The organism is Paenarthrobacter sp. NPDC089322 (assembly GCF_040684895.1).
Lineage (GTDB): Bacteria > Actinomycetota > Actinomycetes > Actinomycetales > Micrococcaceae > Arthrobacter.
The window spans coordinates 250,901-365,039 of record NZ_JBFBGW010000001.1 but is presented as its reverse complement, the minus strand read 5'-3'; the positions used below and the strand labels follow the sequence as shown (position 1 = coordinate 365,039).

General features: G+C 63.6%; 106 protein-coding genes and 1 pseudogene (1 of these 107 only partly in view). 59 read left to right on the top strand and 48 right to left on the bottom strand.

Going from position 1 to position 114,139, the window contains the following annotated elements; genetic code table 11:
- From AB0N65_RS01705 to AB0N65_RS01685, 5 genes are all read right to left on the bottom strand, one after another.
- Nucleotides 1–291: the 5' end (the start) of a hypothetical protein gene (locus AB0N65_RS01705; RefSeq protein ID WP_364156804.1), read on the bottom strand. 636 nt of this gene lie to the left of the window's left edge; the window shows 291 of its 927 coding nt (coding positions 1–291); its start codon is at nt 289–291; its stop codon lies beyond the left edge, outside the window.
- A gap of 33 nt (nt 292–324) precedes the next feature.
- Nucleotides 325–1,131 carry an exodeoxyribonuclease III gene (locus tag AB0N65_RS01700; protein ID WP_364156802.1) on the bottom strand — a complete coding sequence of 269 codons (807 nt, stop codon included), beginning with the start codon at nt 1,129–1,131 and terminating at the stop codon, nt 325–327.
- Between the two features lie 66 nt (nt 1,132–1,197).
- Entirely contained in the window at nt 1,198–1,764 is a 567-nt protein-coding gene (locus AB0N65_RS01695) for a DUF308 domain-containing protein (protein WP_364156800.1), read from the bottom strand.
- 49 nt (nt 1,765–1,813) lie between these two features.
- A complete protein-coding gene (locus AB0N65_RS01690) occupies nt 1,814–2,440 on the bottom strand; it encodes a response regulator transcription factor (protein WP_364156797.1) in 627 nt (208 codons plus the stop codon).
- Entirely contained in the window at nt 2,437–3,696 is a 1,260-nt protein-coding gene (locus tag AB0N65_RS01685) for a sensor histidine kinase (RefSeq protein ID WP_364156794.1), read from the bottom strand. Before AB0N65_RS01685 ends, AB0N65_RS01690 begins: the two co-directional genes overlap by 4 nt.
- Before the next feature lie 206 nt (nt 3,697–3,902).
- On the opposite strand from AB0N65_RS01685, the gene AB0N65_RS01680 reads away from it, so the two are divergent.
- Together AB0N65_RS01680 and AB0N65_RS01675 are read left to right on the top strand one after the other, a co-directional pair.
- Nucleotides 3,903–4,466: a heme-binding protein gene (locus AB0N65_RS01680; RefSeq protein ID WP_364156792.1), complete on the top strand. Its 564-nt coding sequence runs from the start codon at nt 3,903–3,905 to the stop codon at nt 4,464–4,466.
- Nucleotides 4,467–4,475: 9 nt separating this feature from the next.
- Complete coding sequence (locus AB0N65_RS01675; protein WP_364156789.1) at nt 4,476–5,237, top strand: ankyrin repeat domain-containing protein; 762 nt, start codon at nt 4,476–4,478, stop codon at nt 5,235–5,237.
- Between the two features lie 78 nt (nt 5,238–5,315).
- Here AB0N65_RS01675 and AB0N65_RS01670 read toward each other — a convergent pair whose 3' ends face one another.
- The 3 genes from AB0N65_RS01670 to AB0N65_RS01660 are packed head-to-tail and all read right to left on the bottom strand — an operon-like array spanning nt 5,316 to nt 7,992.
- Complete coding sequence (locus AB0N65_RS01670; RefSeq protein ID WP_364156787.1) at nt 5,316–6,545, bottom strand: acetyl-CoA acetyltransferase; 1,230 nt, start codon at nt 6,543–6,545, stop codon at nt 5,316–5,318.
- On the bottom strand, nt 6,542–7,258 hold the full coding sequence (locus tag AB0N65_RS01665) for a CoA transferase subunit B (RefSeq protein ID WP_364156784.1): 717 nt from the start codon (nt 7,256–7,258) through the stop codon (nt 6,542–6,544). The genes AB0N65_RS01670 and AB0N65_RS01665 overlap by 4 nt, the downstream gene beginning before the upstream one ends.
- Before the next feature lie 17 nt (nt 7,259–7,275).
- Nucleotides 7,276–7,992: a CoA transferase subunit A gene (locus AB0N65_RS01660; protein WP_364156782.1), complete on the bottom strand. Its 717-nt coding sequence runs from the start codon at nt 7,990–7,992 to the stop codon at nt 7,276–7,278.
- Nucleotides 7,993–8,159: 167 nt separating this feature from the next.
- On the opposite strand from AB0N65_RS01660, the gene AB0N65_RS01655 reads away from it, so the two are divergent.
- Nucleotides 8,160–8,948 carry an IclR family transcriptional regulator gene (locus tag AB0N65_RS01655; RefSeq protein WP_364156779.1) on the top strand — a complete coding sequence of 263 codons (789 nt, stop codon included), beginning with the start codon at nt 8,160–8,162 and terminating at the stop codon, nt 8,946–8,948.
- 70 nt (nt 8,949–9,018) lie between these two features.
- On the opposite strand, the gene AB0N65_RS01650 is transcribed toward AB0N65_RS01655, so the two are convergent.
- A complete protein-coding gene (locus tag AB0N65_RS01650) occupies nt 9,019–9,591 on the bottom strand; it encodes a GNAT family N-acetyltransferase (protein WP_364156776.1) in 573 nt (190 codons plus the stop codon).
- Between the two features lie 35 nt (nt 9,592–9,626).
- Nucleotides 9,627–11,507: a cytochrome c biogenesis protein CcdA gene (locus tag AB0N65_RS01645; RefSeq protein WP_364156773.1), complete on the bottom strand. Its 1,881-nt coding sequence runs from the start codon at nt 11,505–11,507 to the stop codon at nt 9,627–9,629.
- Between the two features lie 267 nt (nt 11,508–11,774).
- Between AB0N65_RS01645 and AB0N65_RS01640 the strand changes: the two genes are divergently transcribed.
- Entirely contained in the window at nt 11,775–12,449 is a 675-nt protein-coding gene (locus AB0N65_RS01640) for a fasciclin domain-containing protein (protein WP_364156769.1), read from the top strand.
- 90 nt (nt 12,450–12,539) lie between these two features.
- Here AB0N65_RS01640 and AB0N65_RS01635 read toward each other — a convergent pair whose 3' ends face one another.
- From AB0N65_RS01635 to purU, 11 genes are all read right to left on the bottom strand, one after another.
- Nucleotides 12,540–12,722, bottom strand: coding sequence for a hypothetical protein (locus AB0N65_RS01635; protein WP_364156766.1), 183 nt, complete (start codon nt 12,720–12,722; stop codon nt 12,540–12,542).
- A gap of 9 nt (nt 12,723–12,731) precedes the next feature.
- Nucleotides 12,732–14,777: a BCCT family transporter gene (locus AB0N65_RS01630; RefSeq protein WP_364156763.1), complete on the bottom strand. Its 2,046-nt coding sequence runs from the start codon at nt 14,775–14,777 to the stop codon at nt 12,732–12,734.
- Between the two features lie 435 nt (nt 14,778–15,212).
- A complete protein-coding gene (locus AB0N65_RS01625; RefSeq protein ID WP_364156760.1) occupies nt 15,213–16,019 on the bottom strand; it encodes an IclR family transcriptional regulator in 807 nt (268 codons plus the stop codon).
- A 55-nt stretch (nt 16,020–16,074) separates the two neighbouring features.
- A complete protein-coding gene (locus AB0N65_RS01620) occupies nt 16,075–17,370 on the bottom strand; it encodes a molybdopterin molybdotransferase MoeA (protein ID WP_364156757.1) in 1,296 nt (431 codons plus the stop codon).
- Nucleotides 17,371–17,492: 122 nt separating this feature from the next.
- Complete coding sequence (fdhA, locus tag AB0N65_RS01615; protein ID WP_364156754.1) at nt 17,493–18,710, bottom strand: formaldehyde dehydrogenase, glutathione-independent; 1,218 nt, start codon at nt 18,708–18,710, stop codon at nt 17,493–17,495.
- 139 nt (nt 18,711–18,849) lie between these two features.
- Nucleotides 18,850–19,266 carry a heme-binding protein gene (locus tag AB0N65_RS01610; RefSeq protein ID WP_364156751.1) on the bottom strand — a complete coding sequence of 139 codons (417 nt, stop codon included), beginning with the start codon at nt 19,264–19,266 and terminating at the stop codon, nt 18,850–18,852.
- Nucleotides 19,267–19,392: 126 nt separating this feature from the next.
- Nucleotides 19,393–21,714 carry an FdhF/YdeP family oxidoreductase gene (locus AB0N65_RS01605; protein ID WP_364156748.1) on the bottom strand — a complete coding sequence of 774 codons (2,322 nt, stop codon included), beginning with the start codon at nt 21,712–21,714 and terminating at the stop codon, nt 19,393–19,395.
- A 43-nt stretch (nt 21,715–21,757) separates the two neighbouring features.
- Nucleotides 21,758–22,660 (bottom strand): bifunctional 5,10-methylenetetrahydrofolate dehydrogenase/5,10-methenyltetrahydrofolate cyclohydrolase, encoded by a 903-nt coding sequence (locus tag AB0N65_RS01600; protein WP_364156745.1) that lies wholly within the window; start codon nt 22,658–22,660, stop codon nt 21,758–21,760.
- Nucleotides 22,657–23,283: a cyclodeaminase/cyclohydrolase family protein gene (locus AB0N65_RS01595; RefSeq protein ID WP_364156742.1), complete on the bottom strand. Its 627-nt coding sequence runs from the start codon at nt 23,281–23,283 to the stop codon at nt 22,657–22,659. Before AB0N65_RS01595 ends, AB0N65_RS01600 begins: the two co-directional genes overlap by 4 nt.
- 110 nt (nt 23,284–23,393) lie before the next feature.
- Nucleotides 23,394–25,886 carry an FAD-dependent oxidoreductase gene (locus tag AB0N65_RS01590; protein WP_364156740.1) on the bottom strand — a complete coding sequence of 831 codons (2,493 nt, stop codon included), beginning with the start codon at nt 25,884–25,886 and terminating at the stop codon, nt 23,394–23,396.
- 45 nt (nt 25,887–25,931) lie between these two features.
- Nucleotides 25,932–26,849 (bottom strand): formyltetrahydrofolate deformylase, encoded by a 918-nt coding sequence (gene purU / locus AB0N65_RS01585; RefSeq protein ID WP_364156737.1) that lies wholly within the window; start codon nt 26,847–26,849, stop codon nt 25,932–25,934.
- Nucleotides 26,850–26,981: 132 nt separating this feature from the next.
- Between purU and AB0N65_RS01580 the strand changes: the two genes are divergently transcribed.
- Both AB0N65_RS01580 and pdxS read left to right on the top strand, forming a co-directional pair.
- Nucleotides 26,982–27,662 carry a GntR family transcriptional regulator gene (locus AB0N65_RS01580; RefSeq protein ID WP_364156734.1) on the top strand — a complete coding sequence of 227 codons (681 nt, stop codon included), beginning with the start codon at nt 26,982–26,984 and terminating at the stop codon, nt 27,660–27,662.
- Between the two features lie 167 nt (nt 27,663–27,829).
- A complete protein-coding gene (pdxS, locus tag AB0N65_RS01575) occupies nt 27,830–28,744 on the top strand; it encodes a pyridoxal 5'-phosphate synthase lyase subunit PdxS (protein ID WP_364156731.1) in 915 nt (304 codons plus the stop codon).
- Nucleotides 28,745–28,872: 128 nt separating this feature from the next.
- On the opposite strand, the gene AB0N65_RS01570 is transcribed toward pdxS, so the two are convergent.
- The gene (locus tag AB0N65_RS01570; RefSeq protein ID WP_364156728.1) at nt 28,873–29,805 is read right to left on the bottom strand and encodes a LysR family transcriptional regulator; all 933 of its coding nucleotides are present in this window, start codon (nt 29,803–29,805) and stop codon (nt 28,873–28,875) included.
- 167 nt (nt 29,806–29,972) lie between these two features.
- Here AB0N65_RS01570 and AB0N65_RS01565 point away from each other — a divergent pair, with 167 nt between their 5' ends.
- Nucleotides 29,973–31,277: an aromatic ring-hydroxylating dioxygenase subunit alpha gene (locus AB0N65_RS01565; RefSeq protein WP_364156726.1), complete on the top strand. Its 1,305-nt coding sequence runs from the start codon at nt 29,973–29,975 to the stop codon at nt 31,275–31,277.
- Complete coding sequence (locus AB0N65_RS01560) at nt 31,274–32,689, top strand: ferredoxin reductase (RefSeq protein ID WP_364156723.1); 1,416 nt, start codon at nt 31,274–31,276, stop codon at nt 32,687–32,689. Before AB0N65_RS01565 ends, AB0N65_RS01560 begins: the two co-directional genes overlap by 4 nt.
- 43 nt (nt 32,690–32,732) lie before the next feature.
- Here AB0N65_RS01560 and AB0N65_RS01555 read toward each other — a convergent pair whose 3' ends face one another.
- Entirely contained in the window at nt 32,733–34,034 is a 1,302-nt protein-coding gene (locus tag AB0N65_RS01555) for a LuxR C-terminal-related transcriptional regulator (RefSeq protein WP_364156720.1), read from the bottom strand.
- 127 nt (nt 34,035–34,161) lie between these two features.
- Here AB0N65_RS01555 and hxlB point away from each other — a divergent pair, with 127 nt between their 5' ends.
- Both hxlB and hxlA read left to right on the top strand, forming a co-directional pair.
- Nucleotides 34,162–34,758 (top strand): 6-phospho-3-hexuloisomerase, encoded by a 597-nt coding sequence (gene hxlB / locus AB0N65_RS01550; RefSeq protein WP_364156717.1) that lies wholly within the window; start codon nt 34,162–34,164, stop codon nt 34,756–34,758.
- A gap of 133 nt (nt 34,759–34,891) precedes the next feature.
- Nucleotides 34,892–35,515 carry a 3-hexulose-6-phosphate synthase gene (hxlA, locus tag AB0N65_RS01545; RefSeq protein ID WP_364156714.1) on the top strand — a complete coding sequence of 208 codons (624 nt, stop codon included), beginning with the start codon at nt 34,892–34,894 and terminating at the stop codon, nt 35,513–35,515.
- An 88-nt stretch (nt 35,516–35,603) separates the two neighbouring features.
- Here hxlA and AB0N65_RS01540 read toward each other — a convergent pair whose 3' ends face one another.
- Nucleotides 35,604–37,757: a glycogen debranching N-terminal domain-containing protein gene (locus tag AB0N65_RS01540; protein ID WP_364156711.1), complete on the bottom strand. Its 2,154-nt coding sequence runs from the start codon at nt 37,755–37,757 to the stop codon at nt 35,604–35,606.
- Nucleotides 37,758–38,010: 253 nt separating this feature from the next.
- Here AB0N65_RS01540 and AB0N65_RS01535 point away from each other — a divergent pair, with 253 nt between their 5' ends.
- The 8 genes from AB0N65_RS01535 to AB0N65_RS01500 all read left to right on the top strand — a co-directional run bounded on the left by AB0N65_RS01535 (nt 38,011) and on the right by AB0N65_RS01500 (nt 45,249).
- Nucleotides 38,011–38,349, top strand: coding sequence for a hypothetical protein (locus tag AB0N65_RS01535; RefSeq protein WP_364156708.1), 339 nt, complete (start codon nt 38,011–38,013; stop codon nt 38,347–38,349).
- Nucleotides 38,350–38,437: 88 nt separating this feature from the next.
- Nucleotides 38,438–39,835: a deoxyribodipyrimidine photo-lyase gene (locus tag AB0N65_RS01530; RefSeq protein WP_364156705.1), complete on the top strand. Its 1,398-nt coding sequence runs from the start codon at nt 38,438–38,440 to the stop codon at nt 39,833–39,835.
- 181 nt (nt 39,836–40,016) lie between these two features.
- On the top strand, nt 40,017–41,516 hold the full coding sequence (locus tag AB0N65_RS01525) for a CoA-acylating methylmalonate-semialdehyde dehydrogenase (protein ID WP_364156702.1): 1,500 nt from the start codon (nt 40,017–40,019) through the stop codon (nt 41,514–41,516).
- Entirely contained in the window at nt 41,516–42,574 is a 1,059-nt protein-coding gene (locus tag AB0N65_RS01520; RefSeq protein WP_364156699.1) for an enoyl-CoA hydratase/isomerase family protein, read from the top strand. Before AB0N65_RS01525 ends, AB0N65_RS01520 begins: the two co-directional genes overlap by 1 nt.
- Nucleotides 42,575–42,630: 56 nt before the next feature.
- Complete coding sequence (gene mmsB, locus AB0N65_RS01515; protein ID WP_364156696.1) at nt 42,631–43,557, top strand: 3-hydroxyisobutyrate dehydrogenase; 927 nt, start codon at nt 42,631–42,633, stop codon at nt 43,555–43,557.
- A 7-nt stretch (nt 43,558–43,564) separates the two neighbouring features.
- Nucleotides 43,565–44,371, top strand: coding sequence for an enoyl-CoA hydratase (locus AB0N65_RS01510; RefSeq protein WP_364156693.1), 807 nt, complete (start codon nt 43,565–43,567; stop codon nt 44,369–44,371).
- 126 nt (nt 44,372–44,497) lie between these two features.
- Nucleotides 44,498–44,635, top strand: coding sequence for a hypothetical protein (locus AB0N65_RS01505; protein ID WP_364156690.1), 138 nt, complete (start codon nt 44,498–44,500; stop codon nt 44,633–44,635).
- Nucleotides 44,636–44,670: 35 nt separating this feature from the next.
- Nucleotides 44,671–45,249: a dihydrofolate reductase family protein gene (locus tag AB0N65_RS01500; RefSeq protein WP_364156687.1), complete on the top strand. Its 579-nt coding sequence runs from the start codon at nt 44,671–44,673 to the stop codon at nt 45,247–45,249.
- Here AB0N65_RS01500 and AB0N65_RS01495 read toward each other — a convergent pair.
- From AB0N65_RS01495 to AB0N65_RS01485, 3 genes are all read right to left on the bottom strand, one after another.
- On the bottom strand, nt 45,246–45,908 hold the full coding sequence (locus tag AB0N65_RS01495) for a TenA family protein (RefSeq protein ID WP_364156684.1): 663 nt from the start codon (nt 45,906–45,908) through the stop codon (nt 45,246–45,248). The two genes, AB0N65_RS01500 and AB0N65_RS01495, sit on opposite strands and share 4 nt — an antisense overlap.
- A gap of 162 nt (nt 45,909–46,070) precedes the next feature.
- Nucleotides 46,071–46,196 (bottom strand): hypothetical protein, encoded by a 126-nt coding sequence (locus tag AB0N65_RS01490; protein WP_364156681.1) that lies wholly within the window; start codon nt 46,194–46,196, stop codon nt 46,071–46,073.
- 76 nt (nt 46,197–46,272) lie between these two features.
- Entirely contained in the window at nt 46,273–47,007 is a 735-nt protein-coding gene (locus tag AB0N65_RS01485; RefSeq protein ID WP_364156678.1) for a hypothetical protein, read from the bottom strand.
- 517 nt (nt 47,008–47,524) lie between these two features.
- Between AB0N65_RS01485 and AB0N65_RS01480 the strand changes: the two genes are divergently transcribed.
- Nucleotides 47,525–48,199, top strand: coding sequence for a haloacid dehalogenase type II (locus AB0N65_RS01480; protein ID WP_364156675.1), 675 nt, complete (start codon nt 47,525–47,527; stop codon nt 48,197–48,199).
- A gap of 330 nt (nt 48,200–48,529) precedes the next feature.
- On the opposite strand, the gene AB0N65_RS01475 is transcribed toward AB0N65_RS01480, so the two are convergent.
- Nucleotides 48,530–49,216: a haloacid dehalogenase type II gene (locus AB0N65_RS01475; protein ID WP_364156672.1), complete on the bottom strand. Its 687-nt coding sequence runs from the start codon at nt 49,214–49,216 to the stop codon at nt 48,530–48,532.
- A gap of 374 nt (nt 49,217–49,590) precedes the next feature.
- On the opposite strand from AB0N65_RS01475, the gene AB0N65_RS01470 reads away from it, so the two are divergent.
- The 4 genes from AB0N65_RS01470 to AB0N65_RS01455 all read left to right on the top strand — a co-directional run bounded on the left by AB0N65_RS01470 (nt 49,591) and on the right by AB0N65_RS01455 (nt 54,470).
- Nucleotides 49,591–50,730 carry a phosphotransferase gene (locus AB0N65_RS01470; RefSeq protein WP_364156669.1) on the top strand — a complete coding sequence of 380 codons (1,140 nt, stop codon included), beginning with the start codon at nt 49,591–49,593 and terminating at the stop codon, nt 50,728–50,730.
- A gap of 29 nt (nt 50,731–50,759) precedes the next feature.
- A complete protein-coding gene (locus AB0N65_RS01465) occupies nt 50,760–52,115 on the top strand; it encodes an aspartate aminotransferase family protein (protein WP_364156666.1) in 1,356 nt (451 codons plus the stop codon).
- 86 nt (nt 52,116–52,201) lie between these two features.
- Nucleotides 52,202–53,128: an ABC transporter substrate-binding protein gene (locus AB0N65_RS01460; protein ID WP_364156663.1), complete on the top strand. Its 927-nt coding sequence runs from the start codon at nt 52,202–52,204 to the stop codon at nt 53,126–53,128.
- Nucleotides 53,129–53,303: 175 nt separating this feature from the next.
- Nucleotides 53,304–54,470, top strand: coding sequence for a hypothetical protein (locus tag AB0N65_RS01455; protein ID WP_364156660.1), 1,167 nt, complete (start codon nt 53,304–53,306; stop codon nt 54,468–54,470).
- Between the two features lie 98 nt (nt 54,471–54,568).
- On the opposite strand, the gene AB0N65_RS01450 is transcribed toward AB0N65_RS01455, so the two are convergent.
- Both AB0N65_RS01450 and AB0N65_RS01445 read right to left on the bottom strand, forming a co-directional pair.
- Nucleotides 54,569–55,078: a MarR family transcriptional regulator gene (locus tag AB0N65_RS01450; protein ID WP_364156657.1), complete on the bottom strand. Its 510-nt coding sequence runs from the start codon at nt 55,076–55,078 to the stop codon at nt 54,569–54,571.
- A gap of 25 nt (nt 55,079–55,103) precedes the next feature.
- Nucleotides 55,104–56,822, bottom strand: coding sequence for an AMP-binding protein (locus AB0N65_RS01445; RefSeq protein WP_364156654.1), 1,719 nt, complete (start codon nt 56,820–56,822; stop codon nt 55,104–55,106).
- Between the two features lie 133 nt (nt 56,823–56,955).
- Between AB0N65_RS01445 and AB0N65_RS01440 the strand changes: the two genes are divergently transcribed.
- On the top strand, nt 56,956–58,170 hold the full coding sequence (locus tag AB0N65_RS01440) for an acyl-CoA dehydrogenase family protein (RefSeq protein WP_364156651.1): 1,215 nt from the start codon (nt 56,956–56,958) through the stop codon (nt 58,168–58,170).
- Between the two features lie 18 nt (nt 58,171–58,188).
- Here the strand turns inward: AB0N65_RS01440 and AB0N65_RS01435 are convergent, their stop codons facing one another.
- The 9 genes from AB0N65_RS01435 to eat form a co-directional block, all read right to left on the bottom strand.
- Entirely contained in the window at nt 58,189–59,532 is a 1,344-nt protein-coding gene (locus AB0N65_RS01435; RefSeq protein WP_364156649.1) for a DUF1524 domain-containing protein, read from the bottom strand.
- Between the two features lie 178 nt (nt 59,533–59,710).
- On the bottom strand, nt 59,711–60,628 hold the full coding sequence (locus AB0N65_RS01430; RefSeq protein WP_364156647.1) for an isoprenylcysteine carboxylmethyltransferase family protein: 918 nt from the start codon (nt 60,626–60,628) through the stop codon (nt 59,711–59,713).
- 9 nt (nt 60,629–60,637) lie between these two features.
- Nucleotides 60,638–61,396 (bottom strand): MerR family transcriptional regulator, encoded by a 759-nt coding sequence (locus tag AB0N65_RS01425; RefSeq protein WP_364156645.1) that lies wholly within the window; start codon nt 61,394–61,396, stop codon nt 60,638–60,640.
- A 75-nt stretch (nt 61,397–61,471) separates the two neighbouring features.
- Nucleotides 61,472–62,077, bottom strand: coding sequence for a PadR family transcriptional regulator (locus tag AB0N65_RS01420; protein ID WP_364156643.1), 606 nt, complete (start codon nt 62,075–62,077; stop codon nt 61,472–61,474).
- A gap of 290 nt (nt 62,078–62,367) precedes the next feature.
- Entirely contained in the window at nt 62,368–63,150 is a 783-nt protein-coding gene (locus AB0N65_RS01415) for a 3-oxoacyl-ACP reductase (RefSeq protein ID WP_364156640.1), read from the bottom strand.
- Nucleotides 63,151–63,177: 27 nt separating this feature from the next.
- Nucleotides 63,178–64,548: an aldehyde dehydrogenase family protein gene (locus AB0N65_RS01410; RefSeq protein ID WP_364156637.1), complete on the bottom strand. Its 1,371-nt coding sequence runs from the start codon at nt 64,546–64,548 to the stop codon at nt 63,178–63,180.
- Nucleotides 64,545–65,303 carry a gamma-glutamyl-gamma-aminobutyrate hydrolase family protein gene (locus tag AB0N65_RS01405; RefSeq protein WP_364156634.1) on the bottom strand — a complete coding sequence of 253 codons (759 nt, stop codon included), beginning with the start codon at nt 65,301–65,303 and terminating at the stop codon, nt 64,545–64,547. Before AB0N65_RS01405 ends, AB0N65_RS01410 begins: the two co-directional genes overlap by 4 nt.
- Complete coding sequence (locus tag AB0N65_RS01400) at nt 65,284–66,666, bottom strand: glutamine synthetase family protein (RefSeq protein WP_364156631.1); 1,383 nt, start codon at nt 66,664–66,666, stop codon at nt 65,284–65,286. The genes AB0N65_RS01405 and AB0N65_RS01400 overlap by 20 nt, the downstream gene beginning before the upstream one ends.
- Nucleotides 66,667–66,705: 39 nt before the next feature.
- The gene (gene eat, locus AB0N65_RS01395) at nt 66,706–68,136 is read right to left on the bottom strand and encodes an ethanolamine permease (protein WP_364156628.1); all 1,431 of its coding nucleotides are present in this window, start codon (nt 68,134–68,136) and stop codon (nt 66,706–66,708) included.
- A gap of 205 nt (nt 68,137–68,341) precedes the next feature.
- On the opposite strand from eat, the gene AB0N65_RS01390 reads away from it, so the two are divergent.
- Nucleotides 68,342–69,124 carry a GntR family transcriptional regulator gene (locus AB0N65_RS01390; protein WP_364156625.1) on the top strand — a complete coding sequence of 261 codons (783 nt, stop codon included), beginning with the start codon at nt 68,342–68,344 and terminating at the stop codon, nt 69,122–69,124.
- Between the two features lie 72 nt (nt 69,125–69,196).
- On the opposite strand, the gene nadE is transcribed toward AB0N65_RS01390, so the two are convergent.
- Together nadE and AB0N65_RS01380 are read right to left on the bottom strand one after the other, a co-directional pair.
- Nucleotides 69,197–70,018, bottom strand: coding sequence for an ammonia-dependent NAD(+) synthetase (gene nadE / locus AB0N65_RS01385; protein WP_364157008.1), 822 nt, complete (start codon nt 70,016–70,018; stop codon nt 69,197–69,199).
- Nucleotides 70,019–70,098: 80 nt separating this feature from the next.
- Entirely contained in the window at nt 70,099–71,151 is a 1,053-nt protein-coding gene (locus AB0N65_RS01380) for a LacI family DNA-binding transcriptional regulator (protein ID WP_364156622.1), read from the bottom strand.
- Between the two features lie 192 nt (nt 71,152–71,343).
- Here AB0N65_RS01380 and AB0N65_RS01375 point away from each other — a divergent pair, with 192 nt between their 5' ends.
- The 17 genes from AB0N65_RS01375 (at nt 71,344) to AB0N65_RS01295 (ending at nt 90,409) form a co-directional block, all read left to right on the top strand.
- Nucleotides 71,344–72,702, top strand: a complete 1,359-nt coding sequence (locus AB0N65_RS01375; protein WP_364156619.1) for an extracellular solute-binding protein — start codon at nt 71,344–71,346, stop codon at nt 72,700–72,702.
- 12 nt (nt 72,703–72,714) lie between these two features.
- The gene (locus AB0N65_RS01370) at nt 72,715–73,785 is read left to right on the top strand and encodes a sugar ABC transporter permease (RefSeq protein WP_364156616.1); all 1,071 of its coding nucleotides are present in this window, start codon (nt 72,715–72,717) and stop codon (nt 73,783–73,785) included.
- Nucleotides 73,782–74,717: a carbohydrate ABC transporter permease gene (locus AB0N65_RS01365; protein WP_364156613.1), complete on the top strand. Its 936-nt coding sequence runs from the start codon at nt 73,782–73,784 to the stop codon at nt 74,715–74,717. Before AB0N65_RS01370 ends, AB0N65_RS01365 begins: the two co-directional genes overlap by 4 nt.
- 2 nt (nt 74,718–74,719) lie before the next feature.
- The gene (locus tag AB0N65_RS01360; RefSeq protein WP_364156611.1) at nt 74,720–75,568 is read left to right on the top strand and encodes a sugar phosphate isomerase/epimerase family protein; all 849 of its coding nucleotides are present in this window, start codon (nt 74,720–74,722) and stop codon (nt 75,566–75,568) included.
- A complete protein-coding gene (locus AB0N65_RS01355) occupies nt 75,565–76,761 on the top strand; it encodes a Gfo/Idh/MocA family oxidoreductase (RefSeq protein ID WP_364156608.1) in 1,197 nt (398 codons plus the stop codon). The genes AB0N65_RS01360 and AB0N65_RS01355 overlap by 4 nt, the downstream gene beginning before the upstream one ends.
- Complete coding sequence (locus AB0N65_RS01350) at nt 76,758–77,678, top strand: sugar phosphate isomerase/epimerase family protein (RefSeq protein WP_364156605.1); 921 nt, start codon at nt 76,758–76,760, stop codon at nt 77,676–77,678. The genes AB0N65_RS01355 and AB0N65_RS01350 overlap by 4 nt, the downstream gene beginning before the upstream one ends.
- A 3-nt stretch (nt 77,679–77,681) precedes the next feature.
- Complete coding sequence (uxaC, locus tag AB0N65_RS01345; RefSeq protein WP_364156602.1) at nt 77,682–79,073, top strand: glucuronate isomerase; 1,392 nt, start codon at nt 77,682–77,684, stop codon at nt 79,071–79,073.
- Nucleotides 79,070–80,389 carry a mannitol dehydrogenase family protein gene (locus tag AB0N65_RS01340; protein ID WP_364156599.1) on the top strand — a complete coding sequence of 440 codons (1,320 nt, stop codon included), beginning with the start codon at nt 79,070–79,072 and terminating at the stop codon, nt 80,387–80,389. Before uxaC ends, AB0N65_RS01340 begins: the two co-directional genes overlap by 4 nt.
- 23 nt (nt 80,390–80,412) lie before the next feature.
- Nucleotides 80,413–81,642, top strand: coding sequence for a D-mannonate dehydratase ManD (gene manD / locus AB0N65_RS01335; RefSeq protein ID WP_364156596.1), 1,230 nt, complete (start codon nt 80,413–80,415; stop codon nt 81,640–81,642).
- A gap of 346 nt (nt 81,643–81,988) precedes the next feature.
- Nucleotides 81,989–83,113 (top strand): multiple monosaccharide ABC transporter substrate-binding protein, encoded by a 1,125-nt coding sequence (gene chvE / locus AB0N65_RS01330; RefSeq protein ID WP_364156594.1) that lies wholly within the window; start codon nt 81,989–81,991, stop codon nt 83,111–83,113.
- A 110-nt stretch (nt 83,114–83,223) separates the two neighbouring features.
- Entirely contained in the window at nt 83,224–84,753 is a 1,530-nt protein-coding gene (gene mmsA, locus AB0N65_RS01325) for a multiple monosaccharide ABC transporter ATP-binding protein (protein WP_364156591.1), read from the top strand.
- 5 nt (nt 84,754–84,758) lie between these two features.
- Nucleotides 84,759–86,039, top strand: a complete 1,281-nt coding sequence (gene mmsB, locus AB0N65_RS01320; RefSeq protein WP_364156589.1) for a multiple monosaccharide ABC transporter permease — start codon at nt 84,759–84,761, stop codon at nt 86,037–86,039.
- Between the two features lie 66 nt (nt 86,040–86,105).
- Nucleotides 86,106–87,104, top strand: a complete 999-nt coding sequence (locus tag AB0N65_RS01315; RefSeq protein ID WP_364156586.1) for a LacI family DNA-binding transcriptional regulator — start codon at nt 86,106–86,108, stop codon at nt 87,102–87,104.
- Nucleotides 87,105–87,114: 10 nt separating this feature from the next.
- Nucleotides 87,115–87,687, top strand: coding sequence for an orotate phosphoribosyltransferase (pyrE, locus tag AB0N65_RS01310; protein WP_364156584.1), 573 nt, complete (start codon nt 87,115–87,117; stop codon nt 87,685–87,687).
- A gap of 105 nt (nt 87,688–87,792) precedes the next feature.
- Nucleotides 87,793–88,929 carry a thioesterase domain-containing protein gene (locus AB0N65_RS01305; protein WP_364156581.1) on the top strand — a complete coding sequence of 379 codons (1,137 nt, stop codon included), beginning with the start codon at nt 87,793–87,795 and terminating at the stop codon, nt 88,927–88,929.
- Between the two features lie 149 nt (nt 88,930–89,078).
- On the top strand, nt 89,079–90,053 hold the full coding sequence (locus AB0N65_RS01300; protein WP_364156579.1) for an ATP-binding cassette domain-containing protein: 975 nt from the start codon (nt 89,079–89,081) through the stop codon (nt 90,051–90,053).
- Nucleotides 90,050–90,409, top strand: a complete 360-nt coding sequence (locus AB0N65_RS01295; protein WP_364156576.1) for a hypothetical protein — start codon at nt 90,050–90,052, stop codon at nt 90,407–90,409. The genes AB0N65_RS01300 and AB0N65_RS01295 overlap by 4 nt, the downstream gene beginning before the upstream one ends.
- 101 nt (nt 90,410–90,510) lie before the next feature.
- Here the strand turns inward: AB0N65_RS01295 and AB0N65_RS01290 are convergent, their stop codons facing one another.
- Both AB0N65_RS01290 and AB0N65_RS01285 read right to left on the bottom strand, forming a co-directional pair.
- Entirely contained in the window at nt 90,511–91,239 is a 729-nt protein-coding gene (locus AB0N65_RS01290) for a tyrosine-protein phosphatase (protein ID WP_364156573.1), read from the bottom strand.
- A gap of 16 nt (nt 91,240–91,255) precedes the next feature.
- Entirely contained in the window at nt 91,256–92,086 is an 831-nt protein-coding gene (locus AB0N65_RS01285) for an HAD-IIA family hydrolase (RefSeq protein ID WP_364157006.1), read from the bottom strand.
- A gap of 299 nt (nt 92,087–92,385) precedes the next feature.
- Between AB0N65_RS01285 and AB0N65_RS01280 the strand changes: the two genes are divergently transcribed.
- The 5 genes from AB0N65_RS01280 (at nt 92,386) to AB0N65_RS01260 (ending at nt 97,109) form a co-directional block, all read left to right on the top strand.
- Nucleotides 92,386–93,678: a hypothetical protein gene (locus AB0N65_RS01280; protein ID WP_364156570.1), complete on the top strand. Its 1,293-nt coding sequence runs from the start codon at nt 92,386–92,388 to the stop codon at nt 93,676–93,678.
- 67 nt (nt 93,679–93,745) lie between these two features.
- Nucleotides 93,746–94,420, top strand: a complete 675-nt coding sequence (locus AB0N65_RS01275) for a TrmH family RNA methyltransferase (protein WP_364157003.1) — start codon at nt 93,746–93,748, stop codon at nt 94,418–94,420.
- 131 nt (nt 94,421–94,551) lie between these two features.
- Entirely contained in the window at nt 94,552–95,484 is a 933-nt protein-coding gene (locus AB0N65_RS01270) for a hypothetical protein (protein WP_364156568.1), read from the top strand.
- Nucleotides 95,485–95,661: 177 nt separating this feature from the next.
- Nucleotides 95,662–96,681, top strand: a complete 1,020-nt coding sequence (gene fbaA, locus AB0N65_RS01265) for a class II fructose-bisphosphate aldolase (RefSeq protein ID WP_364156566.1) — start codon at nt 95,662–95,664, stop codon at nt 96,679–96,681.
- Nucleotides 96,681–97,109, top strand: a complete 429-nt coding sequence (locus AB0N65_RS01260) for a DUF3151 domain-containing protein (protein WP_364156563.1) — start codon at nt 96,681–96,683, stop codon at nt 97,107–97,109. Before fbaA ends, AB0N65_RS01260 begins: the two co-directional genes overlap by 1 nt.
- Before the next feature lie 125 nt (nt 97,110–97,234).
- Here the strand turns inward: AB0N65_RS01260 and AB0N65_RS01255 are convergent, their stop codons facing one another.
- The 3 genes from AB0N65_RS01255 to AB0N65_RS01245 form a co-directional block, all read right to left on the bottom strand.
- Nucleotides 97,235–98,050, bottom strand: coding sequence for an ABC transporter ATP-binding protein (locus tag AB0N65_RS01255; protein WP_364156560.1), 816 nt, complete (start codon nt 98,048–98,050; stop codon nt 97,235–97,237).
- A complete protein-coding gene (gene fepG, locus AB0N65_RS01250) occupies nt 98,047–99,084 on the bottom strand; it encodes an iron-enterobactin ABC transporter permease (RefSeq protein ID WP_364157001.1) in 1,038 nt (345 codons plus the stop codon). Before fepG ends, AB0N65_RS01255 begins: the two co-directional genes overlap by 4 nt.
- A 77-nt stretch (nt 99,085–99,161) precedes the next feature.
- Nucleotides 99,162–100,256: an iron chelate uptake ABC transporter family permease subunit gene (locus AB0N65_RS01245; RefSeq protein ID WP_364156558.1), complete on the bottom strand. Its 1,095-nt coding sequence runs from the start codon at nt 100,254–100,256 to the stop codon at nt 99,162–99,164.
- A 165-nt stretch (nt 100,257–100,421) separates the two neighbouring features.
- Here AB0N65_RS01245 and AB0N65_RS01240 point away from each other — a divergent pair, with 165 nt between their 5' ends.
- On the top strand, nt 100,422–101,414 hold the full coding sequence (locus AB0N65_RS01240) for an iron-siderophore ABC transporter substrate-binding protein (RefSeq protein ID WP_364156999.1): 993 nt from the start codon (nt 100,422–100,424) through the stop codon (nt 101,412–101,414).
- Between the two features lie 153 nt (nt 101,415–101,567).
- On the opposite strand, the gene AB0N65_RS01235 is transcribed toward AB0N65_RS01240, so the two are convergent.
- Nucleotides 101,568–102,200, bottom strand: coding sequence for a uracil-DNA glycosylase (locus AB0N65_RS01235; RefSeq protein ID WP_364156556.1), 633 nt, complete (start codon nt 102,198–102,200; stop codon nt 101,568–101,570).
- 367 nt (nt 102,201–102,567) lie between these two features.
- On the opposite strand from AB0N65_RS01235, the gene AB0N65_RS01230 reads away from it, so the two are divergent.
- The 11 genes and pseudogenes from AB0N65_RS01230 to AB0N65_RS01180 form a co-directional block, all read left to right on the top strand.
- The gene (locus AB0N65_RS01230; RefSeq protein ID WP_364156553.1) at nt 102,568–103,185 is read left to right on the top strand and encodes a SipW-dependent-type signal peptide-containing protein; all 618 of its coding nucleotides are present in this window, start codon (nt 102,568–102,570) and stop codon (nt 103,183–103,185) included.
- 3 nt (nt 103,186–103,188) lie between these two features.
- Complete coding sequence (locus AB0N65_RS01225; RefSeq protein WP_364156550.1) at nt 103,189–103,848, top strand: SipW-dependent-type signal peptide-containing protein; 660 nt, start codon at nt 103,189–103,191, stop codon at nt 103,846–103,848.
- A 35-nt stretch (nt 103,849–103,883) separates the two neighbouring features.
- Nucleotides 103,884–104,381 carry a signal peptidase I gene (locus AB0N65_RS01220; protein ID WP_364156548.1) on the top strand — a complete coding sequence of 166 codons (498 nt, stop codon included), beginning with the start codon at nt 103,884–103,886 and terminating at the stop codon, nt 104,379–104,381.
- Complete coding sequence (locus AB0N65_RS01215; protein WP_364156545.1) at nt 104,368–105,069, top strand: hypothetical protein; 702 nt, start codon at nt 104,368–104,370, stop codon at nt 105,067–105,069. Before AB0N65_RS01220 ends, AB0N65_RS01215 begins: the two co-directional genes overlap by 14 nt.
- Complete coding sequence (locus tag AB0N65_RS01210; protein ID WP_364156542.1) at nt 105,066–105,581, top strand: hypothetical protein; 516 nt, start codon at nt 105,066–105,068, stop codon at nt 105,579–105,581. The genes AB0N65_RS01215 and AB0N65_RS01210 overlap by 4 nt, the downstream gene beginning before the upstream one ends.
- Before the next feature lie 224 nt (nt 105,582–105,805).
- On the top strand, nt 105,806–107,095 hold the full coding sequence (locus AB0N65_RS01205) for an adenylosuccinate synthase (RefSeq protein WP_364156540.1): 1,290 nt from the start codon (nt 105,806–105,808) through the stop codon (nt 107,093–107,095).
- A 172-nt stretch (nt 107,096–107,267) separates the two neighbouring features.
- Nucleotides 107,268–108,728, top strand: coding sequence for an MFS transporter (locus AB0N65_RS01200; RefSeq protein WP_364156539.1), 1,461 nt, complete (start codon nt 107,268–107,270; stop codon nt 108,726–108,728).
- A gap of 50 nt (nt 108,729–108,778) precedes the next feature.
- The gene (locus tag AB0N65_RS01195; protein WP_364156537.1) at nt 108,779–109,645 is read left to right on the top strand and encodes an SMP-30/gluconolactonase/LRE family protein; all 867 of its coding nucleotides are present in this window, start codon (nt 108,779–108,781) and stop codon (nt 109,643–109,645) included.
- An 81-nt stretch (nt 109,646–109,726) separates the two neighbouring features.
- On the top strand, nt 109,727–110,155 hold the full coding sequence (locus tag AB0N65_RS01190; protein ID WP_364156534.1) for a ChaB family protein: 429 nt from the start codon (nt 109,727–109,729) through the stop codon (nt 110,153–110,155).
- Between the two features lie 198 nt (nt 110,156–110,353).
- Nucleotides 110,354–110,599, top strand: coding sequence for a hypothetical protein (locus AB0N65_RS01185; RefSeq protein WP_364156531.1), 246 nt, complete (start codon nt 110,354–110,356; stop codon nt 110,597–110,599).
- 15 nt (nt 110,600–110,614) lie between these two features.
- Nucleotides 110,615–111,694, top strand: a pseudogene (locus tag AB0N65_RS01180) (MFS transporter); the annotation flags it as partial.
- 212 nt (nt 111,695–111,906) lie between these two features.
- Here AB0N65_RS01180 and tkt read toward each other — a convergent pair.
- A complete protein-coding gene (gene tkt / locus AB0N65_RS01175) occupies nt 111,907–114,039 on the bottom strand; it encodes a transketolase (RefSeq protein ID WP_364156529.1) in 2,133 nt (710 codons plus the stop codon).
- Nucleotides 114,040–114,139 lie beyond the last annotated feature (100 nt).

Sequence of the window (114,139 nt, the reverse complement as noted above, 5' to 3'; positions counted from 1 at the left end):
CTCAGCGCTGCCGGCGGAAGCATCAGGCGCGGCGTGCCGCCCCTGGGGAATGCGCGTCATGCGGACCAGATCGGTCCGGCCTGTAGGGAAGGGGTCACCGCCGGAGCGCGTGATACGGCCCAGCGAAGCCTGCAGCTCCGCATTTTCGACGGCGGCCCGGGAACCGATCTTGCTGCTGTCCGCGACGAGTTGGCGCTGCTGCTCCGGAGGAAACGCCTCGAGGGGCTCGTAGATGCGCAAAGACGAAGAGAACGGCAGGCCTGCCTGGCCCCGATACAGGTTTCCAGTCATGTCCGGCCGTCCCCTTTCGTCAGTCACTGTGTGCTAGTCCGCCAGCTCCACGATTACGGGGGCGTGGTCCGAGGCACCCTTGCCCTTGCGTTCTTCGCGGTCGATGGAAGCGCCGGTCACCCGTGCTGCCAGGGGAGCTGACGCGAGGCAGAAATCGATGCGCATGCCTTCCTTCTTGGGGAAGCGCAACTGCGTGTAGTCCCAGTACGTGTAGACACCGGGGCCAGGGGTGTAGGGGCGGACCACGTCCGTGAAACCGGCGGTTTCGAAGGCGTGGAACGCTGCACGCTCGGGCTCGCTGACGTGGGTGTAGTTGTTGCGGCGGAACAAGTCGATGTCCCAGACGTCGTCATCGAACGGCGCAATGTTCCAGTCGCCCATGAGCGCAATCTGGGCGTTGGGATCGGCCTGGACCCATTCCGCGGCCTGGCCCCGCAGGACCTCCAACCACTTGATCTTGTACGGCATGTGCTCGTCGTCCAGCGAGCGGCCGTTGGGAATGTAGAGGCTCCAAATGCGGATTCCGCCGCACGTGGCTGCGATCGCACGGGCTTCCTGGGCAGGGTCCTTGCCGGCCTTACCGAACGCCGGCTGGTCCACGAACGTGCGCTCGACGTCGTCCAAGCCCACGCGGGAAGCGATTGCCACGCCGTTCCACTGGTTCACGCCGAAGTGCGCTACCTCGTAACCCATGCGCTCGAAGAGCTCCCATGGGAAGTTGTCGTCCTTGCATTTGGTTTCCTGGATGGCCAGGACGTCGCAGTCGCTGCGCTCCAACCAGGCTTCGACGCGGTCTGCACGGGCGCGGAGGGAGTTCACATTCCAGGTAGCTATCTTCACAGCCACTAACTTACCGAACTTGGCGCCGAGCGCATCCCCCGGCTGCGTATTACCGCCGGGTGGATGTCAGTGCGCGTACATGAACCGCGATGAGGCACCCCGGCGGAGTTTGATGCCGCAGACGATCAGCAGCAGTCCCGCCACCACGGAGAATGCTGCCAGCAGGCCCACCATGCCAAGGAACCCGAAGCCCGGGTTGATGAGGACAAAGAGCCCAAAGAGTGCTGTGACGAATCCGGTCAGCAGCCAGACTCCCCAGCCGTTCATGGAGTCCCGCGCTGCTACGGCAAGGATCATTTCGGACAGACCAAGAACCAACGCCCACAGTCCTATGAGGACACCGAGCGCCGCTGCCGTGATTCCCGGCCACGCAAAGGCCACGAGTCCTGCAGCGATGGAAACGAAGCCACCCACCATGGTCCAGCGGGAGTGCCGCGAGGGATCGTAGAAGTAGTGCGCGACGTTGGTGAGGCCGTCCGTGACCGCGAAGACGCCGAACACGAACACCAAACCGAAGACCGTGGCCACGGGCAACGCGGCAACCAGGAGCCCGAACAGCACGGCCAAGGTTCCCCGGACCAGCAGCGCTGTTCCCGAATGCTTGAACATCTTGCGTCCTGAGGCGTCGGACATATGGCCAGCTTAATGGAATGCCGCCCACGGATACAGAGGAAGGAGGGTCCTAACGCATCCCTTCGCGGCGGATGGCGGTGGCAATCGCCGCTGCCCTGGTCTCCACGCCGAGCTTGGCGTAGATGTGGGCCAGATGGGTCTTGACGGTGGCTTCGGAGATGAAGAGCCGCTTGCCGAGGTCGCGGTTGCTCAGGCCCTGGGTCAAGAGGCTCAACAGTTCTGCCTCCCGGGGTGTGAGGATTTCGTCGGGGTTGCGCAGTTGCTGGAACAAGCGGGAGGCCACGGGTGCGCTCATCACGCTCTTGCCTTGCACCGCGCCCCTTACGGCAGCGAAAATCTCTTCCGGCGCAGCGTCCTTGAGCAGGTAACCCATGGCTCCGGCGTCCACGGCCCTGACGATGTCGGCGTCCGAATCGTACGTGGTGAACACGATGACGGCCTGCTTGGGGTTGCGTTGCCGCAGCTGCTTGATGGCCTCAATGCCGTCCATGCCGGATCCCATCGCAAGGTCCATGAGGATCACGGCCGGGCGGTGTTGTTCGGCCGCCTCCAGCGCTTCCTCACCTGAAGCAGCTTCCCCGACGACGGCGATGTCCTCCTGGGTGCCCAGCAGCGCCTTCAGTCCGCTCCGGACCACGGTGTGGTCATCCACGAGGAGCACGGAAATTGCGGTCACGGGCTCTCCTTCCGGGCATCCTCGGATCCTCTGGTTGGCAAGGGCAGTTGCGCTGCAATGATGGTGCCTTCACCCGGCGTGCTCTCCACGGACAATTCTCCGCCCAATTGCTCTACCCGTTGGCGCATTGCCCGCAAACCGTACCCTCCGGCCTCCGACGGCGGAGGTACCGCTCCGGGATCAAAGCCGCGGCCGTCGTCGAACACGTCCAAGGTGACGGCGTCAGGCAGGTACCCGAGCGTCACGCTGGCGTGCTGCGCGTGCGCGTGCAGTTTGATGTTGGCAACGGCGCTTTGCGTGACGCGAAGCAGGGCGTGCCGCACCTCTGCCGGAATCGGGACTGCCTCGCCGGTGACCTGCACTCGAACGGAGTCCACATACTGCCGGGCCGCGTGCTCCAAGGCCTCGGGCAGCGGCCCTGTTTCCAGTCCCGGCGCGGAAAGTTCGTGGACCAGGCTGCGGGTGTCGGCGAGGTTCCTTCGGAGCAGGCCGGTTGCTTTGGAGACGTCATGGTGGGCTTCGGGAGCAGGCCAGGAACGGTGCGCGGCTTCCAGGAGGAGCAGGCTGCTGGCCAGGCCTTGGGTGACTGTGTCATGGATTTCACGTGAGACACGTTCGCGTTCCGCCGCGATCCCTGCCGCCCGCTCACTCGCGGTGAGCTGCTCCTGGGCCTTGGTGACGTCGTCGAACAGTTTGCGCTGCAACGCGGCGTCCCGCTCGATCTTGTCGTAAATCACCGTGAGAAGGCCGCCTGCGGCGAGCGGCCCCAGCAGCATGGCCACGTCCGTCCAGTCGCTCATGCGGAAAAGTCCGACGGCGGTCGCACCCGCCGTCGCGCCGCCCGCCAAATGCGCGGCAACGCCATGGAAGGCTGTGCGGGTGAGGAAGAAAATGGCGAAGGAGCACCACGCGAAACTCGGGGCCGCGATCACCAGGACCGCCCAGGCCGCGATCAAGGCAACCATCCACGGCAACCAGAGCCTGCGCGCGGATGCAGGTTGCGTGCGCGCGGGTGCCGGCTGCCTGCGTGTGGTCAGGACCGCCGTCACCACATAGAGCCCGCATACGGAAGCAGCCAGGGCAATGGTCCAGAGGTTGTCCGCGGGGGAGTGGCGCATGACGTACCGTACGGACGAAGCCACCATCAACACGGCAAAGCCGGCGTGCACTACGGCGTCGATCCTGCCGTCCAGGCGACCGCCCGCCAAGGCATGACTTCCGCTCGGCTGTAAGCGTGGCTGCGTGGTGGTGGTCATCAGTGGTTCCCGTTCGGGTTGAGGGCGCTCTTTCCATGCTAGATCCCGCGCCGCTGCGGGTCTCTCCACCTTTTGGCTGATACGGCCGGCGGAAAGGCTGAGCCGGGAACCTGCACCTGGCCGATGTGCGGGTCCGGCCGCGCGGGAAGCATGGAGGTGTACAGATTTTGCCATTGCTTACCGAGGCTTACCGCAAGGAGAAACACGTGAACAAGTCCAAGAAGATGATTGCCGCTGCCGCTGCCGGGGCATTGTTGCTCACTGGCGGTGTCACAGCTGTGGCCAACGCCGTGGTCCCCGAAGCCGCACCGGCGAACGTCGCCGCAGACGTCCAGCCCGCCCCGGAGAACGTCGTAGCGCAGAACCGCATCACGGTGGCTGCCTCCAGCGCGGCGGTCAATGCTGCGCTCGCAAAATGCCAGGCGGACAAACTGCCGTTCGTGACCGTCGCCTTGGTTGACCGCTTCGGCACCGTCCAGGCGCTTCTCCGGGGCGACAACGCTGCCGAGCACACCATCGAGGCCGCCAAGCAGAAGGCCTACACCGCGGCTGCCTTCGGTGCCCCCACGAGCGAACTGGCCAAGCGCGTCAATGGCAACGGCCCGTCCATCGCCGACCTGCCCGGCACCCTCTTCCTCGCCGGCGGTGTCCCGCTCAAGGTGAACGGCGTCTCTGTGGCGGGCATCGGCGTCGGCGGTGCACCGGACGGCGCCCTCGACGAAGCGTGCGCGACCGCCGGTGCTGATGCCTTGGCCGCCGCAGCGAAGTAGCCTCGAAGCATGAACGTGGGGAAGGTGCGCGGCCCGGGCACGGGGCGGGTGAACAGTGCTGCTGTGCTGATTTCTGCTGCTCTGCTGATCGGGCTCGTGGCCGGCTGCGCGCCCACCTCACCGCCGGACTCAAGCGGTCCATCCAGCTCGACGACGGCGACGTCACCTGCCACCTCGGCAGCCCCGACCGAAGCAGCCCCTACGCAAGGTTCACCGTCGAGCACGGGTCCCGGCCCGGCGTCGTCGGCGTCCTTGCCGCCCAAACTGACACCGGAGGCACAAAGGGAAACCGACCGGCTCCTGATCCTCGCGGCAAAGGCCAACAAACCCGCGCGCGTCCGCGAGTTGATTGCTGCGGGCGGGAACGTGAATGCCAAGGACGACATCCAGGACTCGGCGTTCCTCTATGCGGGCGCGGAAGGATTCAACGAGATCCTCCACTTGACGTTGGCCGCCGGAGCCGATGTCCGAAGCATCAACAGGTATGGCGGCACTGCCCTGATCCCGGCGAGCGAGCACGGGCATACGGAAACTGTCAGGATCCTCATCGCAGCCGGGGTTCCTGTGAACCACGTCAACAACCTCGGCTGGACCGCCATGCAGGAAGCAATCCTCCTCAACAACGGCGGGCCGAACCAGCAGGACGTCGTGCGGCAGTTGCTCGCTGCCGGCGCGGACCCGGACATCCGCGACCCCCAGGGACGAACTGCCCTGCAAAACGCGGAGCGGCTCGGATTCACGGAGATCGCGGCGCTGATCCGGAACCGCTGACCCTGCCCGCCCAACTAGGTCGCAGCAGAGCTCGTTTTGAGCCGTCAAAACGTGCTCTGCTGCGACTTACTTGGGTGGTTAGAGGGCTTCGAGGATGCTCACGTAATTCGCGATGCCCACACCGCCCATGTTCTGGACCGCTCCCCGACGGGCGTTGGGAAGTTGCATGTCGCCCGCCGTGCCGCTCAGTTGCATGGCCGCGATCACGTGCTGCGACACACCGGTGGCTCCGACGGGGTGGCCCTTGGCCTTCAGGCCTCCCGACACGTTGATGGGCAGCCTCCCGTCCTTGTAAACCCAGCCCTCTTTAATGGCTCGGGAGCCCTCGCCGCGCGGGGTGAGGCCCATGGCCTCGTACATGATGAGCTCGGCGATGGTGAAGCAGTCGTGCACCTCGGCGAAGTCCAAGTCGTCCACCCCAACTCCGGCCATGCCCAGCGCCCGATCCCACGAGGCGCGGGTTGCCGCGAATTCGGTGGGATCGCGCTTCTCCGCGGGGAAAAAGTCATTCGCGTGGCCGAATCCGGCCAGGCGCACAGGTGCGGTTGCGCCGCCGGTTGCCTGCATGGAAAGCACGACGGCGGCAGCACCGTCGGAGACCGGCGAACAGTCAGTGCGGCGCAAGGGTTCGGCGACGACCGGATTCTTCTCGGAAATCGTCCGGCAGAACTCCTCGCCGAAGTCCCGGTGCATCTGTGCGTAGGGGTTGTCCATTCCGTTGCGGTGATTCTTGGCTGCGATGGAGCCGAGGACGTCGCTGAGGCCCGCTTCGAAACCGGGGCCGGCGATGCCTGCGCCGGCGCTGCCTGAACCGTAGCGCTTCTCGTAATGCTTGGCCACCTCCGCGAAGAGGCCCGTGAAGCCGGTGGTTGAGGGTTTTCCGGCCATCTCGTACGAGGCACCGAGCAGCGCGGCCCCCACAACGTCGGCTCCGGTGTCGGTCATCTTTTCAGCCCCGATCACCAGGACGTTCCGGGCCGTTCCTGCGAGCACAGCCTTCACACCCTGCTGGAAAGCCGCGGACCCTGAAGCACACGCATTCTCCGTGCGCGTCGCCGGGACGTTGGCCAGGTCCGCGGAGAGCTGCAACGCGAGGGACGAGGTGAAGCCCAGCGGCTGCATTCCCGAGTTGAACTGGCCCAGGTAGATCTCGTCGATGTCCTTGGGATCAAGGCCCGAGTTGCGGATGGCTTCCCCCGCGACCTGCACGATCAGGGATTCCAGGGTCTCGCCCGTGAGCTTACCGAACTTGCTGTGACCCCATCCCGTGAGCAGGATGTCTTTGCCGAACTGGTCCTTGAGGCTCATGCGTTGGCTCCTTCGAGGGTCTCTTCACTAGCGAGGTCCGTCAGCGCGTGGTCCGCCGGCGCCATCGTGAATTCCGCTTCTGTTTTCCCGCGGAGCTCTTCCACCGTGACGCCCGGGGCGAGGCGGGTCAGCTCAAGGCGCGTACCGCCGTCGTGGTTTTCTGCGTCCGGAACAATATCGAAAACAGCCAGGTCGGTGATGATCCGATCCACGCATTTCAGCCCCGTCAGGGGCAGGGTGCATTCAGTAACGATCTTGGCCGACCCGTCCTTGGCGTTGTGCTCGGTGAGGACCACGACGCGCGGGGTACCGGCGACCAGGTCCATGGCGCCGCCCATGCCCTTGACCATCTTGCCCGGAATGGTCCAATTAGCCAGGTCACCGCTGCCGGACACCTGCATTGCACCCAGGATGGCCACCTTGACGTGCCCCCCTCGAATCATGCCGAACGAGGTGGCGGAGTCGAAAATGCTGCCTCCGGGGGTGATAGTGACGGTTTGCTTGCCGGCGTTGATGAGGTCGGCGTCCTCTTCTCCCTCGTACGGGAACGGGCCCATGCCGAGCAGGCCGTTCTCGCTTTGGAGGACAACCCGCACGCCGTCGGGCAGGTTGTTGGCTACCAACGTGGGGATGCCGATGCCGAGGTTGACGTAGTCGCCGTCGTTGAGTTCCTCAGCCGCGATCGCGGCCATTTGGTCTCGTGTCCATGCCATGGTTGTGCTCCTTTTGCTTAAGCCGGGACGGGTTCAGGCCGCTGCCGGACCGTTCTCTGCTCGATGTCCTTGACCCGGTTGCTCGCTTGAACCAGCCGCTGGACATAGACGCCCGGGGTGACGATGTGGTTGGGATCGAGTTCTCCCGGCTGGACGATGACCTCCGCCTCGGCGATGGTCACCTTTCCCGCAGTGGCGACCACGGGGTTGAAGTTCCGCGCCGTGTAGCGGTAGATCAGGTTCCCGTCAGTATCGGCCGTGTGGGCGTGAACCAAAGCGACGTCCGCGGTGATGGCGCGCTCGCGGACGTACGTGACGCCGTCGAACTCCTCCAGAGGCTTGCCTTCCGCCACCAAGGTGCCCACGCCGGTCCGCGTGTAGAAGGCGGGGATGCCGGCGCCGCCGGCGCGGAGGCGTTCGGCGAGTGTGCCCTGGGGCGTGAACTCGACATCCAGTTTGCCTGCCAGGTACTGCTCGGCGAACAGTTTGTTCTCACCCACGTACGACGCGATGACCTTCCGGACCTGCCCGGCCTCGATGAGTACGCCGAGGCCCTTGCCATCCACGCCCATGTTGTTGGACACGATGGTAAGGTCCGTGGCGCCGGACTCGCGGACGGCGTCGATAAGGTCCGCCGGGATGCCGCTCAGGCCAAAACCCCCGACGGCGATCGTCTGGCCGTCTGCCAAAAGGTCCTGTAGCGCTTGGCCCGCGTTCGGGCGGATTTTCGACATTTGTGACTCCTCGCTGAGTGTTCCACTTTGTGGACTCTGTGGTTCCTGTATTGGAGCGTAGATTTTCGGCTGGTGGTGGTCAATGGTGCGCGGCTTCAGCGGCTCACTGTGTGGAATGTAAGCTGATAGTTGTCCATATTGTGGATGGTTTCTCTGTGGAGGGTGTTATGGCGGTGCAAGCAGCGGTTCAGAATCCGGTCCAAGGCGCCCAAGTGGTGGGGCGGGTGGCCCTCCTCCTGCGTTTGGTGGGCCGCAAGCCTGAGGGAACCTCCTTGGCGGGCTTGGTTCGTGAATCCGGTTTGACCAGGCCCACAGTGCATCGGCTGCTGACGTCGTTGGCGGCAGAGGGCTTGTTGGAACACGATTCCGGCACGGGCAAATGGGTGTTGGGGCCTGAGATCTTTCTGCTGGGGTCAGTGGCTGCTGCCCGTTTCCCGATGGAGGACATCGCGCGGCCTTCTTTGCGCAGGCTGGCTGCCGAGACCGGCGAGAGCGCATTCTTCTCGATCCGCCGCGGCAACGAGACTGTCTGTGTTCTGCGTGAGGAAGGCTCGTTTCCCGTCAGATCGTTCGTGTTGCATGAGGGCGTGCGCTTCCCGCTGGGAGTGGCATCTGCCGGAACCGCGATCATGGCGTTCCTGCCTCCGGAGGAACAAGACGCCTTCCTTGTGGATTGGGGGACGCATGCAGGGGACTTTGCCGTGGGCCATCCTGCAGACGTGGTGCGGGAGAATCTGGAACAGACCCGCCTGACTGGATATTCGGTAAACCCGGGGCTGGTCCTGGAAGGCAGTTGGGGCATGGGTGCCGCCGTGTTCGATCATCAGGGACGGCCGGCGTGGGCGTTATCCATCACAGGAATCGAGCCCCGGTTCCGTCCCGAGCGCCAGGAGTTCCTCGGCAAGTTGCTGCTGGAGGAAGCACACCGGATGACGGCGCGTTTGCAGGGCACCTGACCCAACTGGGTCGCATTAGTGCGCGTTTTGAGCCCTGAAAACGCGCACAAATGCGACCCAGTTGGGTGCGTCAGGTGAGATCAAGGCGCATGAGGACCCTCGGGAAACCGTTGAGCACGGACGTTGTCTCCGCGACCTTCTTGAACCCTGCCTTCTCAAAGAGTCGGCGCGTGCCCACATAGGCCATGGTCAGGTCCACTTTGCTGCCCTTGTTGTCCACGGGGTACCCCTCGATGGCAGGGGCGCCGTACTGTCGGGCCATGTCCACGGCACCCTCCAACAAGTGGTGCGAGATCCCCTTTCCCCTGTGTCCCGGCCTGACCCGGATGCACCACACGGACCAGACCTCCGTGTCGTCGACGCGCGGGATCTTCCGGTTCGTTGCGAAACTGGTGTCCGAGCGGGGATGAACGGCCGCCCACCCAACCACCTCGCCGCCGTCGTACGCCAGGACCCCGGGAGGCGGGTCCTCAGCAACCAGCTTCTTGACGAACTCACCGCGCTCCTTCCTTTGGAGCGCAAGGTTTTGCTTGGAAGGGACGCGGTAGCTCAGGCACCAGCACACGTTGGCGTCGGGACTTTTGGGTCCGACCATGGTCTTCACGTCGTCGAACACGGTGGCCGGGCGGACTTCGATTGCCATGCCGCCCATCGTAGACCCGGGCTCCTGGCGCAGGGCTACCCGAACGTAAACGAGTACGCCTGAATGCCTTGCGGGACCCGGACCTCAAGGGATCCCGAACGGATCTCCGGGTCATCCACGATCCTGTACAGCGTAGGCGTTCCCGAAACGGCAACGGGCGTGGTCTTGCCGTCCCGGACCACATCCAGCGATCCCTCACCGCTGACCACGATGTAGACCTGCTTCGCGTGGTAGTTGAGGGCAATCGAGGAACCCGCAGCCGTTGGGGCGATGGACTGTGTTCCAATCTCCCACGCACCCTCCAGGGCAAAACTGTCCCCGGGTTGGCCGGACGGCACGGTGTACACACCCGGCCCGGCCTTGTACGGCTCCGTACCCGCGTAATTGCCCTTCTTGGTGACGCCCAGATAGGTCTCGGGCGTGGTGGCACCTGCCGCGGGACCGTCGTCGGTCGCTTCAATCGGAGCGGGCAACTGAACGGAAGGGTTGGCCTGCTTCAACAATTCCCGGATGAGCTTTTCCGTGGTTTGGTAGCCTCCCTCGCCGAACTTGATGTGCCGGACCGTGCCCTCGGAATCGATGAGGTAGTGCGCCGGCCAGTACCGGTTCCGGTAGTTGGTCCACGTGGAGAGGTTGTTGTCGATGGCCACCGGGTAGGTGATGCCCAGGCCGTCCGCGCCGGAGACCACATTGCGGACTTCTTTCTCGAACGCGTACTCGGGGGAGTGCACGCCGATCACTTCCAAACCGGCACCCTTGTAGGCGCTGTACCAATCCGTCAGGTGGGGAATGGATCGCTGGCAGTTGATGCAGGAGTAGGCCCAGAAATCCACCAGCACCACTTTGCCGTTGAGGTCCTTCAGGTTCACGGGCTGGTTACCGGGGGTGTTGAACCATTCCTGGATGCCTTTCAGGTCCGGTGCCGTGCCGCAGGATTCCAGCTCGGCAGCGCCGTTGCTGCACTTGTCCAGGTCCCTGTTTTGCTCGTTCACGAGGCCGCCAAGGTCCAGCGCTTCCTTGACCGCCTGGTTGTCCTGGACCTGTTCCTGCAGTGTGGAGGTGTAGTCGGGGACCAGTTTCTGGAGCAGCTGCGGCAGGTTGAACACCAAGCCGATGGCCAGGAGGATCATCATGATGCCGCCTGCTGTCCGGATCTTGCGCTGGTTGCGGCGGAAGGCCTTAACCCGTTCGGCCACCCGCCGTCCGGCGAGCGCGAAGACCAGCAACGGCAGCGCGGCGCCCACGGCAAACGTCAGGGTCAGCACGATGGTTTCCGGTCCCACTTGCCCGGTGGCGCCCGCAACGGCGATGGCTGCCAGCACTGGTCCTGCACAGGGAACATAAACGACGCCGAGCGCCAGTCCCAGCACCAGCCCACCGTTCTCCGTGCCCACATGCTTCTGCGGAATCCACGAGAAGGGCTTCTCCAGGATGTGCTGGAAACGATCGAAGATCAGGCCAAGCCCAATCAGCACCAGCACCACCAGGCCAATCCAGCGCAACAAATCCTGCGGAAGGTTCAGCAGCGTCAGAAGAAACGAACCCACCAGCGTGAAGGTACTGAAGCTGATCACCAGGCCAAGGATCACCAGGTAGGGACGCCAACCCGCCTTCCGCTGTTGCCTGGCTTCGGCTTGGCGTTCGACGGCGGCGGCACGGGTTTCGGTCGCGACGGAACCGCGTTTGACGCCGGCACTCCCGGTGCCGCTGCCGGGTGACCCGGCCGCTGTGGTGCCGTCGGCGCGGAGGCCGCTGCCGCCGTCGGGCGCTTTTTGCCCCGCGCTGTTGTTGCCGGTGCGCTGCCGCGCCCCTTGGACGCCGCCCGAAAGAAAGATGACCGGCAGGACCGGCAGGATGCAGGGCGAAATCCCGGTGATCAGTCCGCCCAGCAGGCCAATGAGTGCCAATTGCAGCATTGCGTCTCCCAACGTTGCCGGGCCGCCCGCGAGATGGGGCGGCTCCGGGTTTCTGCAGGAAGTTCGGAGCCGGGCGGCGAAAGGCTTGGTCAGGGGCTAAGGAGGCTGTTACTAAGGGTGCTTCAAAACTTTTTCAATCCGGACCCATCCACCACCGTGCAACCTCCGAATAGCTGGTGAGCACAGCACCTGCCACGCCACGGCAAAGCAGGTATGTGCCATACCAGAGGACCAAACGCCCATGGTTCCACAAACAAGGAGAATGACATGTTGTCCACAAAGCGCCCCGCCCTCGCCTTCGTTGGCCTCACTGCAGCCGCCCTTCTCGGACTCACGGCCTGTGGTGGCTCAAGCAGCTCCAGCACTCCCGCTTCTTCTTCGGCCGCCCCGGAGACGTCGTCAGCGGCACCGTCGCCGTCGCCCTCCATGAGCAGTGCCGCCATGGACCCCGCCCGTGACCTCGTGGGTCCCGGCTGCGCAGGATACGCGGCGCAGGTCCCGGACGGCCCCGGCTCGGTGGTGGGCATGTCCCAGGATCCGGTTGCTGTTGCTGCATCAAACAACCCGCTGCTGAAAACCCTGACCGCCGCTGTCTCGGGCCAGCTCAACCCTAAAGTGGACCTGGTTTCCACGCTGAACGGCAGCGAGTTCACGGTCTTCGCCCCAGTTGACGACGCGTTCGCCAAGATCGACGCCGCCACGATCGAAACACTCAAGACGGACGATGCCCTGCTGACCAAGATCCTCACCTACCATGTGGTTCCCGGCCAGCTGACCCCGGACCAGGTGGTGGGCACCCACAAGACCGTCCAGGGTGGCGAAGTGACTGTCGGTGGCACCAAGGACGCCCTCACGGTTGATGGCGCCAACGTGATCTGCGGCGGTGTCCACACCGCCAATGCCACCGTTTACCTTGTTGATTCGGTGCTGATGCCTAAGTAAGCCCTGGGGCTTCCGGCCATTGAACAGCACTAACAAAAAAGCAGGCGCCGGATCTCCGGCGCCTGCTTTGCTGTGGTGTTGTAGCCAGGACTAGCGGCCCAGGTCGCTGTCCACGTAGGACCCGGCCCGGCTGTGTTCGGAACCGCACGGACAACCACCGTTGAGCTCAACGCGGACGGTCACGGGCTTGGAAGCATCCACGGTGAAAGACACCTGCTCCTTGGACTCGTTGATCACGCGAAGAGTGCTTTCTTCTACTGGGTTTGGGGACATGGCATTACCTTACTGCTGGTCTTTGGGGGAGTTGGGCCGGTTTTCCTGTCCGGGACGGTCTTCAACCGCCGGGATGCTGCCTGTGGGCGTGCCGCCAGGACAGTCCGAGTCCGAGCATTTTTCAGCGCATTCATGCTTGGTCACGAGGTCGAATTGAACCCCGCCGTGCTGTTCGACTCCGGTGCGGATAGCCCGTTCCACCACGGAGTTGGCAAGGCGTCGCCGCAGGGACAAGGGATCGCGTCGCAAGTCCTTGACCAAGGCGAAGCAGAGCAGCAGCATGACCAGGATGAACGGCAGTGCCGCTACGATCGTGACCCTTTGGAGGCCGGACAAGGCTTCTGATGGCTCATCACCGCCGGCCAGCATCATGACGGCCGCCACGGCGCCGGTCAGGCTGCCCCAGAAGATCACCACTCCACGACGGGGATGTTCAGCACCATTGGAGCTGAGCGATCCCATCACGATGGAGGCGGCGTCGGCACCGGTGACGAAGAAGATCGCTACCAGGACCATGGCCAGCACGATGACGGCTGCTGTGAGCCACTCCGGCATGCCAAGGTTCTTGACCAGATCGAAAAGCGCGCCATCGAAGTTGATGGATGGAGCGCCGTCGACCATTGTCACCAGGCCGGGAGTGCCGGCTTTGTCAGCTTCCTGCTGGACGTTGAAGGCGGCGCCGCCGAAGATGCCGAACCAGATGACGCTGACGATGCTTGGTACCAGCAGCACACCGGTGACGAATTGGCGGATGGTGCGGCCGCGGCTGATCCGTGCGATGAACATACCGACGAAGGGCGTCCAGGAAATCCACCAAGCCCAGTAGAAGATGGTCCAGCCGGTCATCCAGCTGCGCAGGGCTTCGTCTCCCACGGCCTCGGTCCGGGAGGACATTTCGGCGAGGTCGCGGGCGTAGTCGCCCACGGCGGAGGGGATCAGGTTGAGGATGAACAGCGTGGGTCCTGCGACAAAAACGATAAGGGCGAGGATGACGGCAAGGACCATGTTGATGTTGGACAGCCACTGGATGCCCCGGCTGATGCCCGATACGGCGGACGCCACGAAGCAGAAGGTCAGGATGGCGACGATCACCACAAGGATGGGCGTGCCGATTTCACCGAACCAGCCATTGGAGGTCATGCCGCTGCCGATCTGGAGGGCGCCCAGGCCCAGGGACGCCGCGGTTCCGAAGAGCGTGGCGAAGATGGCCAGGATGTTGATGAACTTCCCGAGCGGACCTTCCACCATCCGGATGCCGAAAAGCGAGGTGAAGGCTGCGGAAACCAGTTGCTTGCGGCCGAGCCGGTAGGTGCCGTACGCCATCGCAATGCCGACTACTGCGTACATGGCCCAAGGGTGCAGGGTCCAGTGGAAGAGCGAGGTGGCCATGGCGGTCTGGATGGCGTCCGGCGTACGGCCGTCGACCGTGCCCGGCGGAGGCGAAATGTAGTGGTACAGCGGTTCGGCCACGCCGTAGAACATGAGCCCGATGCCCATGCCGGCAGCGAACATCATCGCCACCCAGGAGACGGTGCGGAACTCGGGCTTCTCACCGTCCTTGCCGAGCGGGATGTTGCCGAACTTGCCCAGGGCAAGCCACAACACGAAGATCACGAACAACGAGGCGAGGACCATGAACAGCCAGCCTGTGTACTCCATGACCCAGTTGAGGGCTCCCTTGGAGGTTTCAGAGAGGCTGTCCCTTCCGACGAAACCCCAGACCACGAAGGCGACGGCGATGGCGCCCGTGATTCCGAAGGTGACTTTGTCGAGGGTAAGTTTGCGGTTCCGGCGGGCCGATACGGCCTGCTCGGTCTTGGCCGTGCGCAGTTCTTCCAGGATCTGTTCGTATTCCTCAGCGTCCGGAAGAGCTTCTACCCCTCCTTCCTCAGCGTCGAGGACTGCAGGGTTTGTTTCGTCGGGGGAGACGCTGATGATGTCCTCAGGCGTTTCCCCGCGGGTGCGTTTGTTTGCAGCTGGAGGGGTATCTGCCAGTGCATCGTCGGCAGGTAACTCCTCGGGTGTTAAGGGTTTTGTGTCACTGTTTATAGCCATGAGCGGGTCCTTTGCTCGGCGAGTCATGGGCTTGTGTTTATACATGGCCCTGGGGTGTGGGACCGGGGGGAAGGTTGGGGGCTTCCTCCGATTCGTGAACCATGGTGGGCCGTAATGCCTCCCCGGATGTGAGTTCACGCAGCGGGTAGGCGTTGTGCATGTGGCACCTCATCTGGTTCTTCTGGTGGTTCTGAGTCAGGTTGATTCGGCGCCGGGCCGGGAGCCTGGCATGCGTTCCGCAAGAATCAACAACATTCGCGGTAAGCAACAGAGTGCGCCCCGTCACACTCAAAGTCAAGGCTTTTCGGCTGTTTAACGACAACTTGATATATCAATTGGCTTATAGGGGCATTGTTGCGTATCATGATCATCGTTGCGCAATGACCATTTGCCACGTGGTGCGCACAGGCTTGGTTAGCCGGAGCTCCAGGCGGCTTAGCGGTGCCTGTAGCCCATCTTGGCGCTAATGGTGAGACCGGCCTCGCGAAGCCCTTCAATGAGCCCGGGATGGTCCTCAGGTGCGAACCGGAACGCCGGCCCGGAGATGCTGACTGCGGCAATCACGTTGCCCAGATGGTTGAAGATCGGCACAGCAACGGCAGTAAGGCCGATCTCGAACTCCTCGTGCACCACGGCATAACCGTTCCGTGCGACGTCCAGCAGCTGCTTCTCGAGCTCACCGCGGTTGGTTACCGTGCGGGGCGTCCGGGCAGGCAGCCCCACGGCCTTGAAGACCTGGCTGCGTTCATCGGCTGTCAGGGCCGCCAGCAGGACCTTTCCGCTTGAGGTGGCATGCAAGGGCGTCAGGCTGCCCACCCAGTCGTAGGTGGCGAGTGTGGAGGGCCCCATGGCCTGATCCACATTGACGGCGTAGTTGGAGCGCAACACAGCCAGGTTGACGGTCTCCTTGTACTCGGCCGCGAGTGCTTCCAGGACCTCCCGGGCCTCGTGCACCACGCTTAGCCTGCCCGGAATGGAGGAGGCCAGGCGGAGGATTCCGAAGCCCAGCTGGTACTTGCCCCTTTCGCTGTTCTGCCGCACCAGTTCCCTCGTGACAAGCGAGCCCACCAGCCTGGACACAGTGGACTTGTGCACGCCCATTTCCTCGGCGATTTCACTGACGCCGGCATCGCCCTCGCGGGCCAGGATTTCCAGGATCTGGAGTGCGCGGTCCACTGACTGGACGCCGCCGCCTTGGGCGTCTGCGTCCTTGTCGATGTCCGGGTTGCTGCGTGCTGCCATGATCCTCATCCTAGACGGACACGTACGCAAGGACCCGGGAGCTGGGAGGTTCGCGTCAGCCGGGTGTTGTCCACGGCAGGGCCATGACCGGAACAGCTTCACCCGCTTCGACGCCTTCAGGCGGAACAGCCATGACACCGTCCGCCCAAGCCAGCCCCCGCATCATGCCCGGGCCGGTGTGGGAGGCCGGAACGGCGAGTCCATGGACGAAAGTGCAGGGCACCAGCCGCGTCCTGCCGGGGTCCGGTTCGAAGTCCGCTCCGGAGGTCAGGACGCCGGTCGCAGGTACGGACCGGTTTCCGAGGGCTGCCAGCAGTGGCTCGCCAATCGTTAGGAGGGCGATCATGGCGGCCAGCGGATTTCCCGGGAGCCCGATGACGAAGCGGCCGTCCGGAAGTTCGGCCAGCACTGCGGGGTGTCCCGGCCGCATTGCGATCCCGTCAAGCACCAGGCGCCCGCCCAGGGCGTCCACTGCCCTCCGGAAATGATCCGTTCCGGATTTCCCGGTACCGCCGGTAGTGATGGTGACGTCCGCCCGCCGGTCACTGGGCGGGCCGGGCCGGTCACCGTGCGGGCCCGCCAGGGCGGTGATCCATTCCTGATAGGAGTCCCCGATCCTGCGCTGCCCGCTGGGCACGCCGCCAAGCTGGGAAATGACCGTGGCCAATTGCGGCCCGAAAGTATCGCGGACCTGGCCGGGTGCAGGCTCGCCTGCCGTCACAACCTCGGAGCCGGTAAGAACGACGGCGACCACGGGCTTGCGCTGTACGCTCACCTGGTCATGGCCGGCCACGGCGGCGAGGGCAATGTGCGCGGGGTTCAGGAGGGTGCCTGCGGGGATGAGGACATCGCCCGCGGACGCTTCCTCGCCTGCGGGTCGGATGTGGCGGCCAGGAAGTTCTTCGCCGGCCTTCGCGTCGGGGTTGGGAGCGAGGTACCGGGTGCCTGACGCGTCGGCGGTCACCAGGCCGCTTTCCTTGCGGAGGATGCCCGCAGCACCTTCGGGCACCAGTCCGCCGGTGGCGATGATGCTCGCTTCACCGGGAGCGAGGGCCGTCGCTGCCGCAGAGAGGGCCTTCCCCGGGATGGCCGTCCCTTTAAGGATCCAGGGCGCGCTGCCGTTGAACGCCCAGCCATCCATGGCGGAAGAAGCGTAATGCGGTATGGCCTGGCGCGCGATCACGTCCGAGGTGAGCGCACGTCCTATGCCCTCCGCGAGCGGTACTGACACTGATCCGAGCGGACGGGCGCAGTGGTAGGCCACGTGGCGCGCTTCGGACCACGTGGGTGCGTGATCCTTGCCGCAGGACATGTGAAATGTGGGAACATCGGTGACTTCTTGTGCGAGCATGAATGCCCATTTCCTGATCTGGTTGCGTTTGTTAAATGCGGACGCCGGGGGCGGCACGGCCTTCCCGTTTTTGCCGTGCCGCCCCCGGTATCCGTGATGACGTACTGCACCCTGGTTGGGTATTAGGCCTTCACGTAGCCATTGGGGTTCAGTACGAACTTTGTTGCTGCCCCGGCGTCGAACTCCGCGTAGCCGCGGGGTGCGTCTTCGAGCGGGATGGCCTTGGCGTTCACTGCCTTGGCGATCTGGACCTTGTCATGAAGGATGGCCATCATGAGTTGGCGGTTGTACTTCATGACCGGGCACTGACCCGTGGTGAAGGACAGGGACTTTGCCCAGCCCGTGCCCAGGGACAGCGAGAGGGAGCCGTGCTTGGCTGCCTCGTCGATTCCGCCGGGATCTCCGGTGACGTACAGGCCCGGGATTCCGAGCGCGCCGCCGGCGGCAGTGATGTCCATGAGGGAGTTCAGTACCGTGGCCGGGGCCTCGTGCGAGGCATCCCTGCCGTGTCCGCGGGCCTCAAAGCCCACAGCGTCAATACCGCTGTCCACCTCCGGGACGCCCAGGATTTGCTCGATCTGGTCCTTCGGGTCGCCATTGGACACGTTGACGGTCTCACAGCCGAAGGAGCGGGCCTGCGCCAGGCGGTCCTCGTTCATGTCGCCAACAATGACGACGGCGGCACCGAGCAGTTGGGCGCCGACGGCGGCTGCGATACCCACAGGGCCGGCACCGGCAACGTACACGGTGGAGCCAACGCCGACGCCGGCCGTGACGGCGCCGTGGAAGCCGGTGGGGAAAATGTCGGAGAGCATAGTGAGGTCCAAGATCTTCTCCAGGGCCTGGTCGCGGTCCGGGAAGCGCAGCAGGTTCCAGTCCGCGTAGGGGACCAGAACGTACTCGGCCTGTCCACCGACCCAGCCGCCCATGTCCACGTAGCCGTAGGCGCTGCCGGGACGGTCGGGGTTGACGTTGAGGCAGATGCCGGTCTTCCGTTCCTTGCAGTTCCGGCAGCGGCCACAGGAAATATTGAACGGTACCGAGACGATGTCGCCCACCTTGATGAACTCGACGTCCGGTCCCACCTCGATCACTTCACCAGTGATTTCGTGGCCCAGCACCAGGTTCTGCGGTGCCGTGGTGCGGCCGCGGACCATGTGCTGGTCCGAACCGCAGATGTTGGTGGTCACGGTGCGCAGGATCGCGCCGTGGGGCACCTTCCTGCCGACGTTGGCCGGGTTGACGCCCGGTCCGTCCTTGAGTTCGAACGTCGGGTACTCGGTATCGATGATTTCAACGACGCCGGGTTCCTTGTAGGCGACTGCTCTATTTCCTGACATGGACACTCCTTGGACAGTTGGTGGTGCAGAACTAAGGGGCTGTCCAACTGCCCGAAAGCGATGCTTCGATGAGGAATACCTCCCCAGGTTTCAGGCCACCGAAGCACCGTTCACGGGCAATTGGACAGCCAGGGGCCGCTTAGGCGACGCCTTCGAGTCGGACGGCAGCCCCGGCTGAAGCTACCGTGTGGTCGTTTTCGACCGTGCTGCCGCTGACGCCGATTGCTCCGATCACGGTGCCATCGGTGTCCAGCAGCGGCAGGCCGCCGGGGAAGGTGATGAGCCCGCCGTTGGAGACCTCGATGTTGAACAACGGCCCGCCCGGCTGGGACAGCTCACCGATGGATCCGGTGGGCATATCGAAGTAGCGGGCGGTGCGGGCTTTCTTGATGGAAATGTCGATGCTGCCCAGCCAGGCGTCGTCCATGCGACTGAAGGCCTTCAAGTTTCCGCCGGCGTCCACCACAGCAATGTTCATGGCCGTGCCTGTTTCGCGAGCGGAGCCGAGTGCGGCAGTCAAAACGGCCTCAGCGTGGGCTTGGGTGATATCAGACAATGTTTCTCCTTTGATTCATGTCTTTAACACGGAGCGAAGTACGGGAAGCGCAGTGATATCTTCTGAGCAATGAGGAAGATATATCAGTCACATACTATGACAGTGGTCACAGCATGTACAGCCCTTCTATGCCCTTTCGAGCCTGATGATGACGGACTTTGAGGTTGGCGTGCCGCTGGTGTCGGCCACGGAATCCAAGGGAACCAGGACGTTGGTCTCCGGGTAGTAGGCGGCAGCGCAACCCTTGGGCGTTGAGTAGGCAACGATCCGGAACTTCTCCGCGAGTCGATCGACTCCTTCGAATTCGGATATCAGGTTCACCATGTCCCCGTCGGCGAAGCCGAGTTCCTTGATGTCGGCTTCGTTGATGAGGACCACCCGGCGGCCGCCGTGGATGCCACGGTAGCGGTCGTCCTTGCCGTAGATGGTGGTGTTGTACTGATCGTGCGAGCGGAGGGTCTGCAGGACGAGGCGACCGGCCGGGATCTTGATGTATTCGAGCTCGTTGCCCGTGAAGTGGGCCTTGCCGGAGGCAGTATCGAACTTCCTCGCATCGCGGGGCGGGTGGGGCAGCACGAATCCCCCGGGGTGCTGGATGCGGTCTTCAAAGTTCTCGAAGCCGTCGAAGACCGCCTCGATGTGCTTGCGGATCAGGGAGTAGTCATCCCTCATCGAGAGCCAGGCTGCCCGGGGTGCGCCCGGCGCCGGGTGGCCTTGGCCATCGGTGAACAGGCGGTGCGCAAGGTTGCAAACGATCGCTACCTCGGAGTGGAGGTGCTCGCTTGCGGGCTTCAACCGACCGCGGGAGGCGTGCACAGCACTCATTGAATCTTCCACTGTGACCCGCTGGTCGCCCGAGGCCTGCGTGTCCTTCTCCGTCCTGCCGAGCGTGGGCAGGATCAGTGCGCGGCGCCCGGTGGACAGGTGCGAGTGGTTCAGCTTGGTGGAGATCTGGACGGTCAGCGCCGTGTTGGCCAGCGCGTCCTCGGTTACTTGTGAGTCCGGGGCTGCCCGGACGAAGTTGCCGCCCATCCCCATGAAGAAGCGGACCTTGCCATCACGCATGGCCCGGATGGCAGCAACGGTGTCGTAGCCGTGCGCGCGCGGGGACAGGAATTCGAACTCGTGGTCCAAACGGTCGTGGAACTTCTCCGGCATCTTCTCGAAAATGCCCATGGTCCGGTCGCCCTGGACGTTTGAGTGTCCTCGAACAGGACAAACGCCCGCACCCGGCTTGCCGATGTTCCCCTGGAGCAGCAGGACATTCACCACGTCCCGCAGGGTGGGCACGGAATGCTTATGTTGGGTGAGCCCCATGGCCCAGCACACGATGGTGGCGCTGGAGGCCAGCAACCGCTCTCCGGTGGCGTGGATCTGTTCCAGTGTCAGGCCCGTGGCCTCCACGATGTCGTCCCACTCCACCTTCTCCAGGTGGCGAAGGTATTCGTCGACGCCCACCGTGTGGTTATTGATGAAGGCGTGGTCCAGGACTGTGTCGAGGCCAGGAGTGACGCGGCCCGCGGCCTCGGCTTCCAGCAGGTACTTGCCCAGGCCCTGGAAGAGGGCTTGATCGCCGCCGGCGCGGATCTGCAGAAAGTCGTCGGTCAGCTTTGTTCCGGAGACTACGCCCTGGACGTGCTGCGGGTTCTCGAAGTGGAGGAGCCCGGCCTCGGGCAGCGGGTTGACGGACACGATGACCGCGCCGTTCTTCTTCGCCTTTTCGAGCGCGCTCAGCATGCGTGGGTGGTTGGTGCCCGGGTTCTGGCCCGCGACAAAAATCAGTGACGCTGTCTCCAAGTCGGTCAGGCTCACGGAACCCTTGCCGATGCCGATGGTTTCCACCAGGGCCGAGCCCGACGATTCGTGGCACATGTTGGAACAGTCCGGGAGGTTGTTGGTGCCGATGCCTCGGACCAGGAGCTGGTACACGAAGGCAGCCTCGTTCGAGGTGCGTCCGGACGTGTAGAACACTGCCTGGTCCGGATTCTCCATACCGCGGAGTTCCTCAGCCATGAGATCGTAGGCGTCGTCCCAGCTGATGGGCTTGTAGTGGGTGGCGCCTTCTTCCAGAACCATGGGGTGGGTCAGCCGGCCCTGCTGTCCCAGCCAGTAGTCGTCGCGGGTCTGCAGCTCAGCCACGGAGTACTTTGCGAAGAATTCCGGCGTTACCCTGCGCCGGGTGGCTTCCTCAGCCACTGCCTTGGCCCCGTTCTCGCAAAACTCCGCCGCGTTGCGCTTCTCGTGCTCCGGCCAGGCGCAGCCCATGCAATCGAATCCGTCAAGCTGGTTTACCGCCATCAGCGTCTGTGCGCTGCGGATGGGGCCCATCTGCTCGAACGAGATCTTCAATGCATTGGCTACGGCCGGAATGCCCACGGCCTTGGTCTTGGGTTTAGTAACGGTCAGCTTCGACTCGTCGATGTTTTCACGCGGGGCTTTGGAAGCCATGTGATCTTCCCTCCAGGTCAGGTAATAGCGGCTTTGCAGCGTCTCAGGCGACGCCGGCAGGTACAGGCTCGACGACGGATACGGACTCGCCGGGAACACCTGCCTGCCGACGGGCAGCTTCGGTGGTGTGCAGCAGCAGCAAGGCCGTGGTCACAGAGCCTACGCCGCCCGGAACAGGCGTCAACGCAGCCGCGACGCCGCTGACGCTCGCCTCGTCCACATCGCCCACAAGGGAACCGTCGGGCAGAACGTTGGTGCCGACGTCGACCACTACCGTCTTTTCCGTAACATGGCTGCCGGTCAACAGTCCGATGCGGCCGGCGGCCACCACCACGACGTCGGCGGGCCGGGTGAACGGCTCCAGCGCACCCGAGCGGGAGTGGCAGACGGTGACGGTTGCATCCTTGGCGAGCAACAGCAGGGACAGCGGCTTGCCCACCACGGCGGAACGTCCGACGACGACGACGTTGCGTCCCGCCGTAGGAACCTCGAAGTGGTCCAATAGCTCGACGACGGCCCGCGCGGTTGCAGGCGCGAAGGCCGGCTGCCCGACGGCCAGGCGGCCAAGGCTCAGGGGGTTGGCGCCGTCGATGTCCTTTTCGGGGGTGATGAGCCCGACCAGGCTGTCCGCGCGGACACCGGAGGGCAGGGGAGTCTGGAGGATGATGCCATGGACCGAGGACTCGTCGCTGAGGTCCCGCAGGACCGAGGCCAGGACCTGTTCGGTGGCGTCATGGCCGAGGTCCACGATCCGGCAATCAATCCCTGACCGTTCGGCCGCCCGTTCGATGGACCGTACGTACCAGTGGGTTGATTCGTCGTCGGTGGCGACCACTACGGCGACCGTGGGACGGACGCCCTGGTTGTCCAGGGAGTGGGCCTCTTGCTGGGCGCGTTGCTGGATCAGGCTTGCCAGCCGCTTTCCGGACAGCACTTCTGCACTCATGCGAGGATCCTTTCGCGGACGCGGCGGGAGAGGGTGTCAGCGGCGAGGACCACTTTTTCTTCCAGTCCGTCGGTTTGCCCGGCAAGACGGGTCCGGGTGGCATCGTCCTTGATGGCCACCAGGTTGATGTCGATGTTGACTCGTGCGGTAGTGGCAGCCGCCCGGGCTGCGTCAGCGGCAGCAGCGACGTCGCTGATGACGTTGGGGTTGGCGGCTTCGAAAAGTTCGGCGGCGAGGTCAACGATCTCCCCGGCAAGCTTGATGAGCTGGGCCGGTGTTTGTGCGGCCTGGACCAGGGCAGCGTCAATCGCCGACTTCTTCTCGGCCTTCAGTTCGGGGGTGTCGTTGGGAAGTTTGTAGGAGTCGATGACGCCCTGGAAGGCGTGCTCGTCGGCGTCGGCCAGTCGGAGCGCTTCGGTCCGGTGGTGATCGGCGCTGCTGGTGATACGGGCAACCAGTCCTGCATGCTCTGCGTACTTTTCACCCGTGGTGTACCGGGCAACCATGGCCACCAAGGCGGCACCCTGGGCCGCATGCAAGGCCGCAGCCGCTCCGCCGCCTGGTGTGGGTTGCCGGGCAGCGAGCCTGGTCAAATAGTTGTTGACTGTTTCTGAACTGATCATGTGTCTTCCTGGGCTGGAGAAAGATAAGGGAAAGACAACGGCCCGGACCCGGTTGCGAGGGAAAGGGGGTCCGGGCCGCGTGTCTTGGAAGCCGCGGGTGCGGCAGGGGACTAGCCCCGGAGCCGGCTCATGGTCGGGTCGTACAGCGGATCCTCGGTGACGGTCGCCTGGATTCGGCGGCCGAAGTATTCGATCTCCACCGAATCACCCAAGGACACTGCGGACGGGAGGTAGGCGTACGCGATCGGCTTGCGAACCGTGTAGCCGAACGCCGCGCTGGTGACGTAACCCACCGGCTGGTTCTTGTAGAACACCGGTTCCTTGCCCAGCACGAGGCTGCGACCGTCGTCGACCGTCAAGCAGCGCAGGCGCCGCGCGGAGCTTTCTTCGCTGCGGCCCTCCAGGGCTGCCTTGCCGACAAAGTTCTCCTTGGCCATCTTGACTGCGAAGCCGAGGCCGGCTTCGAAGGGGTCGTGCTCCGTGGTCATGTCCGTGCCCCAGGAGCGGTAGCCCTTTTCAAGACGCAGGGAGCTGAACGCGGCGCGGCCGGCGGCGATGACGCCGAACGGCTGGCCTGCCTTCCACAGTGCGTCCCACAGGCGCTGGCCGTTGTCCGCGCTCGTGTAGAGCTCCCAGCCGAGTTCGCCAACGTAGGACAGGCGCATGGCCGTGACAGGCACGCCACCGATCACAACGTCCTTGGCGCGGAAGTACTTGAGTCCGTCATTGCTGAAATCGTCGCTGCTGACAGTGCTGACCAGGTCACGGGCCAGGGGGCCCCAGAGACCGATGCAGCAGGTCCCGCCGGTGGTGTCGCGGACCTGGACCCAGTCCTCAGCTCCGCCGTTTGCGGTCTGCTGCCGTGCGGCACGCTCGAGGTAGGCGGTGTCGATGTTGCCGTTGGCGCCGAGCTGGAAGGTGTTCTCGTCCAGGCGCGCAACGGTGATGTCGCTCCGGATGCCGCCTGCGTGGTCCAGCAGGAGCGTGTAGGTGACCGCGCCCGGCTTCTTGGCCAGATCACCGGTGGTGAGTTCCTGGAGCAGCTTCAGGGCGCCGGGGCCGGAAACTTCCAGGCGCTTGAGCGGCGTCATGTCGTACATGGCCACTGCCGTGCGGGTCTTCCACGCTTCAGCTGCGGCGATCGGGGAGCTGAACATCCCGGACCAGGCGTCACGGGCCGGCGGCTGCCACTCGTCCGGCATCTCCTTCAGGAGTTCGGCGTTGGCCTCGAACCAGTAAGGACGCTCCCAGCCGGCACCTTCCAGGAAGTAGCCACCCAGTTGCTTGTGGCGGGCGTGGAACGGGCTGACGCGAAGGTTGCGCGGGGAAAGCTTGGGCTGCAGCGGGTGCAGGACATCGTAGATCTCCACGAAGTTCTGCTGCGAGGTTTCGCTGACGTACTCGGGGGTGAGCTGGACTTCCTCGAAGCGATGGATGTCGCAGTCGCCCAAGTCGATCTGCGACTTGCCGTCAACCAGTACCTCGGCAACAGCGCGGGCGATGCCTGCCGAGTGGGTGACCCACACGGCCTCTGCCACGTAGAAGCCGTCCAGTTCCTTGGACTCGCCCACCAGGGAGCCGCCGTCGGGAGTAAAGGAGAAGATGCCGTTGAAGCCGTCTTCGATTTCGCTTTCGCGCAGGGCCGGAAGGATCTGCTTGGTGGCTTCCCACGCCGGCAGGAAGTCCTCGAGCGTGAAGTCGAGGCGGGACGGCATGTTGTGCTCGCTGATGCTTTCCGGGGCGTACTTGCCGAGTTCGTCCAGGTCCACGGGCATGGGCTTGTGCGCGTAAGAACCGATGCCGTAGCGCTCGCCGTGCTCGCGGTAGTAGAGGTCCTGGTCCTGGTGGCGGAGGATCGGCAGCTGTGCACCGTTGGGCAGCTCGTTCTTGCCCTTCTGGGCGGGAACCGGGGTGGTCTTGACGTACTGGTGGGCCAGCGGGAGCAGTGGAACGGCCATGCCGATCATCTCGCCGATCTTGGCGCCCCAGAAGCCTGCACAGGAGACGACGATGTCTGCCGGGATTACGCCGTCGGCGGTCTGGACGCCCGTGACGCGGTGGCCGGACTGTTCAATGCCGGTCACTTCCGTGTTGCCGAGGTACTTCACGCCGGCGGCTTCCGTGCGCTTGATGAGCAGCTGGACGGCGCGGGCAGCAAGGGCAAGGCCGTCCGACGGAACGTGGAGGCCGCCCAGGATCTCTTCTTCGTTGATGAGCGGGTAGAGCTCCTTGCATTCCTCGCGGGAAAGGATCTTGCCGTCGATGCCCCACGACTGTGCGTAGCCGAGCTTGCGCTTGAGGTCCGCAAGGCGGGTCTCCGTGGTGGCGACTTCCAGGCCGCCCACCTGGTTGAAGCAGCTCTGGCCGTCCTCAGTCAGGGACAGGAGCTTCTCCACTGTGTACTTGGCAAAGAGAGCCATGGACTTGGACGGGTTGGTCTGGAACACCAGGCCGGGGGCGTGCGACGTGGAGCCGCCGGGCATGTTGAGCGGACCCTGGTCCAGGACGGTGATGTTGTTCCAGCCGCGTTGGACGAGTTCGTCGGCGAGGTTGGTGCCGACGATGCCGGCTCCGATGATGACAATGCGGGGCGTCGATGCCATGAAAGTTTCTCCTGCTGAAGTTCGGGGTGGCTGTGGGCGGGCTGGTTAGCGGAAGACGACCGTGCTGGTCTGGTCCAGCAGTACGCGGTGTTCGCAGTGCCAGCGGACGGCGCGGGACAGCGCGAGGGCTTCTGCGTCCTGACCAACGGTGGAAAGTGCCGTGGGACCATAGCTATGGTCCACCCGGATGACTTCCTGTTCGATGATCGGACCCTCGTCCAGGTCCGCCGTGACGTAGTGTGCCGTCGCGCCTACTTGCTTGACGCCGCGGTCGTAGGCCTGGTGGTAGGGGCGGGCCCCCTTGAAGCCGGGGAGGAAGGAGTGGTGGATGTTGATCGCGCGGCCTTCCAGCTTGCGGCAGAGGTCATCGGAGAGGACCTGCATGTAGCGGGCGAGGACCACAAGGTCCGCCTGGTACTCGTCAACCAGTTCCAGGAGCCTTTGTTCCGCTTCGGCCTTGGTTTCCGGGGTCACCGGGATGTGGATGAAGGGCAGGCCCGCAGCTTCGGCCATGGCGCGGTGGGTTTCGTGGTTGGACACCACAGCCACCAGTTCGCCGCCAAGGCTGCCTCCGCGCCAGCGGAAGATGAGGTCGTTCAGGCAGTGGCCGAACTTGGAGACCATCACCAGGACGCGCTGTTTGGTCTGGTCGTAGAAGCTGAACTTCATGTCGAAGCGCTCCGCGATGGAGCGGAACTCTTCTTCAAGCTGTTCCGGCGAGTAGCTCTGCGGACCGGAGAACGCAGTGCGCAGGTGAAGTGTCTGGCGCAGGCTGTCATCGAACTGCTGGTGCTCTTCGATGTTGAAACCGCGCTCGAACAGGAAAGTGGTGACCGCATGCACGATCCCGGGCTGTTCGACACACGACAATGTGAGTACGAACTTCTGGGCTTGCTCGTCCTTGAGCTGCCCGCGCTCCGCCGGAAGCGTGCTGAGGTGTGAGTCTGAAGCCACGAGGGTCATATGTCCTCCTTAGATGATTCCCTAGATATATTCCTGGGTTACGTACTGATATATTAGGATTGGATTCAGCGTATACTGGACCTTGGAACGAGGTCAATAGGTTTTTTGGAACTGTGGGAGGAGCTCGGCACTATGGCAATTGAAACCTTGGCGACTGTAGAAGACGCAGGCAGGAAATCGCTGGCAGAGATCGCTTACGAAAGCGTTCGCGACCGGCTCCTGACGCTGGACATCAAGCCGGGCGACCTCCTTAACGACGACCAGCTGGCAAAGGAGCTTGGCATCGGGCGCACGCCGGTGCGGGAGGCCCTGAAGCGGCTGGAGCTGGATCGCCTGGTGGTGACCTACCCGCGGCGGGGCACCTTTGCCACCCGCGTGGAAGTGACGGACCTTGCTTTCATCTCCGAGATCAGGGTGCAGCTGGAGCCCGTGGCTGCTGCCCGGGCGGCCCGCGTTGCCACGCCGGCCCACAGGGATCGCCTTCGCCGGATAGTGCGTGAAGTCGAAGCCTTCGACCTCAAGGCTGCAACTGTAGTGGAGACCCTGAAGCTTGATGCCAGCGTGCATCAGGGCATCTACGCCGCGGCAGCCAACCCGCACCTGGAGGATGTCCTGATCCGTTACGACAACCTTGCCACCCGCATCTGGTGCATGGTGCTGGACCGCCTCCCCAACTTGGAACACCACGTCCATGAGCATGTGGACCTCCTCCAAGCGGTCATTGACGGCGATGAGGATAAGGCAGCCGAGCTGGCCCGCGTCCATGTCAGCGGCTTTGAGCAGGCGGTGCGTGAGGCATTGTTTGCAGCCTAGTGCCGCTTGACGCATACTCGGGGCGGTTGACTGCCTGACGGGTGGATTGCATACTGAACTTCTAACTAATATATCAGCCGGATATCAGACGTCGCCGGTTCTGCGCCTGGCGGGAGTGTCCGGACGCTTGCGATGCAATCGCGGGCATCAAGATTTTGGAGTATCAGGTGGCTTTTAGGCAACTCCCTTTCGAACATATAGCGCTGACGGGTACCGGCCGTGTTAAGCGGGGCATGGCTGAGATGCTCAAGGGCGGCGTCATCATGGACGTCGTCAACGTCGAGCAGGCCCGCATCGCCGAGGACGCCGGTGCCGTCGCCGTCATGGCCCTCGAACGCGTACCTGCCGATATCCGCGCCCAAGGCGGCGTGTCCCGCATGTCCGATCCGGACATGATCGAGTCGATCATCGCCGCCGTGTCCATCCCCGTGATGGCCAAGGCCCGCATCGGCCACTTCGTCGAAGCCCAGGTCCTGCAGTCCCTCGGAGTGGACTACATCGACGAGTCCGAGGTCCTGACCCCGGCCGATTACATCAACCACATCGACAAGTGGAACTTCACCGTCCCGTTCGTGTGTGGTGCCACCAACCTTGGTGAGGCGTTGCGGCGCATCAACGAAGGTGCTGCGATGATCCGCTCCAAGGGCGAGGCCGGCACCGGGGACGTGTCCAACGCGACCGGGCACATGCGCAAGATCCGTGCCGAGATCGCCAAGCTCTCCTCCCTCCCGGAGGACGAGCTGTACGTCGCCGCGAAGGAACTACAGGCGCCGTACGAACTGGTCAAGGAAGTCGCCGCGACGGGCAAGCTCCCGGTGGTGCTGTTCACCGCCGGTGGCATCGCCACCCCGGCCGATGCTGCGATGATGATGCAGCTCGGCGCCGACGGCGTCTTTGTCGGTTCCGGCATCTTCAAGTCCGGCAACCCCGCCCAGCGCGCCGCCGCCGTCGTGAAGGCCACCACGTTCCACGACGACCCGGATGTCATCGCGAAGGTCTCCCGCGGCCTCGGTGAAGCCATGGTCGGCATCAACGTCGACGAAATCCCCGAACCCCACCGCCTCGCAGAACGCGGCTGGTGAGGTGTGGTCGCCCGGCGGCCACTGATCCTCTGCGTGATATTCCCCGCCATCGCGCTGCCGCTATTTTGGCGCGGCCCGGGGCGCCAAGTGTGGCTGTAGCACCTACAGCCTGGTAAGCGCACGCCTGTTCAGCTCTCGTTTTGCAGGCGTGTGGTGAGGATTCGTTGTGCCGTGCCCTGGAGGATCTCCAAGGATTCCTTGATCAGGGGCGACCCCATGCTTCCCCTTCGCACCGCGGCCACAATCCGGCGGGCCGGCTTGCCCTTGCCCGTGATCCGGAGGCGAACTACGTTCTCGGCGCTGTGCAGGGGTGCCAGGCGTGGCAGCAGGCCGACGCCGAGCCCCGCCCCGACGAAAGCGATCTGGGTCTCCCATTCGACGGCCTCATGGGCTATCCGCGGCGTAACTCCCACTGCGGTGAACGCAGCGGTAAACAGCGAGTGGTACGTGGAGCCGGCGGTTTCGGTGATCCACGGCTCCGATGCCAGTTCTTCCAGGGTGACTGCTTCCCGGGAGGCCAACGGATGGTCGCCCGGAATGATGACGTCCAAGGGATCGTCCAGCAGGAACGTTTGCTCGAAGCGCGGGTCGTCCTCCCCGTAGGTATCGGACTGCATGGCGACGATCACCGCCAAGTCGATCCGTTCGGCCACCAGCAGGTCGAAGCAACGTGACGGGTCCGCCTCGAGTACCTGGACTTCCAACAGCGGCCGCGTCGAGCGCAACGTTGCGGCGAGCGGCGCCAGCAACTGGGCTGCCGCCGTCGAGAATCCACCGAGTCCGAAGCGGGACTGTACCTGGTCGCCGGCCGCCATGGCAGCGGCGCGGAGGCTTTCCCAATCGGCAACCAAGGTGTCCGAGCCTGCCACCAAGAAGCGGCCCGTGGCAGTAAGGCGCACCCCGCGGCCGTCCTTTGTCAGGAGCTGCATTCCGAGGACGCGCTGGAGCTCCCGCAGCTGTGCGGAGACTGCTGAGGGCGAGTATCCCGTGAGTTCGGCAGTAGCCCCCACGGTGCCGCAGCGGGCAAAGACGCGAAGGGTGTGGAGCCGTGGATCGATCATGAATCAATCATGCACAGATAGTGCACGGTTATCTCCTAAATATTGCGCTTTTGTTGCAGGTCATTCGTCCCTAATCTCTTACTACGAAGACTTCGAAAATGCCGATGCGACGACGCACTTACGGCACCACGAATTGCCTACTTACCCAGCCTCCCGGGAGGAAACCCATGACTGCTCAAGTGAACGTGCCCCTCAACACCCGCGGAAAACTCGCATCGTCCCTGCCCGCGGAGCAGTTGGCGGAAATCACCGCGCTGTTCGAGTTCCGCCGTAAGGGATACTCCCTCGATGCTCCGTTTTACACGGACCCCACGATCTTCAAGATCGACATGGAAGCCATCTTCGGCCAGCACTGGATCTTTGCCGGAAGCGTTGCCGAGCTGCCGGAGCCGGGCGACTACATCACGGTCGACTACGGCCCCTACTCCCTGATCGTGTTGCGCAACGACGACGGTGGCATCAACGTTCTGCACAACGTGTGCCGCCACCGTGGTGCCCGCGTCCTGACTGAAGCCACGGGTTCCACGGGGAACCTGGTGTGCGGCTACCACTCCTGGACCTATTCTCCCGAGGGCAACCTGATCCACGCCTCCGCTCCCGGCGAAGCCAAGTTCGACAAGAACTGCTTCGCCCTCAAGCGCGCCCACAGCCGCGAAGTTGCCGGACTCATCTTCGTCTGCATCGCTGACGAACCTCCCACGGACTTTGACGAGACCTCCAAAATCTTCGAGCCCTACCTGGCGCCCCACGATCTGTCCAAGACGAAGATCGCTTACCAGCAGAACATCATCGAAGAGGGCAACTGGAAGCTCGTCATGGAGAACAACCGTGAGTGCTACCACTGTGACGGCCACCCGGAGCTCGCCTGCTCGCTCTTCCCCACCTGGGGCCTGACTGAGGGCCTGATCCCCGCGCACCTTGAGGAAGTGTGGGACCGGAACAAGGAAGCCCAGTCCTCCCTCGAAGAGCGTTGCCGCCGCTACGGCCTGCCCTATGAGGTAGTGGAAGAGCTGGACACCCGCATTGCCGGTATCCGCATCTCCCGTGAATCCCTCGACGGCGAAGGCGAATCATTCTCGGCCGACGGTCGCCGGCTTTCCAAGAAGCTGCTCGGCGACCTGCCCGACTTCCGCCTGGGACGCTGCTCGATGCACCTCCAGCCCAACAGCTGGTTCCACTTCCTGGGCGACCACGTCATTACCTTCGGCGTCTTTCCCATCAATGAACACCAGTCCCTGGTCCGCACCACCTGGCTGGTTGCCGACGACGCCGTGGAAGGTGTCGACTACGACTTGGACAAGCTCACCTACACCTGGAAGCAGACCAACCTGCAGGACAAGGCGTTCGTTGAGCTGTGCCAGACGGGTGCAGGCAGCCCCGCCTACGAACCCGGCCCGTACATGAAGAGTGAATACCAGGTTGAGGCCTTCATCAACTGGTACGTACAGCGCGTCCAGGAGCACTTGGCATGACGGAACTCCTCACCGAGACGGTAAAACAGGAGCCTCAGCGGATCCGCGGCCTTGAGATGCCGTGGAACAGGGTCATGGGCAGCAGCGACGCCCCCGCCCGTGCCGCCCGTGCACTGGGCCCATGGCATCCGCAGGAGTTCGCAGCCGAGTGCGTCGAGACTGTTCCGGAGGCAGGCGGCCTCATGACGTTCGTCTTCCGCCGCTGCGATGGTGCGCCCTTGGCGTTCCGCGCGGGCCAGTACGTCAACGTCGCGTTTCCGGTGAACGGCGATGACCACGAACCTGTGGACCGCAGCTACTCGCTGTCCAGTTCGCCCACCGAGCCGTGGACTTTCAGCATCAGCGTCAAGCGCGACGCCGGCGGCCTGGTGTCGCCGTGGGTGCATGAGAACATCAAGCCTGGTACCGTCCTGGAGATGCTCGGACCGGTGGGTGCGTTCCACCTGCCCGACGCCGACCGCCGTGCACGCTACCTGTTGCTCGCAGCCGGAGCGGGCATCACGCCCATCATGTCCATGGTGCGGACCATCCATTCCCTGCCGGGACACGCCGATGTTGTGGTGCTTTACCACGGCGCGGAAGCGGGAGGCTTCGCGTTCCACCGCGAACTGGCCTACATCGCTTCCGTGGATTCGCGCATCAAGGTCCACTACTCCCTGGGCGACCGCGGCACTGCCGAGGACTGGGAAGGGTTCCGCGGAAGGCTCACGGCGGACATGCTCAACGAGGTAGCCCCCGATGCCAACGGCCGCCAGGTGTATGCCTGCGGCCCTGAGGGTTACCTGAACACTGCCACCGAACTCCTGAAGAAGGTGGGCGTCGATGACACGTCCATCTACATGGAATTCTTCACAGGAGACCGCCAGACGCTCCTCGAATACCAGGCCGAGCTCGCCCTCGCAGCCGATATTGCGGAGGAAATCGCGGAGGAGATCGCCGACTCCGCGGAGGATTACTACGAGAGCCAGCCGGCCGCGTTCGGGCTGTACGAGCCCGGGTACGATGCTGACGGAACCCTGGAGGCATCGGGCCTGCCGCTCGAAGCGGTGGACCCGGAGGTGGCAGCTTCGGAGATTCCCGACGGCGGTTCGGAGTCAGGAGCGGAAGCCTCCGCCCCGGATGCCTCGAGCTTCGACACCGTGGGAACCGGCAGCCTCACCATGTCTTTCCTGAAGACCGGTATCAACGTGCGGATCGATCCCAGCGAGCACATCCTTGAGGTGGCCCAGCGCGCCGGCGTCAGGATCGGCGCCAACTGCAAGGAAGGGATGTGTGGTTCCTGCAAGGTGGTCAAGCTGTCCGGCGACGTGGACATGAACCACCAAGGCGGAATCCGGAAAAGAGAAATCGATGCCGGCAAGTTCCTGCCGTGCTGCTCCACCGCGCAGACCGACCTTGTAATCGACGCGTAGCTGTTTCCAACTGCTCCGGCCAACCCCCGGCACGAGGCAGCGACTACCGGAATCCCGCACTGTGGGCCATGGCTATGGCCTCAGTGCGGGATCTGACGTCCAATTTTTTGAAGAGGTTCCGTACATGGAACTTGACCGTGTTCTCGCTGATGTTCATAGCCGCAGCGATGGAACGGTTCCGGTGGCCTGAAGCCAGCAACTCCAGTACCTCCAGCTCACGCTGCGCCAGGCCCCAAGCGGCTACATCCTTTGCCGGCGTTGCGGGTGGGTCCAAGGGCAGGACCACCGAGATGTCCGCGCCCCACCCCTGCATGACGTCGATGCTCATCCTGCCGTCCACTGCCTGCACCCTTTGCTGCAGCCGGTCGATGGTCGGAGCCTCAGGGCTGAGTTCCCCGCGGCCGTCGTCGCGAACATTGATGAGCAGGTTCTCCCCGTCGCAGTCCCACTGCACGCGAATGCGGCCCACATCCGGCTGCTCCGCGATGGCGAGCAGCAGGCCACGCACCACCGCCCTGGCAGCATGGGCAACTTCTCCAGGCAACGCCCTGCCGTTGGCAGGAGGTTCAATAAACTGGGTGTCGATGTTGCTGAAGCGCATCAGTGGACGGAGGTCCTCGCGCAAGCGCCCGAAAGCGGTGGTGACGGGTTCCTCGGCCAGATCGCTGGTGCGGTCGTTGAGCGTACGCAGCCCCACCAGTGCTTTCGCCGTCATGTCAGTAACTGCTGCCCGTGCAGCGTGATCGTCCAAGGCGCTCGACCGCAGGGCGGCGAGCACTGTTTCCAACGTGGTGGAGTGTTGATCCACCAGTTCCGCGGTCACGCGGATGCGCTCCGCAGATGCGGCGCGCGACTCCAGGAGATACGACGGCGGCGCGTCGGATACCTTCTCCTGGATGCGGCCTGCAGCGAGCCGCCACAGATACGACACAATGCGGAGCGGTCCGCTGTCCTCCGATCCCTCGGGGCGCGTGGGTGCCGGAACTGGATCCGTGAGTACCAGGAGTGCACCGCTCTGCGCGTACTTCAGGGCCAGGACATCCCTTTCCATGCCGCCGATCCGGGCCTGGCCGGTCCATGGCTGATCGTTTCCCACTTCAGTTCGCAGATGTTCCAGTTCCGCAATCGTGACCCGTCCGATAATGCCCTCGTCACCGGCCTTCTTCTGTGGCCGGCCTGTGCAGTCTTCCGTGAAGATGACCAGCGCACTGGAACGGATGAAAGGAGTGATCGCAGTGCGGAGGGTGGCAGCGATTCCCACCAATGGCGCCTGCGCCACGTCGGAGATGTGCTCCAGAAGTTGCCAAGGCAGGGTGGGTGCAAGGGTGGCAGCTGACGCGGTCATGAGAAGACCATACCTGCCGAACTACCCAAAAGGGTAGGTATAACCGTTCTTTTTCAGCGTATTGCCCACCCTTTCCCCCGTTCAGACTGGTTACAGGCAGCACGAAGCCACCAATGAAGGGAGCAAGATGAGCGTCATAGCGACGAAGGTGTCCCTGGATGAAGCCACGGATCAGGCGGCACTCAACCTGACCCTCATCCAGGGCGAGATCCTGGAGACCAGCAACAAAATCGACGTCCGCGAACTTGCCGTTCTGGCCCACAAGATCCAGGGCGCCCAGCGGGTCTTCCTGGCAGGAGCCGGCAGGAGCGGGCTGGTGCTGCGGATGGCTGCCATGCGCCTCATGCACCTTGGGTTGACGGTCCATGTTGCAGGTGACACCACGACGCCGGCCATCACCTCGGGCGACCTCCTGCTGGTTGCGTCGGGCTCAGGAACTACGTCGGGCGTGGTCAAAGCCGCGCAGACCGCGCTGGCCGCGGGAGCGGAAGTAGCCGCCATCACGACGGACCCCGACTCGCCGCTGGCCGGTTTGGCCCACGCCGTAGTGACCATCCCGGCTGCACGGAAAACCGACCATGGATCCGCGATCACCCGCCAGTATTCGGGAAGCCTCTTTGAGCAGTCGCTGTTCCTGGCCACCGAGACCGTGTTCCAGACCCTCTGGGACGCCACCGATGAACCCGCGGAGCAGCTCTGGCTGCGCCACGCCAACCTCGAGTAACCCCCAACTGGGTCGCAGTTAAGCACGTTTTGAGCCCTCAAAACGCGCACAAATGCGACCTAGTTGGGCTGCGCGGAACCAAACCCACCACACCTGAAAGCACCACCCCACACCCCGAAAGAAAGAGAAACACATGAAACTGCAGGTTGCACTGGACCTCCTCACCGTTGAGGCAGCTTTGGACCTGGCCGGCAAGGTCGCCGAGCACGTGGACATCATCGAGTTGGGCACGCCGCTCATCAAGGCCGAGGGCCTGTCCGCTGTGACTGCGATCAAGGAAGCACACCCCACCAAGATCGTCTTCGCCGACATGAAGACCATGGACGCCGGTGAACTTGAAGCCGACATCGCGTTCAAGGCCGGCGCTGACCTCGTCTCCGTGCTGGGAACGGCAGACGATTCCACCATTGCTGGTGCCGTCAAGGCCGCGCAGGCCCACAACAAGGGCATCGTGGTGGACTTGATCGGCGTGGAAGACAAGGTCACCCGTGCCAAGGAAGCCCGTGCCCTCGGTGCCAAGTTCGTTGAGTTCCACGCTGGCCTGGACGAGCAGGCCAAGCCGGGCTTCGACCTGCGTGGCCTCCTTAACGCCGGTGAGCAGGCCCGTGTGCCGTTCTCCGTTGCCGGTGGTGTCAACTCCTCCACGATTGAGGCCGTGCAGCTTGCCGGCGCCGACGTCGCCGTGGCCGGAAGCGCCATCTACAGCGCAGCCGACCCGGAGGTCGCCGCGAAGGAACTGAAGGCAGCTATCCAGTAGCTCTCCCGGTAAATCAAGAGTCCAGGGCAGGCGCCGGAATCCCGGCGCCTGCCCTGCTGCCTTCAGCGGTTACCAAGGCTTGAACCGGCTACCCGTCCGGTTTCTTCAACAGGGCCTGTTCCACCAGTTGGGTGATGTAGGGCCGTTGCCTGCGATGCACCGTGATTCCTTCCGGGACACCGCTGACCTGGGAATCAGTACCCGAGACGTCGATCGTGACCCGTGAACTGCCCATGGGGGCATTAGTGATGTGGAGGTCGCCAAAGGACGGCGGCAATACTGGATCCAGCCAGATCCCGCCGAGGGACAGGTGTGTGTCGTAGCGCATCAGGCTGGTGAGCACGTGGATGGGGGTGGTGGCAGCCCACGCCTGCGGCGAGCACGCAGCGGGGTAGGGGACGGGCTCGGTGAACTTGTCGCGATCAAAGCCGCAGAAGAGTTCGGGCAGCCGGCCGCCGGAGTATTCGGCTGCTTCCAGCAACGCCGTGCCGATGCGCTGGGCTTCCTCGATGTACCCGTAACGGAGGAGCCCGGACATGATCAGGGCGTTGTCATGCGGCCACACCGATCCGTTGTGATAGCTCGCCGGGTTGTAAGCCCCCATGTCGCTCGCTAGTGTCCGCACGCCCCAGCCGCTGAACATCTTGGGCGACATCAGATGCTCCACAACGGACGGCACCTTGTCCACGTCAATCAAGTCGAACCACAGGCAATGGCCCATGTTGGAGGCGCACGCGTCCACGGGACGCTTGTCTGCGTCCAACGCCACGGCGAAGTAGCCCTTGTCCGGCAGCCAAAACTCCTCATTGAACCGCTGCTTCAGGCGATCGGCGCGTTCCCGCAGTTCGGACGCCAAGGCGATGTCGCCGTCGTCGTAAGCTATCCAGGCCCGCGCCATGTAGGCGCCGTGCACGTAGGCCTGGACCTCGGAGAGCGCGAGCGGCGGTTCCGCAATGGTCCCGTCCGCGAAGTTGATACCGTCCCAAGAGTCCTTCCACCCCTGGTTGACGAGGCCGTGCTCGTTCAGCCGGGCGTACTCGACGAAACCATCGCCGTCCCTGTCGCCGTAGTCGCGGATCCAGTCCAGGGCCCGGTCGGCGTTCGGCAGGAGGGCGGTGATGGTGTCCTTGGAGAAACCCCACCGGCTCACGGAACCCAGCACCATGACAAAGAGCGGAGTGGCATCCACGCTGCCGTAGTATGCCGATTTTCCACCCAGCGCCCGGCCGCTGCCGACATCGAGCCTGACCTCGTGCAGGATCTTGCCGGGTTCCTCTTCCGTGTCGATGTCTACGGTGGTGCCCTGCCGGTCCGCCAACGTCCGGAGCGTACCCAGGGCGAGGGAAGGATCCACAGGCAACGCCATTTCCGAGGCCCACAGCGAGTCGCGGCCAAACAGCGTCATGAACCATGGCGCGCCGGCAGCAACCACAACCCTGTCCGGGTGGTCGGGGTCCTGGATGCGCAGGGCTCCGAGGTCCTCGTAACTGCGCCGGATGGTGCGTTCGATGCTTCTGTTGCCCATTTGCAGGACCGGGATCTTGGCCACCCACTCCTGGCGGCGCCGATCGCTCGGAGACATTTCCCCGCGTGCGGGGTGCGCGAACGGTATGACGGACCCGTCCAAGGTTGGCACGACGCTGACCCGTGTACTCCACTGGCCGGCAGGAGGGATGGTGATCTTGAAACCGAGGGCCTTGGCTCCCACGCCTGCGCCTTCAGCCCGGATGACCACGCTCTTTCGGACGCCCTCCCATTGCCCGCGGATTTCCAGGGAATCACCCTCCAGACGCCGGGTTTCCTTCCACTCGCGGGTGATACGGGCTTCCTTGACTTCAAAAAGATCGGCGAAATCAGCCTCGACGGTCAGCGTGATGCGGCAGGCGGCCGGCTGCTTGGAGTAGTTCCGCACCGTGATCTCCTCCAGGATCCCGGCGCCCACTTCGCGTACCCGCTCCACCACCAACGGGCTGTCCGCATATCCATCAGAGCGGGGTACCCGGCAGGCGAAGAGGGCGCGGTACGGTTCCTTGGTCTCGGCCGCCAGCGCTTCGAGTGGTTGGTCGTTGATGGTCAGTTGCCACCGGGAGAGGATCCGTGTGTCCAGGTGGAACACTCCGTGGGGCAATTCCGGCCGGATATCCCCGTTGGGGGCGGAGATGCAGAACGACGAACCTTCCACCAGGGTGATCGTTCCTGAGCCGAGGGGGCCCGCTGCCGTATCAGCATTCCATCCAGCCACTTGATGCTCCTTTAACGGCGTCAGCATGGATGTAGTCGACGCTACGCCGGAGGGGTAGCGGGCGCCAGACCTTGCGGCGCCCGGAACCTATGGCCCGCCCGGACGCTGTAACCCCCGGTGCCGATGGGACGAACTGCAACCCACTGTTCACCTTCCTCACCCGAGCGTCCAAGCGATAGGGGTCTATAGTGAGAGAAGCAGTACTCGCTGATGCAGACCGGCGGCCCTATTAGATGGCCGGAGGCCTCTGACAATGACCGACACCCAAATCAGCAAATTTCTTAGCGACTGCGTGATGTTCGACGAGGACACCGAGAAGGGCCTCGACTTTGACACCTTGTACGGCCTTTACATCAGTTGGTGCGTCCTGGGGCGAAAAGTCCCCATTCCCGATTCCGCGTTCCGCACCGCCTTGGAACTTGAAGGCTTGCGCCCCCGCAAGGATCACGGCCAGCGGATTTATCCGGGCATGAACATGGTGGGCGACGCCGCGAGGGACTACGTGGTCAACAACGTGCCCATGTGGACCGAAGAAGCTGTGGTTCCCATGATCCCTGAGACCGACGAGGACCAGGTACCTTCGCCCGCCTGATCCGGATCCTGAGTTTCTGTCCAGCTAATGCCCTTAAGATGCCTTCCTAAGGGCATTAGCTCTATACAGACTCGGAAGTGGGTAAGTAGTGAAGCCGTCCATTGTGTGGTTCCGGGACGATCTCCGTGTTGGCGACAACCCTGCTTTGCGCGCAGCCGTGGACGACGGCGCCGCGGTGGCCCTCTACGTCCTGGATGAAGAGTCGCCGGGGATCCGGCCCCACGGTGGCGCTGCCCGCTGGTGGTTGCACCACTCGCTCGTGGCGTTGCGGGAGGACCTCGCGGCATTGGGCATCCCGTTGCTGCTCCGCCGCGGACCCGCTTCGGACGTCGTCCGGAAAACCACGACGGCGGTCGGTGCCGGCGCGTTGTACTGGAACCGCCGCTACGGCTCGGCCGAGAGGGCAGTCGACGCCGGGATCAAGGCGTGGGCGCACGAGGCCGGACTGCATGTTTCAAGTTTTCAAGCGTCCCTGCTCCATGAGCCGTGGAACGTCACCACCAAGACCGGCGGCCAATACAAGGTCTTCACACCGTTCTGGCGCGCTGTTTCCGCGGAGGGGTTCCGTGAGCCGCTGGCTGCTCCCGCCGGGGGACACGGGTTTGCGGGGGAGCTGCCACGTTACGACGAATTGGACTCCTGGCACCTCCTGCCGACCAAGCCTGACTGGTCCGGAGGGCTCGCAGAGAGGTGGACGCCGGGTTCGGCTGCCGGCCACAAGCGCTTGAAGGAGTTCGTGAACAACGGACTTGCCCATTACAACGAGGGACGCAACCGACCGGATGTGGACGGCAGCAGCGGGTTGTCCCCGTATCTGCGCTGGGGCGAGCTGAGCCCGTTCGAAGTGTGGCACGCGATGGGAGCCAAGCGGTCGGAGAGTGCCGCGATTTTCGCTTCCGAGCTTGGCTGGCGTGAGTTTTGCTGGCACCAGTACTTCCACAACCCGCAACTCGCCACGGCCAACCTCCGATCCGAGTTCGACCGTTTTCCGTGGGCCTGGCCCGGTGCTTCCCTTGAGGCACCCGGCGGCAAGCATCCCGGCCACCAATCCGCAGCTGAGGAACTCCACGCCTGGCAGCGGGGCCGCACCGGGTTCCCGATGGTCGACGCGGGGCAGCGGCAACTCTGGCGCACGGGGTGGATGCACAACCGGGTCCGTATGGTGGCAGCGAGCTTCCTGGTGAAGAACCTGGGCATCCACTGGCAACTGGGCGAGCAATGGTTCTGGGACACGCTGGTGGACGCGGATCCGGCGTCCAATCCTGCCAATTGGCAGTGGGTTGCGGGCTCCGGGGCGGATGCATCGCCGTTCTTCAGGATTTTCAACCCCGAAGCGCAGCGCACCAAGTTCGACCCCCAAGGGAAGTACATCGCCCACTGGATCCCGGAGTTCGGCACGCCGGACTACCCCGGGGAGATCGTGGACTTGAAGACAACGCGGCAGGAAGCGTTGGCTGCGTACAGGGAACTGAAAGAAGTCCACTGAGCGCTTGGCCGGCGCTTTGATGGTGCTGAACCGGCCCCTCTGGAAATTAGTAGGAAGTCCGAGTATATTCGGGATCAGAGATGACCTGGATCACAGTTGGTCACGTGTCCCGCCGTGATCCAGCGGTGTTCCACCACCCACCGGCACGGCAGTCATTCATGATGCAAAGGAGCATTCCACCATGGTGCGCGAGCTTTCCCACTACGTAGACGGCCAGAGGATCGACGGTACTTCGGGCCGGTTCAGCGATGTCTATGATCCCTGCACGGGCGAAGTCCAGGCCCGGCTCCCGTTGGCAAGCGCAGACGAGGTGCGTAACGCCGTCGCGAACGCCGAAAAGGGCCAGCTCGAATGGGCTGCCATGAACCCGCAACGCCGGGGACGCATCCTGCTCAAGTTCGTGGACCTGGTCAACGAGAACATGGACGAGCTCGCCAAGCTCCTGTCCTCCGAGCACGGCAAGACCTTCGCCGATGCCAAAGGCGACATCCAACGCGGCATTGAAGTTGTTGAGTTCTCCGCCGGTGCACCCCACCTCCTTAAGGGCGAATTCTCGGACAATGCCGGGCAGGGGATCGACGTCCATTCGCTGCGCCAACCGCTGGGTGTCGTTGCAGGCATCACCCCCTTCAACTTCCCCGCCATGATTCCGCTATGGAAGTCCGGGCCGGCGCTCGCCGCGGGCAACGCCTTCATCCTGAAGCCCTCCGAACGTGATCCGTCCGTGCCGCTAAGGCTTGCAGAGCTGTACAGCGAAGCGGGCGTTCCCAATGGTGTCTTCAACGTCATCAACGGTGACAAGGAAGCCGTGGATGCGCTCCTCGAAGATCCGAGAGTGAAGGCCATCGGCTTTGTCGGTTCCACGCCGATCGCCCAATACATCTACGCCACTGCAGCGGCGCACGGCAAACGTGCCCAGTGTTTCGGCGGCGCCAAGAACCACATGGTGATCATGCCTGACGCCGACCTGGACATGGCTGCCGACGCCCTGATCGGTGCCGGTTACGGTTCCGCCGGTGAACGGTGCATGGCAATCTCTGTCGCCGTGCCGGTCGGCCAGGAAACCGCCGACGCGCTCGTGGCGAAGCTGACGGAGCGGGTCAAGGAACTCCGCGTCGGCCACAGCATGGACAAGGACGTCGACTTCGGGCCTGTAGTCGCAGCCTCTGCCAAGGAACGCATCGAGGGTTACATCCAGTCAGGCGTCGAGGAAGGCGCAACACTGGTCACCGACGGCCGCGGTCTCACCGTGGAGGGCTACGACGGTGGATTCTGGGTTGGCCCCACACTGTTCGACAACGTCACCAAGGACATGAAGATCTACAAGGAAGAGATTTTCGGTCCCGTCCTCAGCGTGCTGCGCGCAGCTGACTACGACGAAGCGCTCAGGCTCTGCTCGGAACATGAGTTCGGGAACGGCGTCGCAATCTTCACGCGCGACGGCGACTCCGCCCGTGACTTCGCCAGCCGCGTTGAAGTGGGGATGGTGGGCATCAACGTGCCGATCCCGGTGCCGATCGCGTACTACACCTTCGGTGGCTGGAAGGCGTCCGGTTTCGGCGACCTCAACCAGCACGGTGCGGATGCGTTCCGGTTCTACACCAAGACCAAGACCGTGACGTCGCGGTGGCCCTCCGGTATCCGCCAGGGTGCCAGCTTCATCATGCCGGCGGGCAGCTGATGGGAGCTGCGGAGACGGAAGAAGTCCTTTTTGAGCGCCGCGGCCATTTGGGCCTGGTGACGCTCAACCGGCCCCAGGCAGTCAACGCCCTCAATGCATCGATGGTGAAAGCCATGTTGCAGCAGTTGGCTGTCTGGGCTGATGACGACACCATCGCCACCGTGCTGGTGCGCGGGGCCGGTGACCGCGGCCTATGTGCCGGCGGAGACATCGTGGCCATCTACAAGGACATGCTTCATGGGGGCTCCCGGACGGCAGACTTCTGGGCTGACGAGTACCGGCTCAACTCTCTGATTTCCAGGTATCCCAAGCCCTACGTCGCCTTCATGGACGGGCTGGTGCTGGGCGGTGGCGTCGGCGTTTCCGCTCACGGTTCCGTGCGCGTAGTGACAGAACGGACCCGCACCGGAATGCCGGAAACCACCATCGGATTCGTGCCCGACGTCGGCGGCACCCTCCTGCTGTCCCGCGCACCAGGGGAAACCGGAACCCACGCGGCCTTGACGGGAGCGCATTTGTCCGGCGCGGATGCCCTTTTCCTGGGGCTCGCGGACTACTTTGTGCCGTCCGATAGCCTCCCAGCGCTGGCTGAAGCGCTGGAAAGCTCGACGGCGGAAGCCGCCGTCGGGCGTTTTGCCCAAGGCGCGCCGGACTCGGCACTCGCGGCGCAGCGTCAGTGGATCGACGCCGCCTACGCGCACCACGACGCGGAGGAGATCGTGCGGAGTTTGCGTGCAATCGGCGGTGAGGCGGCAGCTGCTGCGGACACCATCGAGGTGAAGTCCCCGACGTCGGTGAAGGTCACCTTGGAATCGTTGAGGCGGGTTCGCGGGTTGTCCTTGGAAGAAGCCTTGGACCAGGAGTACCGTGTGGGGCTCCGCTGCCTGGCCGGGCCCGATTTCCGGGAAGGCATCAGGGCGCAGGTGGTGGACAAGGACCGGAACCCGCAATGGAAGCCTGCGACGCTCGCCGATGTCCACGAGTCGGACGTCGAGGGCTACTTTGCGTCGCTTGAGGACCGTGAACTGGGACTAGCCGCCCTGGCCGCGGGCCACTGACCATCCGTTTGTCAGCCAGTTGTTAGTTGGTTTTGTTGGGCACCGAAGGAGACGACATGACAGAGAACGCAGCATCGGCAACGGGAGTCATTGCCTTCCTCGGCCTCGGCCATATGGGCGGTCCCATGGCGGCCAACTTGATCAAGGCCGGACACGAGGTTGTTGGTTATGACCCTGTGCCCGCTGCCGTCGAGGCGGCCCTGGCCCACGGAGTGCCGATGGCGGACACAGCTGCGGAAGCAGTGGCAGGGGCGGCAGTGGTTTTGACCATGCTGCCCAGCGGCAAGCACGTGCTGGATGCCTACCGGGGCGTGGACGGCCCCGGGCTGCTCACGGTCGCCGCGCCTGACACGCTCTTCCTGGACTGCTCCACCATCAACGTTGACGAGGCACGGGAAGCTGCCGCTCTTGCCGTTGAGGCAGGTCACCGTTCCGTGGATGCACCTGTGTCCGGCGGCGTTGTGGGTGCCGAGGCCGGGACATTGACATTCATGGTGGGTGCCTTGCCGGAGGATTTCGAAACCGTGCGGTCCCTGCTGGAGCACATGGGGAAGAGGATCGTGCACTGCGGTGACCACGGTGCGGGGCAGGCCGCCAAAGTGTGCAACAACATGATCCTGGGTGTGTCCATGATTGCCGTTGCAGAGGCATTTGTCCTTGGCGAGAAGCTGGGGCTCACGCACCAGGCCTTGTTCGACGTCGCGTCCAACGCCTCCGGCCAATGCTGGGCGCTCACCACCAACTGTCCTGTACCGGGCCCAGTGCCTACGAGCCCGGCCAATCGCGACTACCAACCCGGATTCGCCGGGGCCTTGATGGCAAAGGACCTGCGCTTGGCGGTGAACGCGCTGGAGAGCACCGGTGTTGCCGCGGAAATGGGGCCGCTGGCGTCCCGGATTTACGACGCTTTTGCTGCCGGGGACGGCGCCGGAAGGGATTTTTCCGGCATCATCACGGAAATCCGCGACAAGTCCGGGGCATAGGGTGGGCATGACGACTACGGAAGAGGACCTGGGTTTGGAGCAGCAGTACCAGAACATTGTGGTGGAACGCCGGGGCCGTGTTGGCTTGGTGACTTTGAACCGGCCGGAGGCGCTGAATGCGTTGAACACGGCGCTCATGAACGAGCTCGTCTCCGCCGTCACTTCAATGGATACCGATCCTGACGTGGGTGCCGTGGTCATTACGGGATCCGCCAAGGCCTTCGCAGCCGGGGCCGACATCGAGGAGATGTCGTCAAACACCTACATGGATATGTACGCAGCGGATTGGTTCAGGCGTTGGGAGGATCTCACCCGTCTCCGTATCCCTGTCATTGCCGCGGTTTCCGGCTTCGCCCTGGGCGGCGGTTGCGAACTGGCCATGATGGCAGACTTCATTATTGCCGGGGACAACGCCAAGTTCGGCCAACCCGAGATCAACCTCGGCGTCATCCCGGGGATGGGTGGATCGCAGCGGTTGACACGGGCAGTGGGTAAAGCCAAGGCCATGGACATGGTGCTCACCGGCCGGTTCATGGACGCCGACGAAGCCGAACGATCCGGCCTTGTCTCCCGGGTTGTTCCCGCAGCTGAGGTGATAGACGAAGCAGTCAAGGCCGCCGAGGTGATAGCTTCCAAGTCTAAGCCGGCAGCCATGGTGGCCAAGGAAGCCGTCAACGCAGCCTTTGAAATGGGCCTGGCCCAAGGCGTCGTGTTTGAGCGTCGCGTCTTCCATTCGCTCTTCGCTACTGAGGACCAGAAGGAAGGCATGGCCGCTTTCATGGAGAAGCGGCAGCCGGAGTTCAAGCACAGGTAGCCCAGCAGGGACTCTCGTTCTGGGGATATGTCCCAATAAGACGAAGCTCACGCATTTTCCCCGACACGAAGTGGCTGGCTCCCGGTCCTATCTACGGATCAACAGCAACGACTCGTGAGGAAAGCAATGACGTGGCAATTCTGCAGCAACGACGACTGCCCGGAAAGTTGGCACTGGACCGACTTGGCGGGGGCTCCGGAAGCCTGCGCGGATGTGGGCGAAACACCCCATGACGGGGTTGTGGTGGCCGACACCGCGGCGTAGGCTCCTCCGGGCCACCACTCGGGAGGGAGTCCACAATGGGTCAACTGATCGTTCAGGATTTTGTCACTGCGGACGGGTTTGCCGCCAACACCGACAACGAATTCAACGCATACGAACTGCTGGAAGGCGGTACGGCGGAGTTCGATCGTGCGCAACTCGAATGGCTCGGAAGCGTGGAAGCAATGGTTCTGGGAGCAAACACGTATCGGATGTTCGTCGAGTACTGGCCCACGCCTGCTTCCAACGGCGAAATCATCGCTCCGGCACTCAACGGCCTTCGTCGCTATGTCTTCTCACGCCACCTGGAGGCAGCCCCGTGGGGGGACTACCCGCCGTCGACGATTGAATCCGGCGATGCCATTGAGGCGATCCGCCGGATCAAGCGCGCGTCGGAGAAGGACATTGTCCTGTGGGGCAGCCTGTCCTTGGGTGAGTCCTTCTTTGCCGCAGGCGAGGTGGATGCTGTGCGGCTGGTGGTCATGCCGATCGGCCAAGGTGCTGGCCGCGGGGTGTTCCCGGCCGGTCAGGATTCCGCCTTGTTGAGGCTCGACGACGTCAACACCTACGACCACGGGCTTGTGGAGCTCGCTTACACGGTCCGTAAAAGGGGCTAGGCGAGGACGGCCGGTTTCAGCGCGGCATCGAAAAACCCCCGTTCCAGCCGCACGGCTTCGGCGAAAGTCTCCGCCACGCGTGTGCGGTCGGCTTGGGAAGAAGGCTCGACGGCGTTGAACTCCTCGCGCAGCCACGCCACCCACGCGTTGTACTCGGGGTTGTTGTGCAGGCGGATCCAATCGGCATGCTTCGGAGCGGCCGGCCAGGTCGCAGGATCACCGGCCCACGCGGCCCAGTCTCCATACAACCACTCGGCGACAAGCAGCACCGCCAGCACTTCGGGGTACGAGCGGGTGGCGAGGGCTTCACGCATGAGGGAGTCGAAGGACCGGGTGGCCGGGGCGAGGTCCGGAGCGAACCGGTCCCTTTCGGGGACACCGAGTTCGTCGAAGGAATCCTGGAAGTACGTGTTTTCATCCGAAGCGAAGGCACCCAGCACTTTGGCGAATACCAGCCGCGACGGCAGGGTCGGCGCCGACGCCACGGCTTGTCCGAGGAGCGCAACGAACGCATCGCAGAACTGGTAATCCTGCACCAAGTAGCGGCGTAAGTCCTCATCAGCCAGGCTGCCGTCGAGCAACTGATTTACGAATGGATGGTCAACAGCGGCCTCCCAATCCTCGACGCAGCTGTTCCTCAGTTCTTCGGCAAAGCCCACGATGTTTCCTCCCTGGAAGTCCAGCAACGGAGCCTAGCAGCTGGGGCGATGGCACTCGTTTGCATGACGCGGTGCGTCCAAACGCACCGGCGCCGGCCGTACGGTCACATGAACCGTACGGCCGGCGTCGTGGTTGCTCGGGCGGCGTGCCGCCCCGGCGGATTACCGGCCCTGATCCGCGTGCATCGGGTCCGGCCAATTGCCGACGAGGTCCGGCCAGAAGCCGATGCGTCGTCCAACTTTTGCCGTTGCGTTGGTGCGGACGGGGATCTGGAACTTGCGAAGCATGGTTGCCTCCTGACTGATGAAGTGCCTGCGTCGGTTGGCGCAGGTGGTGGTGCCTGCCAAAGCAGGGACCACCGCATCAGTCAGGTCGGGAACCGGGATCGAATGAAGGTTGTGGTGCTTCGGTTCGTTGCTGGTCCGCCACAGGCCCGGCGCGAGGCGGCGGCAGCGGTGAGAGGACATCCGGAATGTCGGACGCCCCCGGGGCCGAAGTGCTGGAGCCACTGGTCCCTGACGATCCGGACGTACTTGGCGTACCCAAGGGATAAAGCGGTGCGACCGGAACATGGTTGGCGGGAGCGAGGATCGCGTCGGGCGTACTGTCGAAGGGATCGGGCATCGGCAGCCGCTGGGGGATGTCTCCAGGCTGACGAGCCGCAGTTTGGGAGCGCTCAACGGACTGCACGGCCGCGCCCTGTTGCGGTGCTGGGGCTGTGGGCGAGGAAGCTGCATTCGGGGACGTCGGAGCAGCAGGCGCGGCACCGCCGTCGAGCGCGTTTGGAACCGAAGGCGACGTTGGCGGAACGGCAGGGGCTGGCGGATCGAGGAGGCTGGGCAGTTCGGGCACGCTGGGCAGGTCCGGGACGATGGGCAACTCGGGGATGCCGGGCAGCAGGTCCGTGACATTTTCCACCACAGGAAGACCCGGTACTTCCGGAATCGCATCCACAAGGGGTGCTATGGGGATGGTCACCGTCGGGAGGGCAGGAACGGACGGTGTCTCCGGCGCCACTGGAATAAGCGGAACGGCGGGCGCAACCGGGAGCGCGGGAACTTCCGGCTCGGGGTCAAGAGCCGAGGTGACGGACTCCACCGCATCCGTTATTGATGGGGCAGATGGGACCGGTAGCGGCTGGGAAACCTGGGAGATCGTGGACCCCGGAAGCGGAGGTACCACCGGCACAATGTCGGTTGCAGCTGCGCACGGGCCCGCCAACCACACCATCGTTGCACCTGACCCGAGCGCGGCCAGGAGGAGAGGGCGCAGCATCAAGCTGCGTCGCTGTCCCGGATCGTTGGCCAAGAGCTCCACCCCCACTGCGGCAATGGAGTCTCAGGATACGCCCGTGGGCGCCCATTGGCATAGAAGCCGGGTTGACTCGTAAAAGGCTCGCGTAGCGGGGAGGGTGTTTGGCGGACTGTGGTCAGGCCCGTCTTCAATCAGTTCCTTCAACCGGCCGGTTCAGGCGTCCCGAGAACAGCCAATAATTGTTGACAATTGACAGTCTGCGTTTTAGATTCGTTAAGAATCAAAACGGTCAATCGCACCGATCAACGGATTCTGGCAACTCATGGCCCCACTCTCCAAAACATCCTTGAAGGGACTCATCATGGCTCCGACTAATTCCCGGCCGAAGTACATCTCCTTTGATATCTACGGCACTCTCATCAACTGGGACACCGATTCCACCACCCGCCGACTGCTTGCCGGCCGTTTACCTGAAGAGCAGTGGCCCGCGTTCAAGAAAGTTTTCCGTGGGTACCGGTTCGACGAGGTCCTTGGCGACTACAAGCCCTACGAGCAGATCCTCCAGGATTCCTTTGACCGGGTATGCAAGTTTTTTGGCATTGGACCGACTCCCGGTGCGGGTGCGGAGTTCGCTGACGCTGTACGCAGCTTCGGTGCCCACGACGACGTGCCGGCCCCGCTGAAGCTCATGGGCGACAACTACAAGCTCGTGGCTCTATCCAACGCCGACGACAGTTTCCTGGACATCAGCATTCCCAAGCTCGGCGCAGATTTCCATGCCGTGTTGACCGCTGAACAAGCCCGGGCATACAAGCCTCGCTACCAGGCCTTCGAGTACATGTTGGACACCTTGGACGCCAAGCCGGAAGAGTTCCTGCACATCGCCTCGCACACCCGATACGACATGCATCCGATGCACGACATGGGCTTCCGGAACCTCTGGGTGCTGGACCGTGGCTACGATCCCATTACCGGCGGCTACGACTACAACACCGTGAAGTCGCTGGACGAGATCAACAAGCACCTCGGTCTCTAGGCCGATCCTGAAGCAAAACATGCTCTAAAACGAAAAGCAGATCTGAATCACCGGTGGCAAACTGGCCGTGCTCGGCCTGGGGAGCATCGTCAGCATGGTGTCATGGCCTCGTTCCCGCTTGACGTTCCCGCATGACCGACCCCGTCACCGGGTTGGAAGCCGGCTCCCGCCCACGGCTGCAGCGCCGTGGGCGGGGACGCCAGATCTCCCACTGCGTTTGCAGCGGCGGGGCAATTGAGCGAGGCATGACGCGCGAGCTCTGCGCCCTTACCAGGTAAGGGCAGACTCATGCCCCCGCCGCCTTGCTATGGATCACGATCGATTCCCTACTTATGCAGCCGGACGCGGCAGTCCGAAGAGAACGGGGAGGTCGGCGATGTCGGTGATCCGCTCGTAACCGAGCCAGTGCTCGTCGTGCTCGAAACCGCGGTCCACATATACCTTGTTTTTGATTCCCAAAGTGGCCGCAGAACGCAGGTCGTACATCGGGCTCGCCGAGACATGAACGATCTCGTCGGGTGTTACGCCAAGCTTGTCGAACATGTACTCAAACGCAGCGAGACGAGGCTTGTAGACGCCCATCTGCTCGGCGCTGATAACGGCTTCAAAGGGGGCCTGTAGGTTCTCCGAAAGTCGTAATGCGTGCGGGGTGTCGCTGTTGGTGATGATCACCAGCGGAACTGCCTCAGCCAGGCGGTTCAGAGCCTCGGTGACGCCCGGGTACGGGCGCCAGGTGGGGACGATCTCATAGATAGCTCGAGCATCGGCGTCACGGTATTCCAGACCGAGCCGGCGTGACGCGCGTTCCATGGAGTTGGCGATGATTTGGTGGAACGGCTTGTAATCCCCCATGCACTCGTCGATCCGATATGCCTTGGTGGCCTGCAGATATTCATCGGCGACCTCGGCCGGCAGGCGATCACCCAGGACCTCACGGGTCGCGTCGGCGATGGCGAACTTGATGAGCGTTCCGTTCATGTCGAACGTTACAAATTTGGGCTTGCTTTCGAATGCCATTGGTTTTCTCCATTTGCGGGATGGGAGTCTTGTCGATTGTCGACAAATCACCCGAAGGCGACGTCGATTGTCGACGATACGGGCCGGACGTAGGGAGTGTCAATGCTTTTTTCAAAATTGATTCTTCGCGAATAGAAGTTGTGGCCAGGTGTTGACATTGGACCCGCTGCGATTTACATTCATTGTGAATCCAAATGTTGCACAGGGGCTTCCCTGGGCGGCCACCGCGTCAGGAACATGACGAATTTCGAGACACCGCCGCGCTTGAAGGCCTTGGCAGCGATCCCTCCCAAAGCTGGACTCCGTCCGGCGCGGGCGTTGCAGCTGGCCACAGCCAGCGCCCCGATTTCCTCCTTCGACCTTGAAAGGGTGAGATGAGTCCCTCCTCTGATCCCCCCGCATTTCGTGCCGGCCCGGCACGAGCCCTCCGGACAGCCGGGGTCCCCCGTGAAGCCTCCGATTTCTGTAGCGACTCTGCCTTTATCGATGCAGTGGCATCGGAGAGCGGGCTCTTGGCGGGGCATGTCCGGCTCGACGAGTCAACTGTTATGGAGCTCCTGGAACAGGCTTACGGCCTTAGGGGGATGCTTGTCCGGATTCCTACCGAGAAGGATGAGACCTTCCGGCTCCGGAGCGGAGAAGAAACCTATTTGGTGAAGGTGTCCTCCCCGGATGAGGACCCGCTGATCGTGCACCTTCAGACGGCCTGTATGGAGCATTTGGAGCGGACTGCCACGGATCTTCCGGCCCAACGTCTTGTCAGGAACCTCCACGGGGAACCGCAAGTCCTCATGCCGACCACAGATGGACCGTTTGACCGAGTTCTTCGGGTGATGCGCTTCCTGCCCGGCGAAATGCTGGCCAGTCACGAGGCGTCAGCAGCTCAGCTTCAGTCGGTAGGTTCCAGCCTTGCCCGTCTCAGCCTTGCTTTGCAGGACTTCGAACATCCTCGAGCCGAGCGCCTGCTCCTGTGGGACCTCAAGCACTTTCACCGGATGCGCCCCCTTCTCCACCACGTCACGGAGAAGCACCAGCGCACCCTGGCGGAGGCTATTTTCGATCAGTTCGACGAGAAAGTCGTTCCACTCTTGGACGTCCTTACGTCCCAGGTTGTGCACGGGGACTTCAGTCCCTTCAACGTCCTTGTCGACCCGGGCAGTCCGGACTACGTGAGCGGGATTATCGACTTCGGAGACGTTGTGCGGACCCCCGTGATCTTCGACCTTAGCGTCACGATGGCCAACTTTCTGGGAACAAACCCGTCCAGCCCTTGGGAGCACGCACTTCAGGTCATGAACGGCTACAGGAACATCCGCCCGCTGCCCGTCCACGAGTTGGAGGCCCTGGTCATCTCAGCCCAAGCCCGCCTCCTTCTGCGGGCCCTGATAACGCAGTGGCGCGCAAGCCACTTGCCCGAAAGACGCGCTTACCTGGTCTCTCATTCCGAACCGGACTGGGATCGGCTCCACGCCACGGCCGCAGCGCCCGCACCAAAACTGCCTTCCACGCTCTGAACCCTGCCAATAGTCACCAGGAGAACCAAATGGTCACTTCCCCAATCCGCAAGCCGTCGAAAGCCACAATCAACGGCTTTGATCCCAGCCGCCTTGGCGAGCTCCCGGACCAGATGCAAAAGAACATCCGGCGCCGGGACAGGAGCCTGGGACCGGGTTATCGGCTCTTCTACGACACGCCTGTGGAAGTGGTGCGCGGCAAAGGCACCACACTGTTTGACCGGGACGGCAACGAGTACCTCGACGTTTACAACAACGTCCCCTCCGTTGGTCACGCCCACCCGCGTGTCGTAGCCGCCGTCCACGAACAAATGCAGACCCTGAACACCAACACCCGCTACGTCCAGGAATCCATCCTCGACTATTCCGAAGACCTCCTGTCCACGTTCCCAGCCGAACTCGGACATGTCATGTTCACCTGCACCGGCTCGGAAGCCAATGACCTCGCCATGCGAGTGGCGAAGTACGCCACCAGGAACCAGGGAATCATCGTCACCTCCGGCGCATACCACGGCCTGACAACTGAAGTAGCGTCCTTCTCGCCCTCCCTGGGAATCGGCGTGCCCCTGGGTGCCAACGTGCGGGTCATCGACGCCCCGGACGCCCTGCGCTACTCATCTGATCAGGAATCCCTCGGGGACCACTTGCGCACCCAGGTGCGTGCCGCAATCGCTGACCTTCACAGGCACGGCATCGGACTGGCGGCCTTTATCGCCGACAGCATCTTCTCCTCCGACGGTATCTTCGCCGGCCCAGCAGGCTTCCTCCGCCCGATCATCGAAGAAGTCCACGCAGCAGGCGGTCTTTACATCGCCGATGAAGTACAACCAGGTTTCGGCCGAACAGGTGAGGAATGGTGGGGCTTCCAACGGCACGGAATCGTTCCCGACATCGTGACCATCGGAAAGCCCATGGGTAACGGCATCCCCGTCGCGGCAGCCATCTTCAAACCCGAACTGCTCGTGGAGTTCGGCAAAAACATCCGCTACTTCAACACCTTCGGCGGCAACTCAGTAGCCATCGCCGCCGCGCAGGCCGTCCTGAACGTTATCCGCGAGGAATCACTCATGGAAAACGCCCGCAAGGTCGGCGAAAAAATCATCACCGGGCTCAAAGACCTCGCCCAGGACCTCGACCAAGTCGCAGAAATCCGCGGCAGCGGCTTCTTCATCGGAGTCGACCTCGTCACCGACCAATCCACACTCACACCCAACGGGGAAGCAGCCTCGGGCATCGTGAACGCCCTCCGGCAGGACCGCATCCTCATCTCAGCCTGCGGCGCCCAAGGCAACGTCCTGAAGCTCCGCCCACCCATGCCGTTCTCCATGAGCGACGCCGACCGCCTGCTCGAAGGAATGGGCCACGCCTTCAAAGCACTGCACTAAAACTCAAACAGGCCCCGGAGGAGTCTCACCACCATGCTCACTCTTTCTGCTGATCACACCAGCAGAACCCACTGAAGGGATGCACCATGATGACCATCAATAAAGTCCGGATTGCCGCTGCGGGGCTTGCTGTCCTGCTGGCCCTTAGCGCCTGTGGCGGCGCAGCAACCGGCGGCCAAGGCACGGAACTGCCAAAGACGCAGAACACCCGGGACGTCTCCGAAGGTGTCCAGCCGGACGCTGCCGCGGTGGCGCTGTTGCCGGAGTCCTACAAAGCCAAGGGCGAATTGACCGTGGCGATGGATCTGAGCTCCCCGCCGATGACGTTCCTCGCCGAGGACAACACAACCCCGATCGGCGTGAACCCGGACCTCGCCCGCCTGGTGGCCAAAAAGCTTGGGCTGAAGCTGAAGTTCGAGAACACCGCGTTCGACACGATCATCCCCGGTATCGACGGCGGCCGCTACGACTTTACGGCCACCACCATGTCCGCAACGGAGGAGCGGCTGAAGGTCCTGGACATGATCAACTACCTCAAGGGCGGCTCGGCCGTGGCAGTAACCAAGGACAACCCGCTCAAACTGACCAACGACACCCTCTGCGGCAAGAACATTGGCGTGACCAAGGGCTCCACCCAGCAACTCAAGCACCTGCCGAACGTCTCGAAGTGGACCTGCGAGGAAAAGGGCCAGCCGGCCATCAACGCCATCACGCTGCCCAACATCCAGGAAGCCCTGACCCAGCTGGACTCCAAGCGGATCGACGGGGTCTTCTACGATGCCAGCGCCCTGGCCTGGGCCAACGAGCAGCAGCCCGAGCACTTCACCATCCTGGAGCCGCGGATGGACACGCGCACGGACACCAACGTTGCCATGGGCGTGAAGAAAGGGTCACCGCTGACACCGGCCCTTCAAAAGGCCATCCAGTCCGTCCTGGAAACCCCGGAATACAAGGAATCCCTGGACTATTGGGGCCTGGGCGAATCAGCCATCACCGAAGCCAAGATGCGCTAGTACCAGTTGGGCGCCGAAGCCCCACGCGACCCGTACGTCCCCGGAGGTTGGTTGTTGCCTGCCGGGGGCGTACAGTCCGTTGGTTGGAACAACCATCGCCCGCGAATACAGCAGTGAATGCCAGGCAGCATCATCACGTCCCGGCTTCGGTCCGAACTCTCATTAAGGTAGTGCTATGAGCAGCATCCCCACGGCACGTGACTATAACAAGGCCTCTGTCCTCGATGCGATCCTTTCAGAGGCGCCCTTGACACGGACCAGGCTGATTGAGTTGACGCGTCTGAGCCAGCCGACGGTGTCCCGGAAGGTGGATGAGCTTCGTTCCGATGGTTTCCTTGTCGAGCAGGGAGTCGACGCCGTTCCGCGCCGGGGCCGGCCCTCCACCTACCTCGATGTCCCCGGCACGGCCGGGCACATTGTTGGTGTCGCTTTCGGGACGCGAACCACGTGCGTCCTCGTAACTGACCTGAGGGGACGTGAGATCAGCCACGTCATTGTTCCCAGCCCTCCCGGAGGCGATATGGAAACCTCTGTCAAGTGGCTGGTTGACTTGATTGTGGACACCGCTGATTCCGCAGAAGGGCCATTACGCCAAATCGTCGCCTCGTTGCCCCGCCGTGTCCTGAGCATCCCCACCAAGTCCGGAACACCGGAATTAGCGAAGACATTGCTGGAATCCGAGTTCCAGAGTGCCATTGAACAATGGTTGAAGGCTCCCGTGATGCTTGAAAGCGATGCGACGTCGTCCCTTCGGGGCATTCTGAAGGACGATGCGAGCATAGGAAATGCCGCCTTGTTCATGCTCAGTACAGAACTGAGCTTCGCCAGTTGTACTGATCACGAGATCGCCCGAGGACGGACTCCCGCATTCGGCGACCTTGGTGGTGTCATCTTCTCGGGTATCGGAAACGAAACCCTCGATGGTCTATTGAGCACCGCGGGTCTCCTCCAGTTCGCCAAGGGACGGGGGCTGGACCTGGAAGGCATCGAAGCCCTCTGGTCCCGGCCGCAGGACCCGGCGCCCCGCGCGGATGTGATGGAGGCGTTTACGACGGCGATCGTGACCGCCGTTGGTGCTGTTGCAGTTACTTTGGACCCCGAGTCAGTGTATTTTGTGGGCCGTTTGAGTCCGCTCGTGGACGAGGTCCTCCCGGAGGTGCGCAGGCGACTGTCGCAAAGCCTTCCCGTCGTCCCGGAGACAAGGGTCGCCCCGCAGGTGATTGGTTTATCCGTGGCCCAAGGGGCGGCGAATGCCGGAGTGGTCCTGGCCAGGTCCCGGCTACGGGAATCGGTGCTGGAGGCCCGTAACGAGGTCGAAATCCCTCTAGGAGGCAAGATCTGACCTTCAGGCTGCCAATGCAATCACTTTTACTCCAGTTGTACGAACGCTGCTAACCCGTCGCCGGACATCGGCGCGGGATGCTCGCGTCGGCCTAACCCTCACTCCTCCGTGAAATCCCCCGCATCCCTGCGGAAGGTGCCGAGAACCCGGATGAGGTGGTCGACGTCGTCATCCCCGAAGCCCGACTTGCTGAAGACCTCGGCGTTGAGGGCCGCCGTCGCCTTTTTTGCGAGGGTGCGGCCCTCGGCGGTGAGTTCGATCAGCGTGGTGCGTCCGTCCGTGGGGTGCGGGGACCGGGCCACCAAGGCGGCCTTCTCCAGGCGGTCCACGGCGTTGGTCACCGACGTTGGATGCACCTGCAGGAGCGCGCTCGCCTTGTTCATGGGCAGAGCGCCACTGCGGGCGAAGCTCAGGAGTGCAAGGAGTTCGTAGCGTGCGAAGGTCAGTCCGAAGGGTTTCAGGACCGTTTCGATGCGGGCAAGCAGGATCTGCTGGGTGCGCATTATCGCCGTGATGGCTGCCATGGGCGCGGCGACATCGCCCCACCCATGCCGTTCCCAGTTACGTTGGGCGTCGGCGATGGGGTCGCGGGGGAGTGGGGTGCCCATGGGCCTCCTTCGGTTAGCGGCGTGCTCAGTCTTTCAGATGAGGGAACTCTTCCTCGGTGTATTCCACACCCAAACCAGCGGGCAAGGGGCCATCGCTGTGACGGGCAACCTCCGAGCCCCGAAGCTCGACGCGCCGGATCTTCCCCGAGATCGTCTTGGGCAGTTCACCGAACTCGAGCCTCCGGATCCGCTTGAAGGGTGCCAGGTGCTCGCGGCAGTACCGCAGGATGTCCTCTGCGACGGCCGGGCCGGGTTGGTAACCGGCGGCCAGCACCACGAACGCTTTCGGCACCGACAGCTTCACGGCGTCAGGTGAAGGTACGACGGCGGCCTCCGCCACTGCGGGGTGCTCGATGAGTACGCTTTCGAGCTCGAAAGGTGACAGACGGTAGTCGGACGATTTGAAGACGTCGTCGTCCCGCCCGACGTAGGTGATGACTCCGTCGGCGTCGCGGCTGGCCATGTCGCCCGTGTGGTAATAACCATTGCGGAATGCCTCCGCTGTTTTGGCTTCGTCGCCGAAATAGCTTTTCATCAGCCCCACGGGGCGGGGGTCCAAGCGCAAGCAGAGTTCGCCGTCGTCGGCTTCCTGGCCGGTGACCGGATCGACCAGGACGACGTCGTACCCGGGAAGGGGACGTCCCATGGATCCGATCTTGACCGCTTGCGCGGGTGTGTTGGCGATCTGGACCGTGGATTCCGTCTGGCCGAAGCCATCGCGGATGGTGACGCCCCACGCCTCCTCCACCTGGCCGATGACTTCGGCGTTCAACGGCTCGCCGGCTGACACGACCTTGTGGGGCGGATTGGTGAGCTGGCTGAGGTCCGCCTGGATAAGCATGCGCCACACCGTCGGCGGGGCGCAGAAACTCGTGACGCCCTCGCGGCCCATCTGGTCCATGAGTGCCGAGGCGTCGAAGCGGTCGTAGTTGTAGATAAACACACACGCCTCGGCGATCCAGGGCGTGAAAACGTTCGACCAGGCGTGCTTTGCCCAGCCCGGCGATGCGACGTTCAGGTGGACATCGCCGGGTTCCAGCCCGATCCAGTACATCGTTGACAGGTGGCCCACCGGGTAGGACGTGTGGGTGTGCTCCACGAGTTTGGCCCGTGATGTGGTGCCGGAGGTGAAGTACAGCAGTAGTGTCTCGTCCGCCCTGGTGGCGGCGTCGGGCGCGAAGTCCGTTCCGCCGTCGTACGAATCCGCGTACTGTACCGCCTGTGCATTGGTGCGATCCGCGCCCACCTCAATCAGCGTGTAATTACCGGCGACGTCGGCGAACTTGCCTATGTTTGCGCTGCCGACGGCCACCCAAGCGGCGCCGCCGCGTTCGACGCGATCCTGGAGGTCGCGGGCGCCCATGAGCGTGGTGGTGGGGATCATGACGATGCCGAGTTTGATGCCGGCAAGCATGAGCTCCCATAGCTCCACTTGGTTGCCGAGCATGATGATCATGTGGTCGCCGCGTTTGACGCCTTGGTTCCTGAGCCAGGTGGCTACTTGCGAGGAGCGTTGGGAGAGGTCCTTGAAAGTGCGCCTGGTGGAACTGCCGTCCTGTTCGACGATGACCAGGGCGGGTTGCTTGCCTCGATCAGGGTCTGCTGCGAGGTGGTCGAACCAATCGAGGGCAAAATTGAACTCCTCGAAGCGGGGCCACTGAAATTCGTTGTGCGCCTGCTTGTAGTCCTCGCGCAATTCCAGCAGCCGGTCCCGGGCCGCACGGAAGTCCTCTGTGACTGTCATGGTCCACCTTTCGCTGGGCATCTTTGCCGGCCGTGGCCCAGGGACAGCGCCCTAGTGATCCACATCACCTTGCAATATACTAGGACATCCAAGGGTTTGGAAGAGCCTGTGCGGGACGTGACGAAGGGGTCTAATGCTCGACGAAAAAGCCGGCACCGCCACAAGCGGAGCAGCTATGGAAAAAGTCCTTCCTCCTTATCCGGAGGCGGACCTGATGCACGTGGTGGACTTGCTCGATCCCGGGGAGAGGGCACGGTACCTGGAGATCAGGGAGTTCCTGCAAACAAGGATCCGCGCTGCCAGCATCGACTTCTGGAACCGGGAAGAGTTCCCGTTCGGGTTGCTTGCCGACATGGCAAAGTTCGGGCTCGGCGGGCTCCAAACCGACGGCTCCTCGAAACTGTTCAAGGGCCTCATGTACACCGAAATTGCCCGGGCGGACGTCTCACTCTCCGCCTTGGTTGGCATCCACAACGAACTCATTGTCGGCATGATCCATGAGCTCGGATCCCCCGGGCAGAAGCGACGGTGGCTCCCCGGGCTGGAAGCCCTCACGCAGCTGGGCGCCTTCGCACTCACCGAACCGGACCACGGTTCGGACATCGCCGGAGGACTTTCGACGACGGCGCGACGCGACGGCGGCGAATGGGTCATCACCGGTGCCAAGCGCTGGATCGGGGCAGGAACGATAGCCGACTTTGCCCTCGTATGGGCGCGGGACGAATCCGACGGGCACATCAAGGGCTTCATCGTGGAGACCGACCGCCCGGGATACTCGGCGACGAAAATCTCCAACAAGATCGGGCTGCGGATCATGCAGAACGCCGACATCGTGTTGGACCAGGTGCGGGTTCCAGCGGAGAACCTCCTTCCGGGGGCCACGGAATTCTCACGAGCCAACGACCTCCTGCGTGATTCCCGCGCCTGGGTGGGGTGGCAGGCGGCGGGTATTCAGCTGGCGGCGTTCGATATTGCCCGTTCGTACGCCTTGGAACGCAAGCAGTTCGGCAAGGAACTGGCCCGTTTCCAGCTCATCCAGCAGCAACTCGCGGACATGCTCGGCAACGCGAACGCTTCCCTGTCCCTGATGGTGGAGCTCGCCCGGATCCAGCAGGCCGGGAAGCTCGAGATGGTACAGGCGGCCATGGCCAAGGCAACCACCACACGACTGGCTCGTTCCAGCGTTGCGATGGGACGTTCGCTGTTGGGTGGTAACGGGATCACGACAGACTACGAGATGGGAAAGCTCTTTGGCGACGCCGAGATCCTGTACACGTATGAAGGCAGCTATGAGATCAACTCGATGATCGTTGCCCGGGCAGTGACGGGGAAATCGGCGTTTGTGTGAGGATGGGGGTCAGCGGCCCTACTCGCAGGCGACACCGTCCTTATCCCTGTCCAAGGAGGTGCTATAGCCGGGTTGTCCCGCATACAAGGGGGCGGCCCCTGCGGCCCTGGCAGCTGAGCAGTTGGGATAGGTAACGGAGGCGGGTGCAGGTGCCACCGCGGGAGCAGGCGCTGGGGCGGGAGCGGGTGCGGGTGCGGGCACCACCGCGGGAGCAGGTGCCACCGCGGGAGCAGGCGCTGGGGCGGGAGCAGGTGCGGGCACCACCGCGGGAGCCGGTGCCGGAACCTCAGCCGGTGCCGGTGCCGGAACCTCAGCCGGTGCCGGTGCCGGAACCTCAGCCGGCGCCTTCTCATTGGTGGGAGCGGTCTGGTTCGGGCAGTCGCCGAGGACGCGGGCCATGGCGTCGTGCTCGGCTTGTGTGACCCACAGGTTATAGGTGGCCTTGACCGAGATCTGACGCGCAACGTACTCACAGCGGAAGGTCCTGCTTGGCGGCAGCCAGGTGGCGGCGTCGCCGTCGCCCTTTTGCATGTTGGTGGGTCCGTCGGTGGCTTGCAGGTTCAGTGGATCGTTGGCGAACGCCGTGCGCTGCTCAAGGCTTAGCTGCTGGGCACCTTTCTGCCATGCATCGCTCAGTGCCACGACGTGGTCAATCTGCACAGCCGTACTGGTGCCGGCGCCGCGGACAAATCCGATGGTCTTGGCTGTGTAAGGGTCTGCGAGGCTGCCGGACTGGACCTTGCACGGCACGCTGTTGGTGTAGGTGATGCTGGTCAGGTCGCGTTTGAGAGTGTCGTTGCGGGTGTCGCACCCGTTGCGATCGACGTCGGCCCACGCCTGGCCGAATTGGCTGCGGTCGTAGCCCGTCTTGGGTGCGCGGCCCTTGATCGGCAGCCTTGCGAGGACGTCGAGTGCCTTGGAAGCGAAAGCGGGCTGCGTGTTCGGTGCCTTGTAGGAAACCGAAGCTGCGAGTTGGGCTGTCGTGTCAGGGTCCAAGGGTGCGCCGGATGCCGAGGGACCGGGCGTCGGCGTGGCGTTGGCGCTCGGAGAGGCGCTGGCTTCAGCAAGTTTCTGCGCCTCGGCCGCGGCATGGGAAGCCTCGGCTGCCGACTGAGAAGCATCAAGCTTCTCCTTGGGCTGAGCCGGGACAAGCGCGCCCCCTGCAACCAGGAGGACCAACGCGCCGGTGAGCATGATGGCGCCTGTGCGGCGGCCACCGCGGACCATTGCCCACGAGCGCCGACCGGTTGCTGCGATATAGATTCCGGTCACCAACGCCAGGAGGCCGAGCATGATCAGGAACCCGCCGATCCCTGAACTAACAGAACTGACCACCAGGAAAAGCATTGCAAGAATGCCCACGCAGATGGTTGAGGTGGGCAGCCGGAAGGAACCTGCTCCGGGCGGCATTTGGTTCGACAAAAGAAATCCCCATTTCAAGATCAGACCGCGAGTCAACGGCCGAAAGCAGGCGCTTGTGGCTGAACGCCCATCGGGATTCTAGTATCGAAATTACAAGATTGTGATTTGCTGTGAATTGTTACCGGTGCACGCGCTCCAAAACACTTAGCCGAGGTATCCAGCAGCACACATTCCGGCGGTACTGCCGGAATTCCTCGCCGAACCGCATCTCAAGATCGGACTCCTCCAGCGGCCGCACAGCGTAGTTCCACAACAGCGAGCCCAGCACTGCATACGCAATAACCAGCCACGATCCCAGAATGAGTCCCATAGCTGCACCTTGCACAATTCCGGCAACGGCCATCGGATTGCGAATCCAGCGGTACGGACCTGCGATTACCAGGCGATTGGGCATGGCTGACGGCAAGGGGGTTCCTTGTCCCACCCTCGACATCACCAACGCCGAAGAGATGCCGAGGGTGCTCGCAAGGACCAGCAAGCTGACGCCGGCGGGTCCCGCCAGCCCGGGAAAATGAAGTGCCACGGCCCACCGCTGCTCCAGGAGCATCAAGAAGTGGGGAACCGCCACGAGGAAGAAGCCCCAGAAGATGAGTAGCTGCACCATCGTTGCAGCGATGTGCGGGCGGGCAGTTACCCGTTGGGCGGCCGGACGGAACGCGAACGGCCCTCGCAGCATCCAGCGGGTAGGCACCCGCCCCAGGTGCATCAAGCTGAGCGCAACCAGTGAACCTCCGGCGGCGGCCGCCATGACAAGGGCGCCGGGTCCCGCTTCGGTGGTGACGCTCGCATACACGGCGAGTACGACGGCGACCAGCACCGTCCAGCCCGCGCTCACCACGGCAGCGACTTTCAGTCCGTAAGCCGCCAAGGCGGATCCAATGACGAAGAGTGGGATGTCGAAGATCGCAATCAGAACGGGGTCCAGGCTTCCAAGTGTGGCGTAGCGAACCGCAGGCAAGGTGAAAACGGCAATCCACCAAAGAAAGCCGGCTGCCGCCTGCAGGGCGAAATAGGCTCTACCCCGGTTCCGCGTCACACACCGACCCTACAGGTTCTCCTCCGCATAAATCCGCAGCGTATCCCGCACAAACGTGGCTCCTGTTTCTCCGCCGTAATTGGCAGCAAACCGTGGGTCGGCAACGTACATTTCCCCGAGCCCTGCCACGTATCCCTTCACGTCTCCGCCCGGGGCCGCAGCAGGTGTGCCAGGAATCCCGCGTAGCCAATCGACGTGGCGACGGGCAAGGTCCTGTGCTTCGGCGCTCTCAGGAGCGACACCGGATTGTGCGGCAGCGATCCAGTCGCTGCCCAGTTTCTGTGAGCGGTCCTTCCATTGCTGCTTTTCCTCGGCGCTCATCCCGCGCCACCAGGAATCGCCCGCGGCGTAGGCGTCCTTACCCCAGCGTTCCTCCACCTCGTCCTTGTATTGAGTGTGGTCAAAGCCGTCGAACATGTCCTTTGCCATGTAATTTCCATCCCCTTTCAATGTCTCTATGGTTTGCCGCACTGACGCGATCTGCCGTGCCAGGCGGGCCTGCTCGTGACCCAGCCACTCCAAGTGGCCGCTCAACGCCTTGACAGTGTCCGTTTCGCGTTGAAGTACGTCGGATATGGCAGGCAATCCAAGCCCAAGTTCCCGGAGGAGGAGAATCCGCTGTAGCTGCACCAAGGCCGGACCGTCGTAGTAGCGGTAGCCGTTATGGCCGGTCCGGCTTGGCTTGAGCAAACCGATGTCGTCGTAGTGACGCAGGGTGCGGCTGGTGGTCCCCGCCATCTTGGCGATTTCCTGGATCGACCAGTCCATGTGGGCCTCCGTCCTGTGCTTGTCCTTCGACATTAGAGGTTGACGTTACGTCAAGGTCAAGGGGTGGATTCGTGGCTATTCGGCAAGGATCAGGTACAGCGCGCGGCGGGTTTCGTCCATCTTTTCGATAGCAGCCCTGCGCTGTTCATCCGTTGCCCCGGCGCGGAACTGGTGGATGACTCCCATGAGCTTTCCGATGCTTTGGTGGAACGCCTGTCCGGTTGCGTCGGCTTCTGTGTTCCACGCGTTGGCCAGTTCCTCTTCGTGCTCGGCAATGTATGCGCGGCCGTCCTCGGTCAGGGTGAACTCGGTGCGCCGTCCTTCGCCCACGGCGACGATGAGTTCCTCGTCAACCAGTTGCTGCAGCGTGGGATACACGGAGCCGGGGCTCGGGCGCCATGCACCCGAAGTCTTCTCCGCGATGGTCTTGATCAGCCCGTAACCGTTGGATGGGGCTTCGGCGAGCAGGGAAAGAATTGCCGCCCGAACGTCGCCCCGGTTGCGGCGCGGACCACCGGGTCCGAATCCGCGGGGACCAAAGCCGGGTCCGAATCCAGGACCGAAACCCGGCCCCAATCCGCCGTGGCCGTGCGGACCCCGCAGTCCCTTGCCGCGGTGGAAATGGCCCCTGCGAGGCCCATGCTCCTGGAAGTTTTCGTCGTGATTATGGATGCCTTTCATAACAGCATCGTCCTTTCGATAGATATCACCGAAGGAGTATCGGCGATACTTAACGATATATCGGAAAATATCGGGACGTCAATGCCTCCAGGGAGATAGGTGATCGAGCGATCGGCCGGGAGGGGTCATCGGTGAGAGAGCGATCGGGCGGGAGGGGCCATTGGTGAGAGAGCGATCGGCCGGGAGGGGTCATCGGTGAGAGAGCGTTGGCTAAAGCACGACGGCGGGTGCGGACTTTTCGAGAAGTCCGCACCCGCCGTCGGGGTTCCCGGCGCCTTGGATCGCAGCGCCTACGAAAGGGGAGTGACGTACGCTCCCGAGATGCCGCCGTCGACGAGGAACGTGGAAGCGGTGATGAACGAAGCGTCGTCGCTGGCCAGGAAAGCGACCGCCGCGGCGAGTTCCTCCGGTTCGGCGAAGCGGCCCAGAGGCACGTGGACCAGCCGGCGCGCCGCCTTCTCGGGGTCCTTGGCGAAGAGTTCTTTCAGGAGCGGGGTGTTTACCGGCCCCGGGCAGAGGGCGTTGATGCGGATGCCCTGGCGGGCGAATTCGACGCCGAGTTCCCGGCTCATGGAGAGGACTCCGCCCTTGGATGCGCTATAGGAAATCTGGGACGTAGCCGCGCCCATGACCGCCACGAACGATGCTGTGTTGATGATGGACCCCTTGCCCTGCTCCTGCATGTACGGAATGGCGTACTTGCAGCAGTAGTAGACGGACGTGAGGTTGACTTCCTGCACGCGTCGCCAGGCGTCGATGCCGGTGTCCAGGATCGAGGCGTCGTCAGCGGGCGAGATGCCGGCGTTGTTGAAGGCGATGTCTACGCTGCCGTACGTTTCTTTGGTCTGCGCATAGAGGTTGCGGACTTCTTCTTCGCTGGTCACGTCCACCTTGACGAACAGGCCGGCTACTTCATTCGCGGCGGCGATCCCGGACGTAGGCTCAATGTCCGCAATGACTACGTTTGCCCCTTCGGCGGCCATCCGGCGGGCGGTGGCGAGACCGATGCCACTGGCACCGCCCGTGATGACTGCGCTGCGGCCGGCGAGACGGTTGGAAACTACTGATTGCATTGGTACTCCTCTGAAGTGGCGTAAAGATCAGTTGGATTGGGTGGAAATGAAGACGTTCTTGACTTCGCTGAAAGCATCCAGGGCGTCGGGGCCGAGCTCACGGCCCAAGCCGGATTGCTTGAAGCCGCCAAACGGCGTCGAGTAGCGGACGGACGAGTGGGAGTTCACCGAGAGGTTGCCCGATTCGACGCCGCGGGCCACGCGCAGTGCGCGGTCAACCTTGGAAGTCCAGATAGAACCGGATAATCCGTACTCGGTGTTGTTGGCAATCCGTATGGCGTCGGCTTCATCGTCGAACGGCACTACGGCAACCACGGGACCAAAGATTTCATCCGTGAATGACGGTGCTTTGAGATCGGGCGTCAGCACTGTGGGCGGGAACCAGAATCCCGGCCCTTCCGGCGCTTTCCCCTGAAAGGCGACCGGGGCGCCGTCGGGCACAAACGCGGAAACGGTATTGAGCTGCTGAGCCGAAATCAGCGGCCCCATGGAGGTGGCCGGATCGGCAGGGTCTCCCACACGCATGCCGAGGACCTCGGGTTCCAGCAGTTCAAGGAAACGCTCGTAGGCCCCGCGTTGAACGAGGATCCTGGAACGGGCGCAGCAGTCCTGGCCCGCATTGTCGAACGCTCCGGACGGGGCGGCAGCTGCCGCCAGCTCAAGGTCGGCGTCGTCGAAAATGATGTTGGCGCTCTTGCCGCCAAGCTCCAGCGTCACCCGCTTCACTTGTTCGGCGCATCCGGCCATGATCTGCTTCCCCACGCCCGTGGACCCCGTGAACACGACCTTCCGCACCGCCGGATGGGTCACGAACCGCTGGCCCACCACTGAGCCCTTGCCGGGAAGGACTTGGAAGACGCCCTCGGGAATGCCGGCTTCGAGCGCGAGCTCAGCGAGACGGATAGCTGTCAAGGGCGTGACTTCCGCCGGCTTGAGCACCACCGTGTTGCCCGCAGCCAGGGCTGGCGCGAACCCCCAGCCTGCAATGGGCATCGGGAAGTTCCACGGCACGATGATCCCAACGACTCCGAGGGGTTCGTGGAATGTCACGTTGACGCCGCCTGATACGGGAATCTGGCGCCCGAAATGCCGTTCCGGCGCGGCGGAGTAGTAGTTGAGGACATCGCGGACGTTGCCGGCTTCCCAGCGGGCGTTGCCAACGGTGTGCCCGGCGTTGCGAACCTCCAACTGCGCGAGGTTCTCAAGGTCACGGTCGACGGCGGCGGCGAACCTTCGCAGCAGCAGCGCACGGTCGGCCGGGGCAACGGTCCGCCACGACTCGTAGGCGGCAGCGGCCTTGGCAATGGCGGCGTCCGTTTCTGCCAGGCCGGCCAAGGGAACGGTCTGGATGACCTCTTCCGTGGCCGGGTTGATCACATCAAAGACTGTTGCTGTCATGCGGGGGACATCGCTTTCGTAGTGGCGGTCTGGTCGGAGCGGTAGCTGGCGGCGGCTTCCACGAAGCCCCGGAACAGCCTGAGGTCGTCCGGGTTCTGCTCCGGGTGGAACTGGACGCCGAGGACCCAGCCGCCGTGCGTGGTTTCGAGGGCCTGCACCAAACCGTCGGCGGAGCGGGCCGTCACGCGCAGCGATTCGGGCACGGCATCCATGGCTTGGTGGTGGTAGCAAGGCGACGAGGCGGAAGCACCCAGGAGGTCGTGGATGAGGCTGCCCGGGCTGGTGGTGAAAGAGGCTTCTCCATAAACCCCAGGTGCCGGCTGGCACGTGGCATCGGGGTTGATGTCGGGAATGTGCTGGATCAATGTCCCGCCCATGACCACGTTAAGCAGTTGGGCTCCGCGGCAGATCGCGAACAAAGGGAGCTCGCGCTCCAGCGCGGCCCGGATCAGTGCAGAATCGTGCCTGTCCCGCAGTGGTTGCGGTTTGGTGGTGGGGTGCGGCGCCGCCCCATAGAGGGCCGGGTCCACGTCGGGTCCTCCCACCACGATCAGGCCGTCCACCAGGTCCAGTACGGATTCGTCGGTTCCCACCGGCGGCAGCAGGAGCGGTGTCGCACCGGATGCGACCACAGCCTCCACGTACGTTCCCGGGAGGATTGCCGCCGTCGTATTCCACACTCCCCAGGAGGCCTCCTGAAGGTAACTGGTCAGCGCAATCCTGGGGCGGTAGGTGTCAGAGACGTTCGAAGCCACGGGTGCGCTCCCAGTCGGTGATAGCGGCGTCATAAGCGGTGAGCTCAACATTGGCGGCATGGACGTAGTGGTCCACCACGTCGTCGCCGAACGCTTTGCGGGCGATGCTGCTCTCGGCCAGCAGGTCGCGGGCGTCCCGCAGGGTAGTGGGAAGCCGGTCCGCGTCGGACTCGTACGCGTTGCCCTTGGTGATGGCAGGCAGCTGGAGGTCATTTTCGATGCCGTGGATGACGGCCGCGATCATGGCTGCAACAGCGAGGTACGGGTTGACGTCGCCGCCACCTACCCGGTTCTCGGTGCGGAGCCCGCGGCCATGCCCCACCACGCGCAGGGCACAACTGCGGTTATCCAAACCCCAGGCGATGGCCGTCGGAGCGAAGCTGCCCTCCACGAACCTCTTGTAGGAATTGATATTGGGCGCCAGGAAGTACGTGAGTTCGCGGAGCGCTGCCAGTTGACCCGCTACGAAACGTTCCATGAGCGGGCTGAAGCCGTGTTCGCCCTCGCCGGCCAGCACGGGGTTACCGTCCAGGTCGGTGAGGCTGAAGTGGATGTGGCAGGAGTTGCCTTCGCGCTCGTTGAACTTGGACATGAACGTGATGCTCTTGCCGTGTTGGTCGGCGATTTCCTTTGCACCGTTTTTGTAGAACGCGTGCTTGTCGCAGGCGGCCAAGGCTTCGTCGAAGCGGAACGTGATTTCCTGCTGTCCCAGGTTGCATTCGCCCTTGGATGACTCCACCACCAGCCCGGCCGATTCCATGTTGTTGCGGATGGATCGAATGACCGGCTCCAAGCGGGCGGTGGCCAAAAGCGAGTAGTCCACGTTGTACTGCGTGGCCGGGGTGAGCGCGGTGTAGTTCTTTTCCCAGGCCTGGCTGTAGGAATCGTCGAACATCAGGAACTCGAGCTCCGTTCCAGCGTGGGCGCGGTAGCCGAGCTTCTCCAGCCGTTCGATTTGGGCTTTCAGGATCTGCCTGGGCGAAGCGGCCACCGGAGTCCGGTCGGTCCACAGCACATCGCACTGCACCATGGCCGTGCCTTCGAGCCACGGCACGCGGCGAAGAGTCGCTACGTCCGGGAGCATCACCATGTCCCCGTAGCCGGTCTCCCAGGACGACATCGCGTAGCCGTCCACGGTCTTCATTTCGACGTCGACGGCAAGCAGGTAATTGCAGCCTTCTGCGCCGTGGTCCAGGACGTCCTCCAGGAAGGACCGCGCACCGCAGCGCTTGCCTTGCAGCCGTCCGAGGGCGTCCGTGATGGCCACGATGACGGTGTCTATCTCCCCGCTGGCCACGAGTTCGCGAAGTTGCTCAACGGTGAGCTGCTGCTTCGGGCTGGAGGTTTGGGTTTGACTGTTCATGGTGTCTCCGCAGGGTGGTTCTGTCAGTTCCGGGTTTGCTTACTTCAGTTCGGCCTCGGCCATGGCCAGCTGGGCGAACTCTTCTTCGGGCGCCCCCGCCACAATCCGGTGCCGGCTGTACAGCCAGTAGTAAAGAAGGGCGGCGGCGAAGATTGCTGCCGTGATGGATGCGGCAAAGACGTCGACGACGAACGTCGCCACGACTGCCACGGCGGACAGCACCAGGGCGATCGACGTAGTGACGATCCCTCCGGGGGTCCGGTAGCCGCGTTCCAGGTTGGGTTCCTTCTTGCGAAGGACGATGTGGGAAAGGTTCAGCAGGACGTACGAAACGGTGGCCCCGAAGACAGCGATGTTGATCAGCAAGGCGCCGTCCTGGGTGATGGCCGCAAGCAGGAATCCAATGGTGCCCGGCACAATGAGTGCCCAGTAGGGGGTGCGCCGTGCCCCGGTCAGCGAGAGCCATCGCGGCAGGTAGCCGGCCCGTGAGAGGGCGAAGAGTTGCCGGGAGTACGCGTAGATGATGGAGAAGAAACTGGCGATCAGCCCGGCAAGGCCCGCGTAGTTGATGAAGTCGGCAAGGAAGGTGTTGCCGCCATAGGCAATGCGCAAGGCCTCGGGAAGCGGGTTGTCCGATTCACTCATGGCCTGGGACCCGGCCGCTCCGGGAACCAGGACCAGCATGAGCGCTCCGAAGACCACCAGGATGATGACAGCCACGATGATGCCCCTGGGCATGTCCCTCTTGGGATTCGACGTTTCCTCGGCCGCCAGGGGAACACCCTCGACGGCCAGGAAGAACCAGATGCCATAGACCAGTGCGGCCAGGACGCCACTGATTCCCATGGGAAGGAAGGCGCTGGAACCGGCCGAGCCGTCCGGGACAATGTCGAAGAGGCGTGCACCGTCGAACTTCGGAAGCAGTCCGCCCACCGCGGCGATCAAAGCGACGGTTGCCACGGCCGTGATGGCGAACATGATTTTCAAGGCCTCGCCCACTCCACGAAGATGGATGCCGATGAAGATCACGTAGGTCACAAGGTACACCGGCCAGGAGTTGGTGAGTCCGAAGAGCCCGAGCGCTTCGACGTAGCCGCCAATGAAGGTGGCGATCGCGGCCGGCGCCACCGCGTATTCAATAAGGACCGCCATCCCGGTGGCGAATCCACCAAGGGGCCCCAGGGCCCGTCGGGCGAACGCATAGCCCGCACCCGCCGTCGGGAGCGTTGACGAAAGCTCCGCCAACCCGAAAACCATGCATGTGTACATGACGGCCATCAGGACGAAGGCGATCAAGAGGCCGCCCCACCCGCCCTGTGCCAAACCCAGGTTCCACCCGGCGAAGTCGCCGGAAATGACATAGGCCACCCCCAAACCGGCCAGAAGCACCCATCCGGCTGCGCCCCGTTTGAGACGCCGGTGCTTCAGATACTCATCCTCGCCGCCGAGTGGCTGGCGCGCTGTTTCCATGCGTTTTCCTAACGTCCAAGGAATGCTTGTGGGAAGATGTAGCGAAGGATCGATCGAATCCTAAAGGACTGTTTTTAGTCCAAAGTGTGCTTCAAAGTCTGGAACGTGAATCCTTCCGCGTCAAGGGTTTTTCGAAAAAACAGATGACATGGATCACAGAAGGGTGCGTGTCCAATGGTTACTTTGGTGACCTTTGCTTGATCGCATGGGTAGCATGGAGACAGCGGCGGCCCAGCAGTGGCGCAGCCCGCATTCCGTGGAAGGAGACGCCGTGCCGGACTCACCGTTTGGCCCGTCCTTCTCGATGCTGCGCCCGGTGCGGGGCGGCAACGCATTCGAGGAGACCATCGAACACATCCTGCAGACCATCAAGCTGGGTATCTTCGCGCCCGCCGAAAAGCTTCCTCCCGAGCGGGAGCTGGCCGAGCAGCTCGGCGTTTCGCGGGCCACCCTGCGTGATGCGCTGGGGGAGTTGCAGAGTGCCGGGTACCTGGAGGTGCAGCGGGGTCGCTACGGGGGGACCTATGTGTCCACGAACGCCGTCCAGCGCACGCCCGACCATGGACCGCTCGATCCTGCCGAAGTGGAGGACGTCCTCCTCTTCCGTTCCATCATCGAGCCTGCTGCGGCTGCCTTGGCCGCCAAGGCGGACCTGTCCGCGGCGGCGCGGCGGCACCTGCAGGTCTGCCTCCAGGAAGTCAGCGCTTCCCCGGCCGTGGGCTACCGGCCCCGCGATGCCCGGTTCCACATCGCCATCGCCGAATTGTCCGGGTCGGCCAGCCTCGTAAGCGCCGTTGCGGAAACGCGGGCCAGGCTCAACGAACTTCTTGACCGCATACCGCTGCTCGGCACCAACCTGGAACACGCCAACGAACAGCACGCCGAGATCGCCGAAGCGATCCTCCGCGGGGACGCGCCGGCCGCGGAACGCGCCACGGTGGAGCACCTGGAAGGGACAGCGTCGCTGCTGCGCGGCTTCCTGGCTTAAACACGACGGCGGGTGCGGACTTCACGTAAAGTCCGCACCCGCCGTCGGGGTTCCTAGCCTGTAACTGGAGGCTTATTTCCACCAGGTATCGAAGATTGTCACCGGCACGGTGCGCTTGTGGCGGGTGCGGAGGTACTTCTGTTCAATGAGCTCCGCAGCGCCTTCGGGGACCTCGCGGCCTTCGAGGTAGTCGTCGATTTGGTCGTACGTGAGGCCGAGTTCGTCCTCATCGGTGCGGCCGGGCTTGTCGTCAAGGAGGTCGGCCGTGGGTACCTTCTGCCAAAGGCGGGCCGAGGCGCCCAACTCGGCCAGGAGTTCGCGGTTCTGGCGCTTATTCAAGCCGAACAGCGGCAGGATGTCCGCGCCGCCGTCGCCATACTTAGTGAAGAAGCCCGTCACTGACTCGGCGCCGTGGTCGGTACCAATCACCAGGTAATTGTGTTCGCCGGCCAGTGCGTACTGCGCGATCATGCGAGCCCGTGCCTTGGTGTTGCCCTTGTGGAAATCGGAGATCTCAGCACTGGTGGTTTTCTCGAACTCTTCCTCGAAACCGTCAACCGCGCGCGAGATGTTGAAGGTCCACTCGGTCTTGGCCTTGATGAAGTCCAACGCCGCCTGCGCGTCGTCTTCGTCGTGCTGGATGCCGTAGGGGAGTCGGACGGCTACGAAGTTCGCCTCAACGCCTTCGGACTCGAGCTCTTCGACGGCCAACTGGGCCAATTTGCCCGCGAGGGTGGAGTCGAGCCCGCCGGAAATGCCCAGGACGAAGCCCTTGGTGCCGGTGGCTTTCACGTAGTCCTTCAGGAAAGCGACCCGTTTGCGGATCTCCTCCGTCGGGTTGATCCGGGGCTGGACGCCCATTTCCTCGATGATCTTGGCCTGGAGTTCGCGCATGGGAACCACACTAGTCAGCATCGTGATCAACGCTCAACCATATTGCTGCCGCGCCCCCAAGTAAGTCGCAGTAGAGCGCGTTATGAGCCCTCAAAACGCGCTGTATTGCGACTTACTTGGGGGGCCGGGCCCGTGGAGCCGCGGACGGTGAGGTGGGTGGGCATGACGGCGAGGCGGCGGCTGGATCCCGCCTGCAAAGGATCCAGTTGGGCCAGCAGCATGGAGACGGCCACCCGCCCGGCCTGCTCGATGGGCGAGGCGATGGTGGTCAGGGGCGGGTTGCAGAAGTCAGCTCCGAAGATGTCGTCGCACCCAACGATGCTCATGTCCTCGGGAACCCGGATGCCGCGTTCCCGAAGCCGCTGCAGCATACCGATAGCGAGGAGATCGTTGAAGACAATGCAGGCCGTGGCGCCAGTGCGTGCAGCGGCGTCCGCAGCTGCCGCTCCCGATGTAGTCTTCGGAGCAAATGGGCCCACGCGAAGGGTGGTGAGTCCGCGCTCGCGGCTCTCGTCTTCAAATGTCTTCAAGCGCTTGGCGTTGGACCACGAGGACGCCGGGCCGCCCACGTAGCAGATCTTCGTATGGCCGAGGGATGACAGATGTTCCAGCGCCTGAACGATGGCACCAGGTGTATCGATCATGACCGTCGGGGCATTCGAGGAGGACCGGTTGATCGTGACGATTGCTTGGGAGGAGGCGGCCTCCGCCAGCTGCGCGTCCGTGAGCCGGGATGCGGCGAGGATGAAGCCATCGGCGGTCCGCTGCATTTTGCGCAGGGTGTCGGCTTCCATCTCGGCGGACTCTTCGGTGTCGACGAGGAGCTGCGTATAACCGGCGGCTTTGAGCTGGTTCTGCGTTCCCCGGATGATGTCGAAGTAGAAAGGGTTGGTCACGTCGGGCACCAGGAGTGCAATGGCGTTGGTGCGTCCTGAACTGAGTCCACGAGCCTGTGAGCTGGGAACATAGTTCAATTCCGCGGCAGCCTGTTCGATGCGCTCCCGCGTCACGCGGTTCACCCTGCCGGGGTTGGAAAGCGCCCTGGACACGGTGGACGTGGCCACTCCCGCTTTTTCCGCCACATCACGGATTGTGGGAGGTGCGCCGATCGGCCGGGTTGCCGAGTCTGCCATGGTGAGGTCCCTTCTGGCGGGTCTTTGCAGCCGCCCAAGCGAATGGCGAGAACCACGTTGTGAAGCCATTGCAGCATTTTTGGCAACTTTTGGCAAACGCTTGCCGCCCGGTTTGCCATCCTCCTAGACTCGATGCCGAAGCCCCTGTGACGTACACCACCACCTGCGGGCTGGGTATCCAAGGAGGAAACAATGAGGTTTGCACCATCAGCGAAGTTGGCGGCAATTGTCGCGGCGGCCGCACTGACTTTGACGGCCTGCGGGGGGAGTGGCAGCGGTTCGGAAAGTTCCGGTGGCGCGGTGGACGGCGCCGGCAAGAAGCTCAGTGTCCTGACCGGCGTCAACAACCAGTATCCGGAGCAACAGAAGGAATGGTTCAAAGACATCGCCGCGAAATTCAAGGCGGAGACAGGCGCCGATGTGGAATTTGAAACCTTCGCATCCGCCAACGACGAGCTGACGAGGATCCAGACCTCCGTAGTCTCGGGCCAAGGTCCCGACGTGTACAGCTTGGGCACCACCTTCACTCCCACGGCCTACGCAACAAAAGCCTTCGTCACTCTCTCGGATGAAGATTGGAACAAAGTTGGTGGGAAGGACCGATTCAACCCTGCAGCCCTGGGCATCTCCGGCCCGGACGCCGACCATATGGCAGGCATTCCCTTCGTCAGCCGTCCGTTCGTCATGGCATATAACAAGGACCTCTTGGCGGCCGCCGGGATCGAGAAGCCCGCCACGACATGGGACGAGCTCGCGGAGCAGGCCAAGAAAATGACCAACGCAGGCACCGGCACCTACGGACTCGCTACCGGATACAAGGACAACTTTGATCCGTGGAAATTCATTTGGGCCATGTCCGTCCAAGCCGGCAACCCGTTGGTGGACGGCAACAACCTCAAGATGGACGATCCCACGGTCAAGAAGGCCTACGAAACCTACTTTGGCTGGCTGACCAAGGACAAAGTGGTGGATCCCGCCGCGATCGGCTGGAGCAACAGCAACGCAGTCGCAGCGTTCGCATCCGGCAAGGCCGGCTACCTGCTGATGACAACATCCAGTTCGGTGCCCACGTTGGACAAGTCCGCAATCGCCGGCAAGTATGCCTACGCCACCATGCCCACCACTGCGCCGGGCGAATCCGCGCCGAAGGGCGACGGCGACAAGGCCGCCAGCATCTTGTCCGGCGACAACGTCGTGGTCGCCGACTACTCGCAGCAAAAGGACCTGGCTTTCGCCTACATCAAGCTCATCACGTCCAAGGAAGAGCAGCTGAATTACCAGAAGATCTTTGGGGAACTGCCCGCGAACGCTGAGGCCCTGGCCTCGCTGACCGACCCGAAGCTCCAGCCGATCGCAGACGCGGCGGGCAAATCCAGGGCCACTCCTTTCACCGGTGCATGGGGCGACATCCAGCTGGGACTCCTGAACGTAACTGTCCAGTCCATCCCGGACCTGGCCAACGGTTCCGTGGATGACGCGGCCCTTCAGAGCAGGCTTAAGGAAGCGCAATCCAAAGGCCAGGCCTCCCTCGACCGTGCAGCGAAGTCCTAGGCAGGAAATCCAATGTCCACTGATTCCTTCAGGGAGATACGGGCCGTGCCGCACGAGGCTTCCGACAAGCGGCTGACGCGTTCGGGTGCCGTGGCAAACACGCACGACGGCGGGACGTCACCCGCTGCGGGCACTGTCGCCGGCGGCGCCAACGAGCCCGGGAAGCCGATGAAGAAGCCCGTCCGCCGGAAGGGCATCAGCGAGCAAAACCGCCCGCTGTGGATGCTGATTCCAGGCGGCTTGTTGATGCTGGTCATCATCGTGGTGCCGCTGCTGCTGGGCATCTACATGTCGGCGCTCAACCTGGACCAGTACACCTTGCGCAGATGGATCAGCGCACCGTTCATTGGCGTGGAGAACTTCGTCGAAGCGTTGACCGACTCGCCGTTGCTTCACTCGGTGTGGCTTAGCGTCAGCTACTCCCTGATCGCCATGGTGGTCACGTTGCCCCTGGGCATTGCCGCAGCGGTAGCCACCCAGAATGCCTTCAAAGGCCGGGCGGTGATCCGTTCGATCTTCCTGATCCCGTACGTGCTTCCGTCCTTTGTGGTGGCCACCGTGTGGCGGACCATGTTCCAGCCGGACGGTGTGGTGGATTCGGCCCTCGGCACGTTCGGCATGGATTCAGGCCTGTGGCTGAATGGTCCGCAGACGTACTGGACTCTGATCCTCGTCCAGATCTGGGCATCCTGGCCGTTCATCTATCTGCTGGCCCTTTCCGGCCTCCAATCAGTGGACCACGAGGTGCACGAAGCCTCAGCGCTGGACGGCGCCCTGTGGTGGAACAAACTGCGCTACGTCATCTTCCCGTACCTCAAGGGACCGCTGTCGCTGGCTTTCCTGATCGGCATGCTGCACCACATCAACAACTTCACCCTCCCGTTCGTGCTGTTCGGCGTACCGGCACCCTCCGACGTCGAAGTCCTGCCGATCCTCACCTACGTGACCAGCTTCCAAAGCTTCCGGTTCGGCTTGAGCGCCGCCATGGCCTTTGTGTCCTTGGTGCTGATCGCCATTCCGCTGTTCATCTACCTGCGCGCCGTCAAGCTGGACGACGCCGAAACGCCTGGGGGCAAAAAGTGAGCGCACCAACCACCTCCATCCGCGGCACAGCACCAACGGAGACGGCCGCCACCGGATTCCGGCCGGGTTCCAAGCGGCAACATGAAGTCACCCGCCTGCTTCCGGGTCCCTTGCTGGTTATCATCCTCACGTTCCTGTGTGCGGTGGTGCTGATTCCGATCGCGTACATCTTCCTGGCTTCGGTGAACTCGGACATTGGGGTAGCCAACGGCGAGTTCTGGCCGTCCACGTTCTCCATGGAGAACTACGCCAAGATCTGGACCAGCGTCGGCCTGGCCAAGGGCCTCGCCAACAGCGTCCTCGTGGCCGGAGCCACGGCCGTGGTGTCTGCGGCGATGTCTGTATCCCTCGCCTATGTGCTGGTCAGGTACCAGTTCCTCGGCAGGTTGACCATCCTGCGAAGCCTCCTCGCCCTGCAGTCGGTGCCCGGAACGCTCATGGTCCTGCCGGTGTTCGTCCTTTTCTCCTCGGCGGCGAGCTACTTGGGTGTCCAGGTGATCGGGACGCAGTGGGGCCTCTTCATCACGTACCTCACCTTCGCCATGCCGTTCTCAACCTGGGTCATGGTCACCTACCTGCGGGGTTTGCCCCGTGAGCTTGAGGAGGCTGCGAGGATCGACGGCGCCAGCAACTTTGGCGTCTTGACCCGGATCATCCTTCCGCTGAGCTGGCCGGGCATTGTGGTCTCCGGGATTTTCGCCTTCCTCCTTGGCTGGAACGATGTCCTGTTCGCCTCCGTCATGACCCGGCCTGACAGCCAGACTGCTGCGGTTGCCTTGCAGATCTTCGGCGCATCGCAGGAAGGCGGAGCCATTCCGCTTTATGGCCAGATGATGGCCGCATCGCTGGTCTGCGCGGCACCAGTGGTCATCTTGTACCTGATTTTCCAGCGTTACCTAGTGGGCGGTTTGACCGCCGGAGGAGTCAAATAGCAATGACCGGTTCAGCAAAAGTTGAATGGAAGCTTTCAGGCTTCGGGGACGAAATCGACGACGACCCCGTGCAGCAGATCGCCGTTCTCCAGGCCTTGGGCGCGAACCACATCGAAGTCCGCAGCGCATGGGGCACCAACATCGTGGACCTCGACGCCGGCCAACTCGTCGAGCTCAAGAATCTCCTCGACACAGCGAACATGGGTGTGTCAGCAATTGCCTCGCCCATCGGCAAGGTGGACGTCTCACTGCCCGTAGAACATGAAGTGGAGCGCCTGCGCCGGGCAGCCAACTCGGCCCACGTCCTGGGCGCGCGCTACATCAGGATCTTCTCCTTCTACTACGGAGAAGGGATTGCCGTGGACAGCATCCGGGACGACGTCGTTGAACGCATGCGGGCGCTGGCCGCAGTGGCTGAAGAGAACAACGTGGTGCTGCTGCACGAGAACGAGAAAGACATCTTCGGAGACACCCCCGACCGCGTCCTGGACATCATCGAATCGGTGGCGTCTCCGGCGCTGAAGGTCGCTTGGGATCCGGCCAACTTCGTGCAGGTGGGCGTCAAACCGTTCGACGAAGGCTACGCCAAGCTCCGTCCCCACCTCGAATACCTGCAGGTCAAGGACGCGCGGTTCGCCGACGGCGTCGTAGTTCCTGCGGGTGAGGGCGACGGTGACTTGCTGCGGACCGTTGAGGCACTCAAAGCCGATGGCTTTGTGGGCTTTGCCAGCCTTGAGCCGCACCTGACCGGAGCCCATGGATTGGGCGGGTTCTCCGGACCCACTGCGTTCGGCATTGCCGCCCGGGCCTTCGCCAAAGTCCTCAATGAAGCTGGAGTGGAAACCGCATGAGCAACGCACAGCAGGAAACCGTCATCAAGGTAGCCATCGCCGGATGCGGCGTGATCGGACGCACGCACGCCACCGCCGTCGGGGAATTGCCCGAACTGCACGTAACAGCGCTGGTGGATGAAATCCCGGAAGCCGCGGAGTCGCTCGCCCGGTACATCGAGGACAGCGGGTCCGCGCGCCCGGCCACCTTCCGAAGCCTGAAGGAAGCCTTCAGAAGCGCCGACGTCGACTTGGTCATCATCGCCACGCCCAGCGGCTTGCACATCCAGCAGGCCTTGGAAGTGCTGGACGCGGGCAAGCACGTGGTCATCGAGAAGCCGCTGGACGTGAATCTGGATCGGGCAGACCAGATAATCGCAGCAGCCAAAAAGGCCGAAGCCAAGGGCCTCGTTGCGAGCGTCATCAGCCAGCACCGCTTCGATCCCGCGTCAGTTGCAGTCGATAAAGCACGTAAGGCTGGTCGCTTCGGCAGGCTGACGTCCGCCATCGCCTCCGTGAGCTGGTACCGAAGCCAGGGCTACTACGATTCCGGTGCCTGGCGCGGAACCTGGGCCATGGACGGCGGGGGAGCCGTGATGAACCAAGGCGTCCACACCGTGGATCTGCTCCTGTGGTTCCTTGGCCGCCCCGTCGAAATCAGCGCCAAGACCGCGCTCCTGGCGCACACGGACGTTGAGGTCGAGGACACGGCAGTTGCCACCCTGACTTTCGAGTCGGGAGCACTCGCCGTCCTCCACGCGACAACGGCCGCCTACCCCGGCCTGACCGTCCGGCTGCAGGTCATGGGCAGCAAGGGATCCGCGGTGATCGACAACGACAACCTGGAGTACTTCCACGCGGCCGACGCTGCGGATCCAGCCGACAGCGGCCCCATGGGCATTCGTGGTGAAGGCAACCAGGCATCGGCAGAGCTCGCCAAGTTCCCCGGCGAGCCTGCGGACACCAACCTGGATCCCACCGTCTACCCGGCCGGTCACATCCGCCAGTACCGCGATGTGGTGGACGCTATCCACAACGGACGCCCCGCCGGCGTCACCATCCAGGATGCTGTCACGGCACTGGCCACCGTCCGGGCCCTGTATGTTTCCGCGACGCTGGGCAAACCGGTCCGGATCGCCGACGTTCTGGCAGGCACCTACAACGACGTTGAGGTTCGAACCGGCAAGGGACACCTCGAGGAGGTCACGGCGTGAAATTCTCAGTATTCACGGCATCGACCCCGGAGTGGACTCCGCAGGAAGCCGCCACTGAGCTCGCGGCCCAAGGCTGGCATGGCATTGAATGGCGCGTCACCGACCAAGCCGAGGCTGCCAGTCCCGGATTCTGGTCAGGAAACAAGGCCACGTGGCCCATGACCGGCTTGGAAGGTTCGCTCCCGGAGATCGCGCGGCTCACCTCCGGGGCGGGGCTTGAGTACTCCGGCTTGGGCGGTTACGCGCGCTGCGACAACCACGACGACGTCGAGCGGCTCCTCGCGGCGACGTCGGCCCTGGGTGCCCGCCAAGTCAGGGTCAATGTCCTTCCGCTCGGCAATTCGACCATGGGCGGCCAGGAACCGAGCGGGCTGCCCTACCCTGAGTTGTTCGCCGCCACCCGCGAGCACTACGAGTGGGTGGCTGAACGGGCAGCGCACCACGGAGTCAAAGCCTTGGTGGAGCTCCATCACGGCACAGTGACGGCTTCTGCTTCTTCGGCCCTCAGGCTCCTTGAGGGCCTGGATCCCCGCCATGTGGGCGTCATCCACGATCTCGGCAATCTGCTGATCGAAGGCTGGGAGTCACCGCTTCCCGCGCTGCAATTGCTGGGCCCCTATCTTGCCCACGTCCACGTGAAGAATGCCCGCTGGGTTCCCACCAAAAACCACGATCCCGCCGGCGGTGCGATCTGGGCCAGCGAATGGGCACCCCTCGCAGAAGGCATCGGAAACGTCGTGACCTACTTCAAAGCCCTCGCCGAGGCAGGCTACGACGAGTGGGTGACCGTAGAGGACTTCTCCACCGACGTTCCCCTCGCCGAGCGTACGGCCGGGAACCTCGATTTCCTGCGCCGTGCAGCGTCCCTGGCTGGCCTGACCGTTGCCGGCAGCGCCGACTCCCTCCCGAAAGGCTGAGCCATGTCCCTCGCAACCCACCCGGACAGGCTTCTGCCTGCCGATCCCGGTACGCGCAGCATCGCCCGCGAGCTGCTGCAGCGCGTCCAGGACCTGCCGATCATTTCCCCGCACGGCCACGTGGACGCCGCTGTCATTGAGCAAAACACGCCCTTCCCGGACCCCGCGGCCCTGCTGGTCACGCCAGACCACTACGTCACGCGGCTGATCCATGCGTCAGGGGTCGAGATGGACCAGCTCCAGCCGGGAAATGCCGCTCCCCGGGATATTTGGCGGACGTTTTGCGCAGCGTGGCCGCTCTTCGACGGCACGGCCTCCGGGTATTGGCTGCGAACCCAGTTCGAGACGGTCTTCGGCGTGCACGGGGAGCTGAGCGCAGAGACAGCCGATGACAGCTTCGACGCGATCTCGGCCAAGCTCGCCGAGCCGGGGTTCCGCCCGCGCGAGCTCTTCAAGGACTTCAACATCGAAGTCCTCGCCACCACCGATGATCCCCTGGATGACTTGGTGAGCCACAAGGCGCTCGCTGACGACCCGTCGTTCCACGGCAGGGTCCTGCCCACGTTCCGCCCGGACGCGTACCTGAACATCGCGCACCCGTCGTGGGCGGCAAACGTTGAGCGGCTCATCGAAACCGCGTCCGACGGCGGCACGGGCTACCGCGGCTACCTCACCGCCCTGGAAAACCGGCGGCGCTACTTCGTGGAGCATGGAGCGGTGTCCGCGGACCATGGCGTCAGCACGCCGGCAACTCTCAAACTGGATCCCTCCGAAGCGGAAGCCCTCTTTGAACGGGCCCTTTCAGGCCAGGCAACCGCCCGGGACAGGGACGCGTTCGAGGCCCACATGATGTACCAGATGGCGCGGATGTCCGTGGAGGACGGCCTCGTCATGACCCTGCATCCGGGCTCGTTCCGCAACCATCACGGACCCACGTTCCAGGCGTTCGGCGCGGACACCGGGCACGACATCCCCTTCGCCATCAATTACACCGAAGGCATCCGGCCCTTGCTGCAGGATTTCGGAACAGCCAAGGATTTTCACCTGGTGCTCTTCACCCTGGACGAGACGGTCTTCTCGCGGGAACTTGCCCCGTTGGCCGGTTTCTACCCTTCCGTGTACCTCGGTGCTCCGTGGTGGTTCCTGGATGCCCCGGACGCCATGCTGCGCTTCCGCTCGGCCGTCACGGAGACGGCGGGCTTCTCAAGGTCGTCCGGCTTCATCGACGACACCCGGGCCTTCTGCTCCATCCCCGCACGGCATGACGCCTCGCGCAGGATCGAAGCCTCCTTCCTCGCGCGGCTTGTTGCCGAGCACCGCATCAGCGAGGACCGCGCGCACGAGCTGATTGTCGACGTCGTGGATTCATCCCCACGAAGGGTCTTCAAACTGTGACCACCACCCAAACCCCGCCGCGGCTGCGACGCAAGGACGCCCAGGCCAAGCCGCCCATCCGGATCGTCCACCTTGGCCTCGGCGCGTTCCACCGCTCGCACCAGGCGTGGTACACCCAGCACGCCGGCGACGCGGGGGAGTGGGGCATCGCCTCGTTCACTGGCCGTCGCCCCGATGCCGCCGTCACCCTGGCGGAACAGGACGGCTTATTCACAGTGGTGGAACGGTCCGGTGCAGGGGACTCTTTCGAAGTGATTGGCAGCATCGTCGAGGCCGTTGACGGAGCCGATGTTGCTCGTCTCATTGAGCTCGTAGCCGCTCCCTCCACTGCCGTCATCACCCTCACCATCACGGAAGCCGCCTACACGGCAATGGACGGCGACACCCCCTTGTCCCGTTTAGTAGCAGCGCTCGCCGCCCGCAAAGACGCCGACGCCGGTCCGCTCGCCGTCGTGAGTTGCGACAACTTGTCAGCGAACGGCGAGGTGGCCCGCCAAGCTGTAGCGGCGTTGGCCGAAGCGCGGGACCCGGCCTTGGCCGGATGGATCGGGGCGAACGTCAGTTTCGTCAGTACCTCGGTTGACCGCATCACTCCAAGGACCACGACGGCGGACTTGGACGTGGTTGCCGACGCTTGCGGTTACCGCGACGCCGCTGCCGTCGTCACCGAGCCCTTCCACAACTGGATCCTGAGCGGCGACTTTCCGGCCGGGCGTCCGCGCTGGGAGGATGCCGGGGCGGTGTTCGTGGAGGACATTGAACCTTACGAGAACCGCAAACTGTGGCTCCTGAACGGGGCACACTCGATCCTGGCGTATGCCGGGCAGCTCCGGGGGTTCACGACCGTAGCTGAGGCGCTGTCCGACGCCGTGTGCAGGGACGCCGTGGAGGCATTCTGGGACGAAGCTGCCCGGCATCTTCACGGAGAGGACCTGGGCATACCTCAGTACCGGGCGGCATTGTTGGAGCGCTTCGGCAATTCCCGGATCGCCCACCACCTGGCCCAGATTGCCATGGACGGAACCACCAAGCTGCGCCTGCGGGCCCTGCCCGTGCTTGCCGCGGAGCGGGCGTCAGGTCGCTCCGGAGAGGGTGCCGCCCGGATGATCGGCGCCTGGATTGAGTACGTGTCGTCCAGCACTGAGTTCCAGGATCCGCGCGCCGCTGACATCCTCCACGCAAAAACGCTCGACGCCGACCACCGCACCGCTGCCCTGTTGGCGCTGATAGCGCCCGAGCTGGCTGACGACCTGGACGTTGCCTCGCAGATTCGCGGGCTTCAGGAAGCTTTGGCCGCCTCCATTTCCCACGCTTAGACCTATCGGAAGGACCCAAGACCATGAAAATCATTGCTGCTGAGGTCTTTGTGACCAGCCCGTCCCGCAACTTTGTCACGTTGCGGGTAACTACCGAGGACGGGGTGACGGGTATCGGTGACGCGACGCTGAACGGTCGGGAGCTCGCGGTTGCTGCGTACTTGAAGGAGCACGTCGCGCAGCTGTTGATCGGGAAGGACCCGCACCGGATTGAGGATACGTGGCAGTTCCTGTACCGGTCCTCGTATTGGCGTCGGGGCCCTGTGACGATGGCGGCGATTGCCGCCGTCGACATGGCGTTGTGGGATATCAAGGGCAAGATGGCCGGCATGCCGGTGTACCAGCTCCTGGGTGGTGCGTCCCGTAACGGGCTGCGGGCTTATGGGCACGCGTCGGGTTCGGACATTCCGTCGTTGTTCGATTCCGTGCGTGAGCACCTGGAGCTGGGTTACAAGTCCATCCGGATCCAGACCGCCATCCCGGGTATCAAGGCCGTGTACGGTGTTGCCGCGCAGGCCCAGGCCTCGGGTGAGCGGTATGACTACGAACCGGCCGGCCGTGGCGCGTTCCCGTTGGAGGAGGACTGGGACACCCGCGCGTACCTGCGGCACCTGCCCACGGTGTTTGAGGCAGTGCGGAACGAGTTCGGCCCGGAGATCCCGTTGCTGCACGACGGCCATCACCGCATGACCCCCATCCAGGCCGCCAAGCTCGGCAAGGCCCTGGAACCCTATGACCTGTTCTGGCTCGAGGACTGCACCCCGGCCGAGAACCAGGAAGGCCTGCGCCTGGTCCGCCAGCACACCACAACCCCGCTGGCCATCGGTGAAATCTTCAACACCGTGTACGACTACCAGACCCTGATCAAGGAACAGCTGATCGATTACGTCCGTGCCGCGTCCACCCACTTTGGCGGGATCAGCCCGTTGAAGAAGGTCATGGACTTCGCCGCGCAGTACCAGATCAAGTCCGGCTTCCACGGCCCCACGGACATTTCCCCGGTGGGCTTCGCTGCGCAGCTGCACGTGGGCCTGGCCATCCACAACTACGGCATCCAGGAATACATGCAGCACTCGGACAAGACCAACGAGGTCTTCCAGCAGTCCATGACCTTCACCGACGGCTACCTGCACCCGGGTGACAACCCCGGCATCGGCGTCGAGTTCAACGAAGAAGCCGCAGCAGCCTACCCGTACCAGCAGGCCTACCTGCCCTACAACCGCCTCGTGGACGGCACCGTTCACGACTGGTAGGGCAGTGCACAACTGATGAACCAGCCACGGCCCGATTCCCCCGGCAGGGGGTGTCGGGCCTTCCCGTCTGCGCACAAAAGTGATCAAAACGGCACATTGTGAGCCTTGGCAACGTTTCAAGTCAAGAATTCCGGCCATCCCTACTCCCAAGTAAGGCAATGGCTAAATTGTGATCCATTCCACTTGACCTTGCGTATTGTTAGCGTTCACAATGGCTGTCGTATCACCTTTGAAGTGGCATGTGCCGCCCCCAGCACACAGGCCCACCCAGCTTCACCCGTGCCGGCGCGCAGATGCCCCGGCTGCATCAGAGTTCGCGGCAAAGCTGCCGCGGAAGGAGAGCATCGTGAGATTAAAGAAACTCCTGGGCACCGTAGCGGTTGTCCTGACCCTGGCCGTGGGAGCCACGGGCTGCGGTAGCCGTGGAGGCGCTGCCGAATCGGGCAGCACTGCGAACCCCAGCGACTCGCTGGTTGGCATCTCCATGCCGACGCAGACCTCGGAACGCTGGATTGCCGACGGCGCCAACGTCGAGAAGTCCCTCAAGGACCTCGGTTACAAAACCGACCTCCAGTTCGCGAACGACGACATTCCGACGCAGGTTTCCCAAATTGAGAACATGCTGACGAAGGGTGCCAAGGCACTCATCATCGCAGCCATCGATGGCACTACGCTCACTGACGTCCTCGCCAAGGCCAAGGAACAAAACGTCAAGGTCATCGCGTACGACCGCCTGATCAACGGCACGCCCAATGTTGACTACTACACGACGTTCGACAACTACACGGTTGGCGTCCAGCAGGCTACGTCGCTGCTGACTGGTCTTGGCCTGGTCGACGCCAGCGGCAACAAGGTTGAAGGCAAGGGCCCGTTCAATGTTGAGCTGTTCGCCGGTAGCCCGGATGACAACAACGCAAACTTCTTCTGGACCGGCGCCATGGACACCCTCAAGCCGTACATGGATGCCGGCACGTTGAAGGTACCCAGCGGCCAGACCAACTTTGAGCAGGCGGCCATCCTGCGCTGGCAGGCGCCCGTTGCCCAGAAGCGCATGGAAGACATCCTCACCTCGGCTTACAGCTCCGGCACCAAGCTTGACGGCGTGCTCTCCCCGTATGACGGCCTGTCCATCGGCATCATCTCGGCCCTCACCAGCACCGGCGGCTACTCCACCGGAAGCCTTCCAGTGGTGACCGGCCAGGATGCCGAAAAGGGCTCCGTGAAGTCCATCATCGCCGGCGAGCAATACTCCACGATCTTCAAGGACACCCGCCAGCTCGGCGCCCAGGCCGTGAAGATGGTTGACGCCGTGCTCAAGGGCACGGAACCGGAAGTCAACGACTCCAAGACCTACAACAACAAGGTCAAGGTTGTTCCCGCGTTCCTCCTGAAGTCCGTCATCATCACCAAGGACAACTACAAGAAGGAACTCATCGACTCCGGCTACTACAAGGAAGCCGACGTCAAGTAATCACGTCCCGATCCGTGGCCCCGGCGCCTAATGCGTCGGGGCCACGGCCTCCCCAGAGCCGGTCGAATCATCGGCCGGGCCAAGTTCCAACCAGTCAGCGGGAATTGACGATGAACGTACCCATTCTTCAAATGCGAGGAATCACCAAGACCTTCCCCGGGGTCAAAGCCCTCCAGGACGTCACCTTGGACGTGAACCGCGGCGAAGTGCACGCCATCTGCGGAGAGAACGGCGCCGGGAAATCCACCCTCATGAAAGTGTTGTCCGGGGTGTACCCCCACAACACCTTCGAAGGCGACATCCTCTTTGAAAACGAACCCTGCGAATTCTCCAGCATCACCGACAGCGAGAAGCGCGGGATCGTCATCATTCACCAGGAGCTCGCCCTCAGCCCCTACCTTTCCATTGCCGAGAACATCTACCTCGGCAATGAGCTAGCAAACAACGGGTGGGTGGATTGGCGGAAAACCAACCTTGAAGCCGCCAAGCTGCTGGCCCGCGTCGGCCTCAGCGAAAACCCGGTCACACCCATCCAGCACATCAGCGTCGGCAAGCAGCAGTTGGTGGAAATCGCCAAAGCGCTCTCCAAGGAAGTGAAACTCCTCATCCTGGACGAGCCCACCGCGGCACTGAATGACGAAGACTCAGACCATTTGCTGGACCTTATCCTTCACCTCAAGGGCCAGGGCGTCACCAGCATCATCATCAGCCACAAGCTCAACGAGATCCGCAAAGTTGCCGACGCAGTCACCATCATCCGTGACGGCAAATCCATCGAGACCCTGCGCCTCGACCAAGGACAGATCACGCAGGAGCGCATCATCCGCGGGATGGTTGGCCGCGACCTCGACAGCTTGTACCCGGACAGGACTCCGAACATCGGCGAGGAAGTCCTCCGCATCGAGGACTGGACCGTGCAGCATCCGCAGGACCACACACGGACCGTGGTGCACAACGCCAGCCTGAACGTCCGCAAGGGCGAAGTCGTGGGACTCGCCGGCCTCATGGGTGCAGGGCGGACCGAGCTGGCCATGAGCGTATTCGGCCGGACCTACGGACGTGCGGTGTCAGGGAAGGTCTACAAGTACGGCGAAGAAATCAACACCGCCACGGTCTCCGACGCAATCGGCCACGGGATCGCCTACGCCACGGAAGACCGCAAGCACTACGGCCTGAACCTGATTGAAGACATCAAACGGAACATCTCCATGGCGGCGCTCGGCAAGCTGGCCAAGCGCGGCTGGGTGGACAAGAACCGGGAGACTACCGTAGCCAACCACTACCGGAAGAGCATGAACATCAAGGCACCCTCCGTGGCGGCCATCACGGGCAAGCTCTCCGGCGGCAACCAGCAAAAAGTCGTGCTGAGCAAATGGATGTTCTCGGACCCCGACGTGCTGATCCTCGATGAACCAACCCGCGGCATCGACGTCGGGGCCAAGTTCGAGATCTACACCATCATCGCGGAGCTCGCCGCGGCCGGAAAGGCCGTCATCGTGATCTCCTCGGAGCTGCCCGAGCTCCTGGGTATCTGCGACAGGATCTACACGCTGTCCGCAGGGCACATCACTGGCGAAGTCCCCATCGCCGAGGCCACCCAGGAAACCCTCATGCACTTCATGACCCAAGAGAAGGAATAACGAAAATGTCCGCCCTACGAGAATCCCTTGGCTTCCTCACAAGCCGCCTCCGCCAGGTTGGCATCTTCGTCGCCCTGATCCTCATCGTCATCCTTTTCCAGATCCTGACTGACGGCATCCTCCTCCAGCCGCAAAACGTCACCAACCTGGTGGTCCAGAACAGCTACATCCTGATCCTCGCCATCGGCATGGTGATGGTGATTATCGCCGGCCACATCGATCTTTCGGTCGGCTCGATTGCGGGTTTCATTGGTGCCGTAGCCGGTGTCATGATCGTGCACTGGGGATGGGCATGGTGGCTCGCCATTCCGGCCTGCCTCCTGGTGGGCGCCTTGGTGGGTGCCTGGCAAGGATACTGGATCGCGTACGTGGGAATCCCGGCCTTCATCGTCACCCTGGCCGGCATGCTCATCTTCCGCGGCCTCACGCTCATCACCCTCAAGAACCAGCAGATCACCCCGTTCCCCAACGAACTGCGTGCCCTTGGCGGCGGCTTCCTCCCCGATATTTCCGGTGGCACCTCCGTCCTGGAGTGGCTGACTGTCATCCTGGGCGTCGGAGGCACAGCAGCCATCCTGTTCCAGGCCATCAAGGAACGCCGGATCCGCCGGAAGTTCAACCTCGAGAATGAGCCCATGGCTTGGTTTGCCGTGAAGAACGGTTTCATTGCCGTCCTGATGCTCGTCATCACCTTCCTGCTGGCCAGCTACCGCGGAACCCCGATTGTCCTGATCGTGCTCGCCGTCCTGGTGATCGTGTACTCCGCACTGATGAACAACAGCATCTTCGGCCGGCACACCTATGCCATCGGCGGAAACCTCCACGCGGCCGAGCTCTCCGGCATCAAGACCAAGAAGGTGACCTTCCGGCTGTTCGTCAACATGGGCGTCCTCGCTGCCCTTGCCGGACTCGTCTTCACCGCACGGCTGAACTCCGCCCAACCCGCAGGCGGCACCGGCTTCGAGCTCGACTCCATCGCCGCCGCCTTCATCGGTGGTGCGGCTGTCCAGGGCGGCATTGGCACAGTCGCCGGGGCAATGATCGGCGGCCTGATCATGGGCGTGCTCAACAACGGCATGTCCATCCTGGGCCTGGGGACCGACTACCAGCAGTTGATCAAGGGCCTGGTTCTCCTCCTCGCGGTCGGGTTCGACATCTTCAACAAGAACAGGACAGGCGCCGGAGGAGGCTCGTCCATCGGACGCCGCTTCAAGTGGAAGACCACGCCTCCCGCAACCGAGTCCGCACCTGCCAAGAGTGAACCCGTGGCCGCTGACGCGAAGTAGCCCCGGATGTCCCGAGGCTCATCACCGCCGGTACCACCGCGGTCGTTCCCGCCTCGGCCGCCGGTCATGGGAGACGTCGCAAAGTTGGCCGGCGTCTCCCACCAGACCGTCTCCCGGGTCTTGAACAACCACCCGAACGTCAGCAGCAAAACCCAGGAACGGGTGGAGTCGGCCATCGCCACGCTTGGCTACCGCCGCAACACTGCGGCACGCAGCCTGGTGACCCGGCGCTCGCGGACCATCGGCGTACTGGCCTGTGAAACAGGCCAGTACGGCCCGGCCAATACCCTCCTCGGCGTTGAGCAAGCGGGCAGGGAAGCGGGGTACTTTGTCAGCATCGCCAGCCTGCGCGAGGTAACGTCCCCCAGCATCAACGACGCGATTGCCCATTTCAGGAGCCAGTCGGTGGACGGGATCGTCATCCTGGTCCCGCACCCGGACATACTGGCAGTGCTGCGCGACGTCACGGTTCCGGTTCCGATGGTGGCCGTGGGCGCGGGAGCGGGTAACCAGCTGACCGGCGCGTCCCTGAACCAGCGATTGGGGGCACGTCTTGCCGTGGAGCACCTGGTGGCGCTGGACCACCGCCACATTGCCCACATTTCGGGGCCGCCGCACTGGATCGACGCGGCAGAACGCATCAACGGGTGGCGGGAAGCGCTCGGGAATGCCGGTTTGGAAGCGGAGATACTGCTCGAAGGTGCCTGGGATGCTGCTTCCGGGTACTCCGCGGGGCAGGCCCTGGTCAACTTGCCTGCAGTCACCGCGGTGTTCGTGGCGAACGACCAGATGGCTGTTGGTGTCCTCCGCGCCATCCAGGAGGCGGGGCTCCGGGTTCCCGGCGACCTCAGCGTGGTGGGCTACGACGACCAGCCCGAAGCAGCCTACTTCCTTCCGCCTTTGACCACCGTTAGGCAGGACTTCGAAGAGCTTGGACGGCGGTGCATGGCAGCGGTCCTGCACCGTTTGGAGGGCGAGGGAGGCGGTGGCGAGCAGCTCGTCAGCCCTCGATTGGTGGTTCGAGCGACAACGGGACCGCCCTCGCCGGACTCCCACGCCTACTAAACTAGGACCCATGACTTCCTCGCCTGACACCTCAGTTGCCCGCGCCCGCCTCCTTGAACTCATCAAAGAACTGGCGGTGGTCCGCGGAAAGGTGATCCTCTCCAGCGGCAAGGAAGCCGATTACTACATCGACCTCCGCCGCATCACCCTCCACCACGAGGCGTCCAAGCTGGTGGGCCAGGTCATGTTGGCAATGATTGACGACGCCGGGATCCCGGTTGAGTGCGCCGGCGGCCTCACCATGGGTGCCGACCCCGTCGGTACCGCCGTCATGCACGCCGCTGCGGACGCCGGCCGTGCGGTGGACGCCTTCGTCGTCCGCAAAGCCCAGAAGTCGTACGGCATGGGCCGCCAGGTTGAAGGCCCTTCGGTTGAAGGACGTAACGTTGTGGTCCTCGAGGACACCTCCACCACGGGCGGGTCCGCGCTGACCGCCGTCGAGGGTGTCCGTAAGGCAGGCGGCAATGTGGTGGCGGTCGCCGTGATCGTTGACCGTAACACCGGCGCCAAAGAGAAGATCGAAGCCGAAACCGGCGTGCCGTACCTGTTCGCTTTCGGCAAGGACGAACTCGGCCTCGACTAAGCGTTTTGTGCAGGGCCGATGCCTTTCAGGGCGCATCCTAAGGGCATCGGCTACCCACATTCCACGGGGCTGTAAGGCTGAGTTCACGAAGCCTATGCTTGCTGCGTGGACGTTCAAGTAGGGAAACTGCCGGCACCTCCGGAGGTGAATGAAAACCTCCAACTGCCGGGCGCTCCCGTGCCCGGGATGGCGCAGGAGACGGCTGAGGATCCGGCCTCATGGGCCCGGATCCTTCCCTACGCTGCCCGGCTGAAGAAGACGTCACGCCGTAACTTCCTGATCGCCGCAGGCGCCTCCGCAGCCCTTGCCGGCGACATGCTTTTCACGCGGCACGTTCAGGCCGAACGCCGGGCAACGAAAATCCTGCGGGTCCCGGATTCGTTCTCGGACCTGTACTTCCCCCAAGCCAGCTGGATCCTGTTCCCCGGCTACAAGACCAGCTGGGAAGAAGCGCAGTGGATCCTCAATTCGCTGCGGCCCGCACTGCATCAGCGGGGCCGCCTGGCCGCCGTCGGATATTCCAACCTGGGGCTGGACGTGGACGAGATCGTCCGCGAAATCATCCTGCACGTGCGCGAGCTCAAGCTGGAGAAGCTCTATTTCTACGGCCACAGTTTCGGCGGAATGCTCGCCACGCAAGTGGCCGCCCGCCTGCTGGAACTGCACGGTGTGGAGACCCAGCTGATCGTGCTGGACTCGAGCCCCTTCAACCGTGGTGATGTCCTGGACCAGAGCTGGTTCGACGGCGTCGTCTTCCTCTACGAAAACGGCTTCCGTATCCCGTCCGTCCTGCGCGGCGGATACGAGCTGGGGGAGCGGGTTGTCCACAAAGATGAGCGCACGTGGCGCCAGATCCTTGACCAAAGCATGGAGCAGCTTTCCCCGATTGCGCCATCCAGTGTGCTGATCCAGACGGAATCCTCCTACATCTACCATTTCGATGGCTTGCAGTTCGTTGGCAAGATCGGTGGCGCGAAAATGGCGTACCTGGGGAACCCCGATGACGCCACAGTGGACTACATCTCCGCGCGGGCAGGATGGAGCAAGGTCTTCGCCGACAACATGGCGCTTCCCGTCCTCAGCACCGAAGGTGCCAGGCCAGCCCATGCCAGCCCGCAGTGGTCCGCTGATGTCTACCGCCCATTGCTGGAACGCGTGCAGAACGAGCTGCAGCCGCTGCCGCCGGAACCCGAAGAACCGTCGTACCAGGAGCCGAACGGCAACGTCGTCCGGCCAGCCTGACGCCACCTCGACGGGACGGTCCCTCCTGCTCCCGCCGAAAGTGAACTTTCGTACAACTGAGCTCTGTACTCGAGTACAGGGTGGATGCTCCCACTCCTCCGTAGCGTCGTTCTTGACAGGAAATAAGAACGAATCTCGAGGAGCGAAGTATGAACGGCCTACAGCTCGCCGGCATCAGCCGCAGCTTCGGCGACCGCAGGGTCCTCCACGATGTGGACCTCACGGTTCATCGCGGGGAGATCGTGGGATTCATCGGCGGCAACGGTGCAGGAAAGACCACCACCATGCGCGTGATCCTTGGTCTGCTGGCCCCGGAGCACGGCGAAGTCACCTGGGACGCCCTGCCGATCAGGGCCCAGGACCGGCGACGCATCGGATACATGCCGGAGGAACGCGGCCTCTACCCGCAGACGCCCGTGAGGGACCAGATCATTCACTTTGCCCTGCTCGAGGGCCACGCGATCGGCGCCGCACGGGAAGTGGCGGACGAACTCATTGACTCCCTCGGCCTCCAAGGCCGTGAGCACACCTTGGTGCAGGACCTGTCCTTGGGAAACCAGCAGCGGGTCCAGTTGGCGGTCGCCCTGGTAGGAGACCCCGCACTACTGGTGCTGGACGAGCCCTTCTCCGGTTTGGACCCCATCGCCGTCGAAACGATGTCCCGGCTCATCCGCGAACAGGCCGACCGGGGTGTAGGGGTTCTCTTCTCCTCACACCAGCTTGAGCTCGTAGAACGCTTGTGCGACAAGGTTTGCATTCTCGATCGTGGACGCGTGACCGCCAGCGGCAGTGTTGTGGAACTGCAGGATGACGGAACGAGCCGTTGGAAGCTCACGTTCTCCCGCGCGGCTGAAACGTTCGCCGCCGAAGTGTCGATGGCCCGCGGCGTCAACGTGGAGTTCTCCGCCGCCGACCGCACCACGGTGCTCGTCTCCGTGGACGGCTCAGGGCAGGATGTGCCGGCCGAAATCCTCGCGGCGGCGCAACGGCACGGCGCACTGAAGAGCATTGAGACCGCACAGCTGTCCTTGGCAGACCTGCTCGCCGGGAAAGTTGCGGCGGGCGATCCAGGTATCACCCCGGGTGCCCAGCGCTCCCTGGACAAGGTGGGAGTATCACAATGAGCACAACAACATTTGACCGCACAACCGGCGCCACGCTCACTTCCGGCAGTGGGCTACGCCAGACGCGCCTGATCATACGGCGCGAGATCCTGACCCGGCTGGGTAACCGGACCATACTCACCGCAACAGGGCTTCTCGCCCTCTTCGCCGGCGCGGTTGCCGGCATCGGCGGATGGTTCGTGGTGGACTCACTCGGTGACGCGGGGACCCTGACCTTTGATCCGCGCGCAGTCTTCGCCACCGCCATGATCAGCGCACTGCTCGCATCCCTGGTCTACTCGGCATCGAGCCTCACGTCCGGGGTGGTGGAAGAGAAGTCGTCCCGGATCGTGGAGATCATCCGGGCAGGGGTTTGACGTCAGCGAGCCACTTCGTCCTACTCATCCACCCAAGTATTACAGAGCGGCCGTTCATGTCCGGGTCACCACCACGACGCGGCGACCGGCCTCTGCAGGCCTTAGCCTCGCAGCTCGCGCAGCGATTCAACCTCGACGGCGGTCAGGCCCGCCTCCCGCAGGAACCCCCTGGCCTCGCCGAATTCGCGGGCGAAGCCGACCAGGAAGTGCCGGATGGCGGCCTCGGGGCTTTGGAGGATCATGAGGTCGGGGCTGAAATACTGCGCCGGAGTGGACGGGACGTGCAGCCGCCAGGTTTCGGCCATGACTTCCAGCATGTTCGGAAGGTTGGTGGTGGTGGCGGTGTAGTCGTTCACGACGGCTTCGTCCGAGGCCCCTGCGGCCAGAAGTGCGACAGCCGACACGACTCCCGTTCTGTCCTTGCCAAGCGAACAGTGGATCAGTGTGCGCTTTCCCTGTGCAACGGGGCGGAGGGCGTCGGCAACCCATTCAGGCCGGATGCGGATCCACCCGAGGTACAGGTCCCCAAGGTCCTCTGGAGTTTCCACCGCCTGCCGCGACCCCGCCACGGCGTTGGGGTCAAGCGGGTTATGGATGAGTTCGACGGCGGACACGTCACCGTTGCTGCCAGGCAATGAATCAGTGTGCCCGGAACCGTCGGGAATCAACCAGGGAACCAGGGAACGCTCAAGTTCGCTGCGGAGATCCATGATGGCCTGGATGCCGTGTTCTGCAAGGAAATCCGACGTTGCAGCGGCATCCAGGCCGAAGGGCTGGCTTCCCCTGAGCATCCGGCCTCCGGCCAGGGAACGCAGATTGAGCACAGCCATGTCGGGGATCCTGCCGTTAGATTTGGCTCTTGAGATCGGCGACGGAGTTCAGGACCTGGTTGGGCCGGAACGGGAAGGACACGATCTCGTCGCGCTGGGTGATGCCGCTGAGCACCAGGACGGTGTGCAGGCCGGCTTCCATGCCCGCGACGATGTCCGTGTCCATGCGGTCACCGATCATGGCAGTGGTTTCGGAGTGGGCATCGATCTGGTTCATGGCCGAGCGGAACATCATGGGGTTGGGCTTGCCCACAATGTAGGGTTCGCGCCCGGTGGCTTTGGTGATCATTGCTGCTATGGCCCCCGTGGCGGGGAGCGGGCCGTCCTTGGATGGGCCGGTGGCGTCCGGGTTGGTGGCGATGAACCGGGCGCCCGCGAGGATGTGGCGGACGGCCATGGTGATGGCCTCGAAGGAGTAGGTGCGGGTTTCGCCTAGGACCACGAAATCGGGATCAGTGTCCGTGAGGATGAACCCGGCCTCATGCAAGGCGGTAGTGAGGCCTGCTTCGCCGATGGTGTAGGCGCGGTTGCCCGAGTCCGAGGAACTGACCTGGTCCTTGAGGAACTGGGCTGTGGCCAGGGCGGATGTCCAGATGTTCTCTTCCGGGATCTCCAAGCCTGACGCACGGAGCCGTGCCGCGAGGTCGCGTGGAGTGAAGATGGAGTTGTTGGTCAGCACGAGGAAGCGCTTGGACGTATCAACCCAGCGCTGGATGAGCTCGGCCGCGCCGGGGATTGCCTGGTTTTCATGAACCAGAACGCCGTCCATGTCCGTCAGCCAGCACTCGATCTCGTGGCCGTTCCGGTACACCGATTCGGACGTCTGGGGCGTGGTTTCTTCTGCCATATTTGCCTCCGGCTGGGGTTGTTCATGCACTGCGTCCCAGTCTTTCATTATTCAGCCGCCTAAACATCCCGACGGTTTGCCTATGTGGGTAGTTCTGCCCATGTGGAAAACGCGTTTGGCTTATGTGGTGCGCGTTGTACTGCACTACGCTGGTGGCGGCGCAGGCGTGCCACACCATGGGTCGGGGGATCGGCATGGTGGACTTCATGCCGCCGGCGCTTCAGCAGGTCCCCAGTTCTGATCGTCAACCGGTTGTCCCCCCAGGCACGCCGGTTTCCCATGTGTTGAAAGGGCCTGTCATGAGCAACAACAACGGGGTGCCCCAGCCTCCTTACAATCCCGACGGCGTACCGCAGCCGCGCTATGACACCGCGCAGCAGCAATACCGCCAATACCAGCCCGGCCAAACCCAACCTCTGTATCAGCCTGAAGCGCAGCAGCCCGCGGGCCCGGAGGCAGCGCAGACACAGGCTTTCCCGGCGCAGGCCGCCCCAACGCAGACTTTTCCCACCCAGCAGTTCTCCGCGCAGCAGTTCCCCACACAGCAGGGTCACGCTGATGGCGAATTCGCGGAAACCGTCCACCGCTACCCGCAGGCGGGCCAGCTAGGTTACCCCGACGGAGATGGGCAGCCCGGCTATCCCGGCGGGAACGGCTACCCCGGTGGCCCGAACCAGCCCACCGGGCACCAGCCCGCGGGCCCCGGCCAGAGCCCGGGCGACCACAACAAGAAGGCGCTGTTCCTCATCCTCGGCGGGATCGCCGTCGTCGTGATCATTGCCCTGGTGGTGGTGTTCGCGTGGCTGGTTCCATCCATGACCAAGCCCGTGGCCGTGGAGTCTCCGGTGCCGTCCGACAGCGCGTCGGCCGAGGCGTCGGACGCGGCCACAGAACCGACTGGCGACGCAGAACCCTCCAGCGAGGCAGAACCGTCCGCGGAAGCCACGGGTTCCTCCGGCATGCCCGCCGACGCCATCCCGCTGCCCGCCGTGTGGGAAGACTTCGCCGGTCCCACCAACGTTCCTGCCGACGGCGACCCGGCGTTCAGCAAGTGGGTCACGGGTGAATCGTCCTTCCAGTACCTGGCTGAGTGGACGTACGACGAAACGTTCGGCATCACCAAGGACCCGACCACCGGCGCGGAGATCCAAAAGAAGGCACAAGGCACCTTCGAGACCGATGGAGACGGCATTGCGCTCGCCTTCGCCTTCTTCGCCGAGTCCGAAGAGGGCAAGTTCGGCAAGGATCCCGCGGACATCAAGGCAGCCATCGAGGACATTGAGTCCCGTTACAAAGGCATGACGGCTACGGAACTGCCGCAGAACCTGGTGGGCCACAAGTGCTCCTCCGACTTCCAGACCAGCATGCCGGAGATCCGCGAATTCCGCCGCGGCGCGGCCGTGGTCATCGGCTTCACCTGCCTGAACGCACGAGGCGAGGCAATCCAGGCCGTCAACCTGTTCTCCGTGACGCCATGGGGAACTCCCCAGATGCTGGGCGTCAGCGGACACAAGACCTACTGGGACGAGCACCCTGGCTTGATGGAACAACTCGCCAACTCGTACCGCATCAACAAGTGGAAGCTCACCTAGGCCAAACGGGCGGGCATCCGGGCAGGGCTAAAGTGGTGGGGTGACTGACCTTCCCCCCACAACGGCCCTGCCCACGCCCGACGGAACCACCCCCGACGGAACCACCGCTGAGGGTGAGGCTGACGCGAAGGCGGAGGTCGGCGTCGGGCCCTGGGAAGGCGAGTGGCCGGTAGGCGACCATTGGGACCCGGACCTCCTGCGTGACGGAGACCGCCGCAATGTTGTGGATAAGTACCGGTATTGGAAGCACGAATCGATCGTCGCGGACCTGGACGCCAAACGGCACGGATTCCACATCGCGATCGAAAACTGGCAGCACGACCTCAACATCGGAACCGTGGTGCGCACCGCCAATGCTTTCCTCGCCAAGGAGGTCCACATCATTGGTCGACGGCGGTGGAACCGTCGCGGAGCCATGGTCACCGACCGCTACCAGCACGTCCGCCACCACCCCACCGTTGAAGACTTCGTACAGTGGGCGCAGGGGGAGGGGCTTGCGGTGATCGGGATCGATATCTTCCCGGACTCGGTGCCGCTGGAGACTTACGACCTGCCGGAAAAGTGCGTCCTGGTGTTCGGGCAGGAGGGACCGGGCCTTACGCCGGAAGTCCACGACGCTGCGGTTGCCACGCTGTCCATTGAGCAGTTCGGCTCCACCCGGTCCATGAACGCGGCGTCGGCTGCGGCAATCGCCATGCACGCGTGGGTGCGGCGGCACGTGTTCAACCAACCCGTGTCATAGCCCCCTGCCGAGATGACACTTAATGACAATCCCAGCGCGTGGGATTGTCATTAAATGCCAACTCGCGGAGGGTGGAGAAGTGGACCTGTGGATAACCTCCTGCGCGGCTGGCCGACCGGCAAGAATGAGGCATGCGCAGGGCTGACCTTCCGGACCATCTGACCACGGGATCGTTCTCTGTGCGCGCGTCGGACAAAGCTGGCGTGACCCGTTCCCGGACCCGTGCCAAGGACTTGCTGCTGGTGTCCAGGGGAATTCGGGTGCCGGCTGCGTCTGACTCGTCCGGAGCCGCGGCTTTGCGGGCCTACACGGACCTCGATGATTCTTCCATTCTTGTCTCGTTGTCGGCAGCGCGGATCTGGAATATTCCATTGCCGGGCAACCGCAGCGGGGATTGGCGCATACACCTCGCAAGGCGACGGGGATTCAGCTTTCCCCGACGGGCGAACGTGGCGGGGCACCTCCTGACGTTCCTTCCAGACGAGACAGTTGAGTACGACGGCGTGAGGGTCACCTCGCCTGCGCGGACGTGGTTGGACCTGGCCGCGCTGCTGAGCGTGGAGGACCTTGTGGCAGCAGGCGATCACCTTGTCTGTTTCCATGGGCCGGATTTCCCGATTCCCAAAGAGGCTTTGTGCACCATGGAGGAGTTGAGCGAGATCGCGGGCCGCCATCCAGGGATGAGGGGAGTGAGGACAGCGCGGGCCGCCCTGGAGCTCATACGCGTTGGGGCCGACTCTGCCCCGGAAACCCGAATGCGACTGGCGCTCGTCAATGCCAACTTGCCGGAACCGGTGCTCAACCATACTGTGCGCGATGACTTTGGGCGGCCGGTTCTCTGGCCCGATGCCGCCTACCGCAACTACCGGATTTCGCTTCAGTATGACGGCCAACATCATGGCGGCGCCGAGCAGCATCTGCGGGACATCGAACGGCAGGAAAGGTCCCTCGCCCTTGGATGGCTGGAGGTACGGATTTCCAAGCACGACCTCGAAGGTGAGCGACCCGCCGTCGTACATAAAGTGCGCCGCGCGCTCCAAAGCCGCGGCTGGGCGCCGAGATGACACTTAATGACAGTCCCGGCGCGTGGGATTGTCATTAAATGCCATCTCGGCGGAAGTGTTAAGAGCCCCTGGTGACCCGAAACACGGCGTCCGGACGGATATCGCTAGGATGGTGCTAGCCGTAAGCGGTCTACTCCAGGGTCACAACCCTCAGTCGAATTCAGCATAGGAGTCACCATGCCCATTGCAACCCCAGAGATTTACTCCGAGATGATCGACCGCGCAAAGGCCGGCGGATTCGCCTTCCCCGCGGTCAACGTGACGTCGTCGCAGACTCTGAACGCTGCGATCCGCGGTTTCGCCGAGGCCGAATCCGATGGCATCATCCAGGTTTCCACCGGTGGCGCAGCTTACTGGTCCGGCGCTTCGGTCAAGGACATGGTTGCCGGTTCCCTCGGTTTCGCCGCTTTTGCCCGCGAAGTTGCCAAGAACTACAACGTCAACATCGCCCTGCACACGGACCACTGCCCGCAGGACAAGCTGGAGGGCTTCGTCCTTCCGCTGCTCGCCGCGTCCGAGGAAGCCGTCAAGGCCGGCAAGGACCCGATCTTCAACTCACACATGTGGGACGGCTCGCACGAGACCCTGAGCGACAACCTGCGCATCGGCCGCGAACTGCTGGAACGCGCCGCTGCCGCCAAGATCATCCTCGAAGTTGAGATCGGCACCGTCGGTGGCGAGGAAGACGGCGTTGAGAACGAGATCAACGAGAAGCTCTACACCACCACCGAAGACGCCCTCGCCACGATCGAGGCCTTGGGTGCCGGCGAGAACGGCCGGTACCTCACCGCGCTGACCTTCGGCAACGTGCACGGCGTGTACAAGCCGGGCAACGTTAAGCTCCGCCCGGAACTGCTCAAGCAGATCCAGTCCGAGGTGGGCGCCAAGATCGGCAAGGACAACCCGTTCGACCTCGTGTTCCACGGCGGCTCGGGTTCGTCCGAACAGGAAATCGCGGATGCTGTTTCCTACGGTGTCATCAAGATGAACATCGACACCGACACCCAGTACGCGTTCACCCGCCCGGTCGCCGGCCACATGTTCTCCAACTACGACGGCGTCCTGAAGGTCGACGGTGGCCTGGGCAACAAGAAGACCTACGACCCCCGCGTCTGGGGTGCTTCGGCCGAGGCCGGCATGGCAGCACGCATCGTCGAAGCCGCACAGCAGCTCGGATCTGCCGGCAAGACGTTCTGATGTCCGACGAATTCCGCAAAAACCTGATGGGGCCGGAGCCCACGCTCCTGCCCGCCGAAACCGAGGTCTACCAGCACCTGGCCCTCGGCAAGGAAGCACTCGACCTCGTGGCCAAGAACCCGACGTCGTCTCTTTTGTGGGCGATTCTCGCTGAGGAAGCCTGGGCGGAGGGCCGGACCATCGAGTCTTACGCTTTCGCCCGCGTCGGCTACCACCGCGGCCTGGACTCGTTGCGCCGGAATGGTTGGCGCGGTGTCGGTCCCATCCCGTGGGAGCACGAGCCCAACCAGGGATTCCTGCGTGCGCTCTACGCCCTGGGCCGTGCGGCGGCCGCTATCGGCGAGGCTGAAGAGCCCGAACGGATCGAGAAGTTCCTGAGCGATTCGGACCCGAAGGCCAAGGCAGCGATCGAAGCCCGCCAGGGCTGACACGACTTAGGCAAACGACGACGGCGACCCTCACCGAAAAGGCGAGGGTCGCCGTCGTCGTTAAACCGCCCAAGTAGGTCGCAGTAGTGCGCGTTATGACGGCTCAAAACGCGCACAAATGCGACTCAGTTGGGAGAGAACCGCGGCCGTCCAAGCGGGACCACCATGGGCGTGTGCGTCACGGGATCGTCGATGATGCGGCAGGCCATGCCGAACACTTCCTCCACCAACGACTCCGTGATCACGTCAGCCGGGGCACCCTCCGCCACCACGAGGCCATCCTTCATGGCGATGATATGGTCCGCGTAGCGGCTGGCGTGATTGAGGTCGTGAAGCACGGCAACCAAGGTGTGGCCCTTGTCCAGGTTGAGCTCCCGGAAGAGTTCCAGCAGTTCGATCTGGTGGGCGATGTCCAGGAACGTGGTGGGCTCGTCGAGGAGCATCAAAGGCGTCTGCTGCGCGAGGACCATGGCAACCCACACCCTCTGCCGCTGGCCGCCCGAAAGCTCATCCACGAGTCGCCCGGACAACGGCGCAACACCGGTTGCTTCCATGGCCTCGACCACAGCTGCTTCGTCGGCCGCAGACCACTGCCGGAGGAGCTTCTGGTGCGGGTACCTGCCGCGGGCCACGAGGTCTGCCACGGTTATTCCGTCGGGGGCGATGGAGGACTGGGGGAGCAGGCCAAGCCGCCGTGCGAGTTCCTTGGCGGGCACCGCGTGCACGGATTTCCCGTCTAGCAGGACCTGTCCGCTGCGGGGCTTGATGAGTCGGGCCAAGGCGCGCAGAAGGGTGGATTTGCCACACGCGTTGGGTCCCACAATGACAGTGAACAGTCCCTCCGGGATGCGCACGCTGAGGTTTTCCGAGATGATGCGCTGCTCGTAGCCGATGGTCAGGGACTCGGCATGAAGTTGCGGGACCGACGTTGTGAGACTCATGACTTCCTTGCTTCCCTGGCCAGCAGCCAGACGAGATAGATGCCGCCGATGCACACCGTCACCACACCGACCGGCAACTGGATCGGAGCGAAAAGACGCTGGGCAGCGAGGTCGCTCGCCACAAGGAGGAACGCCCCCATGAGGGCCGCCGGAACCAGCGTGATACCGGGACTTCGGGTCAGCCTGCGGGCAAGCTGCGGTGCTGCCAGGGCTACGAAAGCGATGGGACCGGCAACGGCGGTAACGGCTGCGGTCAGTGCAACGCCCAGAATCACCAGCAGCAAACGTGTTGGTTCCGCCCGGACGCCCAAGGCGCGTGCAGCGTCGTCGCCCATTTCCAACAATTGCATCCGGCGCGCGGCTGCCAGCGTGGCCAAGGCAACCACAACAACCACGACGGCGGCAGGCGCCGCTTGCTCCCACGTGATGCCGTTGAGGGACCCGGCTCCCCAAACGGCCGCCGCCAGTGCCGCTTCGAGTTCGGCTTGCAGGATGAGCCAGTGGTTGAAGGCGGCGAGCATGGCACTGATCCCGATGCCCACGATGATGAGCCGGAATCCCTGCGAACCGCGTCGGAAGGCCAGCAAGTACACGGCCAGCGCGGTGAGGATGCCGCCTGCCAAGGCACCTGCCGCGATACCGAGGTAGCCGCTGCCTAGCGTCAGCATGACGATGAGCGCCCCGGTGTAGGCGCCGGTGTTGAAGCCGATGATGTCGGGGCTGCCCAGTGGATTTCGTGTCATTGATTGGAAGATGCCGCCGCTCATTCCCAGCGCAGCACCGAACACCAGTGCAGAAAGGACGCGGGGGAGGCGCCAATCCATCACGATCGTCCGGGCGAGGCCGGGGGCTTCTCCGGTGAAGGCCTGGAGGACCTGTTGCACAGTGACGTCGTAGTCGCCCGTAGCCAGGGAAACAACAGCCACTCCAAGGGTCGCCACTAGCAACGGGATGCACACCAGCACGCTCCGAACGTCGAAGCGGAGGCTCAGGAAGCCGTTGCGAAGAAGTAACGTAGGGCGGCCAAAATCCACGCTGCGCGGTGGGCTGGCGCTGCGCGGTGGGCTGGCGCTGCGCGCCGGGTCCACGCTGCGGGTCGGGGCCGGCCGACTCACAGCCCGCTCACCTTCCGGCGGCGGGCCAGGGCGATGAGCACGGGCGCGCCGATGAAGGCCGTCACCACACCCACCTGGAGCTCGCCGGGAACGGCTATCCTGCCGACGACGTCCGACAGGAGCAGCAGGATGGGGGAGAGCAGCACGGTGCTCGCCATGATCCAGCGTTGGTCCGGCCCGACGATCCAGCGAGCCACGTGCGGAATCATCAGCCCCACGAAACCGATGGCACCCGCACCTGCCGTGGCTGCGCCGCTGAGCAGGGTAATGGCAACGACACCGAGGATCCTCGTCCGGTTGACGTTTGCCCCGAGGGACGTCGCCAGGTCGTCGCCGAGCGCAACGGCGTTGAGCCCGCGCACGCAGAACAGGGCGATGAGCAGCCCAACACCCATAAACGGCGCCACGGTTGCGACAGCTTCAATGCTCCGGGTGTCCAGCGAACCGATGCTCCACGATCGGAGGTGGTCGAAAGCCTTGGGGTTCAGCAGGGTCAGGCCGGAACCGATACCCGTGAGGACAGCGCCCAAGGCCACGCCGGCCAGCGTCAGCCGGATCGGATTCACGACGTTCCGCCCGGAGGTCCCGATCAGGTAGACCGCTGCCGTCGTGAGGATGGCCCCCGCAAAAGCAAACCAGATGTAGCCGCTGAGCGAACCAATTCTGAAGACACCGATCGCAATCACGATGGCAAAGGAGGCGCCGGCGTTGACGCCCAGGATGCCGGGATCGGCTAGGGGGTTCCGGGTAATCGCCTGGATGAGGGCACCGGCTACACCCAGGGCAACACCAACTGCGATCCCCATCAAAGTCCGTGGCAGCCGGTTCTGCAGGATGATCGCATGATCGGCGATGTCCTGGGGGTTGGTGAAGGCGTCCAGGACCGTGGCCGCCGGGATGAACTTTGAGCCAACACCCAGGCTCAACAGGGACGCGCCGAGCAGGATCACTGCGGAAACGGCAAGGAAGCTGACGCGCCAGCGGGATTTGAGTACGACGCCGGAACGTGCGGCCGCGCTGTCGGCTGACAGGGCGGTGCCGGACAATTCACCATTCTGCGGGTGGGCGGCGGGCGCCGTCGCATGGGGCATAGGGACAACCATTCCGGAGGATCGGGAAGCGTTCGTGCTGGGCAGATTCCGTGACTGCGGTCACAACGTCACGGAAGTGTGCCTTAATTAGGTTAGCCTTACTCCGTGAAAAACGACGATTCTGTAATTCAGCCGCGGAGAGCCTCGCGCTTTCGCCGTGCCGCGATGAAGGTGGCCGGTGTTGCCCTGGTGATGGGCTTGGTAGCAGGTTGTGGCACCAGCGGCAGTTCCGGCTCAGGTGCCGGCAACGCCGATGTGGCCACCGGCGGTTCCAAGTTCACCACCGCGGACCAGGAAACGGCCAAGCTCGGCACCGATGCTGCGCCCGGCGTCTTCCCCCGCACGCTGAAGCATGCCAACGGTGAAACCACCTTGGACAAGAAGCCCAGCCGCGTTGTTGTGCTCGATACCGGAGAGCTCGACGACGTCGTGTCCTTGGGCATCACGCCGGTGGGTATGGCCACCACCGAAGGCGCCAACCCGGTCCCCGGCTACCTGGCCGACAAGGTCAAGGACGTGGCTTCGGTAGGTACCATCCAGGACCTCAACCTTGAGGCAATCGCGGCACTGAAGCCGGACCTCATCCTGGGCAGCCAACTGCGTGCGGACAAGCTCTACAAGCAGCTGTCCACCATTGCACCCACGGTCTTCAGCATCCGTCCGGGCTTCCCCTGGAAGGAAAACTTCCTCCTGGTGGGCAAGGCACTCGGCGAGGAAGACAAGGCCGTCAAGGCACTCAACGAATACCAGGAGCAGGCGGACGCCCTCAAGAAGGACGTCCAGGGTGATCCCAAGATCTCCCTGGTGCGCTTCCTCCCCGGAAAGATCCGCCTGTACGCGAACAAGTCATTGATCGGCGTGATCTTGAAGGATGCCGGCCTTGCCCGCCCCGAGAACCAGGACATCGATGAGCTAGCCGCGGAAATCTCTGCCGAGAACATCGAACAGGGCGACGCTGACTGGATCTTCTACAGCAGCTACGGCGAACCTGCAGCCACGGGTGAAACCTCAGTGGTTGAAGGTGCTGTTTGGCCCACGCTCGGCGCGGTCAAAGCCGGCCAAGCCAAGGCTGTCGACGACGATGTCTGGTTCCTCGGACTCGGCCCCACAGGCGCGCAGCTGATCCTTAAGGATCTTCGGAACATGCTGGTCGGCTAACGCCCGGCATCCATCACAAGCACCCCAAACGCGACGGCGGCCCTCACCGGAAAGGCGAGGGTCGCCGTCGTTGTTAATCACCCAACTGAGTCGCATTTAAGCGCGTTATGAGCGCTCAAAACGCGCACAAATGCGACTCAGTTGGGGGGGGAACTAGGCCTTGCGGGGGATGCCCGTGCGCGCCATTGCTTCGGCGTAAGCACCGTGAATGGCGTCGAGGTACTCTTGCTGGCGCTCGGGGGTTCCGGCGAAGGAGCGGCCACCAAGCGAGCGGACCTTGAACGTCTTGAAACCACGGCGCGCGATGCTGGCGGGGGCGGCCTTCATGAGCTGGTCGGCCAGGCGGTGTGCCTCATTGCCGTGTGCCACCAAGGCAGAAGTGCGCGGCAGGAGCTGGAGCAGGCGCAGCAGCGGCTTGAGGCCCTCGGTGATGTTGGCGGGCGTGAGCTTGCCCGGTTCCTCGTTCGGTTCGATCCACGGGTACGCGTTCCACGGAATGACGTATTCCGGACGCAGGCCCAGCTGCCACTGCATGCCGAGCATGCGGGTAGTGGCCTCGTCATCGCCGGGCTTGATGAAGCCTTCGCCGGACGTGGTGCGCTGGTTTGAGAAAAGGCTGACGATGCGGCAATCGTCCATGCTGTGTGCGGGGTCGATGTAGAGGACCTCGCTGCCTGGCTTCTGCTCCTTGAGGGAATCGCACAGTGCGTTGACGTCCGCGATGTGGTCTTCGTAACGGCGGTTCCAGAGGAGTTGTTCGGGTGAGTCAGTCGCCAGGTCTTGCATCAGGGGTTTGGTCTCCTAGGTGTTACTGCGCGCACCGATGGACCCGACCGCGGGCATGCCGCTGCCGAATCTCAAAGGGTGCTGTTGGGGGCTGGTTAACCTTACCGGACGACGGGCACCGCCACGTCCCGCTCCGGCGCGTCCACCGATTGCGACACGGCGTGTTGCACGGAAACGCGTTCGGCACCCGGAACGGCTTCGAGTCATTTTGTAGCTGTTTCCGCAGCTCACATGACACACGGTTGACTTTGCCCTGCGAGTGATGATGGGTTGGAAGCAGCGGTTTTTGGGGGAGGCCGCCAGGGAACCCCCACATTCCGGCACGGATTTTCGATTCGACGGGCATCATCAAAGCGTGGGGGTAGTAATGGTTGCAGGAAAAGAAACGTTGCCACAATCAGGGCAGCGTTCCGGGAAAGCGCCCAAGGTACGGGCCATCCTTGCCGGTGGTTTGGTCCTCGGAGTGGGTGCGGCGATTACCTTGGCAGCGTGGAACGACTCCGATTTTGCCCAGGGAACTTTCACGGCCGGTTCCTTCAACCTTGAGGGCAGTACCGACGGCACCACGTTCGAGCCGAACCCGGTGGGCGATCCCGCGATCCTTGCTTTCACGGCCGCCCCCACCAACCTCTCCCCGGGGGATGTCTCCGCGGCGCCGTTTGCCATCCGCCTGGATGGAGACGCGACATACAATGCAACGGTGACCCTCTCAACAGAGGGATCTACCGGTTCCTTGGCCGGCCTGACATATGAACTCACCCAGTCCGCGGCATTTGGTTGCGCCGAGCCGGTCACTGACACTTTGGTCACGGCAGGGCAGGATCTGGGTACGACGCCCGGCAGCATCACCTTCGACCTGGAGCAGGGAGCCGGCACGGACCCCGGGGCCGCCGTGAACCTGTGCTTCAGGATCACCGCTGACTCGGACCTCGTCCAATCCCAAAGCGGGACCACCACCTGGGAATTCGCCGCACAATCCCAGTGATCCATGGGCGAGCGACGAGCTGAGACCAAGCGCGGCGCGGTTTTTCTCCGCATCCGCGCACTTCTTGCCGGGGCTTTGGTGCTGGGATTGGGCAGCTCCTTGACCCTGGCTTCGTGGACCGACAACGAGTTTGCGTCCGGGTCCTTTGGTGCCAGCGTCTTCCAAACGGAATCCAATGTCACGAATCCCTATGACGCACTCGGAACGTGGAGCGCCAACGACGCGTCTCCCGGGGCTGTTTTGGCATTCAATGCTGCCGGGATGAGTCCCGGGACCGTGGTTTATGCGCCTTTCGCTATCAGGACTACGGCGGCGTCCGTTGGAGGCGAAGTGGTGCTGGGAGTTCCCGTAGTGAGCAGCAGCGGCACGGGCGTGGCAGATCTTGGGGCAGCCCTCCGTTACCGCGTGGTGCGTTCGGCTACGTGCGACGCCTCCGCGTTCACGGGTTCCCCGGCCTTCGTGGTGGGCAGCGATGGCGTCAAGCCCTTCAGCGTGGGCCAGGACGCCGGCGTCGTCAATCCGCTGCAAGCCGCGACGGCGACTCTGCCGGGGGCTCCTACACAGTTCTGCTTCGAGGTTTCCCTGCCGCTGGGGGCGAACAACGCGCTTCAAGGACAGACCGCAACCGCGACCTGGCAGTTCACTGCCTCCTCGAGCTCATGAGCAGGCACCCGTTCCGCCATCGCTTGCGAGAGGCGATGCTGAACATCGCCGCAGCGGGCGGTGCCGTGTGCATCGTGGCGGTGGTGTGTGCGCTGCTGTTCAACATCACCCTCGTCCTGTTCAAGACGGGGTCCATGTCACCGACCATTCCGGCGGGTTCGCTGGCTGTGGTGCGCGATATTCCGGCCGCGGACATCAAGGTTGGCGATGTCGTCACCGTGGACAGGCCCGGCAAGTTACCCATCACGCATCGGGTGCAATCCGTTAAACCAGCGGGCGGAGACACCCGGACCATCACCATGAAGGGCGACGCCAACAAAGAGCCTGATCCTGCCCCGTACGTCGTTGAACGGGTCCGTGTCGTGCTGTGGTCCGTGCCTGGACTCGCCGCTCCCGTGGCCGCGGCAGCCAACCCGGCCGTCCTGGGCGCCACCACTATGGGCGTCTCCGGGCTTGTCACGTGGGTGCTGTGGCCCGGGAGCGCGGCCGGACGCACGACGCGACGCAAAAGCGGGAACCATGTCGCGGCATAGGTTTTCCGGTGTGGCGGGAGGTGGTCTCTTGATCGCCTCGTTGCTGCTCGTCGCCGCAATCTGGCTGACCGCCGGACCGGCCCACGCTTCGCAGGAAGAGCCTTCCGGGTGGTTGGAGCTCGACGCCGGCCCGGCCGGGAAAGTGCATCGGCTCACCCCGGGCGGTACTGCGGATTGGGCGATTGGCGTCCGTGTCCCCGGCGAAGCCGCCGGCACGCTGGAGGTGGAGTTGCAGTCGGGCACTGATGCTCCACCCCTGCTCCAGGAGTTCCTCAGCGTGCAGTTGCGTGCCTGTGATCAGCCGTGGGCCGGGTCCTCTTGCATGGGCAACGAGAGGACCTTGATGGAACCCACGCCGCTAGCCAAAGCAGATGGCCTGGCGGTGGATTTGATGGAGCCGGGAACCGCCTGGTCGCCGGGGACGAACCTGCTGGTGACCGCCGCGCTCGCGGACGCTGTTCCGCGGGAGGTCCAGGGGAGCAGGGCCACGATCGTGGTGGGCGTCCGAGGCTCCGGTGACGGAGGCGCTAGTGCGCCGGCAGCGGGACCCGGGCTGCCGCCGTCGTCCATTGCTTCCGGCGACAACAGCTTGGCGGACACGGGTGCGCGGCTCGGTGGGTTCGCGGTGCTCGGCGTGCTGGCAGTCGCGGCGGGGTTTGGTTTGGCCCGTTTGCGGGGTGGATCGTGAAACGGAAGGTCGGCCTGCTGGGTGCCGTGGCGGTGCCGTTGGCCCTGCTGGTGTCGGCGTCGAGCCCGCCTGCCGTGACGGAGGCTGCCTGGCAGAGGGAAGAGATTGGCCGGGGCAGCTTCACCACCGCCACGATTCCCCCGGCAACGCTGAACGGTCCGTGCACGTACAACCCCCAGGTCCTGGGCGTCGGGGCCTACGTGAGGGTGCTGTGGAAACCGCCGCCGGGATATCCCAACCTCACGGATGCCGTGATCGAGGTCCACCTGCTCACCGCTGGATCCGCCGTGACCACGCTGCAGGGCTATCCGGGGGTCGCCAACACCACGGGGACATCGGCCGGGTACACCACGGACATTCCCGCCACGTTGCTGGGCGGCATTTTGGGCTTCAACACCCAATTCCAGGTGGATATCTTCATTGCCTCTGCGGGGTGGAGGTCCACCCCGGTATCCGTGCGGGCGAACGCCGGATTGATCGCAGGTATCGGCGGCTCGTGCACCAATCTGTGAGTCGTCACCTGCTGTACTTCAAAGTGGCACGCAACGTCTTTGGAATACGTCTTGACACCAGACTTTCAGGTCCCATCGGCTAAACTTGGCTGGTAAGAGCCCCGAACTCTTGCGCATGCTGCCGCCCGCGGCTGGCTGCACCGGTAACGTCGGGGCATTCTCATGTACGGCGCCAGACCCTGGTTATCCCGCCGGGGCTGCCCGAAAGAATGGGGGAGGATCCCATGCCCGCTATCGTGATCGTCGGAGCCCAGTGGGGCGACGAAGGCAAAGGCAAAGCGACCGATCTGCTCGGTGGCCGCGTTGACTACGTGGTTAAGCCCAATGGCGGCAACAACGCCGGGCACACCGTGGTGGTTGGCGGTGAGAAGTACGAGCTCAAGCTCCTTCCCGCAGGCATTCTGAGCCCCAACGCCATTCCGATTATCGGCAACGGCTGCGTGGTGAACCTTGAGGCTCTCTTCCAGGAAATCGACGGCCTCGAGGCCCGTGGCGCCGATACTTCCCGCCTCCGTGTTTCCGCGAACGCCCACTTGGTTGCTCCGTACCACCAGGTGCTGGACAAGGTCACTGAGCGCTTCCTCGGCAGCCGCGCCATCGGCACCACCGGCCGTGGCATCGGCCCGGCCTACATGGACAAGGTGGCCCGCTTGGGCATCCGGGTCCAGGATGTGTTCGATGAGTCCATCCTCCGCCAGAAGGTGGAAGGTTCGCTCCGTCAGAAGAACGAGCTCCTGGTCAAGGTTTACAACCGCCGCGACATCGTGGTGGACGAGATCGTGGAGTACTTCCTGTCCTTCGCCGAGCGCCTGCGCCCGCTGGTCATCGATAGCACGCTGGTCCTCAACAACGCCCTGGACGAGGGCAAAGTTGTGCTCATGGAAGGCGGCCAGGCGACGTTCCTGGACGTGGACCACGGCACCTACCCGTTCGTGACGTCCTCCAACCCGACCGCCGGTGGCGCGTCCGTTGGCTCCGGCATCGGCCCCACCCGCATCTCGCGGTCCATCGGCATCATCAAGGCGTACACCACCCGTGTTGGCGCCGGCCCGTTCCCTACGGAGCTCTTTGACGATATGGGCATGTACTTGCAGAAGACCGGCGGCGAGTTCGGGGTGAATACCGGCCGTCCCCGCCGCTGTGGCTGGTACGACGCCGTCCTGGCCCGCCATGCATCCCGCGTCAACGGCTTCACGGACTACTTCGTCACCAAGCTGGACGTCCTCACGGGTATCGAACAGATCCCGGTCTGCGTTGCCTATGACGTCGATGGCGTGCGCCATGACGAAATGCCGATGACGCAGACGGAGTTCCACCACGCCGTGCCGATCTTCGAGTACTTTGACGGTTGGACTGAGGACATCACCGGTGCCCGTACGCTGGAAGACCTCCCCGAGAACGCCCGCAACTACGTGCTGGCCCTCGAGAAGCTCTCCGGCACGCGCTTCTCCGCGATCGGCGTCGGCCCGGACCGCGACCAGACCATCGTGGTCCACGATCTGATCAACGACTAACGCATTGCTGGCGCCGTGGCTGCGGCGGACAGGAATGACGACGGCGGCGGGTCACCTTGGGTGGCCCGCCGCTTGGCTTTTTCGGGACTAATTCGGCCGTTGCCTGGGTTACGTCTCTGAGCCGTGAGTGGTATGCACGAAACGCGAGTGAGATGACGACGGGACGGGATACATGACGACAGAAACCACCGACGGCGTCGGGTTCCGTTCCAGGCGTGGACCCATCCTCGTTGCGCTGATGCTCTCCACAGGGCTGGTCGCGATAGATTCGACGATCGTCGCCACGGCAGTACCTTCGATCGTTGAGGACATCGGCGGTTTCTCCTCTTTCCCTTGGCTTTTCTCGGCGTATCTGTTGGCGCAGGCTGTGTCCGTTCCGGTGTATGCCAAGCTCTCCGACGTCCTGGGCCGAAAGCCGATCATTCTGAGCGGCATCGGGCTGTTCCTTCTCGGATCGATCCTGTGCGGGGTGGCGTGGAGCATGCCTGCGCTGATCGCATTCCGTGTGCTTCAGGGCCTCGGGGCGGGGGCTGTCCAACCGGTCTCGATCACCATTGCCGGCGACATTTACACCCTCACGGAGCGGGCCAAGGTGCAAGGATATCTGGCCAGCGTGTGGGCGATTTCCTCCGTGGTCGGCCCCACGCTGGGAGGGGTCTTCGCGTCCCTTGGGATCTGGCGGTGGATCTTCCTCATCAACATTCCGTTGTGCCTCCTGGCCGGCTGGATGCTCATCCGCACTTTCCATGAGGAGGTCAAGAAGACCAAGCACCGCGTCGACTACGTAGGCGCGCTTTTCCTCACTGCCTCGCTGAGCCTCCTCATCCTGGGCGCGCTGGAGGGCGGCCACGCCTGGGCGTGGGATTCCGGTATCAGCATCGCGGTCTTTTCCCTCGGTGCGGTATTGCTCGGAGTTTTCCTCCTGGTGGAGAGGAAGGCGGCTGAACCCGTCCTCCCGCCGTGGGTTGTTTCCCGCCGCTTGCTGGCGACGACGGCGATGATCTCCTTTGGCGTCGGGGCGGTCATGCTCGGGCTCACTTCGTACGTGCCTACCTTCCTGGAAGGGGCCCTCGCCACTTCCCCGGTCCTGGCGGGACTCGCGTTGGCGGCGTTGACCATCGGCTGGCCCATCAGCGCCTCCCAGGCGGGCCGGTTCTACCTGCGCATCGGCTTTCGCAGGACAGCGCTCATCGGCATCTTCATCACAGTCATCGGCTCGGCCATCCTTGCCCTCACAGCCTCCACGCCCAACGTCCTTTTGGTAGCTGCGGCGTGTTTCATCGTGGGCCTCGGACTCGGCCTGGTCGCCACGCCAACCCTCATTGCCGCCCAGTCGAGCGTCGAGTGGAACGAACGTGGCGTCGTCACCGGGACCAACCTCTTCGCCCGCTCCATCGGTAGCGCCATCGGCGTGGCTGTCTTCGGCGCCGTGGCCAACGCAATCTATGCCAACAGCCCTGGCGGTGGTCCCGATCCGCAGTCCACCGTGTCCGCTTCCATGGCAGTCTTCCTGGCCGTGCTGGTGAGTGCCGTGCTCACGGTCGTCGCCGTCATCGCGATGCCGGGAGCGGGGGAGAAAGAGGCCGTCGGGCAGCCGGGTGCCAAATCTGACGCGGTGCGCTCACAGGATTAGCAAGCCCGGGCCTATAGGCTCAACCCGACGCAACAGCGAAAGGATGCCGCATGGAACTGGTCACCGGAACCCTCGAGAAACTGCACGAGGGCACCGTCTGGGCGGAGGGGCCCGTCTGGATTCCGCAGTCCCAATCGGTGAGGTGGAGCGACATCCCCAACAACCGCATCCTCGAGTTCAACCCAGCCTCGGGCCGGACGCGCGAGTACGCGACCGCCGTCGAATATACCAACGGGCGGACGCTGGACCATGACGGCAGCGTCGTGCAGTGCAGCCATGGGCGGCGGCGCGTCGAGCGGGACCACGACGGCGTCGTGTCGTCTATCGTCGACTCGTTCGGTGACCATCGGCTCAACTCGCCCAACGATGTTGTGGTGGCCAAGGATGGGACTGTCTGGTTCACCGACCCGCCGTACGGCATCCTGCCCGGAACGGTAGAAGGACATGAGGGCGAGCAGGAATACGGCGGCTGCTACGTCTTCCGCTTCGACCCGGCCGCCCGGGAACTGTCACCCGTGGTCACGGACCTGGTCCACCCCAATGGTCTCGCCTTTTCCCCGGACGAATCCCTGTTGTATGTCGCTGACACGGCCGGCCCCGGCAGGGGAGTGCCGTTCCGCATTGCCGCGTACCCGGTAAAGGACGGCAGGTGCGGCGAGGGGAGCACCTTTGTGGAGCTCGAGGACGGTCGGGCTTCGGACGGGTTCCGTGTTGATGTTGAGGGGCGGGTGTGGACGTCCGCCGGACCGTCGGTCCGGGTTTATGCCCCCGACGGCGGGTTGCTGGCCGCCGTCGACGTCCCCGAAAGAGTCTCCAACCTGTGTTTCGGTGGGCCCGACGGACGCGATCTGTACATCACCGCGACGACGTCGCTGTACCGGTTGCGCACGGCAACCCAGGACGCCGCCAGGCGTTAGCGGGATACCGGCAGGTCCGCATCATGGCTAGGCTGGCCTCAACTCTATGGAATGCCTGTTGATTCAAGGAGTGTGAGTGCCGTGCCAAAGTCACGCGGTGACGGCCGTGCCCGCAAGGACGAGCTGCCATCGACCCTCCAGCGCTCGGAACAAAAAGCCCAGGACACGTTCGCCCAAACGTACGATTCCGCGATGGAAACTTACGACGGCGACGCGAGCCGGGCGGCCCGCACCGCTTTTGCTGCGGTGAAGCACAGCTACGAGAAAGTGGGCGATCACTGGGAACCGAAAGAGAAGCGGGGTCCTTCGGACGAGCGCGCCGCCGACCAAGGCCCCGACTCCACCAGGCCTACTGCGGGCGGCGTTGACGCCAACGCGTCCAAGGCCCATCTCTACAAGCGCGCGCAAGAGTTGAACATCGAGGGGCGCTCGAAGATGGACAAGGACGAACTCGTGGAAGCCCTGCAGAAAGCCAACGACGCCGCGACCCGCAAAGCGCGGGGAGGCTAGCTTACGCAGCCGAGGCTGAAACCCGTGATGTAAAGAGAGCCAGCGCCGAGGCCGGCAACAGTACCAGGGCGCATGCCAGGAAGGTGCTCTGGGCGGCAGTGCCCCTTTGGAACAGGGCCTCTGGCAGGCCCTGCCATCTGGCGCATGCCGTCCTGATCAACGATCATCAGGAGAAAGCGGATCTGCCCGGGACAGGCCATGAAAGACATGAAGAACAATGTGGGGGATCAGGTACAAAGCTCCGCCGCTTTCAAGAGACGCTTCATGCGCCGGATGGTCATTGTCCTGGCCGGAGGTATGTTCCTGGACGGCTACATCCTCGGGATTTTCGGTCCGGTGACGGGCTCTATGACGGCCGATCTGGACTTGTCGACTTACTGGGAAGGCCTCATCGCAGCAGGCCCTTTGTTCGGTATTCTGCTGGGTTCTCCGATCGGCGGGTAGGCGGGGGACAGGTTTGGCCGCAAGCCCCTGTTCCTGTTGGACATGTCCCTTTTCGTTGTCGCCTCGGGAGTCCAGTTCTTTGTCGATTCCCCTGAATTGCTCTTCGTGGTCCGGTTCGCCATGGGCGTCGCCATCGGCATTGAGTACTCGGTTGGGTGGCCGCTGATGTCCGAGTTCGCGCCCGCCCGTCTGCGGGGGAGGCTCATGGGGCTGACCTTGGTGGCGTGGTATGCGGGCTTCATGATTGCGTTCCTCCTGGGCTATCTGCTGGAGCAGTTCACGTCGTGGGATTGGCGCGTCATCCTGGGGACCAGCACGTTCATGGCGGTTGTCCTTTTTGTCCTGCGGTTCGGGTTGCCGGAGTCGCCCCGCTGGTTGTGGAACCAAGGCCGTGCGGACGAGGCGATGAGTGTCGCCCACAGGTACATGGAAAGTCCCGACGAAATGGCCGATGTGCAAAAGGAAGACACCAAGCCGGGCACGTTCTCCATGCTCTTCTCGCGGCAGTACTGGCGGTCCACGCTCTTTGTTTCCATGTTCTGGTTCTGCGGGGTGGCACCCTACTTTGCGATCGCGACCTTCGCTGACAGCGTGCTGATCGGGTACGGGCTCGGAGGCGGACTCGCCGGCGGAGTAGGGCTCTCGGCCGTTGCACTCGTCGCCGTGGTGATCACCGTGCTCCTGGTCGATAAAGCAGGCCGGCGCGCGCTGACTGTCCCGCCGCAGTGGATGGCCGCCGTCGTCCTTGCCGTTATCGGCCTCTGGGCGGGGGCGCCGCCGGTCATCGTGCTGATGCTGTTCCTGGTCTTTTCCTTCGTCAACGCGATGTACAACACCCTGACCGGTATCTATCCGGCGGAAGTTTTCCCCACGGAGATCCGAGGCATTGGGACCGGCTTTGCCGCGGCGGTCAGCCGGGTGGGCGCCGGTTTGGGCACGTTCCTGCTGCCGTGGTCCATGGAGAACCTCGGCTCGGCCACCACCATGCTGATTGCCTCGGGCGTTGCGTTCGTTGGTGCCGGACTCTCACAGTGGCTGGCGCCGGAGACCAAAGGTAAGAGCCTTACGGAGACGGCCTCGGGATTTTCGCACTAAAACATGCAGTTCAGCAGATTCCAAACTTACTTATGTCCAATTCACGCTTAAGTGGGTTATTTGGGGTCCACGCCTTTCCTCCGTCAGAGAGCTGATTCGCAATAGCAATGCCGCGTTCGCGCGCTCGGGAGCCGGTACGCTCCCCGTTGCCGGAGCAAGCGGACGACGGCGGGACATTCCCGCCGTCGTTCGCTTGCTTTTTGCGTGGGGTTTTAGGCGTTGATGTCTGCGAGGGAGTCTTTGGCTGCGGCGGTGACGGCTTCGGCGGTGATGCCGAATTCGTTGAAGAGCCGCTTGTAGTCGGCGGAGGCGCCGAAGTGTTCCAGGGAGATGGTGCGGCCGGTGTCGCCGACGAATTCGTGCCAGCCCAGGGCCAGGCCGGCTTCGACGGACACGCGGGCCTTCACGGTGGCGGGGAGTACGGATTCGCGGTAGGACTCGTCTTGCTTCTTGAACCACTCCACACAGGGCATGGACACCACGCGGGTGGGGATGCCTTCGGCTTGGAGTGCTTCGCGGGCGGCGACGGCGAGCTGGACTTCGGAGCCGGTGCCGATCAGGATGACCTGCGCGTCCACGGTGGCCCCGTCCTTGGAGGCTTCGGCCAGGACGTACCCGCCCTTGGCCACGCCGGCGGTGGAGGCGAAGGTGTCGCCGGTGGCGTCGCCTTCGCCGCGTGCCCAGGTGGGGATGTTCTGGCGGGTCAAGACGATCCCGGCGGGGTTTTCGTGGTTTTCCAGCATGGCCTTCCATGCCGCGGAGACCTCGTTCGCGTCACCGGGGCGGACTACGTCCAGGCCGGGGATGGCGCGCAGGGAGGCGAGTTGTTCCACGGGCTGGTGCGTGGGGCCGTCCTCGCCCAGGCCGATCGAGTCGTGCGTCCACACGTACAGGGACGGCACCCCCATGAGCGCGCCGAGGCGGATGGCCGGGCGCTGGTAATCGGAGAAGATCAGGAACGTGCCGGAGAACGCACGGGTCCTTCCGGCCAGGGAGATGCCGTTCACGATCGACGCGGCGGCGTGTTCGCGGATACCGAAGTGCAGCACCCGCCCGTACGGGTTGCCCTTCCACGCCTCGGTCGAACGCGAGGCCGGGATGAACGACGGGGACCCTTCGATGGTGGTGTTGTTGGACTCGGCCAGGTCAGCGGAACCGCCCCACAGTTCGGGCAGGACCGGGCCGATCGCGTTCAACACCTTCCCGGACGCGGCACGGGTGGACACGTCCTTGCCGGCCTCGAACACCGGCAACGCCGCGTCAATACCGACCGGAAGTTTCTTCGCTTCGATGCGCTCCAACAACGCCGCACCGTCCGGGTTGCCCTGCTGCCACGCCTCGAACTTGGCCTGCCAGGAGGCACGGGCCTCGGCGCCGCGTTCAACGACCTTGCGGGCGTGCGCCAGGACCTCCTCGTCCACCTCGAAGGACTTCGCCGGGTCGAACCCGAGCACACTCTTCAGCGCGGCGACTTCCTCAGCACCCAGGGCCGAGCCGTGGATCTTGCCGGTGTTCTGCTTCTTCGGCGCCGGGTACCCGATGATGGTCCGCAACGAAATGATCGAGGGCTTGGTCGTTTCGGCCTTCGCAGCGAGCAGGGCCGCGTAGAGTTCCTGGACGTCCTCGACGTACTCCCCGGTCCGGGTCCAGTCCACGCGTTGGGTGTGCCACCCGTACGCTTCGTAGCGCTTCAGGACGTCCTCGGTGAACGCGATGTCGGTGTCGTCCTCAATGCTGATGTGGTTCTCGTCATAGATCACCACGAGGTTGCCCAGTTCCTGGTGCCCGGCCAGGGACGACGCCTCGGACGTGACGCCTTCCTGCAGGTCACCATCGGAGGCGATCACCCAGATTGTGTGGTCGAACGGGGACTCGCCCGCCGGGGCGTCGGCGTCGAACAAGCCACGCTGGCGGCGCTGCGAATACGCGAACCCAACCGCAGAGGCCAGGCCCTGGCCCAACGGGCCCGTGGTGATCTCCACACCCGCGGTGTGCTTGTACTCCGGGTGCCCCGGCGTCAGCGAACCCCACGTCCGCAAAGCCTCAAGATCCTTCAACGCCAACCCGTACCCGGACAGGAACAACTGGATATACAACGTCAACGACGTGTGCCCGGGGGAGAGGACGAACCGGTCACGGCCAATCCACTCCGGGTTCTTCGGATCATGACGCATCAGCTTCTGGAACAACAGGTACGCCGCCGGAGCCAAGCTCATCGCCGTGCCAGGATGGCCATTACCAACCTTCTCCACAGCATCAGCAGCCAACACACGAACAGTGTCAACAGCGCGTTGGTCTTCGGTGGTCCAGCTAAGTTTCGTTGTTTCAGGAAGAACGGCTGTCATTACAGGCTCTCTTTCAGTCTTGGATAGCAGAAAGGCGCGGGGGGCCCGGGGCGGCCCGCCCCCGGGGGGGGGGGGAGCCCCCGCCGGCAGGCGGGTGGGG

Excerpts from the sequence above, each read along its gene's own strand:
- AB0N65_RS01695 (WP_364156800.1), bottom strand. The coding sequence starts at position 1,764 with ATGTCCGACGCCTCAGGACGCAAGATGTTCAAGCATTCGGGAACAGCG.
- AB0N65_RS01685 (WP_364156794.1), bottom strand. The coding sequence starts at position 3,696 with ATGACCACCACCACGCAGCCACGCTTACAGCCGAGCGGAAGTCATGCC.
- AB0N65_RS01675 (WP_364156789.1), top strand. The coding sequence starts at position 4,476 with ATGAACGTGGGGAAGGTGCGCGGCCCGGGCACGGGGCGGGTGAACAGT.
- AB0N65_RS01670 (WP_364156787.1), bottom strand. The coding sequence starts at position 6,545 with ATGAGCCTCAAGGACCAGTTCGGCAAAGACATCCTGCTCACGGGATGG.
- AB0N65_RS01665 (WP_364156784.1), bottom strand. The coding sequence starts at position 7,258 with ATGGCATGGACACGAGACCAAATGGCCGCGATCGCGGCTGAGGAACTC.
- AB0N65_RS01660 (WP_364156782.1), bottom strand. The coding sequence starts at position 7,992 with ATGTCGAAAATCCGCCCGAACGCGGGCCAAGCGCTACAGGACCTTTTG.
- AB0N65_RS01655 (WP_364156779.1), top strand. The coding sequence starts at position 8,160 with ATGGCGGTGCAAGCAGCGGTTCAGAATCCGGTCCAAGGCGCCCAAGTG.
- AB0N65_RS01650 (WP_364156776.1), bottom strand. The coding sequence starts at position 9,591 with ATGGCAATCGAAGTCCGCCCGGCCACCGTGTTCGACGACGTGAAGACC.
- AB0N65_RS01645 (WP_364156773.1), bottom strand. The coding sequence starts at position 11,507 with ATGCTGCAATTGGCACTCATTGGCCTGCTGGGCGGACTGATCACCGGG.
- AB0N65_RS01640 (WP_364156769.1), top strand. The coding sequence starts at position 11,775 with ATGTTGTCCACAAAGCGCCCCGCCCTCGCCTTCGTTGGCCTCACTGCA.
- AB0N65_RS01635 (WP_364156766.1), bottom strand. The coding sequence starts at position 12,722 with ATGTCCCCAAACCCAGTAGAAGAAAGCACTCTTCGCGTGATCAACGAG.
- AB0N65_RS01630 (WP_364156763.1), bottom strand. The coding sequence starts at position 14,777 with ATGGCTATAAACAGTGACACAAAACCCTTAACACCCGAGGAGTTACCT.
- AB0N65_RS01625 (WP_364156760.1), bottom strand. The coding sequence starts at position 16,019 with ATGGCAGCACGCAGCAACCCGGACATCGACAAGGACGCAGACGCCCAA.
- AB0N65_RS01620 (WP_364156757.1), bottom strand. The coding sequence starts at position 17,370 with ATGCTCGCACAAGAAGTCACCGATGTTCCCACATTTCACATGTCCTGC.
- fdhA (WP_364156754.1), bottom strand. The coding sequence starts at position 18,710 with ATGTCAGGAAATAGAGCAGTCGCCTACAAGGAACCCGGCGTCGTTGAA.
- AB0N65_RS01605 (WP_364156748.1), bottom strand. The coding sequence starts at position 21,714 with ATGGCTTCCAAAGCCCCGCGTGAAAACATCGACGAGTCGAAGCTGACC.
- AB0N65_RS01600 (WP_364156745.1), bottom strand. The coding sequence starts at position 22,660 with ATGAGTGCAGAAGTGCTGTCCGGAAAGCGGCTGGCAAGCCTGATCCAG.
- AB0N65_RS01595 (WP_364156742.1), bottom strand. The coding sequence starts at position 23,283 with ATGATCAGTTCAGAAACAGTCAACAACTATTTGACCAGGCTCGCTGCC.
- AB0N65_RS01590 (WP_364156740.1), bottom strand. The coding sequence starts at position 25,886 with ATGGCATCGACGCCCCGCATTGTCATCATCGGAGCCGGCATCGTCGGC.
- purU (WP_364156737.1), bottom strand. The coding sequence starts at position 26,849 with ATGACCCTCGTGGCTTCAGACTCACACCTCAGCACGCTTCCGGCGGAG.
- AB0N65_RS01580 (WP_364156734.1), top strand. The coding sequence starts at position 26,982 with ATGGCAATTGAAACCTTGGCGACTGTAGAAGACGCAGGCAGGAAATCG.
- AB0N65_RS01570 (WP_364156728.1), bottom strand. The coding sequence starts at position 29,805 with ATGATCGATCCACGGCTCCACACCCTTCGCGTCTTTGCCCGCTGCGGC.
- AB0N65_RS01565 (WP_364156726.1), top strand. The coding sequence starts at position 29,973 with ATGACTGCTCAAGTGAACGTGCCCCTCAACACCCGCGGAAAACTCGCA.
- AB0N65_RS01560 (WP_364156723.1), top strand. The coding sequence starts at position 31,274 with ATGACGGAACTCCTCACCGAGACGGTAAAACAGGAGCCTCAGCGGATC.
- AB0N65_RS01555 (WP_364156720.1), bottom strand. The coding sequence starts at position 34,034 with ATGACCGCGTCAGCTGCCACCCTTGCACCCACCCTGCCTTGGCAACTT.
- hxlB (WP_364156717.1), top strand. The coding sequence starts at position 34,162 with ATGAGCGTCATAGCGACGAAGGTGTCCCTGGATGAAGCCACGGATCAG.
- hxlA (WP_364156714.1), top strand. The coding sequence starts at position 34,892 with ATGAAACTGCAGGTTGCACTGGACCTCCTCACCGTTGAGGCAGCTTTG.
- AB0N65_RS01535 (WP_364156708.1), top strand. The coding sequence starts at position 38,011 with ATGACCGACACCCAAATCAGCAAATTTCTTAGCGACTGCGTGATGTTC.
- AB0N65_RS01525 (WP_364156702.1), top strand. The coding sequence starts at position 40,017 with ATGGTGCGCGAGCTTTCCCACTACGTAGACGGCCAGAGGATCGACGGT.
- AB0N65_RS01520 (WP_364156699.1), top strand. The coding sequence starts at position 41,516 with ATGGGAGCTGCGGAGACGGAAGAAGTCCTTTTTGAGCGCCGCGGCCAT.
- mmsB (WP_364156696.1), top strand. The coding sequence starts at position 42,631 with ATGACAGAGAACGCAGCATCGGCAACGGGAGTCATTGCCTTCCTCGGC.
- AB0N65_RS01510 (WP_364156693.1), top strand. The coding sequence starts at position 43,565 with ATGACGACTACGGAAGAGGACCTGGGTTTGGAGCAGCAGTACCAGAAC.
- AB0N65_RS01505 (WP_364156690.1), top strand. The coding sequence starts at position 44,498 with ATGACGTGGCAATTCTGCAGCAACGACGACTGCCCGGAAAGTTGGCAC.
- AB0N65_RS01500 (WP_364156687.1), top strand. The coding sequence starts at position 44,671 with ATGGGTCAACTGATCGTTCAGGATTTTGTCACTGCGGACGGGTTTGCC.
- AB0N65_RS01490 (WP_364156681.1), bottom strand. The coding sequence starts at position 46,196 with ATGCTTCGCAAGTTCCAGATCCCCGTCCGCACCAACGCAACGGCAAAA.
- AB0N65_RS01480 (WP_364156675.1), top strand. The coding sequence starts at position 47,525 with ATGGCTCCGACTAATTCCCGGCCGAAGTACATCTCCTTTGATATCTAC.
- AB0N65_RS01475 (WP_364156672.1), bottom strand. The coding sequence starts at position 49,216 with ATGGCATTCGAAAGCAAGCCCAAATTTGTAACGTTCGACATGAACGGA.
- AB0N65_RS01470 (WP_364156669.1), top strand. The coding sequence starts at position 49,591 with ATGAGTCCCTCCTCTGATCCCCCCGCATTTCGTGCCGGCCCGGCACGA.
- AB0N65_RS01465 (WP_364156666.1), top strand. The coding sequence starts at position 50,760 with ATGGTCACTTCCCCAATCCGCAAGCCGTCGAAAGCCACAATCAACGGC.
- AB0N65_RS01460 (WP_364156663.1), top strand. The coding sequence starts at position 52,202 with ATGATGACCATCAATAAAGTCCGGATTGCCGCTGCGGGGCTTGCTGTC.
- AB0N65_RS01455 (WP_364156660.1), top strand. The coding sequence starts at position 53,304 with ATGAGCAGCATCCCCACGGCACGTGACTATAACAAGGCCTCTGTCCTC.
- AB0N65_RS01450 (WP_364156657.1), bottom strand. The coding sequence starts at position 55,078 with ATGGGCACCCCACTCCCCCGCGACCCCATCGCCGACGCCCAACGTAAC.
- AB0N65_RS01445 (WP_364156654.1), bottom strand. The coding sequence starts at position 56,822 with ATGACAGTCACAGAGGACTTCCGTGCGGCCCGGGACCGGCTGCTGGAA.
- AB0N65_RS01440 (WP_364156651.1), top strand. The coding sequence starts at position 56,956 with ATGCTCGACGAAAAAGCCGGCACCGCCACAAGCGGAGCAGCTATGGAA.
- AB0N65_RS01425 (WP_364156645.1), bottom strand. The coding sequence starts at position 61,396 with ATGGACTGGTCGATCCAGGAAATCGCCAAGATGGCGGGGACCACCAGC.
- AB0N65_RS01420 (WP_364156643.1), bottom strand. The coding sequence starts at position 62,077 with ATGAAAGGCATCCATAATCACGACGAAAACTTCCAGGAGCATGGGCCT.
- AB0N65_RS01415 (WP_364156640.1), bottom strand. The coding sequence starts at position 63,150 with ATGCAATCAGTAGTTTCCAACCGTCTCGCCGGCCGCAGCGCAGTCATC.
- AB0N65_RS01410 (WP_364156637.1), bottom strand. The coding sequence starts at position 64,548 with ATGACAGCAACAGTCTTTGATGTGATCAACCCGGCCACGGAAGAGGTC.
- AB0N65_RS01400 (WP_364156631.1), bottom strand. The coding sequence starts at position 66,666 with ATGAACAGTCAAACCCAAACCTCCAGCCCGAAGCAGCAGCTCACCGTT.
- eat (WP_364156628.1), bottom strand. The coding sequence starts at position 68,136 with ATGGAAACAGCGCGCCAGCCACTCGGCGGCGAGGATGAGTATCTGAAG.
- AB0N65_RS01390 (WP_364156625.1), top strand. The coding sequence starts at position 68,342 with ATGGGTAGCATGGAGACAGCGGCGGCCCAGCAGTGGCGCAGCCCGCAT.
- nadE (WP_364157008.1), bottom strand. The coding sequence starts at position 70,018 with ATGCGCGAACTCCAGGCCAAGATCATCGAGGAAATGGGCGTCCAGCCC.
- AB0N65_RS01380 (WP_364156622.1), bottom strand. The coding sequence starts at position 71,151 with ATGGCAGACTCGGCAACCCGGCCGATCGGCGCACCTCCCACAATCCGT.
- AB0N65_RS01375 (WP_364156619.1), top strand. The coding sequence starts at position 71,344 with ATGAGGTTTGCACCATCAGCGAAGTTGGCGGCAATTGTCGCGGCGGCC.
- AB0N65_RS01370 (WP_364156616.1), top strand. The coding sequence starts at position 72,715 with ATGTCCACTGATTCCTTCAGGGAGATACGGGCCGTGCCGCACGAGGCT.
- AB0N65_RS01360 (WP_364156611.1), top strand. The coding sequence starts at position 74,720 with ATGACCGGTTCAGCAAAAGTTGAATGGAAGCTTTCAGGCTTCGGGGAC.
- AB0N65_RS01355 (WP_364156608.1), top strand. The coding sequence starts at position 75,565 with ATGAGCAACGCACAGCAGGAAACCGTCATCAAGGTAGCCATCGCCGGA.
- uxaC (WP_364156602.1), top strand. The coding sequence starts at position 77,682 with ATGTCCCTCGCAACCCACCCGGACAGGCTTCTGCCTGCCGATCCCGGT.
- manD (WP_364156596.1), top strand. The coding sequence starts at position 80,413 with ATGAAAATCATTGCTGCTGAGGTCTTTGTGACCAGCCCGTCCCGCAAC.
- mmsA (WP_364156591.1), top strand. The coding sequence starts at position 83,224 with ATGAACGTACCCATTCTTCAAATGCGAGGAATCACCAAGACCTTCCCC.
- mmsB (WP_364156589.1), top strand. The coding sequence starts at position 84,759 with ATGTCCGCCCTACGAGAATCCCTTGGCTTCCTCACAAGCCGCCTCCGC.
- AB0N65_RS01315 (WP_364156586.1), top strand. The coding sequence starts at position 86,106 with ATGGGAGACGTCGCAAAGTTGGCCGGCGTCTCCCACCAGACCGTCTCC.
- pyrE (WP_364156584.1), top strand. The coding sequence starts at position 87,115 with ATGACTTCCTCGCCTGACACCTCAGTTGCCCGCGCCCGCCTCCTTGAA.
- AB0N65_RS01300 (WP_364156579.1), top strand. The coding sequence starts at position 89,079 with ATGAACGGCCTACAGCTCGCCGGCATCAGCCGCAGCTTCGGCGACCGC.
- AB0N65_RS01295 (WP_364156576.1), top strand. The coding sequence starts at position 90,050 with ATGAGCACAACAACATTTGACCGCACAACCGGCGCCACGCTCACTTCC.
- AB0N65_RS01290 (WP_364156573.1), bottom strand. The coding sequence starts at position 91,239 with ATGGCTGTGCTCAATCTGCGTTCCCTGGCCGGAGGCCGGATGCTCAGG.
- AB0N65_RS01285 (WP_364157006.1), bottom strand. The coding sequence starts at position 92,086 with ATGGCAGAAGAAACCACGCCCCAGACGTCCGAATCGGTGTACCGGAAC.
- AB0N65_RS01280 (WP_364156570.1), top strand. The coding sequence starts at position 92,386 with ATGAGCAACAACAACGGGGTGCCCCAGCCTCCTTACAATCCCGACGGC.
- AB0N65_RS01270 (WP_364156568.1), top strand. The coding sequence starts at position 94,552 with ATGCGCAGGGCTGACCTTCCGGACCATCTGACCACGGGATCGTTCTCT.
- fbaA (WP_364156566.1), top strand. The coding sequence starts at position 95,662 with ATGCCCATTGCAACCCCAGAGATTTACTCCGAGATGATCGACCGCGCA.
- AB0N65_RS01260 (WP_364156563.1), top strand. The coding sequence starts at position 96,681 with ATGTCCGACGAATTCCGCAAAAACCTGATGGGGCCGGAGCCCACGCTC.
- AB0N65_RS01255 (WP_364156560.1), bottom strand. The coding sequence starts at position 98,050 with ATGAGTCTCACAACGTCGGTCCCGCAACTTCATGCCGAGTCCCTGACC.
- AB0N65_RS01245 (WP_364156558.1), bottom strand. The coding sequence starts at position 100,256 with ATGCCCCATGCGACGGCGCCCGCCGCCCACCCGCAGAATGGTGAATTG.
- AB0N65_RS01240 (WP_364156999.1), top strand. The coding sequence starts at position 100,422 with ATGAAGGTGGCCGGTGTTGCCCTGGTGATGGGCTTGGTAGCAGGTTGT.
- AB0N65_RS01235 (WP_364156556.1), bottom strand. The coding sequence starts at position 102,200 with ATGCAAGACCTGGCGACTGACTCACCCGAACAACTCCTCTGGAACCGC.
- AB0N65_RS01230 (WP_364156553.1), top strand. The coding sequence starts at position 102,568 with ATGGTTGCAGGAAAAGAAACGTTGCCACAATCAGGGCAGCGTTCCGGG.
- AB0N65_RS01225 (WP_364156550.1), top strand. The coding sequence starts at position 103,189 with ATGGGCGAGCGACGAGCTGAGACCAAGCGCGGCGCGGTTTTTCTCCGC.
- AB0N65_RS01220 (WP_364156548.1), top strand. The coding sequence starts at position 103,884 with ATGCTGAACATCGCCGCAGCGGGCGGTGCCGTGTGCATCGTGGCGGTG.
- AB0N65_RS01215 (WP_364156545.1), top strand. The coding sequence starts at position 104,368 with ATGTCGCGGCATAGGTTTTCCGGTGTGGCGGGAGGTGGTCTCTTGATC.
- AB0N65_RS01205 (WP_364156540.1), top strand. The coding sequence starts at position 105,806 with ATGCCCGCTATCGTGATCGTCGGAGCCCAGTGGGGCGACGAAGGCAAA.
- AB0N65_RS01200 (WP_364156539.1), top strand. The coding sequence starts at position 107,268 with ATGACGACAGAAACCACCGACGGCGTCGGGTTCCGTTCCAGGCGTGGA.
- AB0N65_RS01195 (WP_364156537.1), top strand. The coding sequence starts at position 108,779 with ATGGAACTGGTCACCGGAACCCTCGAGAAACTGCACGAGGGCACCGTC.
- AB0N65_RS01185 (WP_364156531.1), top strand. The coding sequence starts at position 110,354 with ATGAAAGACATGAAGAACAATGTGGGGGATCAGGTACAAAGCTCCGCC.
- tkt (WP_364156529.1), bottom strand. The coding sequence starts at position 114,039 with ATGACAGCCGTTCTTCCTGAAACAACGAAACTTAGCTGGACCACCGAA.